This is a genomic window from Mycobacterium sp. G7A2 (assembly GCF_041902445.1).
Classification (GTDB): domain Bacteria; phylum Actinomycetota; class Actinomycetes; order Mycobacteriales; family Mycobacteriaceae; genus Mycobacterium.
This window is the reverse complement of sequence record NZ_CP169251.1, coordinates 2620953-2733346: the sequence shown is the minus strand read 5'-3', so window position 1 is coordinate 2733346 and position 112394 is coordinate 2620953. Positions and strand designations below refer to the sequence as shown.

Here is a 112394-nt window from a genome sequence, read left to right as displayed (position 1 = left end):
ACCGGACTTCTGCGCGGGCTCGGACCTCGTCGCCAACAACGCGCATTCTGAGCGCAAGCCACGGGTGGGCAGCACGCAGCGCCGGCTGCCCAACAAGGCCAACAGGCTGATCCCGCTGCTGCTCGAGACCCAGGTTCCGATCGTCGCGGTGGTCCGCGGGTGGGCAGCCGGGCTGGGATTCCACATCGCGATGGCCGCCGACTTCTGCGTCGCGGCGCAGGACGCCCGATTCTGGGAGCCCTTCATGGCCCGCGGCTTCACTCCGGACAGCGGTGCGGCCTGGCTGCTGCCTCGACTGATCGGGCTGGTGCGCACCCGGCAGCTGCTGATGTTGGGAGAAGAGCTCTCCGGCGCCACCGCCGCCGAGTGGGGCGTCATCCACGGCGCCCATCCCGACGGTGACCTCGACGCTGCCGCAGAGCACCTCGTCACCCGTCTGGCGGCGTCTCCCACCGTCGCGCTCGGCTTGACGAAGTGGCTGCTGCAGTCCGGAAACGGTCTCGATTTGGACCGGCACCTGCAGAACGAGGCCATGGCGCTCGAACTTTCCAGCCGCAGTGATGACTTCAAAGAAGGCCTGCGGGCCTTCCGGGACAAGCGGAATGCAGAATTCACGGGCCGTTAGTGGGGACGATGACCAGATTGCCGATCTCGGAAACCACCAGTGCCGCCGACGCGGTCGACGTCGTCGAGCAATGGGTGGCTGCCGAGGTGCCGGACCGGTGGCGTGAAGCCGCTGCTGTCGGACCGCAGGCGCTGCGCGCCGCCCGCAGCCACGAGGAATACCAGCGTTGGTATCCGACATTTGCCGAGTCGGGTCTGGTGGTGCCGACCTGGCGTCGGGACCACGGCGGTCTCGACGTCGGCAACGACGTCGCCCGTGCCATCGACGCCGTGCTTGCTCCGCTGCGACTGACGCGACTGAATCCACTCGGTCTGAACAACGCGGCAGCCGCGCTGTTCTCACACGGCACCGAAGAGCAGCGGTTGCGCTTCCTGCCGCCGATCGTGCGCAACGAGGAGAAGTGGTGCCAGCTGTTCAGCGAACCTGGTGCCGGATCGGACCTCGCGTCGCTGGCCACGAAAGCCGCGCGGGACGGCGAGAACTGGGTGGTGTCCGGTCAGAAGGTCTGGACCACGTGGGCCGACGAGGCTGACTTCGCAATCCTGCTGGCACGAACGGATCCCGATCAACCGAAGCACAAGGGCATCACCTACTTCCTGCTCGATATGCACCAACCGGGAGTCGAGGTGCGTCCGCTGCGCCAGATCACCGGCGAACGCGAGTTCAACGAGGTGTTCCTCGACGGCGCCCGGGTCCCCGACGCCCACCGGGTCGGCGAACTCAACGACGGCTGGCGGGTCAGCGCCTCGACGCTGTCCAGCGAGCGCCAGATGGTCTCGGGATCCGGGTCCGGTGGTATGGGCCGACTCGGCGGCTCCAGCGCCGAGCGCCTGATCACCCTCGCCCAGGACACGGGCCGATGGTCCGATCCCGTCGTGCGCGCAAAAGTCATGCGCCTCTGGGCCCAGGAGCAGATCCGCGGATGGACCAACGCGCGGGTGCGCGCCGCACTCTCGGCCGGCCAGTCACCGGGCGCGGCGTCGTCGATCGGCAAGGTGCACCAGGCCACGCTGAACCAGCAGATCCAGGATCTGATGGTCGACCTGGTGGGCACCGACGCTCTCGCCTGGCCAGCCGGCGAGGACAGCGACGCGCTGCCGCGTGAGGTCCAGGGGTGGATGCGCAGCCTCGCCAACAGCACGGAGGGGGGCACCACCGATATCAACAAGAACATCCTGGGTGAGCGGGTGCTCGGTCTGCCCAAAGAGCCTGATCCGTTCAAAGGTAAGCCCTGGAAGGACATCCCCCGCTCGTGAGTGCTTACGAGCGACTGATTGTCGAACGGTCCGACGGCATCGGCTGGCTCATACTCGACCGGCCGGAGGCCGGCAATGCTTTCGACGCGACAATGCTCGACGAGCTCGAGTCGGCGTGGGCCGAGCTGGTCGCCGACCCGCAGGTCCGTGTCATCGTGAACACCGCGAACGGCCGATCGTTCTGTACCGGCATGGACGTCGTGCAAGTCGCGCGCGACAAAGGCGCCATGCGCAGGCATTCCCGCCGGACCCGTGACGCTGAGCTCAAGATCTCCTCCTGGCACTGCGAGGTGTGGAAGCCGGTGATCGCGGCGGTCAACGGCGTGTGCGCAGGCGGTGGACTGCACCTGGTGGCCGATGCCGACATCGTGATCGCCGCCGAGGAGGCGTCGTTCGTCGATCCGCACGTATCGGTCGGACAGGCAGTCGCCTACGAGGCCATCACGCTGCTGCGCAAGTCACCAATGGAGGCGATCACCCGCATGACGTTGAGCGGAAAGGGTGAACGCATCTCGGCTCGACGCGCCTACGAGCTGGGCATCGTCTCCGAAGTCGTTCCCGGTGAACATCTGCGGACGGCGGCCACCGCGCTCGCGTCCGCCGTCGCCGCAAACTCCCCTACGGCGTTGCGCGCCACCAAGAAGGCGCTCTGGCGATCGCTGGAGGTCGGTCTGAGCACGGCACGTGAAGAGGCCGCGGCGGCGATCGACCGGCTCGCAGGCCATCCCGATCAAGACGAGGGCGCGCGGGCGTGGTTGGAGAAGCGGAAACCGAACTGGCAGCCCGTGGCGACGGTGGAGGCACTGTGACAACGGAGGAACGAACGACCTACCGACGGCTCGTCGTCCAGCGGCGCGGTCCGGTGGGCTGGATCATCAACAACCGCCCCGACCAGCTCAACGCCTACGACATCGTGATGCGTGAGGAATTCCCCAGAGCCTGGGCAGAACTGGACGCCGATCCCGACGTTCGGGTCATCGTGCACACCGGAAACGGACGGGCATTCCAGGTCGGAGCAGATGTCGGTGAGCTCGACGGCGAGGCGGTCCACCAGTTCCAGGAAACCATGCGCACCCTCGACCTGAAGCTGACCGGGTGGCACTGCGGCGTCGGTAAACCCGTCATCACCGCAGTCAACGGTGTCTGCGCGGGCGGCGGTCTGCACTGGGTCGCCGACGCCGACATCGTCATCGCCGCTTCAGATGCGACGTTCGTCGACCCGCATGTCTCCATCGGTCAGGTCAGCGCGCTGGAGACCATCGCGTTGATGCGGAAGATGCCCGCTGAGGCGGTATTGCGGATGGCGCTGGTCGGTAGCCACGAGAGGTTGACCGCCCAGCGTGCCTATGAACTCGGCATGATCAGCCAGATCGTCGATCCGCCCGAGCGATTGCGGGATGTCGCCCAGGAGCTGGGTGAGAAGATCGCCAGAAACTCCCCCGTCGCGATGCGGGCGACCAAGCGTGCGCTCTGGGGCGCTCTGGAACATGGACTCACCGATGCGTGCCGCGAGGGTGCCACACACCTGACATCGGTGTGGGGGCATCCCGACCAGGACGAAGGTCCGCGTGCCTTCGCCGACAAGCGGACCCCGAACTGGCTTCCCCTGGACGTACCAGGGGTCAGCAACGGTGGACCGACGGGCGAAGCCCAGGCAACGACCGGGGAAGGGACACAGCGGTGAGCTTGGCGCACCTCGTCACCGGCCTGCCGCCCATCGCCGTACACACTCTGCACCGTGATGTCACCGCCGATGAGCTGACCGCCGATGCGGCCCGAGTCGGCGAGCTGCTCAGCGACGCCGGCCTGCGAACCGGGCAGGTGGTGGCGGCAATGCTCCCGAACGACGCAGTCACGGTGGCCGCGCTGTTCGGAACCTGGAACGCCGGTGGTGTCTACACGCCGCTGAACCCGCGCGCCGCGGACAGCGAGGTTGCCAGCCAGCTCGCGACCCTGCGTCCAGTCGCAGTCATCACGACACCCGCTCTTGCGCAACGGTTCTCCAGTTACACACTGCCCGTGGTGACCGGAGCGGGACGAGTGTGGGAACGCTCGTCGTCGGGCTCACCGCCCGACGATCCCCGCCAGTACGACGAAGATGTCGCGCTGTTGCAGTTCACGTCTGGCACCACCGGCGCGCCCAAACCCGTGCCGTTGCGTCACGCCACGGTTCTCGATCTGATCGACCGCCTGCTGGCCAAGCTGCGCGGCGCCAAACCTGAGACCGGCAAGCCCAAGCGCGCACCGATGCCCAACCTGGTGCCGCTGTCATTGTCGTTGTGGGCGGGCATCTATCAGGTGCTCTTCGCGTTCCGCGCCGGTTCCGGCGTCGTTCTGATGGACAGGTTCGCTCCGACTGACTTCGCCGTGTTGGTGAAGCGGCATCAGTTGCGATCGACGGTGCTTCCCCCGGCGGCGCTGACGATGGTCCTCTACGACGAAGCGGTCACCGACCTGTCGCCGCTGAAGATCGTGCGATCCATCACCGCGCCGCTGTCACCGGTTCAGGCAGCCAGGTTCCGGGACAAATTCGGTGTGCTCGTGCTCAACTCGTACGGGCAGACCGAACTCGGCGGCGAAGTCGTCGGCTGGTCGGCTGCCGACGCCCGCGAGTGGGGTGAGACAAAGCTGGGTTCGGTGGGACGGCCATTACCCGGCATCGACGTCAGCATCGCCGACGACGAGGTGATGGTGCGTACCCCGACCACTGCCGCCCGCAAGATCGACGCGGCATTTCTGGACCGGCTGACCGACGACGGGTGGTTCCACACCGGTGACCTCGGCTGGTTCGACGACGACGGCTTCCTCTGGCTCGACGGCCGGGTGTCGGACATGATCAATCGGGGCGGGCTCAAAGTGTTCCCGGGAACCGTCGAGGACGTCCTGATGTCGGCCGAGGGGGTACGCGAGGCCGCGGTGGTCGGCGTATCCGACGAACGCCTCGGCGAAGTGCCCTGGGCGTTCGTCGCCCGGATCGACGACTCGCTGACCGAGCAGTCTCTGATGACCTGGTGCCGAGAACACTTGACGCCCTACCGCGTCCCCACGCGCATCGTCTTCGTCGATCGGTTGCCGCGCAACGACGTCGGCAAGGTCGTCAAGCGCGAACTGGCCGCCCTCGCCGGTGCCGGCGACTGACCATGGAGCGTCTCAGTGGTCTCGATGCGATGTACCTCTACCTGGAGACACCCTCTGCGCCACTGAACGTCTGCTGCGTCGTGGAATTGGATGTCACCGCAATGCCGGGTGGCTACAGCTTCGACACGCTCCGTTCGGAGCTCGGGTCGAGGTTGCTCGCGGTGCCGGAATTCCGCAAGAAGCTCGCCGGCGGGCAGCTGAACATCGACCATCCCGTCTGGGTGGAGTGCGCCGGCGTGGACCTGTCCCGCCATCTGAAGCGCATCGCTGTGCCCGCTCCGGGTGGTCGAGCCGACGTGGCTGAGATCTGTGCCCACGTCGCCGCGCTTCCTCTCGACCGCGGCCACCCGCTGTGGGAGGTGTGGGCCGTGGAGAACTCCGCGACGCCTGAGCTGCTGACGCTCATCGTGAAGGCACACCACTCGCTCGTCGACGGCGTGGGCGGCGCCAACATCATGGCGCACCTGTGCAGTGTCGAGCCCGATCTGCCGGTGCCGCAGGGCCACCCGGATCCTGAGCCCGCTGTCAACGCCTTGGCGATCGCTGCCTCCGGCGTCGTCGGCGTTGCGGCACGATCGTGGCGGTTGACGAGCCTGCTGCCCGCAACCTTTCAGACGGTCGTGAGAACGGTGCGCCGCGCCCGGACGGGGCAGACGATGGTGGCACCCTTCACCGCCCCCAAAACCGTGTTCAACAGCCCACATTCGGGACGCCGCAATATCGCCTTCGTCGAGCTCTCGCTCGACGAGGTCAAGGCCGTCAAGGACTACCACGGGACGACAGTCAACGACGTGGTCATGGCGCTGTGCGCGGGGGCTCTGCGGACCTTTCTCCGGCTCCATGACGACCTGCCCGACGTACCGCTCGTCGCCGCGGTTCCGGTCTCGGTCCACGGCAAGTCGGACCGGCCGGGCCGCAATCAAACGACGTGGATGTTCTGTCGCCTGCAGTCACCTGTGGACGACCCGGTCCAACGCCTGCAGGACATGGTGGAAAGCACCGCGGCCGCGAAAGCACACAGCACCGAACTCGGACCGACACTCCTGCAGGACTGGACGCAGTTCATCGGCGAATACACCATGGGCGCGATCAAGCGGCTCGTGCCCCGCGTACCCAAGCCGGCCAACCCACCGTTCAACCTCATCCTCTCGAATGTCCCGGGGCCCCAGATCCCGCTCTATCTGTCGCGCTACCGCATCAGAGCCGTCTACCCGTTCGGGCCGATTCTCGCCGGCGCCGGGCTCAACATCACCGCGATGTCGTACAACGGCCGGCTGGGTTTCGGGATCATCTCCAGCCCGGACCTCGTCGCGGACCTCTGGCCTCTCGCTGACGCGCTGCCGGCCGCGCTGGACGAACTCGTCCAGTCGATCACAGCTCGGTGACGAGCGCGGTCGACGACCTGGGCGGTCAGGAATGCCTGGTGCGTGACTGCCTGCTCACGATCGACGGGCCTGCCAGAGGATTCTCCACCACCCCGCTGGGAGCGTCGATGACGGCGGGTATCGCGTTGACCGCAGCCATCGCGGTCGCTGCCACCCCGGGATTGACGCGATCATCGGGCGACTGCTCGAAATACACTTCCACGCACATGGTGGGCCGGCCCTGGACGCGGATCACCATCCCACCTTGGTCGTGCCGCGACGGTCGCGGCCAGCGCTGCGGCCACGGTGTGGAACTGACCGTCGCGAAGTACTGCACCGCAACCGCCGGCTGACCCTGCACCATCCCGGCAAGCTGCCACCGGTGCCCGCAGATCGTTCCCTGCGCAATCACCCCGATCGCGGTTGTGAGATCCTCCGGGGCGAGCAGGGTTTCCCAGTCCAGGTCGACGCTGTCGAGCTCCAGTCCCAGGATGTCGGCGATGTAACGGACGACAGTCTCCCAGTCGTGGTTGACCTTGCCCGCAGCGATTCGCGCGGGCACATGACCGTCCGGCTTGCCGAACCCCATCGATTCGTGCAGGACCTCCCAGATCGGATAGGACTTGTCCAGGCCGATGGCATATTCGTCCATTCGGTAGGAGTCGACAGCACCCGCGCCGGCAAGCACCGCGGTCGGAATGTTGAGGCTGATGAATCCCGGCTCGGCGCCGGTGGCGTAGAACGTCGAATTCCCCCTCACCGCCGCAGCGTGGACGGCCTCGCGCCACTCGGGTGGTGCGGCTGCCGGATAGACCATCGGGATCGTCGAGATCGTGACGACATTGATCCCTGCCTCCAGGTATCCGACGATATCGGCGAGAGCCTCTGGCTCGCGACGAACGGCGGTGGCGCAGTAGAGAACGCAGTCGGGTGCGAGTGCCATGATCGCCTGCACGTCGTCGGTGGCCGACACCCCGACATCGGGCCCGCCGGCCAGCCGGCCCGCATCCGCACCTGCCTTGTCGGCTGTCGACACTTTGAGCCCCACCAGTTCAAGGGCAGGGTCGTCGATGACGGCTCGCAGGGCCTGCGTGCCGGTCAAGCCGGTGCCCACATGCGCCACGCGGTGAACGCGCCCCGCTGAATTGTCGATCATCGTTGTTCTTCCTCTCGGTCTGTTCGTCTTTGCACAGGGCCCTGGCTATCCGGCGTGCTGCGCATCGACGGTGCGCTCAGCTCACTTCGGTGTCGCACGGACCGGCACGCTGGCCCAACCGAAGACATTGGGCATCTTGACTCTTCGCAGGCCCGTGGTGTCGACGTCGAACTCGGGAATCAGATCCAGTAGGACGTCGAGGGCCACTCGACCTTCCATCCGCGCCAATGCCGCTCCCAGGCAGCTGTGTATCCCATATCCGAACCCGAGATTGTGTCCCGAGTGCGCGCGGGTGATGTCGAAACGGTCCGGCTCGGCGAAGGCCCGCTCATCTCTGGTCGCCGATCCGTTGATGAGCATGACTGGCTTGTGTCGGGGAATGACTCGGCCGTGAAGCTCGACTTCGACGTTGCTCCAACGGATGTCGTATTGGGACGGCCCTTCGTAGCGCAGCAGCTCTTCGAATGCGGCCGGGATAGTGGTTCGGTCCTCTCGGAGCATCTGCCACTGGTCCTGGTGACGCGCGAACAAGACTCCTGCACTGGCGATCAGCTTGGTCACCGTCTCCGCGCCGGCCCCGCCGAGCAGCGAGGCGAACGCGGCAATCTCGACGTTGTCGAGTTGGGTGACCGTGCCGTCGTCGCGTTCCACCTCCACCTCGGTCAACCGGGTGATCATGTCGTCGCGCGGGTTGGCCCGCTTGTCGACGACGAGGTCGTAGTAGTACCTCCACATGGTCACGGCTGCTTCCCGTCCGGCCGCGGTGACGCTCACGTTTCCCGGTTCCCGCTCCAACATCGTGTCGAGCCAATGGCGGATCTGCTGGCGTCCGTCCGGGGGTACGCCGAGCATCGTGGTGATGATCTCGACCGGGAACACCGCGGAAAAATCCTCGACCAGATCGAACGACGTGGTGTCGATCCGTCGTGCCGTCGTGTGGACCACGGTCCGAATCATGGGTTCGAGTTTCGCGATGGCACGAGGGGTGAAGACCTTGTTCACCAGCGCCCGCATCCGCGTGTGCTGAGGGGGGTCCATCATGATGATCACCCCCTCGGGGAGCATTGCATTCGGATCGATGAAGTGATCGAGCGTGACGCCCTTTGCCGACGAGTACGTCTCGTGGTCGCGCATTGCGGGAGCGACGTCTTCGTACCGGGAAAGCGCCCAGAAGTCGTATTGCGCGCTGTGGTAGACCGGCGCATGATCACGGAGCCGCCGGTACGTCTCGAACGGGTCGTTGAAGAACTCGTCGGAAAACGGGTCGAAGTGAACGACCTCCGGTGAATCCTGAAGTTTCTCGGGCATTGTTCTCGTCGCCTTTCGCTGTGCAGTACCGCGGCTCAAGCCCCATCGCATGTTTCGCATCGTCGGCGCTCGACGAGCCTGCGGGTTGTCTCATGCGAGTTCCAGCCCTCTGGTCTTCAGCCGTCGGCTCCGCCTTCACGCAGGAAGTGGACGGTGTAGTCCTGGGCCCGCAATCCGCGCGGCTCGAGCCCGATCAGCGCGAGAAGACGCGCCCAATCCGCGGAGTCGACGAACCAGTCCCAACGAGCGATCTGCCCGTCCTGGTTGGTCCAGATGTAATCCCACTCCCGCAGTTCCAACACCGTACCGTCGGCCAGCGTCCCCGCGTAGGTGTCGCAGGACGAGAAACCCCACTCACCGACAACACACGTAAACGGGCTGGCGAGCCGGTAGTCGGGCATGTGCTTCCACCACATGCGCCACTTGGGGGTGAGGATGTCTCCGTCCGGCGCGTACCTTGCGATAGCCTCGGCGACCTCGTCGGAGAACATGTCGGCGGCAGTCTGTGGGACACCGTCGTTGAACAGAGGACTCATCATCACGGAGTCCGGGGCCCAGATGAACCTGTCGCCGAACGTGACACGGCGACCGCGCTCAATGGCCTTGGCGTAGCCCTCCCATTTGTCGAAGGCGATCTTCTCGTGCACGGCGAGCCGGTCATGGGGCATGTGGGTTGCCTTTCCGCTAGGTCAGCTCGACGAATCTCTGCAGGTAGGGCCACGCGATATCCGGTGGAATGCCACCGCACAACGGCGAGAGGTTGAAAATCTCACCGTCGGCAATGCGCTGCCTGGCTTCGTCAACCGACAGGATCAGGTGTGACGGCGACGTGCGCCGGAGCTCGTCGACGGTCGTGGCGGTGCTCAAGTTGGCCGAAACCTTGTTGTCCGGGTTCCACGCCGAATATGCCATGGCGTCGTGGAGCAGATAGTCGCCGATCTCGTCCCACGCGGCGTCGACGTCTTCGGCGACGAAGAGGTTCGCCACGGCATCTCGTTCGGGAATGAGAACGAAGCCGGGCTCAAAGCCGTTCTCGCGGCAGGCTTCTTCGTAGGCCGCCTGCATTCCGGGCACCCCGCCGTTCGCCAGCAAGCCCAGGCCGTTGCGTCCGGCACGCCGAGCCGCCGCGAGGCTGGCTCCTCCCCAGTTCAGCATCGGACCATTCGCTTGCCGTGGTCGGGGTGTCACCTTCATCCGTCTGCCACCGTGTTCCACTTCTTCTCCTGCCAAGAGGCGACGCAGCAGGGGGAGCTTCTCGTCGGCGACACGACCACGATCGCGCAGCGCCATCCCGAAGTGGTCGAACTCCTCTGGCCGGTAGCCGATCCCGAAGACATAGCTGGCGCGGCCCGCGCTGATGTGGTCGAGAACGCAGATGTCCTCTGCCAGTCGAGCCACGTCGTAGAACGGCAGCAGAATCGTCAGATTCAGCATCAACTGCTCGGTGCGGGCAGCAATCGCCGCGCCGAGCAGCAACGGCGATGGCAGGTAGCCGTCGTCTGCGCAATGGTGTTCACACAGGACCACGGCGAGGCATCCACGGGTCTCGGCCCACGCGGACATCTCAGTTGCCGCGGCGTAGAGCTCCGTGGGCGGCGCACCGATCGAAGGGGCCCGCATGTCGAATCGCAGAGTGAACATCGGGCGCTAGTCACCCTGCCGTGCGTCGATACCCATGACGTCGCTGCTTGCCTTCATGATCAGACGAACCACCTCGTTTCGTGACATGGACCTGAGCAGGTCCAGACCCATCCGGACGTCATCGCCGGTGGCCACGGTGGGCCCCTTGCCGAGGTTGTCGAGCGCTACGTCGATCACGCTCTGCGCCGTGACGGCACCGTCCGGTACGTCGTCGAGTGAATGCAGCCGCCCACGCTCGAACTCCAGCTTTCGCAACGCCGGCGTGTCCGTCATGCCGAGGACCAACCCGAGAACGTCGACGCCACTGCCGTGCAGTTCCACCCACAGCCCCTCGGTGAAGACCATGTCGAAAGCTTTGGTGCCTCCGTAGGTGACCAGGTTCCGGCCCCCGCAGATCGCCGCCCCCGATGTGAAGTTCACGATGCCGCCTCTGCCGCGTTGCACCATGGGAGCGGCGTAGTGATGGCACAGCCGCACCAGCATCAGGCAGTTGCGCAACACCAGCGCTTCCGCCGCCGATACCGGGCTGCTCAGGAATGCCCGATAATTGGGGTCACCTCCGGCGCAGTTGACGAGCATGCCGACCTCGACGTCGGCGGTGGCGTCGAAGATCGCCTGGGCCGCGCCGGCGTCTGTCAGATCGACGGCGACGGTGCGTGTTTCCGAACCCGTACGCCGGCGAATGCCTGCGGCGACCTCGTCGAGTAGATGTTGGCGACGAGCCACCAGGACGACGTTCAGGCCCTCAGCCGCGAGGCGTTCGGCGAACAGCGAGCCACAACCGTCAGAAGCACCGGCCACGTTCCCCCACGGCCCGTACTTGGCTGCGAACCCTTCCGGCATCAGCCCTGCACCGCAACCAGTCGAACCGAGGTGTAGGTGCGTTTGTCGATCCGCCAGCCGGATGATGTCCGGATGACGACGTCGTCGTAGTAGCCGACCGGGTTCGCCCCCGTACCATCCTCGAGAAGGATCAGGGCATCGACGTACGTCCGCACTGTCGCGACGTCGCCGTCGATGGCGATCGCCTGGTTCGTCATCCGGTGCATCGTCGCGGCGGCCATCACGTGTGCCTGCTCCATGAACTGCGCGACCGCGGCTCCGCCCGCCCACTGCCCGACCACGCCATAGTCGACGACAGCGTCGTCGGTGAAGACGTCCTGCAACAGGGCGTACTGCTTGGAGTCGATGGCGGTGGCATAGCGAATCGTCAACTCGACGATGTCGTCACGGTCAGTCACGCGATGTCCCCGTTCGGATGGACGACGATCCGAGGCGGGCCCTCGGACCTGCGCACCTGGTCGATCGCGTCGGGCACCTCGTCGAGGCCGATGACCTTGCCGATGCTCGGCAGTGGATCGAGTCGCCCGTCGACCACGGCATCGAGCACGCCATACCAGTCCTGGGGCATCGGGCCGCCGCCGAACTGGAATGTGAGGCCCTGCTGGGTGGCCTGGGTGATGTCGAGGGTGTCGCCCGAATACCATCCGCCTGCGCAGTAGATGCGGGTGTAGAACTCGGCGTTGGCGGCGATGCGGTCGATCAGCCCTTTCGCGCCCACGCATTCGAAAACCACGGCGACGCCGCCCAGGTGATGCTCGGCCCGGGCCCGACGGAATGCGTCGAATTCCGACTCGGTTGCCGGATCGACGCCGATGTGTGCGCCGAAGCGGGTGATCGCCAGGTCACGTCGCTCGGCGTGGAAGTCCGACACGATGATCGGCGCGATCCCGCGGGCCGACAGGGCAGCTACGGCTGACAGTCCGACCGCCCCTGCGCCGACGACGATCGGTATCTCGCCCGGTTGCACGTTGGCGGACCGCACATAGAACTCCCCGACCGCGAACGCGTCGACGACTGCGATCGCATCACTCGACACCGTCGAATCGACCGCTTTGGCCATGGCCTCCGGCACGACGAGCAACTCACCGAAGCTGCCCTGGGCTTCCGGATGCTGTCCGATGATGTGCAGCCCGCCGGCGCCTCCGTCCACGAGGCGGATCGGCATGGACGTCACCCGGGCGCCGAGAGGGAACGCGTCGGAACAACCGGGGCCGTGCGCCACGACTTCGCCGACGAACTCATGACCCATGACGATGTCGCGGTCGGCGTCGTAGAGCGACCTACCCGTCGGATCGTCGATTCCGGCCTCGGGGTGATCCATGAAGTGCACGTCCGATGCGCAGATGGCCGTGCTGAGGGTCCGTAGCAGCAGATCACCCTGTCCCGGAACAGGATCGGCGGTGTCGCGGACTTCGAGCCGACCACCTCTGAGCACTACCGCGCGCACCGACCACCCCGCCGTTCATTGCTGTTCTCGAATATTCGAGATATAGTTCTCGGCTATTTGTCTGACGGTATGAGATGAGAACCAGAGGAGTCAAGGGTGCGCGGTTCGAGTTCGGCTCCCACCGAGCGAGTCGTCGACATCGTCGAGTTGTTGAGCCGGCCGAGGAATCGGCGCATGCGTTTCTCCGACATCGCGAACGAGCTCGGACAGACGCAAGGCACCACGCACGCCATTCTCAAGACGCTGTCAGACCGCGGTTGGGTCACCCGCGATCCGATCACCAAGAGCTTCGAACTCGGTCCCATGCTCTCGCTGATCGCCGCAAGCCTGAATACCGCCCGCCCGCTGGCGCAGGTGGCTCGCGAGGCCGCGGGACGACTGTCCCGCACGCTGGACATGCCCGTCTCGGTCGTCGAAGTCGGCGGCGACGAGCTGCTGATCACGGCGTTCGAGAGCCCGGCGCACAATCCGTTACGGGACGCGGTAATCGATCGAATTCCCTACCTGCCCCCGTTCGGGGTGGCGTTCGCGGCATGGGATGCGACCGAAGCGCAGCGCGACTGGGTCTGCCGTGGCAGCGCCGGCGACGCGGATCTCGAACGTCGTCTGCACGCCGTGTTGGCCCGGACCCGCGATCGGGGCTATGACGTCGACTGGATGACACCGGCTCTGGCGCAGATCGCGCACGCATTGGGCGCCGTGTCCGTGGACTCGCTGCCCGCTGGGCTGCGCCCGATCATCGACCAGTTGCGCGTCGAGCTGACCTCGGGCATCGCCGACGAGCAACTCACCGGCGAGGGTCGAACAGTTGCCACCATCTCGGCGCCGGCCCTGGACGATTCCGGCCACACGCGGCTCATTCTCGGCGTGCATCCGATGCTTCCCATGACAACCCACGAGATCGATCACGTTGCGCGGCACTTGCTCGCAGAGATCCGCACGCTCACTTCGAGTGCCGAGACTGATCACCCGAGCTAGGCGATCCCCGCCGCACCGGACGAACCCGGCGCAACGATCACCGCTCGGCGACCAACTGCGCGGGGTCGATCAGTGCTGCACCCGGCCAGCGGCGCCTGACCTGTCCCCACGGATCTGCATGAGTACCAGGACGACCGCGGTAGGGAGCTCGGCGCGCCAAGAGAACGCGTACCAGCGGGGACACCGCCCTGAGGAGAGGTCGCATCGGGCCGGCTTTGCGGCGGATCTCGGCGAGCATCGCGGGCCAAGAGTGGTTCTGGAAGGACAACACCTCTTGGGCTCGGGCGGTATCCATCCAGTCACACACGAACCACGCCGAATCGTCGTTCGGATTCCCCTGTCGGCCGTCGGGGTAACAGTCGGACAAGCCAAGCGCTTGGACCATTGCCGGGCCGAGTTGCCCCTGCACATGCCGATGCGAGTCGTCGCCGCCGATGAGGAGGACCTCGCCGACGACGTCGGCTGTGGCCGCGTTCGCAAACGCCGTCGCGACGTCACGTACGTCGACCGTGGTGATCCGGCCGTCCACGGGAAGTGACCATTCCATGTACATCATTCCGGCGTCGATCGGCAGCGACCTGAGGTCGGTGCTGACGACCGCACCCAATCTCAGCACGACCCAGTCGAGGCCCGACGCCATGACCGCCGATTCAGCAGCCAGCTTCAACTGACCGTAGGAGTCCACGGGGGTCGTCGGGGATTCTGCCCGCAGAATGTCACCTCGATGAGGGTTGCGCGCCCCGTGCACGGCCACGCTCGAGGCCTGGACGAATCTCGGCGGGACGGGCTGAGCACGCGCAATGCGCAGCAGCGTCTTGGTCGCCTCTACATTCACCCGCATTGCCAGGCCGACATTGACGTAACACGCAGTGGGGATCACCGCAGCGAGGTGCACGACAACCGACGGCGCGACTCGATCGACCATCGAGCGGACGTCGGACTCGTCGGTCAGATCGATCCACAGGACGGGCACAGCCGGGGGCAGCTTCTCGGCCACCTTGCGGTTGGCCGGTGTGTCGAGGTCAGTGGCGACGACCGTCTTGCCCTGCTCGTGCAACCGAGACACGGTTGCACGTCCGACCAGGCCACACGCACCTGTCACCAGAACGGGACCCATGTCACTCTCCTCATGTCGGACCCGACGACTGCGGGGACGTCCGGCAGAACTGGCCCGACGCAAACGGCCATTCTCATATTGGAGAATGATGCTAACATTCGCTGCGACCCAGTGTCCCGACCCGGCAAGGAGCGACGTGACTCAACCGATGTCGATGTCGCGCCTTCTCGACCCGTCACCGAATATCGCTGCTCATCGTCGGAGGTTCCCCCATGTTCATCGAACTGCTCCGCCTGTCGATCACGTGGGTGGCGATATGCGGACTTGTCGCATTCTTCTATTGGATGATGGGAAACATCGGCACCTTCTGACCGCCGGAGATCAGAGATCCGCCGAGGGACGGTCCGAGCCTTGACCGACCATCGAGACCGAGCCGCCGCTGACATCGAGCGGCGCTGTGCTGTGATCGCAGTCGCTCTGTCCGCCGGCCGGCGCGGCGGAGCTCGACTCGTCACCGGAGACCAGCGACAGTTCGGGCTCTCGCGAACCCGGACCGAAGTGCACGTTCCGTATCCGCCGCCCGGACAAGAGACCACGCCCCGCCTGATGACATGCGGGATAGCATTGCAGTGCGCTCCGTCGAAAGACCTCATAGCGCAACTGCCGATCGCCGAGCTCAGCCCGCGTCAGCGCCAGGCGTTGTCCATTGTCGAAGGCGGAGTGGCAATAGGATGGCTCGCGAACACCTGGCCTGGGTTGCTCAGTGAAACCACCAGTGCCGCACCTGTTCCCGTTCTCGACGGTGATCTCGAGGTCTCCGAGATCCTTGAGCGCAGTGCAGCGCTGGCGGCTTCGGAGCAGCGCCTGTACTGCCCTCCACTGCTCGGGCGCCTGCCGTCTGGTATGAGCAAGCAGCGCGGACTGCTCGCGGCGGGACGTCGCGCCTACGGACGCATGCCCTGGAGTTCCAAGCGCCGCGCCGCCGAGCGGTTGATGTCGATACCTGTCGGCGGCGACGGCGGCGTGCGAAATCCCAACCTCCCTCCTCCCAGCCGGCCGCAGGACGACGACCCCCCCATCCGGGCCGCCGAACGCCTTGGACTTCCCTACCCGGAGTGGAACTGCTGGACGGGCCGCTTTCTCGTCGACCATGTCGCCGTCCTCGAACGCAGGCACGTCCGCGGACCTGAGCAGGCGGTACCGCTGCGCCCCGAACTTCGGCGGTGGTTCCGCCAAGAGACTCAGCGCGCGTGGCGCGGCGGACTCGACGACGGTTCCGACCTCGACATCGACCGCTACGTTGCCCACTTCGTCGCTCGCCGTACCGGTCACGTCGAGGAGCCGCGGCTCTTCCGCGATCTGGTCCCCACCGAGCGCGACGTTGCCACCGCTCTGTTACTCGACGGCAGCTCCTCGTTGAACGTCCACTCCGGACGAGCCTTCGAGCTCGAGTTGAGGTGCGCGGACGCCTTGTCCCAGGCGATGACGTCGGCACGCGAACGCCACGGCGTCTTCGTGTTCAGCGGCAACACCCGCCACCGCGTAGACGTCAAATGCCTCAAAGACTTCGATGACCGACTGATGGCGATACCGAGCACATCCGGGCTGACCGCCGGAGGCTACACACGGCTCGGGGCGCCGATCCGGCACCTGACCAAACGACTTCTCGATCAGCCGGCCTCGCGCCGGTCCCTGATCGTCATCGGAGACGGGCTGATGTCAGACGAAGGTTATGAAGGGCGCTACGCGTGGGCGGACGTCGCACACGCGCTGACGGAAGCCGAAGAGGCCGGTGTGTCCGTGTTCTACATCGGTGTCGGGGTGGTCAAAGTCGATCCTCTTCCAGAAGTTTTCGGCAGCAGGCGTTCCCACCGGATTCGCCGGGTCGAACAACTTCCGGCCAGCTTGGCCCGAGTTCATCGCGAGTTGGCTGCCGCATGACCGAATCACACTCAGTGGTCGAGATCCCTCGTTATCACGAAGCAGGCAACGAGATCGCCATATTCGAAGCATCGTTCGACCGGCACGTGCCGGTGATGCTGACCGGGCCGACTGGCTGCGGGAAAACCCGCTTCGTCGAATCCATGGGCGCACGGCTGGGTCGGCCGGTAGTGACCATCAGCTGCCATGACGACCTGACCAGCTCCGACCTTGTCGGCCGGTTCACCGTGGTGGGTGGTGACGTGATCTGGAACGACGGGCCCCTGACGCAGGCAGTGAAGAACGGTGCCATCTGCTACCTGGACGAGGTCGTCGAGGCGCGACACGACTCGCTGGCGATCCTGCACTCGCTGATCGACCACCGGCGGACCCTCTATCTCGACCGTGCCGACGCGACGATAGCCGCCCCCGACGGCTTCATGCTCGTGTGTTCCTACAATCCGGCCTACCGGAGTTCACTCAAGGAACTCAAGCCGTCGTTTCGGCAACGCTTCGTCACGATCCCACTTGACTATCTGCCTGCTGACGACGAGGCCGCAGTCGTCGCCGAAGAGGCTGGCGTGCCTCTCGCCGTCGCACAAAGGTTCGTTCGGTGCGCCAACAGCATCCGCGATGCCGATGCGATGTTCCACTTCGAGCCCCCTTCGACGCGTGTGCTGGTGACAGCGGCCCATCTGGTCGCTGCAGGGATACCGGAATCCGATGCGGCCCAGGCGTGCATTCTCGCGCCGTTGAGCAACGATGGCGCCATCAGCGAGGGTCTTCACGAAATCGCCTCCGCTACATTGACTTCCAGCGACGAGGAGGGCAGGAACTGATGGACGATCAAGACCGTAGACGCAGACGCGGACTGATCGCGTTTCAGATTTTCATCTACGGCATGCTGCTGGCGATGTTCCTCATCCAGCTCGGAATGCTCCTCACAAGGGACTGGTGACGATGGCTTCCAACGAGTTCAGCACGGCTGCCGCGACGTCCGTCGTGGACGAACATGAGCTCAACAGCCGGCAGGTTCAACGCCAGGCCGACCGCTGGCTGATCTCAGGAACTGTGCTGATGGGCACCCTCGTCCTGGGCATCATCGGTCTGCCGCTCTTCATGCGAGGGCTCTTTCTGCTGCGCCGCGCGCAACGTGAGGGGCTGTCGGTCCGGCCCCTGATGGTCACCCTCATCGGATACGTCGTCATCCTCGACGCCGCGCTCAACAGCATCGGCTGGGCGCTGGACCTCTTCGCCAACCATGCCCTCATCACCCGCACCGTGTTCACCGCGTGGGGCAATCTGATCGATGGAGGCTACTTCTGGCACTACAACGAACTGTGGATCGGCGGCGCGGGTGCGCCGGGCGAAAAGTCATGGATCATCGTTTGTGTCCTTATCGCGTTCCCGATGCGGATGGCGGCCGCCATTGCGTTTCTCCAGATGAAGCGCTGGGGCCATCAGTGGCTGATCGTCACCTGCTGGTTCGGAGTCATCGTCTGGACCGGCTACATCATCAACATGACCATGTATGCCGACGTTCGGTACGCGGCGATCGGCCTTCCCGTCCTGGGCTGGTGGGCGTACAACATCTTCTACATCACGCCGTTCCTGGCCATTCCTTATCTGCACACCGTGAACCGGGAAGTGTTCAGCGACTGACCTGAAGAGGAGATTGCGTGATGCGCGCAGGAGAAGCGGAAGAGTCAGCGGCAGAGTCGCTGCCCGTCGGAACGACCAAGACATGGGCGAGGATGCACACCTGGCTCAGACGTGCGCTTTACGTCTGCTTGTTCGGCCTCGTGATCGAAGGCTCCCTGACGGTGCCGGTCATCGCGGTCTGGTACGGCTGGCCCACCCTGTCCTTGACCGAGATCTGCAGCGAATTGATGAAGGTGCGGTACTCCGACGACAGCCTGGAGTGCCAGCAGCCCTATCCGATCGGTGGGCCGCCATTCGGCGGTGCCCCTGAAGCCGCGAACCAGGACACTGCCAGGGACGAGTGGGGGGTGCAGCCGATTCCGCAATACGACCGCATCGGCTTCCGCGAGCTGGTGCGAATCCACGAAGAGCGCGAAGCCGGCCGCGCCGCCACGACGTCGCCGACCCCCTGAGCGACGGCCATGTCGACCGCGGTACTGGGCCCGCCGACTGCACTTTCGCGCGCTCTGGCCGACGCACTCAGCGCACATCTGTGTGGGCTCGACGCGGTGTCGCTACCTCGGGACGCCACGGGTGTCGTGATAGTCGTCGGTGCGGATGCACACGATGTGAGCGTCAGCAGCGCCGGCGACGAAGACTGGCGCCGGCTCACCGAAGAGCCGATGAGACTCGCGCTGATGGCACTGCAGCGGTCGCGCTCGGTGATGTCCGGCCGCGGCGGTCGAATCGTGCTGGTCACGCCCACCATCGGCATGGTCGGCGCGCGGCACCTGGTGCCGTACACGACCGCGGTGGAAGGAATTCGGGCCATGGCGAAATCCGCTGCGCGGCAGTGGGCCGCCAGCAATATCGTGGTCAACACAGTTGCCGCGCCATTACCGCTGTTCGCCCCCGACATGCGCGGATCAGCCGCTCACCTCACCGCGGCAGCGGTGCCTGCCGACGACGACCTCGTTCAGAGCATCGTCTCGACACTGCGATTCCTGCTGCAGACCGACTCCAGGCACGTCGTCGGCGCCACGATGATGGTCGACGGCGGAGCTCTGATGCTGCCGTGAGCCTGACCGACTACACGGTCCTGATCACCGGCGCCGGTGGCGGGGTCGGCCGTGGGATCGCCACTGCGCTGGCGCAGCATGGTGCGCATGTCGTCATCGCTGCCCGCGACTCCGGTCGGGTGGCGGCTGACGAACTCTGCGCCCGAGGGCACGCCGCCACCTGGGTCAACTGCGATGTCACCGACGCCGCCTCCGTGCAGGCCGCTGTCGACACCGCCCTCACGTCGACGGGCCGGCTCGACGCGGTGGTACACAACGCCACCAGCAACCTTTCCAGCCGCCCGCACCGGCTCGAAGATGTCGACGAGGCAGTGTGGGCGGCACACTACGGTGTGTCCATCGACGGGGCGCGCCACTGTGCTGCTGCCGCATATCGACCGCTGCGCGAGCGCGGCGGCACCTTTCTGGTCATGACCTCACCGGCGGGCATCGAAGGCAGCGCCACCCTCCCCCTGTACGCCACGATGAAAGGGGCTCTGCGGGGGTTCGCCAAGAGCCTGGCCCGCGAGTGGGGTCCTGACCGGATCACGGTCAACATCGTCTCCCCACTGGCGTATTCGCCTGCCATGACCGCCGCGATCGAGGCCGATCCCGCCATGGAGCAACGTCTGGCACGGCGGATCCCACTCGGCCGTGTCGGAGATCCGGAAGCTGACATCGGAGAGGCGGTCGCATTTCTCGTGGGTCCACAGGCCAGGTACATCACCGGTCAGACGCTGGGCGTCGACGGCGGCCACTACACGAGTCTCTGATCGGCCGTGGAACTCGGTCTGGTGTTACCGCAGACGGGTCCGACCGCGTCTCCGGCACTTCTTCGTGACTTTGCTCTCGCGGCCGAGGAGTCGGGTATCGACCGGCTGTGGGCAGTCGACCATCTTGTGCTGCCACACCGCACGACGTCGAAGTATGTTCTCGGCAGACGGCCGACCGTCGTCGCCGACGGATGGCTGTCCGACAACCTGGCACCCAACTACGAGATGCTGACGACGCTCACCTGGGTTGCCGGCTTCACGTCGACGATCGGTCTCGGCACGTCAGTCGCATCGCTACCACTGCGTAACCCGGTGTTGAACGCCAGGCAGCTGGCTACCCTGGATGCGTGTTCAGGTGGCCGGCTCGTCTGCGGCGTCGGAATCGGGTGGCTCCGGGAGGAAGCCGCCGCGATGGGCCTGCCGTGGGATCGCCGGGCGGCGCGGTGCGAAGAACACATCGCGGTGCTCCGAACGCTGTGGTGCTCACCGTCGTCCTATGTCGAATTCCACGGTGAATTCTTCTGCTTCGACCCGATGGACCCGCGTCCACGGCCGAAGCAACAGCCGATTCCGATTCTGATCGGGGGCCACTCCCCAGCGGCACTGTCTCGCACCGTGCGCATCGGCGACGGGTGGATATCAGCGCCGATGCCGACCGCCAGACTTGCCGAGCTCCTCGACGAGATCCGGCGCATCGCCGACCATCATCACCGGGATCACGGCACGATTCTCAAGGTCGCATCTGTCTCTGCGCGCACCGTCGGCGAACTCGGGCGGGCGATTTCGGAGTACTGCCGTCTCGGAGTCGATCACCTGCAGGTCGTGTTGCCCCCGCTGGAGCGCGACACCGTTCTCGCTCAGGTACGTCAGATCGCAGGAATGAAAATCTGAACAACGGCCATATCGGAAATCAATGCTCTCCTCTGACGGTAACATCGTTTCCAAATGTCGAGAGGAGACCGCGATGGCGGAGCAACAAGCCTTCGAGGTGTGGGATTCGGACAACCACATGTACGAGACGATCGATGCGTACACGCGATACCTTCCGGAAAAGTATTCCGAGGCACTGAAGTTCGTCGATGTCAACGGACGTACAAAGCTGCAGATTCTCGGCGTGGTCACCGAGTGCATTCCCAACCCGACCTATGAGGTGATCCCCACCCCGGGCGCTTGGGCCGACTACTACCGCGGCATCAATCCCGAGGGCAAGACGCTGCGGGAACTGGCCGAGCCGATCCGGTGCCCGGACGCGTTCCGCCGCCCGGACCTGCGGTTGGCGCTCATGGACGAGCAGGGGGTCGACGGCGCGGTGATGTTCCCGACCACGGCCGGGATGCTGGAGGAGCGTACGAAGTCGGACACCGAGCTCACCCACGCCGTCACGCACGCCTTCAATCGCTGGTTGCTCGAGGACTGGACGTTCAACTATCAGGACCGCATCTTCGCCGTGCCGGCCATCTCCCTCAACGATCCCGAGGCGGGGGTTGCCGAACTGGAGTGGTGTCTGGACAACGGTGCCCGCACGGTGTTGATCAGACCGGCGCCGGTGCCGCGGGAAGACGGCACTTCCCGGTCGCCGGCACTGCCGGAGTTCGACGATTTCTGGCGCCTGGTCGAGACCTCCGGCATCGCCGTCCAGATGCACAATTCGGATGCGGGCTATGACCGTTACCTCGGGGACTGGGAAGCCGGCGACGAGTTCCAGGGATTTCAACTGACCACCTTCCGCGGCTTCATCTATGAGGAAAGTCGGCACATCTTCGACACCTTGGCCGCATTCATCGCTCATGGAGTCTTCGAGAGGTTTCCCGGCTTGAGGATCGGCGTGGTCGAGAACGGCGGCTCATGGGCTCCCCGCTTGCTGGACGCATTCGACCGGGTGCACCGCAAGAAGCCCGGCGCCTTCACCGAACACCCCGCGGACGTCTTTCGTCGCCACGTCTGGGTCAACCCGTTCCACGAAGAGGACATGTCGCATCTGATCGAGGTGCTCGGCGCCGACCGGGTCATGTTCGGTTCGGACTACCCCCACCCGGAGGGCCTGGCCAATCCGGTGGACTTCGTTCACGAACTCGACAACCTGCCCGCAGAAACGACCCGCCGCGTGATGGGTGGCAATCTCAAAGAGCTCATCGGCATCTAGGACCGGCAGTCCGGACGCTATTGCGCGCGGCGATACATGTGGGTGGCAACGGTGACCAGTTTCCGGTCCGCACCCTCGTCATAGACACACGTGCGCGAAGCGATGGTCCCACCGGAACCGGCGATCGGTTCTGCCACAAAGGTGAACGGGCCCGATTTAGCCCTGGCGAGAAACATGGTGTGCGATGACGCGCCGACGATCGCATTGGTTCCGGCGAACTCCGCGACGCTGCTGCGCGCCGCGGTCTCGGTCATCACGAACTGTGGCCCCACGTGCAGCGCAGCGTCCGGAGAGGCCACCTCTGCCGAGAGTTCGGGCAGAGTCCAGGTTCTCGCGTCCACCTGACGCCCGCCGAACACCTGCCACAGTGGCGGCAGGTCAGGAGAGTCGACGACATCCAATCGTTCGACAGTCATCTTCTGCAGCCCCTCGGGCGGCGCGCCGATCGTGACGCCCTGCCCCTCGGTGATCGCCAGCACGCGAGCGGGATGGTCGGCGTCGACGATCAGCGACCTGCTGTAGGACATCCGTTGCCCGCGCTTGAGGTCCTCGGTGCGCACCTCGAACCGTTTCACATCCACACCCGCATCAAGGATCTGACACGAGTGCACCACCGGATTCGGAACGGCCTCCAGATCAGACACCACACCGCCCTCAGGAGACGCGATACCGAAGACGCTCAACAGGATCCCTCCGGTGACATCGCGCATGTCGCGGCGGACGGTCACGGTGTCGTCCACGGCTCCGACAGTCATCGAGGCGTGGTGGCGCCCGATGTAGCGGTAGCTCAACAACCCGCCCCACCGGCGTTGCAACTCGGCCGCGTACGCAACGGGATCGGAGGCCAACTCTCTGATGTCGCGAACCATCACTTCCCCGGCCCGTTCGGGAACTTGAGGTAGGAGCCCGCATCGACACGGATCTGCTGGCCGGTGATGTACCGGCTCTCGTCACTGGCCAGAAAAACGGCGAGGTTCGCGATGTCCTCGGGTTCGACAAAGGGAATCGGCATGGCCTGAAAGTAGGTGAACGCGAGATCGGCGTCCTCGCGGGTGGGCTTCTTGCCCTCTGCCACCAGGTCCGGCCGAAACACCCCGTAGATCCCGTCGTTGTGCAGCAGGTGGGTGTTGACGTTGGTCGGATGCATGACGTTGACGCGAATGAATCTGGGCGCTAGATGGATCGCCATCTGCTCGGCGTACTCCATCAGCGTCTTCTTGCTCCACGCGTAGCCGGCACCACCGGGTCCCATCTCGGGGCTGTCGGCATTTCCGGGCATCATTCCCGCGGTCGAACCCGTGATGACGATCGACGACCCATCCGAGAGGTGCGGCAACGACACCGCCACGGTATTGAGCACGCCGACCAGGTCCACGTCCGAGGCGTCGACGAAGTGCTGCGGGTCGGGCGAGCCCATGGCCATCGGCAGGATGCCGGCGTTGGCGACGACGATGTCCAAGCGGCCGAAATCGGCCAGTGCCGAGTCCAGCGCCTCCCGCAGGGCGGAGCGCTCACGGACGTCGGCGACCCTGGCGTACACACGGCGACCGAGCTCCTTGACCGCCCGCTCGGTTTCACCGAGATCATCCGGTGTGGCAAGGGGATATGGGTTCGAGGCGATGTCGGCGCAGATGTCCACGGCGACGATATCGGCACCCTCACGCGCCATCGCGATCGCGTGCGCGCGTCCCTGGCCACGGGCAGCTCCGGTGATGAACGCGACCTTGCCGGCCAGTCTTCCGGTCATTGTTTCTCCTCTGTCTGATGCCGGCAGAACCGTGCCCGCAGGTCGGCCTTGAGCACTTTGCCGGTGCTGTTGCGCGGCAGCTCGTCGACGAACTCGATGCACTCAGGCGACTTGTGCTTGCTGAGCCCGCTGTCCTGGCAGTGCTCGAACAGCGAGTGGAGCGTCACCGTCTGATCGCGACTGGCGACGATCACCGCACAGACGCGTTCGCCGGTGCGCGCGTCGGGCACGCCGATCACTGCCACATCCGCGACGGCGGGGTGGGTGGCGAGCACTTGTTCGACCTCGAGGGCGGAGATGTTCTCGGCATTGCGGATGATGGCGTCTTTGAGGCGTCCTGTGAGGATGACGTTCCCCGCGGCGTCCAGCCGGCCCTGATCGCCGCTGCGGAACCATCCTTCGGCGTCGAAAGCCTGTGCGTCCAGGACGTCGTCGACGTAGCCGAGGAAACACTGAGGGCCCTTGAGGCGCAGCTCGCCGACCTCGCCGATGGCGACTTCTCGTTCCGAGTCGCCGACGACCCGCACGCTCACTCCCGAGACGGGCCGCCCGACGGTGTGGTCCAGGGTGTCACCGTCGCCATCAGGTGGTGGCGACGTCGCCACCGGGAACTCGGTCAGGCCCCACGCGTTCGCGATTCCCGGCACCGACAATGTCTCACGCACCTGGCGACCCAGCTCGGCGGTGATCGGGGCTCCACCCCCGACACAACCTCGCAGGTTGCGGAAGAGCGGATCGGGCCCGTGCTCGCGCTGTGCAGCCAGGTAGGCCACGAAGAATGGGGTTGCCGATCCCAGGAGCGTCGCGCCGTGATCGGCGATCGCTTTGGGGGTCCGCGCGGGGTCGAACGTATCGAAGAGCACCAACCGCATGCCGGTCAACAGGCTGGCGGCCAGCATGGCCGCGCCGCCGATGTGCGTCACCGGGAATGCGATCGGATTGACGTCCACGCTGGAAGCGCCGACCATCCCGACCACACCGGCTGATCCGGCGATGACCGAGCGATCACAATGTCGAATCCCTTTGGGCGCCGCTGTCGTGCCTGACGAGTAGTACACCCACCGTGCGTCCTCAGCAGAGACCGGGGGCGGAGGCAGCGTCGCCGGGTCCCCGATGGGCAGGCGCAGAGCGTCGGTGATCGGTGCCGCGTGATCGACAACCTCGATCGACATCGCCCGTTCGCGCGCCAGGTCGTCGGCGAGCACGACGTGATCGAACCCTCTCCAGATGCCCGGCACGATCAATACCTCGGTATCGAGTTGATGCGTGACGAAACCCACTTCGCTGTGTCGCCAGATGGGGAGGATGGGATTCTGCACCGCGCCGAGGCGGGCCAACGCCACCATGACGACCATCGCTTCCAATGTCGTCGGAAGCTGCCACGACACCACCGCGCCGGTGCCGATCCCGCGTCCCGCAAAGGCCGCAGCGGTGCGCAGAGCTGCAGAATGCAGTTCTGCGTTGGTGAGGCTGCGGCCGAAGTCGTCGACGAGTATCACCCGATCAGGGTGTTGTCGAGCCGCGGTGTCGACCAGGCCCCAGTAGGTCCCGCTGCCCGTCATCAGCCGCTCGGCAGTGCGAGCCGACGTTTGGCCAGGATGTTGCGCATCATCTCCGAGCTGCCGCCCGAGACCGTGTAGGCCCGCGACCACAGCCAGCATTCCCGAAGGCGTTGTTTGGCCTCGTCGACGCTCGCATCGGCGGCCACGGTACACACCGTCGCTGCGAGCTCGGCGCCGTATGCCGAAACCCGATGGTAAGTCTCGGCGAAGCTCAGCTTGGCGATCGATCCGTCGCCCACCGCATCGGCACCGACGATCATCCGCTCGACGTGGTCGTCGATGAACGCCTTGGCGACCTCGACCTCGACCGCCAGCTCTGCCACTTTCTGGCGGATGTCCTCATGGTCGAATGCGGGCCTCCCTGCGAGTGTCGCGTGGCGCACAACCGTGACGAGATCATCGATCAGCAACTCGAGCAGAATCACGTTGCCGCCGATGCCGAACCGCTCGAAGTCCAAGCCCGCCATGATGATCGACCAGCCCTGACCGGGTTGTCCGATCAGACCGTCTGCGGGAATGTGCACGCTGTCGAGAAAAACCTCGTTCACCTCGATCGCGTCGTTGATCGTCCGGATGGGACGCACTTCGACGCCGGGCGCCGACAGCGGCACCACGAAGGCCGAGAGTCCGTGGTGACGCGACGACGCGGGATCGGTTCTGATCAGGGCCAGCCCCATATCGGCCCAATGTCCGTCGGTGATCCACGTCTTCTGACCGTCGAGCACCCAGCTGCCGTCGTCATTGCGGACGCCGCGGCATCGCACCCCGGCGATGTCACTGCCGGCGTCGGGTTCACTGAGCAACTGGCACCAGACGTGCTCGCTGCTTCTGATCGGTGGCAGCAGGTCGGCCTTCTGTTCCTCCGACCCGAAGTGCAACAGCACGTGGGCAGCGAGATTGACCTGGTCGACCGGCCGGGGAGCGCGGGCACGCAGGATCTCCTCGCTGACGATGCGATCGTGCAGCGGGTGATGGTCGGGTCTGCCGCCGTACTCGACCGGCCAGTCCGCGCCGACGAAACCGGCGTCGAACAGGCCCGCGAACCAGGTGCGCAGTGCTGCCTCCTGGTCGGCGCTTTCCGGCGCGCGGCGACCTTCTCGTGCGACCAAGGCGGGGGCGTTGTCAGCGATGTGCGCGCGCACCCGTCCTCTGAACGCGTCGAGCTGCTCTCGGCCGGGTCGTCGGCCGGTACCGCTCACCAGCCGACCTTCTGCGCGTAGGCCGAGCGGCTCGAGCGAGCCGTTCCAAGCAGGTGCCCGTTGGTGAACACCCGGCGCAGTTCGTGATGCAGCGGGTACTCCCAGGTGAATCCGATCCCACCGGACAACTGCATGCACTCGTCGACGGCGGCTGTCGCGTGCGCCGTCACGAATGCATGGGCAGCGGCGGACAGCGCGAGCGCGTCACCAGAGGCTTCATGGGAGACCAGCGAACGCGCTGCCTTCATGATCACCGCGCGAGCCTTCGTCTCGAGCACCAGCACTTCGACCAGTCGGTGTTGTACCGCCTGGAAGCTGGCGATGGGGGCGCCGAAGGCGACCCGCTCCTTCAGGTAGGCGACCAGTCTTTCGAAGGTCGTCGCCACCGTGCCCAGGGAGTCGGCGCTGAGCAGCAGTCTGGCGACCGCCAGCAGCGTGTCCGCCCGGTCGGCCCCGCCGACGGGCACGCCTTCACTTCCTGCGAGTTCGACCCGCCACGCCGGACGGCTGACATCCAGCAGTTCGTCGTCTCGGCTCCTGGAGGTGGTGTCGGACAACTCGAACAGCTGAACTCCGTTGCTGCCCAGCGTGACCAGGATGCTCACGACGTCGGCGTTGGTCACCCGAACCGTATCGCCGGCCAATGCCACGCCGGCGGCGACGGTTCCGCCGAGCACGGCCGGCAACCAGCGTTCGCGGATGTCGGCAGGGGCAGACGTCAGCGCAGCGGCAGCCATCGTCGTGCCGAACCACGGCGACCGGTCAGCGGCTCGGCCGAGCTCCTCGGCGATGACCACGGTTTCGAGCGGCAACCAGCCCGCACCCCCGAACTGCTCGTCGACCAGCAGACCCGTCCAGTCCAGCTGTGCCAGCTCCTCGACCGAGTCCTTCTCACCACGTTCCGACAGGAACTCTCGCGCCGACGATCTCAGCAGGTCCAGGTCGACGTCGGCGGTGTCTGCCGCATCCTCCGAAGCCACCGAACACTAGCTCCGGCGCAGCAGCTGGTCGGCGTTGTCGACCATGATGCGCTTCTTAGCCGCGTCGTCCAGCGGATCGAGCAGCTTCACGAAATCGGCCGGCTCGGCCAACCCCTCGGCGTGCGGGTAGTCCGAACCCATCAACAGGCATTCGTCATAGCCGAGGCGATCCACGATCGCAGGAATGTCGTCTTCGGGATAGGGCACCACCCCGACGTGCCTGCGGAAGATTTGCGACGGCTTCTCGGTGAGCTTCCCGCCGATCCACGGTCCGTTGCGGCCCATCCCCCTGCTCTTGTCCATGTGGACGACGAACTGCGGAACCCACTCTGCGCCGTGTTCGGCCACCAGGACGTTCAGTCCCGGGAAACGCCCGAACAGGTTGTCGAAGATCAACGCCGACAGGGTGTCCTCGATCGGTCGCTGCCCGTAGATGTTCATCCACTGCCATGCCGACATGTGCCAGGCCGCCGGGTCCGGGTTGTGACCCCAGGCCGGAGAGATGGCATCGAAATACCAGAACGGTTGGATGTGGAACACGAGCGTGCAGCCGGCCTCTTCGAGGCGCGCGTAGATCGGATCGAAGTACGGGTCCCCGGGCGAGCGGCCGTGGGCGGGACCTGTGGGCAGTAGCACCATCTTGGCGCCCTGCTCGATGATGGCCTCGGTTTCGGCGATCGACGACTCCAGGTCGCGCAGCGACAGCAGCGCGGTGGCGTAGATCTTGTCCTGGTAGTTGAAACCCCAGGTGTCGTCGAACCATCGGTTGAACGAGCGCAGGTTGGCATAGAGCGCCTCGGTGTCGTCGACGTAGTGCTCGGCGGCCAGCGCCATACCCGCCGGAAAGATCACCGCGCGCTCGACGTTCTGTTCGGCCATCACCTTCAGTCGCGGCTCGCGTTCCAACCATTCGGGCTGCATGGGCTGCGGCTCGTAGGTCTCATCCGGGTTGCCCGAACCCATCTGCTTGAGCATTTCCTTCAGAGATCCAGGCCGGTAGGCGAGATCGAAACCGAGGCCCGCTTCGCTGTTGAACGTCGCGACCCGGTGCCCGGCGAGGATGACTTCCTTGCCGTCGGCCGCGCGCACCGGCGCGATCGCCCTGTCGTGAAACTCTTTGGGCAGATATCGGGTAAACGCATCCCGCGTCTCGTAGCAGTGGGTGTCGCAGTCGAAGATCCCGTACTCGAGTTTTGTCGTCACTGCGTGATCCCTTCCGGTGAGAATCTTTATTCTCTGTTTCTGGAAAAGATACTATCCTCGATCGCGAATGCCTATCCCGGGGTCGGTGAGGTTGTCGCCAGACAGGGCGGCCCCTCAGTACGCGGCCCACTCGAATACCCGAGGGAGAAATGACGCCAACAACGCCCGATGCCGTCTCGTCGGATGGTGCGATCGAGCAGAATTCTGCACGGCCTCGGGCCCTGCGCGCGGCACCCGCAGATGAGTGAGTTGGACGCGGTCAGGACAGCCGTTCGCGACTTCCTGCACCACACCTCCCCCAGTTCCGTTGTTCGGAACCTGATGGACACCGAACGGGGCTATGACCATGCGGTGTGGTGCCAGATGGCCAAGGGATTGGGACTGCATGGCATCGCCGTGCCCGAGCGATGGGGTGGCGCGGGTGCGGGAATGCCGGAGCTTGCGGTGGTCTTCGAGGAGATGGGCGCCGCGTTGCTGTGCTCGCCGTTCTTCTCGACGGTCGCGCTGGCGCTGCAGGCCCTCCTGAACAGTGGCGACGAGACCGCCGTCGAAGAGTTCGCACCGAAGCTCATCGACGGCAGCCTGGTGGCAACGCTGGTGCTCAACGGCACACTCGGTGCCTGGGACCCAGCCACTGTCGAGATCACCGCGCACAGCGAGGGCTCCGATCACCGACTCTCCGGAGACGCGGCCCTCGTGCTCGACGGCCACATCGCCGACCTCATCCTGGTCGCCGCGAACACGGCACGAGGCACGTCGTTGTTCGCGGTGGAGGCCGCCGCTGAGGGGCTCGAACGCGAATCGCTGCGCACGCTCGACCGCACCCGCAAGGTCGCGCGACTGCGCTTCGACGGCGTCGCCGCGCGGTTGATCGGTACCGAGGGTCGAGCTGCCTCAGGCCTAACCCGAACGTCCGATCTGGCGCTCATCGCTCTGGCCTCCGAACAGGTGGGCGCCGCCCAGCACTGCCTCGACACCGCTGTGAGCTACGCCAAGGAGCGCATCCAGTTCGGCCGTCCCATCGGCAGCTTCCAGGCCATCAAGCACCGGTGCGCCGACATGCTGGTCCTGGTCGAGGGCGCACGATCAGCAGTGTTCCACGCCTGCACGGTCACCGACGACGACGAACGCGCAACGGCCGCGTCGGTGGCGAAGGCGGTCTGCTCCGAAGCGCTGCTCCAGGTCTCCCTCGACAACATGCGCATCCACGGAGGCATCGGGTTCACCTGGGAACACGATGCGCACCTGTACGTGCGACGCGCCAAGGCCAGCGAGCTGATGTTCGGCCACCCCGATTACCATCTCGCGCGACTGGCGGATCACGTCTCGCCGTCCCGTGAGCAGTCGAAAGGACCATCGTGACCCTCTCGTTTTCTCTCGAACTGCCCACCCAGCGGGTGGAGGATCCAGCGGAGTTCGTCTCGGCGGCTGCAATCACCGAGGTGGCACAGGCCGCCGAGGCCGCCGGCTACTCGGCGGTGCACGTCACCGACCACCCCGCGCCCGACACGAAGTGGCTCGACCACGGCGGACATCACGCACTGGACCCGTTCGTCGCGCTGTCGTTCGCTGCCGCGGCCACCTCGAGCATCAAACTGCTGACCAACGTCTACATCGCGGCCTACCGCAATCCGATCCTGGGGGCGAAGTCGATCCAGAGCCTGCAGGTGCTCTCCGGTGAAAGGCTGATCATCGGGACCGCCGCCGGCTACTTGAAGCCGGAGTTTCGTTCCCTCGGAGTCGATTTCGACAACCGGGGCGCGTTACTCGACGAAGCGCTCGATGTCCTCGAGAAGCTGCTGACCGGCGAGGACGTCGCCTATGAAGGTTCGACCTTCCAGACCCGCGGTGTGCGCCTGCGACCGGTCCCCTCGGCGGCGCCGCCGATCTGGATCGGCGGCAACAGCAAGCCCGCAGTCCGTCGTGCGGTTTCCCGCGGTCAGGGCTGGGCGCCGTTCAACACCTTCGGCTATGCGACCGCGTCGCGGACCTCCGAGATCTCCACTGTCGAAGAACTGGAATCAGCGATCGCGTGGGCCAGGTCCTACGCAGCCGAGATCGGCCGGACCGAGCCGATGGAGATCTGCTTCTCGGCTGGGAACCTGCTCGATGACAGCAAGTCCGTCGATGAGCGCCATGCCATCCTCGAACGCCTCAACTCGGCTGGCGTGACATGGTTGCCGATCGCGCCTCCTGGGCAGGATCGGGCCGAGGTGATCGACCGCGCGCGGATCTTCGCGAAGGAGTTCATCGCCGCAGGCTGACACAGTCACTGCGCCATCAGGCTGTCCTTCGAGAACCCATCGACGGCGATCCGTCGCGATGAGAACAGCCACCGCTGTTGCACCGGCACCAATACATCGCGGTAGCGCCCCCAGTGGTCCAGCCCGATGTCGGTGTACACCGAGAAGTAACTGCTGGCCTCCACCCGGTCAGCGGATACCGAGACGAAACGCACGCTCGCCACGTGGTGGCGAACGAAGGTTGGCAGCGGTCGCCCGGCATCTCGCGGCCCCCCCATGGCCGCGCCGAGTCCGGCCTCGATCGCCGCGGGTCCGACGAGCGGTTCCCGCCCCCCGGTGAACTCGAGGACTCCTTCCGCACCGAAGCACGCAGCCAGCGCAGCGAGGTCGGACCGGTCGGTGGCGGCGGTGTAATCGGCCAACGTCTGGCGCACCGACTCGCGCACCTCCAGCTCCCACAGCTGCATGCCCACTCCTCTGGAACTTCGACTCCAGCACACGATAACGTGTGTTCTCATGCCCACGCCGCAGCTCGCCGAACTGCTCGATCCCGCCAGCACCGCTCTGGTCACCCAGGAATGCCAGGGCGGCGTCATCGGCGCCCAGGCCGGTCTGCCGATGCTCGCCGAAGAAGCCCACCGCGAAGCGGTCCCCAACATCGCCGCCCTGGTCGGCTCGGCCAGGGCTGCAGGCGTGGCCGTGGTGCACTGCCTGATCCAGCGGCGTCCGGACGGACGCGGGTCCAACACCAACGCCAGGCTGTTCGCGGCAGGGAAGTCGTTCACCGCCGACCTCACCCCCGGCGGCCCGGGCGCATCGGTGATTCCCGAATTAGGTCAGCAGGACGGCGATCTGGTGTTGACCCGCACCCACGGGGTCGGGCCGATGACCGGAACGGACCTTGATTCGGTCCTGCGCAACATGGGCATCACCACGATTGTCGGCGTAGGAGTTTCGGTCAACGTCGCGATCACGAACTTCGTCATGGACGCGGTGAACCGCAGCTATCAGTTCGTCCTGCCCCGCGATGCGGTCGCGGGGGTTCCGCGCGAGTACGCCGAGGCGGTGATCGACAACACGATGTCGCTGTTGGCGACGGTCACGACCACCGAGGCGGTTGTGAAGGCGTGGGCCGGATTTCCGCAATCTTGACCCCGATCTGGAGCTTGTCCGGCACAAGTGATAACGTCATTCTCAATCAGCGTAAATGCTCATATTCGCTGTTCTGAGGAGGAATCAGCCAGATGACCCGCAGACTTCCGTATCCGATCTTCGACATCGACAACCACATGTACGAGACGACGGACGCCTTGCTGAAGTACCTGCCGAAACAGCACAAAGGCAAGGTCGGCTACGTGGAGGTGAACGGTCGGCCCAAGCTGGTCGTCAAGGACCACATCAGCCACATGATCCCGAACCCGACATTCGCACGGGTGGCACGCCCCGGCAGCGCCGAGGACTATTTCCTGGGGAACAATCCCGAGGGCCTCAACTTCCGCGAGTTCATCGGCGAAGCGATGGACGTCATCCCGGCCTACCAGTCGCCTGCCCCGCGGCTCGAGCTGATGGACGAGCTGGGCATCGACCAGTGCGTGATGTATCCAACGCTCGCCAGCCTCATCGAGGAGCGAACCACCGATGATGTCGTGCTCACCCACGCGATCATCCACGCCCTCAACGAATGGATGCACGAGCACTGGACCTTCAACTACGAAGATCGCATCTTCGCCACGCCGGTCATCTGCCTGCCACTGGTGGACGAGGCGATCAAGGAGTTCCACTGGGCGCTCGAGCGCGGCATGAAGACGTTCCTCGTCCGGCCCGCACCGGTGCCGAGCCGCTTCGGCGGCTCACGTTCGATGGGCCTGCCGGAATTCGACCCGTTCTGGGAAGAGGTCGTCAAGGCCGACATCCCGGTCACCTTCCACGCTTCTGACAGCGGCTACCAGAAGCACCTGATGGAGTGGGAGGGCGGAGACGAGTACCTGTCCTTCAAGCCGAGTGCGCTGCGTGAGGTCGTGATGGGCTTCCGCGCCATGGAGGACACCCTGGCTGCCTTGATCTGCCACGGCGCACTGTCCCGGTTCCCGGATCTACGTGTGCTCGTCGTGGAGAACGGCAGCGGCTGGGTGAAGAATCTGCTTCGTCAGCTCGACAAGGCCTACCGGGTGATGCCCAAGGAGTTCGACGAACACCCCGTCGAGGTGTTCAAGCGCAACGTCTACATCCATCCGTTCCTCGAGGACGATGTCGCATCGATCGTCGAGATCATGGGCGAAGACCACGTGATGTTCGGCTCGGATTTCCCGCACCCGGAGGGCATCGGTGACCCCCTCAGCTTCGTCGACCGTCTCGACGGCATTTCGGAGGAGGGCAAGGAGAAGATCATGGGCGGCAACGCGATCGAGCAGTTGAGGTTGAAGGTCAAGGTATGACCCAGGCACCATCGATGCCGACGACATACGAGGGGATCGCCGGCTTCGAGGCCCACGTCGGCGAGCACCTGGGGTACAGCGACTGGCGGCAGGTCACCCAACAGGAGATCAACCTGTTCGCCGAAGCCACCGGCGATCATCAGTGGATCCACGTCGACCCGGAGAAGGCCGCCGCCGGGCCCTACGGCAAGACGATCGCGCACGGATACCTGACGTTGTCGCTGGTACCGATCCTCGTGCAGCAGATCTACCGAGTGACCGGTTTGTCGATGCAGGTGAACTACGGCGTCGACAAGCTTCGATTCCCGGCCCCGGTGCCCGTCGACTCCCGCATCAGAGCGGGTGCCGAACTCATCAAGGTCGACCGCAACGACAAGGGTGGTCGCGCGAAGGTGCGGGTCACCGTCGAGGTCGAGGGCTCCGAGCGGCCTGCCTGCGTGGTCGATACGATCGCCGCGATGGTGGACGCCTGACGCAAGGGACCGGGAGTCGACGACGGTCGAGGTCCATCGGGGTGCGGCGCCACATGGACGTCGACCGCCCTACCCGGGCGTCAACCGAAGAGGCATCTTGACCGTCAGCCATTCATTGATGCCGCAGGCTCCGCTCGGACCAATGGTCTTGTCCCACCCCGTCAGTTGTGCGCGATCGTCACGGTCAGGCCAGAAGTAGTACGTTTGCTCGCCGGGGAACGCCGAACCGTCGGGACATGGTTCCCAATTCGGCAGCGTGCGCCGCACGTACCAGACACCGCTCAGATACTCCAGATCGGCAGTCCAACCCTGATCGGAAGTGACCGTGCCGGTGCAGTTCTGATAATTGGAGCACGTGCTGCTGAGAATCCACCGCGCGGTGACAGTGGCTTGGTAAAAAAGAGTTTCGTTTTTCTTCGCCCATTCTCCGTCCGACACGACGGTGTAGGCACCGTTGAGGGCTACGCCGTCGCCGGGGTCGGCGGACACCGGCGTCTCGGAAATCGTGACCGTCGTCATCCCGGCGAGGCCGACCGCGGCCAGCACAATTCTCCATCGGCGGCTCATGTTTCTCCATTCGGCGGCCAGACGAGCTGCTGCCACGTTTGCTGCGACATATCGCGAGACAAATCGGCCTGCCGTCGTGTCGTCCCGTCGGAAGTGACATAACTGCCCGTGCGCGGATCATAGGTGGCGAACGCCAAACCCGGCTTGTCGCTGGGCCGATACGCTGACGGCGCAACCTGCTCCCCCGGCGCCGGCGCTGGAATCGGTGTAGCCGCGGGCGGTCCTGGCGGAACCCCTTCGGGGGCAAGCGGTCCTGGCGGAACCCCGTCCATCGCGGGCGGTTCAGCACTGGGCGCTTCGCCAGCAGGCAGGGGGGCGGTGGGCGCAGCCGGCTCAGCCGGCTCGGCCGGCGGCGTTCCCTCGACGGGGGCCGTCAGTCTCTCGTCATCCCGGACACGATCGTCGGGGCCGACGCCCTGTGCAACGAGGTTGGGATCGAATGGATATGGCCCAAGAGCGTGCTGACGCATGGCCTGCGGCATGTACGGTTGGTCGCTCTCGCAGATGTCGACGGTTGGCGCGCGCTTTCCCGGCCGGCCCATGCAGGGAAGGTTACGTGCGCCCCGCACCGCGATGGGTGAGTCCTGCGGCAACTTGCAATACAAGCCGTCCGGAGTATCCAGGGTCGTGGTGTCGGCCGGCGAGCGCCATTGTGACGGTGGTAGGAAGCCCGTAGTGCAGGCAGGCGGGTCACTGATCTGCAGCCGAAAATTGCCGATCGGCAGGCCGGTGGCGTTCTGACTCGGCGAAATCTGATTGAACCCGCCCAGAAATGGGGGCAACAAGACCATGATCTGCTCGAGGCTCGGGTTGTACGTCAGCGCGACTTGGCCCAAGCTCGTCAAGTTGGCGAGCAACAGCGGCAAGGTCGGCTTGACCGCGTCGAGCAATTGCGACACTTCGTCGAAGGCGCCCGGCCCGGTCCGCAGGATCGTGCGCACATCTGGATCGCTGGCTCGTAGCTGCGCCGATACGGCCGCGAGATCGGCGGCCCACTTTCGGGTGTCGGCGGCCGATTGCACGGCGCCCTCCAGTAGCGGCACGCTGTCGTCGATGAGGGTGGTTGCGTGATCAGATGCAGCTCTGGAATCTGCCGAAAGCTGCGCGGCAGAGTCCAGTAGCGACCCCAGATCGTAGGCCTTCCCGTCGAGAGCTGTCGCTGTCTCGTGCAAGAGCTCAGGCACCCGCTGGCCGGGAACAGAGTCCACGAGGGCACTGAGCCGGTCCAGCATCGGCCCCACCGGTTGCGGAATGGAGGTGCGCGAGGCGGGAATCACCGACCCGTCGTACAGGTAGGGTGCACTGTCGTTGCGGGGCCGAAGGTCCACATATTGCTCGCCGACGGCAGACAGACTGCGGATCTCGGCGTCCAGGTCGGAGGGAATGCGCGGATCGGATTGCAATGACATGCTCACCACTGCGTTGTCGGAGGTCACGTCAACCTCGGTGACCTTACCGACCTGCACACCACGGTAAGTCACGTTCGCGAATCGATAGATTCCGCCCCCGGCGGGAAGCTCCAGTGTGACCTCTATCCGCCCGATACCGAGAAGCATCGGCGCTTGCAGATAGTTGACCACCATCACGCTCACGCCCACGACCGACGCGATCGCGAATATCGCGAGCTGAGCTCGGATGAATCGGGTGAGCACTCAGCCTCCCTGCGGCGGGATCTGATCGGCGGGCGGTGGGGCCGGTTCTGGTGGTGGGCCTTGAAGCGGAGCCTGCAGCGGATCGCTCGTGGCGGGCGGCAGTGCATAGAAGGCGTCGTAACCCGGGTCGCCCGGCGCGGGCACCAGCGGCGCATCTTCGTCACCGAACCTGGTGCCCGACAGAATTGTTCGTTTCAGCCGGTTGCGCGTCAGGTCGAGCACGATGTACAAGTTCAGGTAGTCGCCCTTGACACCACGGTCGATCACGTTCTGTCCGTACGGTATCACCGTGATGTAGCCCAGCGCGGTGCCGATCTCAGGGCCCACGTCAGCCAGCGCTTTGAGTGTGGGGCCGAGATTATCGAGGTTGGCGACCAGATCGCTCTGTGAGTCACGGACCAGCTGCGTGGTGACGTCAGAGAACTCGCGCGCCGTGTCCAGCGCGGTGATCAGCTGCGGGCGCGTCTCGATGAGCACATCGAGCGCCGGGGGAAGGTCACGCAGCGTCGCGGCCACGACGTCGCGCTGGTCGGCGACTTGGACGCTCAGCCTGTTGAGGGCTTCCATCGTCGCAACGACGTCTTCGCGTTGACGATCGAAGGTGCCGACGAAGTTGTCCAGCCGAGAAATCAGGTCTCGCGCCTCTTGCCGATGGTTGCTCAAAGCGGTACCGAAGCTGTGGATGATGTCACCGACCTGCCCGAGACCGCCTCCGTTGACGACGGCGGCCAACGAAGACAGCGTGCGTTCGGTCGACGGGTATGTGGACGAGCGGTTCAGATCCAGGGTCGCGCCCGGCTGCAACCGGCCGCGGGGAGGCTCACCCAATGGCGGGTCGAGAGACAGGTGCATCGAGCCGAGCAGGCTTGTCTGCCCCACGGTCGCCACGGCGTTCGCAGGAACCCGCACTTTCGAGCGGACCCCCACCACGACATCCGCGTGCCAGTTGTCGACGGACATCGATCGAACACTCCCGACCACGACGTCATTGATCATGACGGGCGAGTTCGGTTCCAGCGAACCGACGTTCGCAAGGCGAACATGGTAGGTCGCGCCCTCGCGCGCCGCGACAGTCCCGGGCAGCGGCAGGGAGTTGAGCCCTTGATAGCCGCAACCAGAGGCAAGCACCGCTGCCAGCATCGCGGCGACCAACTTGGGCAAGAGACGGGGAGTCTTCATGATCCCGGGTTACCTCCTGGCGCCGAGCCGACGGGTGCGGACGCCTCCGCCGGAAGCAACGGGCCCGGGGGCGGGCCGGGCGCTGCGGACGGCATCAGAAGTTCCGGCAGGGATGCTGGGGGCAACGGTGGTGGCCCGTAGCCGGGGGGCGGCGGCACGTCACCGGCGCCGGTGTACGCCGAGACCGCTGGTGGAGTTTCCGGAGGCCCTGGTTTGCCCCCGGTCCCACCGGGCGCCAAGCCTGGCTCGGTGTAGACCAAGTCCTCGGGCTTGGGCACGCCGGCGAGCAAGGGGTTGACAGGAAACGGCAGGTAATTGAAGTTGAGCAACCTCAAGGCCGGTCCCAGGTACTGGGCACAAAGCTTGGCAGTTTCCGGGGCGGTGGTGTTCTCGATGGCACCGATGGACGAGCAGATGAATTGGACCGGGTTGGACAATACGTTGAACCCGAACACTCCGTTGATGGCACCATCGCGTGGATCGAAGAAGTTGAGGGTGTTCGCGAGAGCTGTAGGCGCGACGTGCAGAATCTGCTCCAGATCTCTTGTGTGTTGCACGATGTTGTCCGTCACGTCGCGCAACAGTTGAATTTGCTCAGCGGCGGGGTCACGAGTCTCGCTGACGAACTGCTGCACCACGCCGACAACCTCTGCGACGTTGCGCAGGGCCGCGTCGAGATCAGAGCGGCTGTCGGCGAGAACACTGGACAGCGTGGCCAACCGGCCTTGGAATATCACGATCTGCTCATTGCTGTCGCGCAGCGCCGACACGAATGTCTGAAGGCTCTCGATCACAGCGACAATGTCAGAACTGTTGTCTGCCAGAATGCGTCCCGCACCGGAGAGCTGCGTCAGGGTCTCGCGCAACTTCTCGCCGTTTCCTCCCATCGCGTCGGCAGCGCTGTCGACGATACGAGCGACAGGCGTGTGCGAGTTGCCGCTCTGAGGGCCGAGTTCCGTGGCCAACCGCGTCAACTGGCGCTTCACCTCGTCCCACTCGACCGGCGCGGCCGTACGATCCACCGGTATCACAGCTCCGTCCGCCATGGTGGGCCCGTCGCCCTCGTACGCAGGCGTCAGCTGGACGAATCGCGCTGAGATCAAATTGGGCGCCATGATGACAGCGCGCGCGTCGGACGGCACCGGAATACCATGCTGGACCATCAGATCCATCCGCACCCGCTCCCCCTCGGGTTCGATAGCGGTGACACGACCGACTTCCACTCCGGCAATTCTCACCTCGTCCCCGGGATAGAGGCCCGTCACCGTGGTGAAATAGGCCGCCACCCGAAGAGGGGCGAAGAGGTGGCTCCGGACCACCGAGGCGACGCCCCCAAGAAGGGTGGCGATCAGCACGACGGTCGTGATGAGTATGACTGTGGAGCGTTGCATCAGCGCGGTGGCCTCTCAGGAATCCCGTTGTACGGGAACGGAAGTTCAGCGCGAGGTCCGGCATCGTCGGGTGGTTGCCCGGCGTCGGTGCCACGTCGGAAGCCGAACGCATAGTCGAAGAAGGGTTGCAGCAGCTGGCCCGGAATGAGGTTGGGCACATAAGCGGTGTAGTACGGACCGCTGGCGACTATCTCACTGAACGAGCTCTGAAATTTGGCCAGCAGAGGTAAAGCCCTGCCGAGGTCTTCCCGGTTGCGGTCCAGCATCTTCAGCACACTGTTGAGTTTCACCAGGGCAGGCTCCAGCTGCGCTCGATTCTCGGCGATCAGACCGGACAGGTGCTGGGCCAGCGCCGAGGTGTCGGCAAGCAGAGACGCGATGGCTTGCCGCTGCTCAACCAAGACGCCGACCAGGTCATTGGCGTTGAGCAGCAGCGCGTTGACGTCGCGGCTCCGCTCGGCGAGTATCCCGGTCACTCGGCCGGTGTTGTTGAGCAACTCGGCGATTGTTTGATTGCGGCTGTTCAGAGATCTCGAGAGCCGAGACAATCCATCGAAAGTCGGGCCGAGCTGCGGGGCGATCTGGTCGAGAGTGTCGGCCAACGTGTCCAGCGACCTGTTCAGCGTTTCAGTGTCGGTACCCGCCGTGTTCGTGGTGAGTTCGCCGACCGCGTCGGTGAGTGAATACGGCGACGAAGTACGGGAGACCGGGATGACACTCAGCGACGTCAGGATGTCGTTCCCGGCTGATTCCAGGGCGAGCGTGCGCTCGCCGAGGAGGGTGCCGGTACGAACATGGGCGGTGGACTCATCGCCGAGGTGCACCTGATTGTCGACCGTGAAAGTCACCCAGGCTTTACCGCTCTCGAGTCGGATCCGTGTCACGGAGCCGACCTTCACACCGGAGACCTTCACCTCGTTGCCGACGAGCAGACCGCCTGCGTCGGCGAATACTGCCTGATAACGAGTCTTCGCAGCCGGGGCCAGAACAGCCTCAGGTTGTAGCCCGACGGCAATGAGCAGCACGCAGAGAACGATGCCGATGAAACCGGCGCGGATGAGCCGCGCACTGCGATACTTGATCATTCTGGCTCCGTACACCTACCTCCGTTTTGCTCGATCCACGGGAACACCGCAGTGCGATTCTGCAGGTCGCTCACCCGAATGGTGATGCCGCAGAGGTAGTAGTTGAAGAAGCTGCCGTAGGAGCCCAACCGCATCATCTTGCGGTAGTTCTCCGGCGCCTTTTGGATGGACGTCTCGATGCGGTCCGACTGCGCGTCGAGGTTGGCGGCCAAGCGGTTCAGCTCGGATACGGTCGTTGCCAGAGGCGGGCGCGCCTGGCCGAGCAGATCGGACACCGAGGCCGTCCCCGCGCTGAGCGACTCGATGGCCGACCCTATTCGGTCCCGGTCACCGGCAAGTCCTTCAACGAGTCGATGAAGCCGATCGAGTGTGCTCGAGAACCGGTCTCCGTCGTCCGAGATCGTGCCGACTGCAGCGTTCAAATTGTCGATCAGCTGCTCCATGACGGCACTGTTGTCGGCAAGGGTGTTGGTGAACGACGAGGTCTTCGACAGCAGCGAGTCCAGGGTGTCACCTTGCCCCTGGAAGACATCGACGAGCGCAGAGGTCAGCGCATTGACATCCTGAGGGTTCAGGCCCTGGATGACGGGTTTGAGACCGCCCAACAAGGCATCGAGGTCCAGCGCCGGCTCGGTACGCTCGGCGGGGATGCGCGTCCCGGCAGGCATCTTCCGGGTGGAACCGGGTCCATCGACTATCTCCAGGTAGCGATCGCCGACCAGGTTCAGGTAGCGCACTGCAGCTCTGGTGCCCATGGTCAACATCAGCGAACGGTCCACGTCGAACTCCACCACTACGGTCTTGTCGTCCTGCAACGAGACCGCGTCAACTGATCCGACCTTGATGCCGGCCACGCGGACGGAATCGCCAGACTTCAATCCGGAACTATCGACGAACACTGCCGAATAGCCAGCGGTGTCACGCGATTCGTATCTGCCGAACGTCATGATCAAGAAGGCGGTGAGAACGATCATGATGAGGGCGAAGACGCCGAACTTCAGATAGGAGGCACCCGAGCGCGTCATCCCGGCTGTCCGATCTGTGCGGTGTTTCTCGGCGGTCCCGCGATCGGCCCGAACAGGTACTGCTTGAGACCGTCGGCGTTCAAGACGATTCCGGGGTTGTTGTAGGCGAAGGGGTTGGCGCCCGTGTCCGCAACGACGAACGGTGTGCGCGTGTCGAACGGCAAATCAGGCAGCCCCAGGCACTGCGGGCCTCCTGTCGCCGCAACCTTCGGCAGATTGGTGGGATAGCGGTAGCGGTCTGCACCAAGGTTGAATCCCGTCGAAACAATGGCGCCGGGCTTCTCCAATGGCGGGTTGTCGACCAGAACGAGCATGGTCCGCAACGAACAGTTCAGCGCTTCACGGTAGCGATTGAGTAGTTCCGTGGTCGGCACGAGGAGCGTCAGCACGTCGGTCAGAGGTTGGCGATTCGTCCCGACGACATCCGCACCCCGGGTCGTCAACCCGATGGTACTGACGAGGAAAGAATCCAGAGCCCGCTGTTCATCCACCACCGTCCGCGCAGTCGCGCTCGCGTTGTCGGCGAGGTCAAAAAGGTCCGGAGCCGAATCCGCGAAGGTGTTGAACACAAGCGGAGCGGCAGCCAGATCCTGCGATAGATTTGGCAGGCTCGGTTCTACATCAGCGAGCAGCGCATTGAGATCTGCGATCGTGTTGCCCATCTGCTCTCCCCGCCCACCGACACCGTTCGCAAGCGTGCTCAGCGTGGCGTTGAGCTCTTCGGGTTTGATGCTGTCGAGCAGCTGGGTGAGTTGCTGGAAGATGGTGTTGAACTCGACAGTCACATGCTGGGAGTCAAGCACCTGTCCTGGCCGCAGAGTTTCGGCAGACGGGTTCGCCGGCGGCTCCATTGCCACGAACTTGGCCCCGAAGACCGTGGTGGAGGTGATGTCGACGTACACATTCGACGGAATGAGTTCGAGTTTTGCGGGGTCGAGCGCCAACCGCAGGGCCGCACGTCCGTCTCCCACGTCCTCGATCGACGAGACCTTGCCGACCTGGACGCCACGCCACTTGACTTTCGCGTCGGGGTTCATCACCAACCCCGCCCTGTCCGCGACCACAGTCACGGCTTCGGTCTTCGTGAAGGCTCCGTTGAACATGCCGATCGCCAAGGCCACGGTCACCAAGAGCACGATGACAAGTCCACCGCCGGCCAGTGGACGGAGGGTCCTTCTGATCACGCCACGTCTCGCGATCTGGTAGGGCGGCTGCGCCGCGCAACGCGGCAACAGCGAGGCGAATGTGTGGAGGGCGAGAGAATCCCCTCACCGTCGAACCGATAGCGATTGCCAGCGGTACACAGACACGTACTCGTTAGGGCTCGCAACGGTTCCTCTCATTCGCGAAAATTGACACATTCATCAATGAGATCGTTCATTTCCGGGAACAGCGGCAAGCCTATACCACATGCCTCACCAGATGGCGTGAACTCCTCATACGAGGTTCAGGCGAGGGTCGGACACCCCCACCACTCATTCCGAATTCGAGTTCCTGGGGTCGTCCGCAGTCGCTAGGGCCTGGGTAGGTGTACCGCGCTCGGCGAGTGGGAAAGCCTCGACGGTTCAGCCTGGTCGATACAGCAGCGTGGCGGGCAGGTTCGACGAGAATGGCTCCACGCTGGGCCGCCAACACGCGACGGTCAATCGATTCGAGACACGTTGCAATCGGTAAGTGCCGGTGACGCACCCGGTCGTCTCAACGACGATGCGCTCACCGGTCCCTATGCTGAGAAACACCCGTGGCGGCGGCGCTTCAAGTCTTGGAACGTCTACGGAGTCGTCGGAAGGTGGACGCGCGATGGTTCGACACGATTGGGTTGTCGGCGGTGAACGTCGCCTGGCGGCGAGCGAGCGAATCTATTCCGCCGCTACCGAACTTGTCGCACGCGAGGGTCTCGATGCTTTCACCATCGACGCCCTCGCGGCACGTGTGCATTGCTCACGCGCAACGATCTATCGATACGCCGGCGGCCAGGCCCAGATTCGCGACGAAGTACTCATACGACTCTTCGCCGATGTCGTTGACACCGTGAGGCGTCGGGTCGACGGGTTGAGTGGTCCGGAGCGTGTGATCACCTCGATCGAGGTCGCCTTGGAACAGATCCGTACGCCACCGATCCGTCGGCTGATTTCGACCTCCGGGTCTTCGCTGCGACTCGGCGATCTACACTCGTCGCCCATACTCGCGCACCTCGCCGCCGAACTCACCGGAACCACTGACTCTGATCCGCAGGCGGCCCAGTGGATCGTACGGTTGGTCGTGTCGCTGGCCATCTGGCCGGCGAGCAGCAGGCAAGCAGAGCAACAGTTGCTTCGACGATTCGTCGGCCCTGCGTTCGATACGTGACACGTCCAATCTTCCTCACCCGAAGTGCGACACCCCGAAGCGCCCGCCCGGCAACGCTGCTATCGGCGACGCGCTGCTGACCGTGTCCGCCCGATGGGCCGGGCCCGGCCCGACGCCTCCGCCCACCTCGCCTCCGAGCCCGGCAGATTCCTCTAGCCTCCTTTAGCCCGACAGGTTGAAGTTGCCGTTGGAGCCGTAGATGGACAGGGAGACCAGCAGGGTGACCGAGACGACGACGACCAGGGAGGTGCGTACGGCGTTGCCGACCGCGGCGCCGACGCCGGAGGGTCCGCCGGAGGCGAAGTAGCCGAAGTAGGTGTGCACCAGCAGGATCGCGATCGCCATCAGGACGGCTTGCAGGAACGACCACAGCAGGTCGATCGGGTTCAAGAAGGTGTCGAAGTAGTGGTCATAGAGGCCGCCGGACTGGCCGAAGAGCACCACGGTGGTGAACTGCGAGGCCAGAAACGACAGGATCACCGCGATGGAGTAGAGCGGGGTGATGGCGATCATGCCGGCCACGATGCGGGTGGAGACCAGGTATTCCACCGGGCGGATACCCATCGATTCCAGCGCGTCGATCTCCTCGTTGATGCGCATCGCGCCCAGCTGGGCGGTCACCCCGGCCCCGAACGTGGCCGCCAGCCCGATCCCGGCCACCACCGGCGCGGCGATGCGCACGTTGATGAACGCCGCCAGGAACCCGGTCAGCGCCTCGATCCCGATGTTGCCCAACGAGGAATACCCCTGAATCGCCAGGGTGCCGCCGGCGGCCAGGGTCAAAAACCCCACGATGACCACCGTGCCGCCGATCATCGCCAACGTGCCCGCCCCCATCGAGATCTCGGCGATCAACCGCACGATCTCCTTGCGGAAATGCACCGCCGCGTGCGGCACCCCACCCAGCGCACGCCCGTAGAACAGCGTGTGATCACCGATGCGCGACAACAACGCCACCGGCCGACCGGCATAGCCGACCAGCCGCGGGAACCGCGACCGCAACACCGCTGAGGCACTCATGGTCTCCCCTGGCCCGTCGTCACCCGCAGGATGGCCGTCAACGGCAACCTGTCAGATACCCGCAACGAACACTTCGCCGCGGAAGAAGAGTGGTAGACCGACTTTGAAAATATCTATTCTCATCGAGCTACGGCGATCGTACAACATTTGCTGCGTGCAATGCAGCAATCGGCGTCAGGAATGCAGGAGGCGCTCACCGATGACCTGCTGCTCGCGGAGCGCGGCGATGTCCTGTTCGGACAACCCGACTTCGGCCAGGACCTCGTCGTTGTGTTGGCCCAGTGTCGGAGACACCGCACTGTGGTGCCGCCGCGGACCTGGTGTGATCCGGAAAGGCCAACCGGGGAAGCGGTGGCTTCCGGTGATCGGATGCTCGAGCTCCTGGTAGAAGCTGCGCGCATCGAGTTGCTCTACGTCGTACATGCGGTCCGGGGTCAGCAGTCGCTCAGCCGGCACTCCGCGGCGGTTGAGTTCATCGGCGATCTCGTCGGCCGCGCGTGTCCGGGTCCATTCCCCGAGAACGGTGTCGAATGCGTCGTGGTTGTCCCGCCGGTCCTGAATAGTGGCGAAACGTGTGTCTGCCAACAATTCTGGACGCCCGAGTGCGTCCGTGAGAGCCGCCCAGTCGGAGTCGTCGCGCACCGAGACCGCCACCCAGTCGTCGTCGGCGGCCGTCGGATACACACCCTGTGCATACTCGCGGTGTCGATTACCTTCTCGGGCTTGCACCTGACCGGTCAACGAATACTCGATGACAGGTTCCGCCGCAACGGCAGCGCCCACCTCGATCTGCGGTACCTCGAGCAGCTGGCCGTCACCTGTTCGGGCGCGATGTTCAAGGGCTGCCAGCAGCGCAACGGTGGCGTGAACGCCGGCGATGGGGTCTGCCGGGCCTTGCAGATTGCACGGCGGCCCGTCGGGATATCCCGTCGATGAGGACATCCCCGACAACTGCTCGATGTTCAGCGCCCATCCCACGTAGTCACGCCAAGGACCCTCGAGTCCGAAGCCCGGCATGCGCACCATGATGACGTCGGGGTTGACCTTGACGAGAGAGTCGTAGTCGAGGCCGAACTGTTCGACGACGCGCGGAGAAAAGTTCTCCACCACGACGTCAGCCTCGGCGGCCATACGCAGAGCGAGTTCGCGACCGGCCGGCGTAGACAGGTCGAGGGTGATGTCACGCTTGTTGAGATTCGTTCCTTGCCATAGCGGCCCCCGTTCGTACCAGTCATCACCGTCGCGTAGCAGCGAGCCTGAGTACCGGTGGCCGTCGGGACGCTGGATGGACTCCACCTTGACCACATCTGCTCCGAATGCGCCGAGGTAGCAGGTCAGGTAGGCCCCGGCCCAAAAGGTGCTCAGGTCGAAGACTTTCAATCCGGCGAAGGGCAGTGCCACATCCGCAGGCGGCAACGCCGAGAACGCCGCATCCCGCCGTGCCACTCCAGCGCCCTCGCCCCAACCCGTCGCAGCGTTTCCCAGGGATGGTGCCGGCTGCGGCGCTCCCGCCGGGGTCTTCGACAACCGGAAGGGCGCACCGGGCCTGACATATCCGCTGCGAGCAGGATCGCCATCCACTGAGATGAAGAAGCCACGCTCGCGGTACTGCGGGCAAGAAAGTATGGATTCGCCGTCGGTGACCGGTGCTGCCGGAATGCGAAGGGCCTGACTGAGCTCGACTAGATCAGCGACCGTCATCGATTCCAGCCACGGCCTGGCCTTGTCGAAGAACTCCTCGCGCTCCGGACCGCCGATCATGATGGCGATCTGATGCTCGCCGAACTCGGGCAACCCGACCATCGCGCATACGTCCAGCCAGTGTTGGCCGGTCAGGCAGTTGATGCCGACCCAGCCGTCGGCGGCGCGCACGATGCCCAGCATCGGCGCCCCTTTGGCGTTGCCGGGCAGTCCCATCTTCATCAGACGCTCGGCGAGCAGCATCGGGTAGGGCAGTGTCGACAGCAGCGCTTCGAACACCGAGACGTCCACCTCGACAGGCCGGTCTCCCCCACGTGCGGAGATCCGTAGCGCGGTGAGCGCGGCCATCGCGGCATACGAGCCCGCAATGAACTCGGGGATGCGCGCACCGGCCTGCACTGGCGGCCTGCCTGGCTCACGCTCGTTCACCCAGCCCGACGCGGCTTGCAGAGTCAGCGGAGTGGTCGCTCGATCCCGTGCCGGCCCATCCTGGCCGAAGCTGGAGATCCGCACGACGGTCAGCCGCGGATTGAGCCTCGCCAGACTGTCGGGGTCGAGGCCCAGATCCCACCGCAGCTGGGAGTCGGGTTCCAGGTTCTCGATCAGGAGGTCCGCGTCGGCCACCAGATCGTGCAACATCGCCAACCCGGTGTCCAATGCGGGTTCGACTGTGACACCGCGCTTCCCGGCATTCAGATAGTCGAACAGGCCACTGTGCCCGGCATCACCCGGCAGCATGGTGCCCCAACGCCGCATCGGGTCACCGTCGGCAAGTTCCACCTTGACGACGTCGGCGCCCAGGTCCACCAGCAGCTTCGTACAGTACGGGCCGGTGATCTCACTGCCCACTTCGACGACACGGAGCCCGGCGAGCGGGGCGCGACGTGGCTTCTGGTTCGCTCCGCCAGCTTCGCTCGTGGCCTTCTGGTTCGCTCCGCAGGCTTCGTTCGTGGCCTTCTGGTTCGCTCCGCAGGCTTCGCTCGTGGCCTTCTGGTTCGCTCCGCAGGCTTCGCTCACGCCGGCACCCCGATCGCTTTGGGCTCCATGTACGCCCGCAAACCCATCACTCCACCCTCGCGGCCGATACCGCTCTGCTTGAAACCACCGAAGGGTGCGTCACCGGGGATCGTCCCGTTGATCGAGACCTGTCCGGTCCGTATCCCGCGGGCGACGCCCAGGGCACGCTCGACGTCGGACCCCCAGACCGCGCCTCCGAGACCGTACTGGGAGTGGTTGGCGACCGTGACGGCATCCTCGTCGTCTTGGTAACGGAGCACCGTGAGCACGGGCCCGAACACTTCTTCCTGGGCGATGAACGAATCGGCGCCGGCGCCGGCGAGAATGGTCGGCTCGAAGAAGAAGCCTTGCTCGAGATGCTTCGGCCGGCTTCCCCCTGTCACCACGGTGGCGCCGTCGCGTTCGGCGCGCGCGACCATTCCCTCGACCCGATCCAGGTGCTCACGACTGATGAGCGGGCCCATCGTCACCTCGGGATCGCGAGGGTCGCCGATCACGACTCTATTGGCGAGTTCGCTCAGTCCGGCGACCACGTCGTCGTGCAAGGAGTCCGGAACGAGCAGTCGGCTGTTGAGGATGCACGCCTGTCCGGCATGCAGGGTGCAGCCTTCGAACAACAAGCGCTGGAGCAGTTCCTCGTTGACGTCGACATCGTCGAGCAGAATCGATGCCGATTTTCCGCCGCACTCCAGCAGGACGCGCTTCATGCCGGCCGCGGCGCCGGCCATGACATCTCGCCCGACCGCGGAGCTTCCCGTGAAGCTGACCATGTCCACCCGTGGATCGACGGTGAGAGCCTTGCTGGCCGCCACGCTCGTGGGCGTGACGACGTTGACCACACCGGGTGGGATGTCGGTCTGCTCGTCGATGAGGCGCGCCAGCGCCAAACCAGCAAGCGGCGTCAGCGGTGAGGGCTTGAGCACCACGGTGTTCCCGGCCGCCAGCGCGGCACCGACCTTCATGGCGTTCAAGGTGTGCGGAAAATTCCAGGGTGTCAGGATGCTCACGACGCCCATCGGCTCGTGACGAAGAAGCGTCGTTCCGGCCGCACCCCACGCGTCCATCGGCGCTTCAGCGGGCTCGAGGGCGAGCTCCGCGGCATGCCCGACCATGAAGGCAGGACCCTCGACGTGGATGATGCGTTCATTTGCCGTGCAGCCCCACTCGGCCTGGGCCAACGCGTTGATCTCGTCGCTGCGCGCCAGCATCGCATCACTGAGTTGTTGGATGCGCCGCGCGCGTTCCGCGGGGTCGAGTTCACTCCAACGACCCGAATCGAATGCTGCCCTCGCCGCGGAAATGGCGCCCTGAACCTGAGCCACGCTCGCATCGGGCGCCGTCGAGATCAGCTCGTCGGTGGCGGGATTGCGTACGTCGTAGCGCCCCGCGTCAGGTTCGACCCACTGGCCGTCGATGAAGTGTCCGTACGTGTCGACAAGTGTCCCCGTCTCAGCCATCTCCGGCGCCGCCCTTCCTGGTGTGCGGATGCGAATTCGTACCCACGCCGCCAGCACAGCCCATCCTACATTTAACAAGTGTGTGTACACGGACAGACACCAGGGCGTCAATCAAACCGCACTCTAACTGCGCAAACAGTCGTTGACACGAGCGAGATGAGTGCGGTAGACACAGGAGACTCCGGACATATATTCATAATCTGTCCGACAAGACCATAACGACGGAAGGCGCGCGGTGCCGACGACCACAGTCCCGCTTCATTCACCGGACTTCTACGCCGGCGACCCCTACCCCGCATATCGGGAGCTCCGCACCTCGACCCCGGTGGTCTGGAACGAGGCGACGGAGTTCTGGGCCCTCCTCAAGTACGAAGACGTCCGTTACGTCTCGGGACACCCGCAGCTGTTCTCGTCGACGAAGGGAATCACCATTCCCGATCCCGAGCAGCCGGAGCCTGTCCAAGAGGGAAACCTGATCTTCACGGACCCTCCCCGGCACCGGCAGCTGCGCAAGCTGATCAACTCCGGCTTCACGCGACGTCAGGTGACTTTGCTGGAGCCCAAGGTCCGCCAGATAGTGAAAGGCATCGTCGACGAGGTCGATCCGTCGCGGCCCTACCAGTTCGCCGAAGAGATCGCCTCACCCCTGCCGACCCGCATGATCGCCGAACTTCTCGGTGCCCCGCCTGAGGACTGGGAGCAGTTCCGGACCTGGTCCGACGCCGCGGTCGGGGGCTCAGATCCCGATATCGAAATGGATCCGCTCGTCGCGATGACGGAGCTCTACGAATACTTCATGAAGCTGATCGAGATCCGTCGGTCCGGCGGTGCCGGTGACCACGATGACCTCCTGGCGATTCTCGCCGCGGCAGAGGTCGACGGCGAACGCCTCACCGACGAGGACCTGCTCAATTTCTCCTTTCTGCTGCTCGTCGCCGGCAACGAGACCACCCGCAATCTCATTGCCCTGGGTACCCTCGCGCTGATCGAGCACCCGGACCAGTTCGCGCTGTTGCGCGCGAAACCTGAGCTGATGCCGCTTGCGGTCGAAGAGATGCTTCGGTTCACCAGCCCCGTCACCCACATGGCACGGACCGCCACCGCGGATGTCGAGATCCGAGGCCAGCAGATCAAGGCGGGTGACACGGTGGTCATGCTGTACGGCTCGGCCAACCGTGACGAGGAAGTCTTCGGGGCTTCCAGCGAAGAGTTCGACATCACTCGAAGTCCGAACCCGCACATCGCCTTCGGAGCCGGCGAGCATGCCTGCCTGGGGGCTCAACTGGCCCGGATGGAGGCGAGGATCATGTTCGAGGTCCTGCTCGGGACCTATCCGACCATCGAACTGACCGGGGACGTCACCCGCCTGCGCGCGACCATGGTGCCCGGTGTCAAGAGTATGCCCGTCCGATTGGAAGCGAGCCTCTGATGGACTTCGACTACACACCAGACCAGATCCAACTCCGCAAGGATTACCGCGAACGTCTCGAGGCCGTGATGACGCCTGAGCGGCGAGCTGCCGTCGCGGGCCTCGCGGAGGGTGGCGCGGCCGTCTCCGAGGTACGCCGAGCACTCGGTGCAGCCGGGCTGCTCGGGGTGGCGTGGCCGACCGAGTACGGCGGTCACGGCCTGGGCGCGATGGAGCAGTACATCTTCGGCGAGGAAGCGCGACGGGTGAACGCCCCGATGCCGATGATCACCTTGAACACGGTGGGTCCGACGCTCATCCAGTTCGGCACCGACGAGCAGAAGAACACCTTCTTGCCCGCCATCCTCAGGGGGGAGATCGACTTCGCGATCGGCTACTCCGAGCCTGGAGCCGGCAGTGACCTGGCATCGTTGCGCACTACCGCGGTTCGAGACGGCGACGAGTTCGTGATCAACGGCTCGAAGATGTACACCAGCGGCGCCGAGTTCGCCGACTACGTCTGGCTGGCCGCGCGCACCGATCCGACCGCCAAGAAGCACAAGGGCATCACGCTTTTCATCGTCCCGACCAGTGACCCGGGTTTCTCGTGGAAGCCGTTGCACACCATGCCCGGGGTAACGACCTACTACACGTTCTATGACGATGTCCGGGTTCCCGACAGCTCGATCGTGCTGGGTGAGAACGAAGGCTGGAAGCTGGTCACCAACCAGCTCAACCTCGAACGGGCAGCCCTGGGCAATCTGGGGGCACTGGAGCCGCTGTTCCAGAAGACTTTGGAGTGGGCCCGCGACACCGCCCTGGACGACGGCAGGGTCATCGACCAACCTTGGGTGCAGCAGGCCTTGGCCCGAGTCGAAGCACAGGTTGCGGCGTACCGCCTGCTCAATTTGCGTGTCAACGCCAACATGGGCACGAGTGCACTCGGTATGGCCGAAGCCTCCGCCGCGAAGGTCTTCGGTACCGAACTCACCCAAAAGGTGGCTCGCGAACTTCTCGACGTGGTAGGCCACGCTGCGGTCCGTAAAGACGATGCTGCACCGCTCGAGGGCGACCTCGAGAGTGCCTACCGCCTGGCGGTCATCAACACCTTCGGCGGAGGAGCCAACGAGCTTCAACGCGACATCATCGCGATGGCCGGTCTCGGGATGCCGCGGGCGCCCCGGGACGTGCGGGCGTCCTGAACGACGAGTTCAACCAAGGAAAAGGAACACACACGTGACTGAGGTCGACAAGGACGAACTCCGCCGCAAACTCGACGCGCTGATCGGCCAGCCGATCAGCTCGGGACAACCGGTGAGATCGCCGGATCCGGTCAATGCACCCATGATCCGACATTGGGCATATGCATTGAGCGATTTCAACCCCGCTTACCTCGACGAGGATTTCGCCAAGAACTCGCGTTACGGCGGCGTCGTCTCGCCGCCCGTCATGCTGCAGTCGTGGACCATGGCCCCGCCCAAACTCGAAGGCATCCACGAACGCGGCGGTGTGCCTGTCGAACTCGGCGAGAACCCGCTGCAGTTCCTCGCCGACGCCGGCTACACCGGGATCGTCGCCACCAACTCCGAGTTCGAGATCGAACGATACCCCCGAGTCGGTGACGACCTCACGGCTGAAACGGTTTTCGAGACCATCTCGGACGAGAAGAAGACTGCCATGGGAACCGGTTTCTTCGTCACCTGGATCACGACGTACCGCAACCAGGACGGCGAGGTCATCGGCCGGCAGCGGTTCCGCACGCTGCGATTCAAGAAGGGAGGCTGAGGTGGCACAGCGGCTCGCTCCGTCGATCAGCCCGGACACGGAGTTCTTCTGGTCCGGCCTCAAAGAAGGCGAATTACGCATCCAACGCTGCACGAAATGCCAGACGTTGCGCGTACCACCTCGGCCGATGTGCGGCAATTGCCAGTCACTGGACTGGGATTACGTCGTCTCAACAGGCCGTGGGACGGTGTACAGCTTCATCATGCCGCAGTACCCACCGCTGCCATTTCTGCAGTATCCCTATGTCGTCGCCCTGATCGATCTCGACGAGGGTGTGCGCATCGTCTCGAATCTGTGTGACATCGAACCCGGTGACATCGAGACCGGCATGCCCGTCGAGGTCTTCTACGAGACCTTCGAAGCACTTCCCAGCGGGGACGAACTGGTATTGCACCAGTTCCGGCCAGCGAGCTGAAACGAGACGGAACACGTTATGGACTTTTCATTCACCGAAGAACAAGAAACCGTCGGAAAGGTAGCGCGGCAGCTATTCGAAGCCCGTGCCACCCCTGACCATCTCATCGAACTCGAGGCCGGCGACGTGCGCTACGACCCGGCGCTGTGGAATGAGCTCGCATCGTCGGACCTGCTGGGTATTGCGCTGCCCGAAGACGTCGGCGGCAGTGGCGGCGGATTCCTGGAACTGGGTGTGCTGCTCTCTGAGGTCGGTTGGAGCGTCGCTCCGGTACCTGTCTACAGCACGCTGGTTCTCGGCGCTGACACTATTGCACGGCACGGCGATTCGAGTCTGAAGCAAGAGTATCTGCCCGGTGTCGTGGACGGCAGCGTCATCCTGACGGCAGCGCTGGCCGAGCCGGGCAACTTCAACCCGGCTGCCCCACGACACACGACCGCGCGCCGGGACGGCGACCGGTGGATCATCGACGGGACCAAGGACATGGTTCCCGCCGCACAGCTGGCGAACGCGATCGTCGTGTCCGCCGTCGCCGACGACGGACCCGGCCTTTTCGTCGTGGACGCCGACTCAGCAGGGCTTGTCGTCACGCCGGTGCCGTCCACCGATGGCCAGCCCTACGCAGAGGTGACTTTCGCCGGCGCCTCCGCTCGTCGTCTGCACGCTGACGGCGACATCGTCGGATCTCTGTACACCCGCGCGCTCGTCGGATTGTGCGCCGTACAGGTCGGAGTCACCGAACGCGCGTTGCGCATCGCCGCCTCCTACACCGCTGAGCGAGAACAGTTCGGACGCCCGATCGGGTCCTTTCAGGCCGTCCAGCAGCGAATGGCCGACGCCTTCATCGACACCGAGGCCATTCGGTGGACGACCTGGCACGCCGCCTGGCTCATCGCCGAGGGCAGGCCCGCGGGGCGGGAGGCGTCGATCGCCAAGTTCTGGGCCGCCGAAGCCGGCGCGCGCGTCGTCGCCACGGCGCAGCAGGTACACGGCGGCATGGGCATCGACGTCACCTATCCCGTCTCCCGCTATTACCTGTGGGCCAAGGACATCGAACTCGCACTCGGATCGGCCTCACAACAGCTCACCCGACTCGGCACCGCATATTCCGAAGGAAGCAAATGACCTCCACTGCAACGCGAACCACGACACTCGGGTACAACGACATCAACGTGGGCGACGAGATCACACCGCTGGACGTTCCCGTCACCACCACGCTGATCGTCGCCGGGGCCATCGCATCGCGGGACTACATGCCGGTGCACCACGATCGCGACTTCGCGACCGGCCAGGGCTCCCCCGACATCTTTCTCAACATCCTGACCACCAACGGACTGTGCGTGAAATTCCTTCACGACTGGGCCGGTCCCGAGGCCATGGTGAAGAAGCTCTCGATCCGCCTGGGAGTACCGGCGTTTCCCAACGACCCGCTACATTTCACCGGCAGCGTCAGCGGTAAGTCGGTGTCGGGCGACGAGGGCCTTGTCGAGATCATGTTCAAGGGAACCAACAAGCTCGGCGACCATGTCACCGGCACCGCGGTCCTCAGCCTGCTGAACGGGGTCGAAGAGTGAGCGACGGCATCGGCGGTCGCGCGGCGCTCGTCGGCATCGGACAGACCGAATTCTCCAAAGAGTCGGGCCGGACCGAGATGCAACTGGCGTGCGAAGCGGTGAAGGCGGCCATCGACGACGCGGGACTTCACCCCACCGACATCGATGGCATGGTGACCTTCACCGTGGACGAGAACGAAGAGATCGAAGTCGCTCGCAACGTCGGCATCGGCAACCTGTCGTTCTTCACCCGGGTTCCGCACGGCGGCGGTGCCGCGGCAGGCACCGTGATGCAGGCTGCCATGGCTGTCGCCACCGGCGCAGCCGAGGCCGTGGTGTGCTATCGGGCCTTCAACGAGCGGTCCGGGTTCCGGTTCGGCGGCGCCGGCCGCCAGCCCGGTGTCACGCCGCTCTGGATGGCTCCTTACGCCCCCTTCGGGTTCATGACACCCGCCGCGTGGGTGTCACTGCACGCCCAGCGCTACATGTCGACCTACGGCGTCACCAACGCCGACTTCGGCAAGATCTCCGTGATCGACCGCAAACACGCCGCGAAGAATCCGGACGCCTGGTTCTACGGCAAGCCGATCACGATCGACGATCATCAGCAGTCCCGCTGGATCGTCGAACCGGTGGTCCGCCTGCTGGACTGCTGCCAGGAGAGCGACGGAGGCGTCGCGATGGTGGTCACCAGCGTCGAACGGGCGCGCGACCTGCCCCACCCGCCCGCGGTCATCACCGCGGCGGCTCAGGGCGCCGCCTTCGACGGAGAGGTGATGACGAGCTACTACCGTGACGACATCACGGGGCTGCCGGAAATGGGCGTCGTCGGGTCCAAGCTGTGGCAGGACTCGGGTCTCAAGCCGGATGACATCTCCACAGCCTTTCTCTACGACCATTTCACGCCGTTCGTGTTCACCCAGCTCGAGGAGCTCGGCTTCTGCGGACGCGGCGAGGCGAAGGATTTCGTCGACATCGACGAGCTGTCGATCGGCGGTCGGATGCCGATCAACACGAACGGCGGACTGCTCGGCGAGGCATACATCCACGGCATGAACGGCATCACCGAGGGCGTCCGGCAGGTGCGGGGCACGTCGTACAACCAGGTCGACAACGTCGAGCATGTGCTGGTCACGTCGGGAACCGGCGTGCCCACCAGTGGGCTCATCCTGGCGCCTGTCCGATAGCCTCTGGCACATGACGCAAGCGACCGCTGCCGACACCCGGGAGATCATCATCTCGGCGGCGTTCGCCTGCTTCCGCACGCGTGGCCTCGCCAAGACCACGATCGTCGACATCGCCCGGACTGCTGACGTCTCCCGCAGCACGTTCTATGAGTACTTCCGGGACAAGGAGACGATCGTCGAGGCCTGCGCCGAGGCCGCGTCGCAACGGTTCTACCGGAACATGGCCACGGCGATCGATCGCCATGGCGGCAGCACGCTGGAGGGCCGGCTGGTGCGGGCCGCGGTGTTCGTCGCCCAGGCGCGACGGGTGGTGGAACCCGAGGTCTACTTCGACCACGAAGAAGTCAACCTGATGCTGACCAAGAATGCAGCCGCCCTGCTGAGGGAGTGCGCCGAATTCCTCGCGCCCTACGTTGCCGCCGCTCGCGTCACCGGCGAGGTCCGCAGCGACCTGGACGTGCCCACTGCGACGGAGTGGTTCGCCCGCATGTTGTTCTCCCTGTTCACCACCCCGTCACCCTATTTCGATTCACACGACGAGGAGGCGGTCGCGGATTTCGTGCGCCGGTACGCGGTGGCCGGGTTCGTCGAGAACCGCTCGAAGCGTTCCTAGTCGCTCGCAGGCAGTGGTTTGGCCTCTTTGAGGCTCAGGGGTGCATCGCCCACAGTCAGCGTGCCCGCTCCGGCCTTGGTGACCAAGACTTCGGCTCCGGTCTCGTCGATGTACCGCTTACCCATCACCGCGCCGCCGCTCAGCGCAGGATCCATCGCCAGAGCCGGGTCCTTTTCCGCATCCAGCGCGACCATGGCAGCACCGCCGCACCGGAGGGCTGCGAGGCTGTCGGAGGCCTTGACGACGATCACCTGCGTGTCGCACACCTGACTCTTGAGCCGTGAACCTGATTTCATGTCGATCCGTCCTTTCCTCATGGGCCACTACGAGGCCGGCGTGAGCTGAAGCTGATCGAGTAGCACACGCCCTGGCCTCGCCGTGCGTTGGTCGACGACCATCACCCGGTCACGGGTATGCGATCCGCACAGCCGCGACCCGGCGTTCCGCTGAACCTTCGTACATCCCCAGCCAGCGGTTATAGACATTCTCACTTTTGGAAGCGATCATTAACACCATGATCGCATATCGCACACACCAATCGAACCCCGGATCGCGAAGTCGTGCGGCGGTCGATCCGGGATTGGGCGAAGTCAACGCGGTCTGCGCCCACCCTCGCGGTAAAGCGTCGGCTTCACGTGGCACCGCGGCATGAGCGCACCACTCGGCCCTGCGGGTGAGTTCCAGACCAGTTCCGAGAGACGACCGACCCCAGCGCGAGCGACGCGCTACTCCATGCTGGTGCTGGCGAGCAATGAAGCTGATGCCGTCGCGGCCGTGGGCGGATTGCTGTTCGACCGGGCAAGCGCAGGCTGGATCGTCGATGTTCGACTACCACTGCCCGCCGCCGAGATCCCCTTTCGCATTCTCGGCGTGCCCGTCGGAGTCCTTGCTGATCGCTTGCAGGCGAACGAAGATCGACCCGACGCTCTCGTCGTGTCTGGGAGCCTGCACAGCCAGGACGCCGCCGTTCGATCGCTCGTTGCCGACGCCGCGAGACATCCGGGTACCGATGTCGCCATGTGGGGTGGAACGTGGCCACGTGAGCTGGGCCCGAGCGCAGTCCGTGTGGAGCACCGACTCAGTCATGCTGCGGTCGCGTTCAAGTCTCATGCATTGGCCGCGGCAGGCTTACCGCCCGACTCCGGTGTCGCCGAAGAGTTCCACAGCGACAGGACCGGATTCGCCCTCGTAGGCAGCGCGGCTCGTTAACCCACCCGGCGGACCGGAACGTTGGAGTAGCCCGCCACATTGGACATCGCCACCCGCTTCAAGCCGCCGCGGTCGACCTCGTAGACGGGCAGGATGTCCAACAAGGCGTTCAACGCGATGCGGCTCTCCATTCGAGCGAGCGCGGCGCCGAGGCAACTGTGCACACCGTAGCCGAAGGCCAGGTTGAAGCCCATCTTGCGTTCGCGGTCGATATCGAGCCGATCTGGATCCGGGAACATCCGCTCATCGCGGGTAGCCGACGCGGTCAACAGCAGCACAACACTGTCCTCGGGGATGGTCACCCCATGGAGCGTGACGTCACGCGTCGTGGTGCGCACCTGGTACTGGGATGGCGCCTCATAGCGCAGCAATTCTTCGATGGCCGCCGGTATCTTGCTGCGATCCTGGCGCAGGCTCTGCCATTGGTCGGGAAAATCCGCGAACGCCACCATCGCGTTGCCGATCAGTTTCGTGACGGTCTCCGCCCCCGCTCCGCCCAGCAGCGTGGCGAAGCCGGCGATGTCGACGTCGGTCAACTTGTCGACCTGACCGTCGCGTTCGATCTCCGTCTCGATGAGCCGGCTGATCATGTCGTCCTGCGGCTTCGCCCGGCGCTGCTGAATCAACTTGTAGTAGTAGACGCCGGTGTTCATCGATGCTTCGAAACCTTCACGTGGAACGGCAATCTCGCCGGGGCGACGCTCCAGCAGCAGATCCAGCCAGAGGCGGATCTGATGCCGGTCCTGCTTCGGCACCCCGAGCATCGTGGTGATCACTTCGTTCGGAAAGAGCGCCGAGAAGTCGGCGACCACATCGAACGCCGCCGGGTCGAGCGCATCGAGACGCTCAGAGACCTTCTCCCGCACCATGTCCTCCAGGGAGGCGATCGCTCGCGGGGTGAAGACGCTGCTGACCAACTTGCGCATCTTCTGGTGCTCGGGCGGGTCCATCGAGATGATCACCTTGGGTGGCGGGATCGCGTCGTCGTGGGCTTTCACCACATCGAGGGTCGCACCCTTGGCCGAGGAGTACGTCTCGTGGTCCTTTGTCGCAGGAGCGACGTCGTCGTAGCGTGACAGTGCCCAGAAGTCCCACTTCGAGTTGTAGTACACCGGTTGCTCGTCACGCAGCCGCCGAAACGTGGCGTACGCGCCCGCGAAGAACTCCTCGGAGAACGGGTCGAACTCGAGCGGGCTTCCGGTTACCACTGAGCTGTCGGCATTCACAGAATTGCTCCTGATTCCTTGTACTGCTCGATCGCTTCCCAACTGATGCCGGCGTCCATCAGCACCTCCTCGGTGTGCTGGCCGTGTTCGGGAGCGCCTGGCGGCACCACTGGCCGTTCGTCGAACTGCACCGGGTTGGTCGGCAGCGCGTACGGGGCGCCGTTCATCGTGGTGGTGTGGGCAATGTAGCCGTTGGCGGCGACCGCGGCGTCCTCGCACAGTTCGCCCGGCGTCTGGACAATCGACCAGGCCCCCGACAGCCCTGCCAACGTGGCACGCCATTCGGCGACGGTCCGCTGGGCGAACACGTCATCGAGGATCTCGATCAGCTCCACCCGGTTCTCGTAGCGCGCCGCGGGCTCGGCGAACCGTGGATCGTCGATGAGCTCGGGAAGACCGAACGTGCGCATCGCCTCGGGATAGAACTTGTCCAGTTGCAGCATCATCAATTGCACATAGCGGTCGTCCTTGGTGCGGTAGGTACCGACCAGCGGATTGGGCGCATCGGCGTGCCCGTACTTGGGAATGGCACCGCCGCCGTGGATCTGGCTGACCGCCACATCGGGGCTCAGATTCCAGGCGGCCAAGCCCAGCAGAGACACGTCGACGACCGAACCCTGCCCCGTGGTGGCCTTCCTGTACAGGGCGGCGGCGATGCCTCCGGCGATCGTCATGCCGCCGAGCAGGTCGCCGAACGCAGGGCGCGACCGCACCAGTTCGTCGTGTTCCTCGGTGAGTACCGACGCGATTCCGCCGCGCGCCCAGTAGGACACCCCGTCATAGCCCGCCTTGTCCGCGTCGGGACCTTTCGGCCCGTGTCCCGACCCGCGGACGTAGACGACGCTCGGGTTGACGGCACGAATGTCATCGACGTCGATGCCCATCTTCTTGCGCCGGTGGGGCAGGTAGCTTGTCAGGAACACGTCGCAACTCTTCGCGAGCTCGCGGACGACCTCTTGACCGCCTGGGGTGCTCAGGTCGACGCCGATCGACTTCTTGCCCCGGTTCGGGATCTCGATCATGTAATTGACGGCATCGCCGCCCTTGTCGACGATGCCCATGGTCACCAGGCCGCGCTGCGGATCTCCACCGTCGCGCGGTTCGACCTTGATGACCTCGGCACCCCATTCGGCGAGCACCGCACCGGCCGAGGGCACGAACGTCCACGCGGCGACCTCCAGCACTCTCACTCTGTCAAGCACACCCTTGAGCGAATTGTCTGCGGAAATGACGTACTCCCATCAATCGTCGGTGATCACGGACTGTGTCGCTGTCCACCCGCCCGCACTGTCAAGGTTGGGCCGACAGCCGCTCGGGCAGTGCCGGGTCCCCCTGCTCCCAGAACCGGCGCCATGAGTCCATCCGTTGCGGCATTGCCGCACGAAGATCGACATCGCCGGGCCAGCGTATGAAGTCTGGACCGGGCCGCTCGGTCACATCAACCGAGTACCACGGGTGTTCTCGGCGTCGCACGAAAAACCACTTACCGTTGCGACGCTCGTAGACATCCTCGTAGCGCATCGCGATCACATACCAGCCCGTACCGTCTTCGTGCTCGGCCCTGCAATAGACAGACCCGGTGGCGTGGTCAGCGTCGGTGAGATCGAACTGGTGCCCGCAGATGAGATGGACGCTGCGGTAGAAGCGCCGAAGCACGCTGTCATACCAGCGGCTGAGCGCGTTCCTGCCCCGGCCCTCGGACCCGGCCTCGACATCGTCGACGAACAGTTCGACCAGCGCGTCGACATCGCGTGCATCCAGTGCCATGGCGTACCTGCTCGGCAGTTGGCTCAATTCGAGTCTCGATTCGATGAGCTCGATACGCTGCACGAGCGCGTCGCTCATCGCGGGTTCCATGCCGACAGTGTAAAGGTCATTAACACCATACGAGAACATTGATTCTCGCTTTCGGTACAATCCGTACCCATGCCGTTCCCGTCGATCACCCCGACCGTGCCCACCCTGGTGCGGTCGAGCGCAGCGCGTTTCGGCGACAGGGCGTTCCTGATCGCGGCGGGCGAAGAGCTCAGTTACGTCGAACTGGAACAACGATCGAGCCGGCTGGCGAACTCGCTGCTGTCGATGGGCCTGGGCAAGAATGACCACGTCGGAATACTGATGCCCAACAGCATTCAGTGGGCGGTGGCCTGGTTCGCGGTCACGCGGATTGGTGCGGTCGCGGTGCCACTGAACACCTTCTACAAGGCATCCGAGCTGGCGTGGACGACGCGCCACGCCGATCTGCGGGCGATTCTCGCGTGGGCGCAGTTCCGCAATCAGGATTTCGTGGGGCTGCTCGAAGAGGCGCTGCCCGGGCTGGCCGAACAACGCGACCCCGGGCGCCTGACGGTGAAGACGGCCCCCTATTTGCGGACCGTAGCGGTGTGGGGTGACTGTGACCGCCCCTGGAGCACCTCGATCGCCGATGAACCCTCGACCCGGTTCGACGGGGAGTTCCTGGTTGCCATCGAGTCCTGCGTCACTCCCGCAGACGACGCGATGATCATCTACACCTCGGGCAGCACCGGCAACCCCAAGGCACCTGTGCACAGCCACGGCGCGCTGGTCCGCCACACCTACAACCTCACCTCGCACTACGGAGTGACGGCCGACTCCGTGATGTTCACGTCGATGCCGTTCTTCTGGGTAGGCGGGCTCATCACCGGCCTGCACGCGGTCATCCACCACGGCGCGACATTGGTCACCCAACCGGCGTTCGACCCCGCCGAGGCGCTCGAACTGATCGAGAAGCATCGGGCCACGATCACGCTCGGCTGGCCGCAGCAGGGCAAGACGCTGGCCGAACACCACGATTTCGGCCACCGGGACCTGAGCTCCGTGCGCCGCACCAGCATGCCGGCCATGGTGCCGCCGGATCGCCGGCCGCAGGGCCCCAATGCGCTCGGCATGACCGAACTGTGCGGCAATCACATCGGAGTAGATCCCTACATCGCCCAACCCGCCGAGCGCTCGGAGACGGGTGGCTTCTCGATCGAGGGTCTCGAGCACGTCCTGGTCGATCCCGATAGCGGCGAACCGGTGCCGGAGGGCACGGACGGCGAGATCTGGGTACGCGGCTACTCGCTGATGCAACGGCTGTACAAGCGGGAGCGCGAGGACGTCTTCACCCCCGACGGCTTCTATCGCTCGGGCGACTGCGGCGTGCAATACGCCGACGGATGGATCCAGTTCACCGGTCGGCTCGGCGACCTGATCAAAACCGGCGGCGGCACCAACGTCACACCGTCGGAGGTCGAACTCGCGCTGGCCAACTGCGAAGGAGTGTTGGAGGCCTATGTCGTCGGCGTCGAAGACGGCGACAACGGCACCGTGGTGGGTGCTGCGGTGGTGCCTCGCCGGGCCGCCGTTCTCGACGGCGAGGAGCTGCGGAGGCAGGTCCGGGGGCAACTGTCCGCCTACAAGGTGCCCAAGTTCATCTGGGTCACCGAGAAACAGGATCTCCCCTTCACTGCGACAGGCAAGGTCAAGAAATCCGACCTTGCCGGGCAACTCAGCGGGCTGCTGGCGCGGCGCTAACCGCTGACCGGGTGCCCGTCCGGCATGTCGGTGGACATCAAGGTCAGCGGAATACCGAACATCGATTCGAGCTTGACCTCACTGAGCTCGAACCCGTCGCCCTCGTGATGCTGTCGGAAGTCCGACTTGACCCCGTATCGGGCAGCGGTGTGTTCGGCGGCATCGCAATCGGCGAACCGCACCACGACGGAGAACAGACCGTCACCGTTGCGCGCCAGGAAGTCAGCCGCTGTGCCGGGGCCGCTCGGCGCCGTGGCGGTCGGCGCGATCAGCTCGAATCCGCGATCCCAGTCGAGCCGCACCGCCAGGCCGAGGTGCTCGAGTTCGAACTGCTGGAACTGGAAGCCCAGCGCGGACAGATACGACGTTGCTGCGTCGAGTCTCTCGAGGCCAACGGCGAAGACCACATGGTGCAACAGAGGCAGGGGATGCGTCACACCGGAAACGGTACGTCGTCAGACGCAGTGAGGTTCTCGATTTTCGCAAGCGCACATTCTCATTGCATTAGATTGTCGAAGTAGTTCACCAATGTAGTCGGAAGGGCGCCCTGTGGCACTGGAGCAGTTTCGTCTCGACGGCCAGGTTGCCATCGTGACCGGTGCGGGTCGCGGTGTCGGCGAGGGCATCGCCAAGGTGCTCGCCGAAGCCGGCGCGACCGTCGTGGGAACTGCTCGAACGTCCGCAGAGGTCGAGGCGACGATCGAGGACATCGAAGCGGCTGGAGGATCAGGCCTGGCTCTCACGGCCGACGCGCTGGTTCGGTCCGACAGCGAGCGGGTCATCCGCACCGCCATCGATAGCTTCGGACGCATCGACATTCTCATCAACAACGTCGGTTTCGCGACCTACGGGCCTTTCCTCAGTCTGAGCGACGAGGACCTGCGGAACACCTTCGACTACTGCGTTACCTCGGCGTTCATCATGAGCCAGCTCGCCGTTCCGCACATGCTGGCGGTGGGGCGCGGCTCCATCGTCAACATCTCCTCCGGCGCAGGCCGGTTCGGTATTCGCGGCCTGCTTCCCTACAGTGTGGCCAAAGGCGGGCTGGAATCTCTCACTCGGGCAATGGCACAGGAACTTGCGCCCAAGATCCGGGTGAACGCCATCGCGCTCGGGGCCTTCATGACGACCGGCCTGCAATCCAGTTTCGATCTGATGCCTGGTTCCGAGGAGCAGTTGAAGGCGCGCACGCCGCTGCACCGTGTCGGCGACGTCGCCGACCTCGGCCGCCTCGCCCTGTACCTGTCGACCGCCGATTGCTACGCCACCAGTTCGGTGTTCGTCGTGGACGGCGGCTTGCAGGGCCCCAATTCCGAACTCCCGATTCCTGACCTGTGACTGTGCGAGGAGCAGATTCATGAGCGCCGGAGCCATACGGGTCGCCGTCATCTCCACCGGGTGGATCAGCAGCGTGGCGATTCGTGCCATCGCGCGCCGACCGCACCTCGAGCTCGTCGGCGTATGGGTGCACAGCCCGGAGAAAGTCGGGCGAGACGCCGGCGACATCGTGGGACTGGGTCCGATCGGCGTCACGACGACCGGTGACCTCGACGACATCATCGCCCTGAAGCCGGACTGCGTCCTCTATGGCGCCGCCAGCGCGGAGATGGACGCGGCGGCGGTGCGTGACTACGTGCGGCTGCTCAACGGCGGCCTCAACGTGGTGACCACGAACACTCCCGGAATGATGTTTCCGGACAGATGGATACCCGACCTCGCCAGCCAGGTGCGGGCGGCCGCCGAGGCCGGCGGAGTCACCATCTACACCTCAGGCATCGAGCCCGGGTTCGCCGGAGACCAGTTCGCCGTTCTGCTGACGACTCTGTCGAACACCATCCGCACCATCCGCGCGCAGGAGATCTTCGACTACTCCGCGTACCCGAACCGGGACCTGATGGTCACCGCCATGGGGTTCGGCAAACCGCTCGACTTCACGCCGCTACTCGAACTCGAAGGCGCTCAACAGTTCGCCTGGGGTCCGCCGATCGGTCTGGTCGCCAAGGCCCTGGGTGTCGAACTTGACGGAATCAGCGAGAAATACGAGCGAGTGCTGACCCCGCGCGACCTCGACGTCGCGTGCGGGCTCATTCCGGCAGGCACCGTCGGCGCGGTGCGCGCCGAAACGACCGGTCTCGTCGACGGGCATCCCGTTATCACCATCGAACACATCAACCGGATGGCACCCGACCTGGCACCGGAGTGGGCCACCGCGCCGAACGGAACATACCGACTCATCATCGAAGGCCAGCCGCACATGCAGTGCGATCTACGCTTGGGCACTGAGGACACCGCAGAGTCGGCCAACGCCAACGCGATGGAGGCCACCGCGATGCGAGTCGTCAACGCCATCCCGTACGTGGTCGCTGCCGCACCGGGAATCGCAACGTCTCTGGATCTACCCATCACCGCGCCTCGGGGGGCGCTGGATTTCGGCTAAACGGTGAACATCGGGCCGCGCGGAGCCCCGCGGACCTCGTTGCCCCCGTCGACCGCGAAGCTCTGCCCGGTCATCCAGCTCGATTCGGGACCTGCCAGGTAGCGGATGGCCGGCGCGATGTCATCCGAGACCCCGAGCCGCCCGAGCGGCACTCGCTCGAGGAAACTGCTCGTGAGCTCCTCGAGATGAATGTAGCCCTGCGTGGTGGCCGCCTCGGTCAGTCCCGGCCGCACGGCGTTGAGGCGGATGCCTTTCGGGCCGAGTTCGGACGCCGCGACCTTGATCAGCATCTCGAGGGCAGCCTTGCCGGCCGAATAGTGGCCGAGGCCCTCCATCGGGATCTTCGCCGAGGTGGACGAGACAAAGACGATGGAGCCGCCTTCGGTCATCAGCGGTGCCCCGTAGCGCAGAGCCAGAAAGTTGGACCGCAGGTTACCCATCACGTGGTCGGTGAAGGTGGCGAGATCCTGCTGGACCAGCGGCCCGGTGCCGCCGGTGGCCACCGTGCCCACCACGATGTCGAGCCGGTCTGCGACGTCGAATGCGGCCTGAGCGGATTCCTTCACCGTTGCCTCGTCTTCGGGGTCACCCTTGTGCAGGTGGATCTCCGCTCCGGGTACGTGCTCCAGAATGCGGTCCCGCGTCGCATCCAACCGCTTCGACGAGCGGCCCAGCAGAAACAACCTGGCACCGTCGGCCGCGAGCAGCCGGGCGCTGGCTTGGGCGATTCCTGCTGAGGCTCCGAGGATGAAAGCAGTCTGGCCATCCAGAATCGCCATCGGGTGCTGACCTCCTGAGGAAAGGCAGTTGCGCCTGCACGTGCCGACGCTACAGCGCGGTGGTAATCACCGTTCTTGTTTCCTGCATGTTCGATTCTCGCCTGATCTGCTTGCTGTAACGTGCCGGTGTGACTGACTTGACCGGGCGGACCGCACTCATCACCGGAGCGGCACGCGGCCAGGGCCGTGCCCATGCCCAGCGACTGAGTAGCGACGGCGCCGACGTCATCCTCATCGATGTGGCCGGTCCGCTGCCGGACTGTGTTCCCTACGATTCCGCCACACCCGACGACTTGGACGAGACCACCGAACTCGTCCGGTCCAACGGCCGGCGAGCACTCACCGCCGTCGTGGACACCCGCGACCATGACGGACTGTGCGCCGCGGTCGACGAGGCAGTGACCCAGCTCGGCAGATTGGACATCATCGTCGCCAACGCGGGAATCTGCGTGCCTGCCCCCTGGGATCAGGTCGCTCCCCAAGACTTCCGCGATGTCGTCGATGTCAATCTCGTCGGTACCTGGAACACCGTGATGTCGGGTGCCAAACACATCGTCGCCGGCGGCCGCGGCGGATCGATCATCCTGGTCGGTTCTGCGGCCGGTATCACCATGGAACCGTTCATGATCGCCTACACAGCGAGCAAGCACGCGGTGGTCGGCCTCGCAGGCGCTTTCGCTGCCGAGCTCGGCAAACATCACATCCGGGTGAACAGTGTTCATCCAGGGTCGGTCGCCACTCCGATGGGCACCGGCCGCATGCTTGAAGCCATGGCGGAGGCCGCGGCCTCCAATCCGTCACTGCGCAACGGTTTCGGCAAGCAGCTTCTACCCGACGCCGTGACGATGCCTGAGGATGTCGCCAGCGCCGTCGCGTGGTTGGCCTCCGACGAATCGAGATACGTCACCGCGACAGCCATGTCGGTCGACGTAGGAGCGACACAGGGCTAGCGGACAGCAATCCTGGCGAGCACATCGGCCAACTCCACGGGCCGAGAGAAGAACGGTGAGTGGCCGCCGTCCATCTCGACGAGATCGGCGCCAATGCGTTGAACGGCATTGCGGCGCGCCCATTGAGCACCGACGGCTCGATCGTCACGCAACAGGATGTAGGTCGACGGGGTCAACGGCCACTGGGCGATCGGACAGGTCTCAACGAAGACCGTGAACGACTGGGCACGCATCTTGCCAAAGGCTTGCTGCGCAACGGGTTCGGGGCAGTCGTGGTAGAAGCCGTCCCGGACGGACTCCCAGGTCAGCCCAAAAGGACCCGTACCGTCTGTCCGCGGTTGCGGGAAGGTGATCGCGTCCGTATTGGCCGCAAGGTGCTCGGCGAATGACTCTCCCGGCACCGGAAGCAACCCGCCGACGAAGACCATTCGACTCACCGGTCGCAGGGTGGCCAACACCGGAACGCACAGACCCGCTATCGAGTGGCCGACCACCACCACGTCGTCGGCTGAATCGCCCACCGCATCGCCGATCGCGGCGCCCGCAACCCGAGCCCACTGCAGTGCGCCCGCCGCGTCTTCGTCCACCGGAAGGTCCGGCGCCACCGTGAGATGGCCATGCCGCCACAACTCGTCCTCGACAGCCGCCCAGCACGAGCCGTGGTGCATTCCACCGTGCAGCAGCGCGAAGACCGTCACTGCTCTGACCGCAACGCTCCGGAACGCTTCTGGCCCAGAGCGATCCGGATCATGTGGTGCATTGCGATCGATGGCGGCCGACGCGTGACACTTCGAAACACCTTGGCGTCGCGTCCGGCCCCCCGGTGGACGAGCTCGAGGGACCGTAGCCCGGTAGTGCATTCCCCACCTGTGCTGTCTCCCTACTCTCCCGACCCCTGTTCCGAGAACAGTGATTCTCTCATGCGAGAATGGCTGTATCATAGCCCGACTAGATAATCCCCGGACGTAAACAGACCAGGAGGCTGACTGATCAGCGCCGTCATGTCTCGCACGTACGTTTTTGCCGTCGAGTTCCAGGTCCCGGCGTCCGAGCGCGTAGGACCAGTCCTGGAACTCCACCAGGAAAGCCTCATCGACCTGGGTGCGCGCTATGCGTTCGTCTACGACTCCATCCCTGAGCCGGGCAAGGTCCTGGTTGTCATCGGCATCCGGACCGAACAACCGCTGCTGAACCTGCTGCGCTCGCCGTATTTCTTCGAATGGTTCGACGCCGTCGGCGTCAACGAGCTGCCCGCGGTATTCGCGGGTGAGAAGGTCGAGCGCTTCGACCTCGGCGATCCGCCGCGCCCCGGCAGCGATCTCGTCGTCGCCGCCGTGATGCCGGTCGCAAACGTCGAGGAGTTCATGACCTGGGTAGGCAAGTCGCTCGACGACTTCGGTCGAGCCGGTATCCGCCGCACGCTGGTCTACCGTGCGTTCGACAATCCGCGTGAAGTGATGTTCCTCCAGCAGCTCGAGGACAAGGACTCGGCGTTGCTGTGGGCAGAGCGGTCCGACGCCGCGGCGACATGGCTGGAGTCCGCGGGAATCGGCGCCTACCCGCCGGTGTTCATCGGCCGCCTCGTGACCGCGATGCGCTTTGCCGAGCCGAGTAAGCGGGGTCGTTACTGATGTATGTCTGCCTCTGTCTCGGGGTGACCAACGAAACCGTCGCCGAGTCCGTGGCGGCCGGCGCCCGAACCACCCGCCACGTGGCACAAGCCTGCGGGGCCGGCTCGGAGTGCGGACGCTGCCGCCGCACTGTTCGCGCCATCATCGACGCAATGCACCACTCCCCCAGAACCGCACGACCACGTAGAGAGAGCAGAGCATGAGCGATCGCCACGCCAACATCGCCGGAACCCGCATACTGATCGTGGGGGCGTCCTCAGGGATCGGACATGCGCTGGCGCTGGCCGCCCATTCGAGGGGTGCCAAAGTCGCGTTGGCGGCGCGGCGGATCGACCGTCTGAGCCAGCTCGCCACCGAACTCGACGGCTCCGCCCACGAACTCGACGTATCTGATCCCCGCGCCATCGAGGATGTCGTGCACCAGGTGGGTGCCGCGTTCGGGCAACTCGACGCCATCGTGTTCACCAGCGCAGCAGTGCCTTTTGCGCTGATCGAGGACACGGACTACACCACCTGGTTGCACGCATACAGCGTGAACGCCGTCGGAGCATCACACGTGTTGCGGACCGCGCTGCCCTACCTGACGGAAAACTCGGTGGCGGTCGTCGCCTCCAGCCACGACGTGGGCCACCCGCGGGTCGGGGTGGCCGCCTATCACGCAAGCAAGGCTGCGTTGGACGAGATCCTGCGGTCATGGCGCGCCGAGCATCCCGATCTCGCGGTGATCAGAGTCAGCGTAGGACCCACCGAGGGCACCGAAATCCTGCGCGGAGCCGACCGTGACCTATTGGCCGACCTGTACCGCGCGTGGGCACATCAAGGCCAGATCCCGGCGAAGATGTCGGCGGTGGATGACGTCGCCAATGCGATGCTGTCCTTGGTCGCCGTGGCCCGTGCCAACCCGTCGGTCGTCACCGACGTCGTTCATCTGGCGCCCAGGGTATCGCGGTGATCATCCTGAGCCGAGCACCTGAGAGAGGGGGCGACTGAGATGGATCTTGGACTTGGCGGCGCCAGAGCCGTCGTCACCGGGGGCAGCAAGGGCATGGGACTGGCCATCGCCGAAGCCCTCGGAGCCGAAGGCGCACTCGTTGCCGTCATGGCCCGCGGCGCCGAGGCACTCGACTCCGCCGCACGCCGCATCAGCGCAGCCGGAGCGCCCGACGTGTTGACGATCAGCGTCGACATGGCGAACGCAGACTCGATCGCCGCCGGATACGCCGCAGTGGAGGAGGCGTGGGGAAGCCTGAACGTCCTGATCCATACTGTGGGGCCCGGCGCGGGCTCGTTCGAGGAACTCGACGACGGCGACTGGCACGCCTCCTTCGACCTCGGCACCATGTCGGCGGTGCGCTCTGTGCGCGCCGCGCTACCGATGCTGCGGGCGGCAGACTGGGCTCGGATCGTGACACTGTCGGCGCACTCCATCCAGCGGCAGAGTCCCCGACTTGTCGCGTACACCGCGTCGAAGGCGGCCCTGTCGAGCTTCACCAAGAACCTGTCGAAAAGCCTCGGCCCGGAGGGCATCCTGGTCAACTGCGTGTGCCCGGGAACCATCGTGACGGCGAGCTTCACCGACATCCTCAAAGAGGTGCTCGCCGCCGACGGGTTCGATTCGGCGGACCCGTACGACGTCATGGCGTGGGTGGAACGGACCTATGGCCATCCCTGTGACCTCGGGCGAGCCGGGCTACCCGAAGAGATCGCGTCGGCCGCGGTCTATCTGGCGTCCAGACGGAACGGCTACATCACCGGGGCGACGGTGAACGTCGACGGCGGCAGCGATTTCATCTAGGCCTTCATCTGAGCCGGGCTCAGCCCTTCTTCGCCATCTGGTCGGCCGCGGTGTCGGTCCATTGCGCGTTGTGGCGGCCCATCGTCATCGCGCCGTGCCATCCCCCGTCGGTCCACAGGACGGTGCCACCGACATAGCTCAGCCGCGGGCTGCCCAGACACACCAGCGGCCAGGCCTGTTCCTCGGCCGTCGAGTACCGTCCGACCGGCCCGATCGCATCGTCCACCGTCTCCTTGCCCATCAGATCCTGGAACGCCGGCATCATCGCCGTTTCGGTGGGCCCGGGATTGATGCAATTGATGCGGATGCCCCTGCGACCGAGCTCCGGGTACCACCAGCCCACCCACGCATCGATGATGTATTTCGAGTAGGCGTAGCCGCTCCACGACCACTTCTTCTCGTTGGCTTCGAGCCATTCGACGGCAGCGTCGAAGCCTTCGGTCTCGAGCAGCGTGGTGATGACCTTGATGTGATCCTGCCATCCGATCGCCGCCGACGACGAGATCACGCTGATGGCCGAGCCCACGCTCATCTTGGGTACCAGAAGCTCGGCGAGATGGCGGGCGCCCACGAAGTTCACCAAGATGGTGTCCCATTCGCTGAACGGCGGTCCCGGCAGCCCTGCGCAGCTGAACAACCCGTCGACCGGGCCGTCGATCGCGTCCACCACCTCTTCGATGCTCGAGCGATCCCGAAGGTCGATCTGCAACGCACGGCCGACCGGAACCGTGGTCGGCTTGATGTCCAGCGCGGTGACCTCCGCACCCAGGTCGACGAGGATCTGGGCCGCCGCCTGCCCCATGCCAGACGCCGCACCCGTGACGACAACGGACTTGCCCCGGTAACCCAGCACGTCTTCCATGACCATTTCCCTTCGACAGGTCAGCCCCGAACCGGATGAGAACTTGGACTGACTTATTTTGAGAGCAAACGTTATCACTCGCCCATCGGCGCGTCCGCCATCACCGACGTGGACCGGACACTGAACACCGACGCCGATCTCGTGCTGTACGCGCCGTCGTTCACCGACCTCGACGACGTCGTAGGTCGAGTAGTCGCAAACTTCGATACAGCGGATCTGCTCGACGCTCTGGCAGGTGCCCGTCCTTTCCCGCCTTCTCGCCTGAGGACACCCAGAAGCCGGTGAGGTCGTAACGAGGATTTCGCAGCACCGCACGCAGCGCGTGCGCACCGACGCCACCGGTGCCGATCACGATGACGCGCAGGGTCATCAGCGCCCTGCCCAATGTGCGACGAAGGGCTTGATGGTCGACAAGTCATACATCCCGGGGTCGGCAGCCATCACCGCGGGGATGGCGTTGATCGCGTGCATCGCCGTGGCGAGACATCCCTGCTGGGCATGGTCTTCGTCATGTGAGCCGATCACGAGGTGGAATCGCAGGTTCGGCTCGCCGGAAAAGGAGACCTCGTAGCCGATTTCGGTGGGCCAATCGGGCGCCAGGTCATCGGCCATGCGAGTGAGGTGTTCGACGGCCAGGGTCACCTCGCCACAATCGGCCACCACCCCGAAACGCATCGCCCCCACGGTGCCTGCGGGAATCTCGCCGGCGGCCACCTGCAATGTCCGCGGCGTGGTGGCGACTTCGCGGTACCCCTCGACGCCGCGGATGTGCAGGCCCAGCGCCTGAGCCAGCACGGTAGCGCTGCCGATCCAGGCGCTGGCGGCGTACTCGGTGTTCGTGAGCAACGGAGTGGTGTCTTCGGGCGGGAATCCGAAACCCATCGCGTTGAAGATCAGGTCGTGACTTGCGTAGGTGGAGTAATCGAGTACTTCGCGAACATCGATGCGGCCGGCGTGCGCGGTGATCCGCGACAGGATCGGCGCGAGTGACTCACCGACGAACCCGGGATAGAGGCCCAGGCCGAGGAATGTCGATTGTCCTGTTTTACAGGCGGTTTCGATGGCATCGGCCAGTGTCGCGTCCAGTGAACGCGGGTGTACGAAACGGCTACCGGTGGTGATCACGTTCTTTCCGGAGGCCAGAAGGTCGCAGACATCGGCGAAACATCCGGGCGTGTCGGTTTCGACCTTGCCCATGTAGAGAACCACATCGGCGTCGGTGGCCAGCAACGCGTCGCGGTCGTCGGTCGCCGACAGGCCGATTTCCGGCATTCCACAAAGAGATCCTGCGTCCGCACCCGACTTGGCCGGGTCGTACACCCGCACGCCGACCAGGTCCAGGTCATCTCGGCCGATGAGATGGCGAAGCGACATCGCTCCCGTCACACCGGTGGCCCATTGAATGACGCGCGTCATCGCCGTCCTCAATCCCAGATGACGTCGAGTCTGGATGGGGAGCGGAACATGGTGCCGGTGATGTACGGCGCACGGGCGTCGGGGTCGAGTCGAAGGCCGGGTAACTCGTCGAACAGGGCGTTGAAGATCTTCGTGCTCTCCAATCGCGCCAGATGCATTCCCAAACAGACATGCGCGCCGTGCGCGAAACCGATGTGTGGCTTGCGCTTCCGGAAGATGTCGAACTCTTCCGGTTCTTGCCAGCGGCTTTCGTCGTGATTGGCACTGCCCAGACTCAGCATCATGGTCGACCCTCGCGGAATGCGCACTCCAGCCAATTCGGTATCGCAGGTCACCTCGCGCATGAAGTTCAACAGCGGGGTCTCCCAGCGAATGCCCTCCTCGATGGCCTGCGGCAACAGGCTCCGGTCGGTTCTCACCGCGTCGAGCTGATCCGGGTGCGTCAACAACGCCAAGGCCAGGCTTGCCGTGGACCGCGAGGTGGTTTCCGCACCGGCGGGCAACAGGTTCCTCATGAAGCCGTAGATCTGCTCGTCCGACATCTTCACGCCGTCGACCTCGGCCGCAGCCAGGATCGAGACCATGTCGTCTTTCGGCGACCTCCGCTTCTCGGCCAGGATGTCGACGAAGTAATCCTTCATCTGCGCCGACGCCGCCATCGCGGTCTCCATGTCGCCACGAAACCCCAGGATGTCGATCGCGAGACGGTGAAACCACAGAACGTCGGCGTCGGGCAGTCCCAACAGCGCAGCGATCACCCGTACCGGAATCGGCATGAACACCGCGTCGACCAGATCTGCGCGCCTGTCCTTCTTGAACTTCGCGATGGTGCGGTCCACCAGCGGACCGACCAGTTCACCGTCCCACCGTTTCATCGACGAGCGGGCGAAGGCGAACTCGTGCAACTTGCGGTACACGGCGTGTTCGGGCTCTTGCATCTCGAGAATCGTGGGTCCCTGCAACGGACGGACGATGTCCTCGTAGCAGCGGGTGCTGAACGTGACGTTGTCGGTGAACACCGTCTTGACCGCGTCGAAGGAGTAGGCGGTGAACGTCTGCGTCCCCTCGTCCGGGTTGCCGACCAAGCCCATTTCCGGCCAGCCCGGATGAACCGGCGCCTGCGCACGCAGTTTCTTCAGCAGCGGGTATGGAGACGCGTCGCCGTCTGCCCCCATCCCCGCATTGAATCTCTCCTGCGCATCCCGGATGCCCTGCTCGAGCTCCTCGACGGTTGGCGATTCCACCATGCGGCGACCCCTCACTACGTCGGAACATGCTCAACATACACCCTGGTGGTTGCGAACATACATGATGTAGGTTGATCAGTCGGGCGTATTGACGGCGGTCGAAAGCACTACCAGGAGTGATCGATTGACGATTCGAGTGGCACAGTGGGCAACGGGCGCGGTCGGACGTGCGGCGCTGCGGGAGCTGATCGAGAACCCGAATTTCCAGTTGGCGGGAGTGCTGGTCTACGACCCCGCCAAAGACGGGCTCGACGCAGGCGCACTGTGCGGACTCCCGCCGACGACGGGAGTCCGGGCCACCACGGACAAGGATGTCATTCTGGCGTCAGGCGCCGAGGTCGCCGTGCACGCGGCCAGTAAGGCGCACGCAGTCGAAACCAACGCCGAGGACATCTGCCGGATGCTCGCGGCCGGTATCGACGTGATCAGTACGACGTCCTACAACCACCTCCCCACCTACGGCACAGCCACCACCGAGGCCTTCCGCGACGCGTGCCGGACCGGGAATTCGCGTTTTCACGCTGCCGGTGAGAACCCGGGCTTCATGTTCGAGCGCTTGGTCACGACCGTCACCGGATTGAGCAAATCCATCGACCGCATCGACCTCTACGAGGCCACCGACGTCTCGTCCGTCGACAGTCGGCCGATGCTGATCGACCTGATGGGGATGGGCCGCTCGCCGGCAGACGTCACCGTCGACTCACCGATCATCAAGAAGCTGGACATGGCGTACCGGCAGGCGCTCAACGCCACCGCCGACGTCCTCGGCATCGAGCTGACGCACATCGACGTCTCGGTGGACTGCACCACGCTGCCGCACCCCATCGAGGTGAAGGCCGGCGCCATCGAGGCCGGAACTGTGGTGGGCCAGCGGTTCTCCTGGGTCGGCCACTGGTCGGGACGGCCGCTACTCGCCATCCACGAGGAGTGGGTGCTCACCCGCGACCTGCCCCAGTGGGGCCTCGAGCCGCTCGCTCCCGGCGAGAAGGCGCCGCTGATACGAGCCGTCATCAAGGGCGAACCCAGCTTCGAGTTGAACCTGGATGTGGGATGGGACGTCGAGGTACCGACTGGCCAACACGCCACGCCCGGCCATCTGATGATCGCGATGAGCGCGGTGCGCGCCATCCCCTACGTCCGGGAGCAGAGCGCGGGAATCGTCTCCGCTCCGGTGTTCGGCGCGATCCAGCTGTCAGCCGACGCCCACCGCACGTGAGATGTTCTCGCTCGGAGCTGCGTGAAACACGTGGCCGGACCCGTCCGGCAGGACCCGGCGGGCCACCAGGTAGTCGCTACCCAACCACCCCTGGCGGATGAAGCGACCGAACCGCAGAAACGTCCCGGGTGCGCCGCTGGCCGCCGGGATCAGCTTGACCTGCTCCATCGCCTGCTTGACCCCTCCGCCGGTCAACGGGCGCGCCGCCGCCAGTGCCCGGACGATCACCGTGGCCGCATCGTGGGCAAGCCCCGGCATGGAGTGGCCCGGCCGTCGGCCGTATCGCGCCTCGAATCGATCGAGAAAGGCCTGCCCCACCGCGTTGCGCTCGTCGTAACTGTCGAGGCCGATCCAGCCGGCGAGCTGTCGCATCCACTCCGCATTGATGTGCGCCATTTCGAAGGCCGTGGTGGTGTAGCGCGGCGGATCCCAGCCGGCGGCCAGCAGTGCGTCGGTGAATCCCCACAGGCCGTGGCCGAATCCGACGTGGACCAGCGCATCCGGTTCCGTGGCTCGCAGTCGGTCGACGACGTCGGCCTTGTCCGCCTCTACCTGCGGTATCGCCATCGTCGCTACCACAGTCAAACCCGCGGCTGTGTAGGCCTTTTCGGCAAAAGAGAGGTACTCTTTACCGATCAGCGACGCCTCGTAGGCGATCGCGATGCGCGACCTGCTGTCGCCCAGCATGACAGCCGCCAGCATCACCGGCTCCTCCGCCATCGAGCCGTTGTTCAGTGCGAAACACCATTCACCCAGAGCGCCCTCCGAGCCGGACAAGGTGATGATCGGCGTCCGCGCCGTCTCGTCGACGTGGGGACGCAGCGGCACCACGTTGTCGGAGATCCACGGACCGAAGATGGCCAGGCAGCCCTCCCCCACGAGTTCGTCGAACGCACGCTCGACGGCGGCGTAGGTGCCGTTGGGCAGGCCGACCACGTTGCGCCGGACGAGTTCCACCGGCCGATCGATTCGTGCGGCGGCGAGCGCTTCGTCGATGACGAGTTTGATCGCGTTGACGGTGTCATTGTCAGTGTCACCCATCGTCGGATAGTCATTGAGCAAACCGACTTTCAACGGAGCAACCGAACCGTAAGCGCGAACCTCGTCGTCAGCCATCTTCGCAACATACAGCATGAATGTTGTTACGATGTCCGCATGGCGAAGCGGGGCGGGGCCGACCACCAACGGCGTGAGCGCGGCGACCAGACTCGACGCGATCTGATCGACGCAGGTCGCGCCCTGTTCGTTGCCAACGGCTATTTCCACACCAGCATCGGGGATCTCGTATCCAAATCCGGGGTGGGGACCCGCGGGGCGTTCTATCACCACTTCAGCGACAAGGCCGAACTGTTTCGGGCGGTGTTCCAGGAAGTGGAACGCGACCTCACCCTGAGGTCGCTGACGTCGCCACCCGAGGGTGCGGATCCGTGGGAACGGCTGAGCCGCGGTCTGCAGAGCTTCCTGGAGGCAGCCGTCGAACCGGAAGTTCAGCGTGTCATGTTGCTCGACGGACCGGTCGTACTCGGATGGGAGGCGGTGCGTTCCATCCAGGGGCAGAGCAGTATCGCGATGATCCAGAAGATGGTCGGCAAAGCGATCTCCGACGGCATCATCGAGGACCACCCCGTCAGCGAGCTGACCCACATACTCGTGGCTGCGGTCGAGGAAGGGGCGCTGCTTGTCGCCCACGCGCCACAGCCCGAGGAAGCGCGTCAACGGGCCGCCACAATCTTGGACCGGCTACTGCTGAGCTTCGCCTCGTCGAGCCGAAAAGCTCTGCGACGCTGATGCCTTTCCCCCACTACCGGACCCCACCTGCCCAACCGGAAACAATTGTTTTCGTTTTTCGCATATTGTCCCTCTATAGTCTTGATAGCTTTGGCTCTACGCTGCGCAAGGAGACTCATGCACCCATCTGACGAGCGACCCCGAGTGTCGGACGATTCCCCGCTCCGGGTCGCCGTCGTCGGCGCGTCAGCCGGCCTCGGCCGGTGTATCGGCATCGGTCTGGCCGCAAAGGGCGTACGAGTCGCCTTCATGGCCCGCCGCAAGGACAGGCTCGAGAACGCGGCCAAGGAAGCGGGAAACGACGCGGCCGCGGTCGCGTGCGACGTCACCGATGAGGCGAGTTGTCAACGAGCCTTCACCGAGGTGACCGACACGTTCGGCGGCTTGGACGCGCTCGTGTACACCACGGGGATGGGTGTCCTGGCGCCACTGGCCGACGTGACCGCCGAGCAGTGGGCACAGCTGTTCGCCACCAATGTCACCGGCGCGTCGCTGGTGACCGCTGCCGCCGCACCGCACCTGGCGGCGAACGCCGGGTCCGCGGTGTATCTGTCCTCGCTGAGCGCGTCGTACTCCACACCATGGCCGATGCTGGGTGCCTACGCAGTGAGCAAGGCTGCGCTGGACAAGCTCGTCGAAGCCTGGCGGATCGAGCATCCCAACATCGGCTTCACGCGGCTGGCGGTCGGCGACAGCTTCGGCGGCAGCGGTGATTCGCAAACAGAGTTCAACAAGAGTTGGGACCCCAAGGCCCTGGACACCGCGATCCGATTCTGGATGGAAAACGGTTACATGCAGGGCGGCCTCGTCGACGCCGACCACCTCACCGACACGGTTCACTCCGTGCTCCGTTGCGGCAAAAGCAGTTTCATCCCCTACCTGACATTGGCTCCGCGGCCAGCGGACGCCGTCAAGGAACTCCGACAGTGGTGAAGGACATCGACCGGTGACACACGAATCGCGCATGCTCATCGACGGCAAGCTCGTCGACTCGGAAACAGGCAGACAGTTCGACAACGTCAACCCCGCCACCGAGGAAGTGATGGGCGGCACGGCCGACGGCACGCGGGCCGACATGGAGCGGGCCGTCGCGGCGGCCCGGCATGCCTTCGACCACACGGATTGGTCGCGCGACGGCGAGGCCAGGGCGACCGGTCTCGGGCAACTGCAGGCAGCACTGGAGAACGAGCGAGAAGAGCTGCGCAGCGAACTCGTCGCAGAGGTGGGCTGTCCCGTCTTGAGCACCTACGGACCCCAGCTCGACGTTCCCCTCAACGAAGCGCTGACGTGGCCGGCCGACATGATCAGTCAGTTCCCGTGGAAGCGGTCGCTGCCCGACAAAGACGCGTTCGGGATGGGCACGCCGGCCGCCCGAGAGGTCTGGAAGGAACCCATCGGGGTCGTCGGCGTCATCGCGCCCTGGAACTTCCCGTTCGAGATCATCCTGAACAAGATCGGCCCCGTGCTCGCGATGGGCAACACGTGCGTGCTCAAGCCGGCTCCGGACACGCCGTGGAATTGCACTCGGATCGCCCGCATCATCGCCGAGCAGACCGACATTCCGCCCGGGGTGCTCAACATCGTCACCTCGTCAGACCACCTGGTCGGCGAGGTGCTGTCCACCTCGCCGCTGGTCGACATGGTGGCGTTCACCGGGTCGACGGCCACCGGCCGTCGGGTGATGCAAGCCGCCGCACAGACGGTCAAGCCGACCTTCCTGGAGCTCGGCGGCAAGTCCGTGTATCTGGTGCTCGACGAGGAGGGCGACCTCAAGGCGTCGGTCGGCGGCAGTGCCTTCATCTCGATGCACGCAGGTCAGGGCTGCGCGATGCCGACGCGGCTGCTGGTACCCAATTCGCGCTACGACGAATCCGTCGAGATCGTCAAGGTGGCCATGGAGAAGAACAAGTACGGCGACCCCACCGACCCGTCCGTGCTGCAGGGCCCTCAGGTGTCGAAGCGCCAGCAGGAACGGGTGCTGGGATACATCGAGAAGGGCAAACAGGAGGGTGCCCGACTGGTGACCGGCGGTGGAGTCCCGAAACACCTGTCCCGCGGATACTTCGTCGAACCGACCGTGTTCGCCGGCGTGGACAACCGGATGACCATCGCGCAGGAGGAGATCTTCGGTCCGGTGCTGTCGGTGATCGGTTTCGACGGCGACGACGACGCCGTACGCATCGCCAACGATTCCATCTACGGCCTGTCCGGTGTCGTGTTCGCCAGCGACCTGGATCGGGCGAAGTCCGTCGCCGGTCGTATTCGCACCGGCACCCTCGGCATCAACGGCGGCCTCTGGTACGGCGCCGATGCGCCGTTCGGCGGCTACAAGCAATCGGGCATCGGCCGCCAGTGCGGCATCGAAGGCCTGGAGATCTTCACCGAGACCAAGACCGTCGGCTGGCCGGCGTGATCGCCCCGACGGCCGCGACCGAGGAGACACCATGAAGTCCAGAGCAGCGGTACTGCGAGGGGTCGGTGTGGATTGGGAGGTCACCGACATCGAGCTCGACCCGCCTCGCGCCGGCGAGGTCCTCGTGAAGATGGCCTTCGCCGGGATCTGCCACTCCGACGAGCACTTCTACACCGGCGACAGCGTGCCGAGCGCCGACATGGAGGAGATGATGCGCGCGGCCGGCGTGCCTGTTCCGGAGTGGTTCCCGATGCTGGGCGGCCACGAGGGTGCCGGTGTCGTCGAGAAGGTGGGTCCCGAGGTCCGCACCCTCCGACCCGGCGACCACGTCGCCGTCTCCTTCTTTCCGGCGTGCGGCAACTGCCGCTGGTGCGCCACCGGACACACCTACCTCTGCGACGTCGGCGCAGACATCTACAGCAAGGACATGACCACCGACCACACCCGCCGACGCCACGTATCGGGCCCGAACGGCGTCGAGGACCTGATGGCGATGATGCAGGTCGGCACCTTCTCGGAATACGTGGTCGCCTCGGAACGGTCTCTGGTCAAGATCAACGAGTGGATCCCGCTGGAGGCCGCATCGCTGGTGTCCTGCGGCGTCACCACCGGTTTCGGATCCGGATCCCACGCTGCCGGAACGGAGCCCGGTGACACCGTGGTCGTCATCGGCGTCGGGGGGATCGGGATGAACGCGGTTCAAGGGGCCAAGGTGTCCGGCGCCAAACACATCGTGGCGGTCGACCCGAACGAGTTCAAACGCGACATCGCACCCACCTTCGGCGCTACGCACACCGCCACCGATGCCGGGGCCGCGCTCGAACTGGTGAAGGAACTGACCTGGGGGGTGATGGCCGACCGCGTGGTCCTGACGCCTGGCGTCGTGCCGCCCGACCTGATCATGATCGCGATGATGCTGTTGCGCAAAGGCGGCACCTGCGTGCTGACCGGCATGGCGAAGGTCAGCGACCTGATGGTGCCGATGAGCCTGCCCGACATGGTCAGCTCCTGCAAGACGCTCAAAGGCGTTCTCTACGGCGGCATGAACCCCCGCGACGCCATGCCCAAACTGCTGTCGATGTACGAGGCCGGCACCATCAAGCTCGATGAACTCGTCACGCGCACCTACAAGCTCGACGACATCAACGAGGCCATGCGTGATCTGCGTGCCGGCGACAACATTCGCGGTGTCATCGCGTTCGAGTAACCCTCCGAGTCACACCTACGCTGAGGTGGCCAGCGACTTTCGGTCCTCGTCGGCGAAGGTGTCCTCCAGCTGCAGCGGCGAGTAATCCACGTCGATCTCACCGAGTGGCCGCCCCCGTGCGCTGCTGATGGTGCCGAAGCGGCGCATCCCCTTGTCGGCGGCATACTGCTGCATGTCGTCCTTCTCGAGGTGGAAGGGCACCTCGTCGTAGAGGTCATACGCATCGTCGGTGTTCTTCAGCGCCAGCGGGATGAGCTCGTTCATCCGGGACTCGAACACCGACCAGTTGGCGTCATCGGCAGCGACGTGGCGACGGCAGGTGAACGTACCCCAGGCCATGTGGCGACGCTCGTCGTCACCGATCCGCCGAACGAGTTCCTGCATGCCCGGAAGGATGTTGTTGTCCACGCAAATCCGGTGCCACGCATAGTATCCCGTCAACGCCATCATCCCTTCGATGACGTGGTTGTAGGTCACCGACGCACGGACCTGCGCGGCCGGGGACGGGTCGGCCAGCAATGCGTCGAGGGATTCCGGCAACTCTTCGTAGAAGATGGTCCGGTAGGTCGGCAGGTCGTCGAGGAAGCGCTGCAGGTCGTCGGTCACGCCGACCGCGTCGAGCCACAACCGAAACACCTGGGTGTGCTTGGCCTCTTCGAACGCGAACTGGGTCAGATACATCTCGTCACCGAGCCGCCCCTCGGCACGCATCGCCGCCATGAAGGGCTGGATGTCCTGCGTGACTGCCTCCTCGCCGGCGATGAACTGCGCGCACAGGCGCGTCGCCCATTCGCGTTCCAACTCCGTGAGCGCTTCCCAGTCAGCCCGGTCCCGAGAGAAGTCGATGTCTGCCGGATTCCAGAACTTGGCGTTGCCGCCCGCGAACAGCTTGAGCGGCAGGCTGGCCCAGTTCAGCCCGCCTTCGGCCAATGAGTCCGAGCGAGTTCTAGCCATGTGCTTCTCCTTGCGCGATTGTGGTGGTTCGGTGGGATGGGTTGGTGGAGCCGAACGCGGCCGACAGCACTGCGACATAGCGACGTACCACCAGAATCGGTTGTTCAGAGGACAATTCGTCGAGTCCGAGGACGGGATCCATCCCGCGGACGTACGGCGCCAGTGCCAGATGAGGCATCAGCATCAACAGCAGCGACAACAACGCGTCGATGTCCGCATCCGGCCGCAGATCGCCGCGGGTGCGCGCAGCGTGCACCAACGGTCGCAGCACCTCCAGGTAGTGGCGGTGCACGACGGCCCGCACACTGACCCGCGCGTCGGTGTCGACCTCGAAACTCGACGCCGCGTGGAGCGCTCGATCCCGCGGATGGTCGGCGAAGTACGCCACCCACACATCGAGCAGATCGGTGAGGAACTCGAAGAACGGCCGGTCGGGCTCGAGCTCGTGGATCTGATACTCCATGTAGGCCCGCACCCGCTGGCTGCCCACATCGGTGATGTAGGCGTACAGGTCTCGCTTGTCGGCGAAGTACTGGAACAGGCTGCCTTTGGCAACGCCTGCCCGACGAGCGATGACGTTGAGGCTGCCGCCGGAGAACCCGTGTGCGGCGAACTCCGCTTCCGCCGCGTCCACCACCGCCGAACGCCGCTCCCCACCCAACCGGGACCAGGTGACCGTCGGCATCGAGCCTCCCAGGGACTATGACCACTGGTCATATTACTGTGATCGGCAACACAGTCAAGGCCCGGTCAATAGTTTTGCGTCTATATAGACAATAAGTAATATATGGGTGTGGATGTCTTCGAGGCCGTTGCCGAACCGAACCGGCGGGCTCTGTTGGATGTGCTGATGAGCGGCGAGCGCACGGCCGGCGAACTGGTCGCGACGTTGCCCGACCTGACGCAGCCGACGGTGTCGCGACACCTGCGCATATTGCGCGAAGTAGGCCTTGTCGAAGTCCGCCCCGATGCCCAACGTCGGGTCTACGCGCTGCGCGCCGACGGCCTGGCACCCATCGACGACTGGATCGAGCGCTACCGACGGTTCTGGAGCGGCCACCTGGACGCGCTCGAACGCCACCTGCATGAACAGCACGGAGGACAGCCATGACAGACCCGCAGACCGACCGCGGCGGACGCCTTCTCATCGACGGCGACCGGGCCACGCTGGCCTTCGAACGACGTCTACCGTTCCCGATCGACGTGGTCTGGGCCGCGATCACCGACCCGGCGCAACGCTGCCGATGGTTCGGCGAAACGACGATCGACGCGCGCGAAGGCGGACTGATCGACATGGTCGCCGACGGGCCTCCGCTGTCGCCGGAACGAAAACGGATGACGGGCCGCATCCTGGTCTGGGATCCGCCGAACGTCTTCGAACACCAATGGTGTCAGCCCATCGTCGAGGACGGCGTGGTCCGATACGAACTGCGAACAGACGGGCAGGAGACCGTCCTGCGCTTCACCCATCGCGGCCTCGGTATCCGCAACGCCACCGGGTTCCGCGGCGGTACCCATGCCTACCTCGACAGACTCGAGGCGTACCTGAACGAAGACGTTCTGCCGGACTGGCTCGCCCGCCGTCGGCAGATCGTTGCCACCAGAGGTGAAACACCATGACAGTCACCGAGCTACCCGAACCGCGCGTCGCCGTCGCCTACCACTCCGGCTTCGGCCACACTGCGACGTTGGCGGCAGCTGTTGCCGCCGGGGCTCGGGATAGCGCCGCCGAGGTCGCCATGATCGCCGTCGACGCGATCACCGACGACGGCTGGCACGAACTTGATGAGTCCGACGCGGTGGTGTTCGGTTGCCCGACCTACATGGGCAACGTATCCGCCGGATTCCAGGCTTTCGCCGAGAAGACCGGCCGACGTTGCATCAACGGCACCTGGCAGAACAAGATCGCGGCCGGGTTCACCAACTCAGGCGCGAAAAGCGGCGACAAACTTCAGACCCTGATGTCGCTGGCAGTATTCGCCGCCCAGCACCACATGCTGTGGGTCAGTCTGGGCCTACCGCCGGGCTGGAACAGCTCCTCAGGCAGCGATCAGGACCTCAACCGGCTCGGCTTCTGGCTCGGCGCCGCCGCAGCCACCGACGTCGACGCCGGCCCCGAGCATGTTCAGTCCGCCGATGTCGCGACGTGCCGGCATCTCGGTGCGCGGGTCAGCTCCGTCTGCAGACAGCTGATCGCGGGCCGCGCGGTCACCGCAGCGGCTCGAGGTCCTGCAGCATGGTCGGCACCAACTCGCTGACCGTCGGGTGGATGTGCATCGTTCGGGAGATCGCCGTGTAGGGCAGCTTGGCGGTCATGACGTCGAGAATGCTGTGCACCACCTCGTCACCACCGACGCCCAGGATGGCCGCACCGAGGATCTCCTCGGTCTCGGCGTCGACAACCACCTTCATGAAGCCCTGCGTCTCGCCCTTTTCCACCGCTCTTCCCACCCGGGTCATCGGCCGTTTGCCCACCAGCGCCTTGCGCCCCGAACGCCGAACCTCGTCGACCGTCATGCCCGCTCGTCCCAGCGGCGGATCGATGTAGAGCGCGTAGGTGGTGATGCGGTCGCTGACCCGGCGCGGGTCGTCGTCGAGCAGGTTCGCCGCCACGATCTCGAAGTCGTTGTAGGAGGTGTGGGTGAACGCGCCCCGTCCGTTGCAGTCGCCCATCGCCCAGATGTGGTCGACGGTGGTGCGCAGCTGATCGTCGACGACGATGTAGCCGCGCCGGTCGGTGTCCACACCGGCTGCGTCGAGACCGAGATCGTCGGTGTTGGGCTGGCGCCCGACCGCCACGAGCAGGTGGCTGCCCGCGATCGGCTCCGCACCCTCGCGCGGCGTGACTGTGAATCCACTGTCCTGCTTGGCGAATCGGATGCTGCCGGCATCCACCACGACATCGATGCCCTCGGCCTCGAGGATGTCCCTGACCGCCGCCGAGACATCCTCGTCCTCGCGCGACGTCAACCGGGGGCCCTTCTCGATGACCGTCACCTTCGCCCCGAAGCGCCGGAACATCTGCGCGAACTCCAGCGCGATGTAACTGCCGCCGATGACCACCAGATGGTCGGGCACCATGTCGAGGTCGAGAATGCCGACGTTGGTCAGGTAGTCGACGTCGGCCAATCCGGGCATGTCCGGTGCGACGGCACGCCCGCCGACGTTGAGGAAGAACCGGTCCGCCGTCAGCAGGTGCTCCCCCACCCGCATTGTGTGCGGATCCTCGAAGCGGGCGTGGCCGCGGATCAGCGTGCAGCCCTTCATCCCCTCCAGCCACGATTCGACACCCTCGCGGTCACCTCCGCTGATCCGATCCTTGCGCGCCTTGACCGCGGCCATGTCGACCGCGACTTCCCCTGTCCCGACCCCGAAATCGGCGCCGCGGCGCGCCAGATGTGCGGCGTGCGCACTGGCCACCAGCGTCTTGGTCGGGATACAGCCGTAGTTCACGCAGGTGCCGCCGACGAGTTTGCGTTCGATGACGGCCACGGTCTGACCTGCAGCGGTCAGTCTGCCCGCCAGCGGGGGGCCGGCCTGGCCGGCACCGACGATGATCGCGTCGAAGTGCTGTGGGGTATCCACGACTACACCAGGCTCACCAGGAAGGCGACGAGCAGTCCGCCGCCGACGGCCAGCGCATCCTCACCGAAGGCACCGGGGCGATCGTTGCCCTTGTTGGCGGCGGCCACCCTGCTGCGTAGGGCGGCGCCGGCCAACGTGCCGAGCACCGCACCGACCATGCCGGCGCCCAGGGCACTGAAGGTATGGAAGAACGCGCTGCCGATCACCGCACCGGCGAACCCACCACTGACCAGCCGAGCGATGAACTGCGGGGCGACTTTCCGGCTCGGAGTGCTCGGCAACTGGTCGGTGACCAGTTCGACGACGAGGAAGATGGTCAGCACCGTGACCGTGATCGGATGGGCCATCCACTCCGACCACTTGTCGGTCACGTCGATCCAGCCGAGCATCGCCCCCCAGGCCACCGCCGCCGGCGGAGTCATCGCGCGCAGACCGGCGACGACGCCGATCAGTAAGGCCAACAGAAGCACGGAAACCAGCGTCATCGGACCTCCGACCGGTGGATGGACATCCGGACGCTAACACGGTCGACGACGACGTGAGCGGTCTCGATCAGAAGCGGCAGAACCGGATGTCAGAGGCCAGAATCGCCTTGGCGCCGATGGCCGCCAGTTCGTCCATGATCGCGTTGACGTCCCGACGCGGCACCAGCGCCCGCACCGCCACCCAACCCGGGTCGGCCAGTGGCGCGATGGTCGGCGACTCCAGCCCGGGTGTCACCTCGGTGGCTTTCTCGAGGAGCGGACGGGGGCAGTCGTAGTCCAGCATCAGATACTGCTGACCGAACACCACCCCCTGCACCCGGCCTGCCAACTGGGCGCGGGCCGCGGCCTTCTCGCTGTCGGCGGGCTCCCCGGCGTCATCCTGCTCGATGAGCACAGCCTCGGAGTCGCACAGCGGTTCACCGAACGCCGCGAGGTCGTGCAGGCCCAGTGTGCGTCCGGACCCGACGACGTCGGCGATCGCATCGGCCACGCCGAGTTGCACCGAGATCTCCACCGCGCCGTCAAGACGGATCACCGTAGCCTCGATTCCCCTGGCCGACAGATCCTTTCGGACGATGTTCGGAAAGGCCGTGGCGATCCGCTTGCCGGCAAGATCCTCGACCCGCCACGGCCGCCCTGCCGGTGCCGCGTAACGAAACGTCGAGGAACCGAAGCCCAGCGCCAGCCGTTCCCGCACCGGCGCGTCGGATTCGCGGGCCAGGTCGCGGCCGGTGATGCCGAAGTCGAGTTCCCCGGAACCGACATAGATCGCGATGTCCTTCGGGCGCAGAAAGAAGAACTCGACGTTGTTGGCGGGATCGACGACCGTCAGATCCTTACCGTCGGTCCGCCGCCGGTAGCCGGCCTCGGACAGGACCTCGGCGGCCGGTTCGCTCAGGGTGCCCTTGTTGGGGACCGCCACGCGCAGCATCGCTCACAGCCTCCGGTACACGTCGTCGAGGGACAGTCCCCGCGCGAGCATCAGCACCTGGGTCCAGTAGAGCAGCTGGCTGATCTCCTCGGCCAACGCCTCGTCACCCTCGTGTTCGGCGGCCAGCCACACCTCGCCGGCCTCCTCGAGGATCTTCTTGCCGATACCGTGCACACCGCCGTCGAGAGCCGCGACGGTGCCGCTGCCGGTGGGGCGGGTGCGCGCACGCTCACTCAACTCGGCGAACAGCGCGTCGAAGGTCTTCACGGCCTGCGATTGTGTCACGACCGGACTCCGCTACTGCCATCGGCCGTGGGTTGGTCTCGGCGGCATGGCCGCGGGTTGGCATCGGTGACACGGCCGCGCCGTGCTCAGTGCGGCGACGGGCGGGCGACGTGCGCCTCGTTGTGCATCTCCTCCAACGTCTTGCCCTTTGTCTCCTCCACCCAGCGCCACACGAACAGCAGCGACAGCACCGCGCACAGGGCATAGAAGCCGTAGGCGAACCCGAGCACGTCCCGCAGGCCCGGGAAGGTGACCGTGATCAGCCAGTTCGCCGTCCACTGGCCGGCGGCGGCCAGACCCAGGGCCGCCGCCCGGATGCGGTTGGGGAACATCTCGCCGAGCAGCACCCACACCACCGGCCCCCAGGACATCCCGAACGACACGACGAACAGGTTCGCCGCGATCAGCGCGACCGGCCCTGCCACGTCGCCGAGCTGGGGCTGGCCGTCAACCAGTGGCGCCGTTCCGAAGATCACCGCCATGGTGCCCAGCGTGACGGCCATTCCGGTCGAACCGACCAGGAGCAGCGGTTTGCGGCCGACCTTGTCGATCAGCGCTATCGCGATCAGCGTGGTCGCGATGTTGGTGACCGAGGTGATCACGGTGATCGTGAACGACGAGCTCTCGTCGAAGCCCACCGCCTGCCACAGGACGTTCGAGTAGTAGAAGATCACGTTGATCCCGACGAACTGCTGGAAGATCGACAACCCGAGGCCGACCCACACGATGCCGTACAGCCCGCCGATGAGCGCCACACCGATGAGCAGCGCGAGGAAGACAGCGGCAAGCGGCCACAGCCCGAAGCCGAACGCCGTGACCGCCAGGACGGCGAACACCGACAGCAGCCACCACAGGTAGTCGCGGATCCAGTTGATCAAGCCCGAGGCGACCTCGTCGTCCGGCCGCTCGCGGGACAGGTCACGCCACGACCGTTTCTTCTCGGCGTGCAGGGAGTCCTGGATACGATTGATGGTGATCTCGAGGTTCTTCTCCCCCAAGAGCCGGGTGAGGACCCGACGGGCCTCCGGGATGCGATGCGTGGCAACCAGATAGCGCGGCGACTCCGGGATCGTGAAGGCCAGCAGACCATAGGCCAGTGCGGGGATGATCTCGGCGAGGAACATCCACCGCCAGGCCTGCATACCCAGCCACAGCTCCTCGTTGGAGCCGCCCGCAGCCTCGGCCAGCAGCCAGTCGACGGCCAGGGACACGAAGATGCCGCTGACGATGGCCAACTGTTGCAGGGAGCCGAGCCGACCGCGGATGCGCTCGGGCGAGGTTTCGGCGATGTAGGCGGGCGCGATCACCGACGCGATGCCGACCGCGACGCCGCCGACGACGCGGAACACCACGATCAGCCAGATGTTGGTGCCGATGCCGGTGACGACCGCACTGATCAGGAACAGCGCCGCGGCCAGCTTCATCACCCACAGCCGGCCCATCGCGTCGGCGAGGCGCCCGGCGGTCAACGCGCCGACGGCGGCGCCCAGCAGCGCCGAGGCGACCGCGAAGCCGAGGGTCGCGTCGCTGATCGCGAACTCCTCCTGCAGGGCGCTGACGGCGCCGTTGATCACGGCGCTGTCATAGCCGAACAACAGGCCGCCGAGTGCGGCCACCGAGGCCACCCGCAGCGCGCTGCGTCCGGAACTGAACTCGGTGCCGGCGCCGGCTCCGCCGCCGTCTCCTCTGGCCATGCCGCGACCCCCTTCTCGACTCGGCTATGAGATCGATCACAGCTACGATCGCACACAACACCGACCGCCCGGACCGATATCGGGGGGTGCGGCCGGGTCAGGCCGTACGGTCGCGGGCCTCCCGGTCGATCTCGCGATACACCCGGCGCAGCGCCGCTGCGTCGAGACCGGCCAGCGACTCGGCATGCCGGCGCCGCTCACTCCCGGGCACCGGCACGTCGTTGGGCACGACCAGCACCGCACACCCCGCACGTTCGGCCGCCGTCGACCCCGTCACCGAATCCTCGATGGCAAGGCAGTCGCCGGGTTCCAGCCCGAGCAATTCGGCGGCCCGCAGATAGGGGTCGGGGGCGGGTTTTCCGCTGGGCACCTCGTCACCGCACACCGTCACCGTGAAGTAGTGCCGCCCGATGCTGTTGAGCGCGCGCTCCGCCAACTCCCGTTGCGTGTTCGTCACCAGCGCCATCGGAACAGCTTCCGAAACAAGCGCTTCCAGCATCTCCCGGGCACCCGGGCACCACGGCAGACCACCGTCGAAGAGGTCGGCGGTGTGGTCGTGCAGCCACTGGATCGACCCGGCGATCGCGGCCGGATCGTGATCCAGGCCGAGCTCGGTGTACACCGTGACCATGGTCTCTTCAGCCGAGGCGCCCACCAACGCGGTGCGGGTCTGGCGGCTCATCGTCGCACCGTGGAACTCGTAGAGCTTGTTGAGCGAGATGTCCCAAAGCTTCTCGGAGTCGACGAGGGTGCCGTCCATGTCCCACAGCACCGCTCGCACCCGGCAATTCTGCCACGTCGAGAGCGGGCCACGCGAACCGCTCGACATGCGAACAACCGCCATCTGCAGGATTCTTTGACGATGGCGGCTCCGACCACGGCGAACAAGCCCAAGCGCGTGCACCCGGTAGACGAGGTGCTGCCGGTTCCCAAACTGGCTACCTACGGTTTCCAGCACGTCGTCGCGTTCTACGCGGGCGCGGTCCTGGTGCCCATCATCATCGCCGGTGCAGTCGGACTCACCGATGAGGAACTCGTCAAACTCATCACCGCCGATCTGTTCACCTGCGGGATCGCCTCGATCATCCAGGCCGTCGGGTTCTGGAAAGTCGGGGTGCGACTGCCCCTGTTGCAGGGCGTGACCTTCGCTGGAGTAGCCCCCATCATCGCGATCGGGCTGGCCAACGGAGGCGGCTCGGCCAGCATGCTCTACGTCTACGGCGCGGTCATCGTCGCCGGCATCTTCGCGTTCGCCATCGCGCCCGTCTTCATCAAGCTGCTCAAATTCTTCCCCCCGGTGGTCACCGGCACGCTGATCACCGTCATCGGCCTGGCCCTGGTCCCGGTCGGCGCCATGGACGCCGTCACCAATCCCGCCACCCACGAGCCGGACCCGACCAACATCCGCTGGTTCCTCTATGCGCTCGGCACCATCGCGGTCATCGTCGCGATCCAGCGGCTCTTCCGCGGCTTCATCGCCACCATCGCCGTGCTGCTCGGGCTGGTCATCGGCTGCGCAGTCGCCTATGCGCTGGGTGACATGAACTTCGACCGCGTCGGCGAGGCCGCTGCGGTGGGATTCACCCCGCCGTTCCTGTTCGGTATGCCGAAATTCGACTTCGTCGCGTGTCTGACCATGATGATCGTGATGCTGATCATCGCGGTGGAGTCGACCGGATCGACCATCGCCACCGGGGAGATCGTCGGCAAGCGGATCAAGGCCGAGAACATCGGCAACATGCTGCGCGCCGACGGGGTGGCCACCACCATCGGCGGCATCTTCAACTCGTTCCCCTACACCGCGTTCTCCGAGAACGTCGGACTGGTCCGGCTCACCGGGATCAAGAGCCGCTGGGTGGTGGCCGCGGCCGGCGTGTTCATGATCCTGCTCGGATTCCTGCCCAAGGTGGCCGCGATCGTCGCCTCGATCCCCAACCCGGTGCTCGGCGGCGCGGCACTGACGTTGTTCGCCACCGTGGCCGCGGTCGGGATCCAGACGCTGGGCAAGGTGGATTTCACCGATCACCGCAACCTGATCATCGTCACCACCAGCCTGGCGCTGGCGCTGTGGGTCACCGCCTATCCCGACATCGCCCAGGGTATGCCGACCGGACTGGACCTCATCTTCGGCAGCGGCATCAGCATCGGGGCCGTCAGCGCCATCCTGCTCAACATCGTCTTCTTCCACACCGGCTCGCAGGGACCCCGGGTGGCAGGCGGCGGCTCGATCACCCTCAACGCGGTCAATTCGATGACCCGGGAACGTTTTACCGAGGTGTTCGGCCACGTCGTGCAGGATGTGCCGTGGGCGGTCGACCGCGCCTACGACCAGCGTCCGTTCGCGAGCACGAAGCAGTTGCGCGAGTCGTTCCAGGACGCGGTGCTCACCGGCTCCTCCGAACAGCAACTGGAACTGCTCAACGCGTTCCACGATCTCGGCGCCGAGGACGAGACCGGCCACGCTCTGGCCGCCGACCACAGCGCGCTGTCGAAGCTGGACGAAGACGACCACAACGACGTCGTCGATCTGGCCACCGCATACCGGGAACACTTCGGCTTCCCGCTGGTGATCTGCGCCCGCGAAACCGCGCATTTCGATCGGGTGCTGCAGAACGGGTGGTCACGGATGGACAATTCGCCCGGCGCGGAGAAAGCGTTCGCACTGATCGAGGTCGCCAAGATCGCCAACTACCGGTTCACCGATCTGGTCGACAACGCCAATCCCATTGCCTCGGCCCGATTCAGCCGATTGGACGAAATCCTCTAGATGACCGAGGGAATAGAGGGCTTCAACCGGCTGTCCGAACGGCAGCGGATGCACCTGCTGTTCGAGGTGTGCTCCTCGACGATCTGGGCCCGCCGGGTGCTGGCCGGCGGGCCGTTCCGCGACGCGGAGGCGTTGTTCGACCGCGCCGACCGGGTGCTCGCCGAACTACCAGACGCCGAATTGGATGCGGCGCTGGACGGCCATCCCCGGATCGGCGCCAAGGCCGACAACCCCAGCTCGGCGCGCGAGCAGGCCCGTGTCGCCGACGCCGCCGACGCGGTCAAAGCCGAGCTGGCCGAGAAGAACCGCGCCTACGACGACAAGTTCGGCTACGTGTACCTGGTGTGCGCCAGCGGACGCACCGCCGAGGAGTTGCTGGCCATCCTGACCGATCGGCTCGACAATGATCCCGAGACCGAACGCCGGGTGATGCGCTCGGAGCTGGCCAAGATCAACCGGTTGCGGCTCGAGCGCCTGTTGATGAGGGAGACGCCGCAATGAGCCTGTCCACCCACGTGCTCGACGCGGTCTCCGGCACCCCGGCCGTCGGGGTCGCCGTCACGCTCACCGACTCCGCATCGGACGTACTGACCACCGCGGTCACCGACGGAGACGGCCGTGTGAAGGACCTCGCCGACCATCTGACACCGGGCACCTACCGGCTGACGTTCGACACCGCAGGCTATTTCGCGATGGCCCGCGTCCCGGCGTTCTACCCGGAGGTGGTGATCGCCTTCGAGGTCACCGACCCAGCCGCGCACTACCACGTGCCGCTGCTGCTCTCCCCGTACGCCTACTCCACCTACCGCGGAAGCTGACGAAGAGGGGAACGCACCAATGAAAGCGGTCATCATCGGCGCCGGAATGGGCGGCATGAGCGCGGCGATCGCATTGCGCCAGATCGGTATCGACACCGAGGTCTACGAACGAGTCACCGAGAACAAGCCGGTCGGCGCAGCGATCTCGGTGTGGTCCAACGGGGTCAAGTGCCTCAATCACCTCGGCCTCGAGGAGCAGACCGCGCGACTGGGCGGAATCGTCGACACGATGAGCTACCTCGACGCACACACCGGTGAGACGATGTGCCGATTCTCCATGCAGCCGCTGATCGACGAGGTGGGCCAGCGCCCCTACCCCATCGCGCGCGCCGAACTCCAGGCGATGCTGATGGAGGCCTACGGCATGGACGAGATCAACTTCGGGATGAAGATGGTCAGCGTCGCCGACGGCCCTGAGGAGGCCACCGCGACGTTCGCCGACGGCGCCACGGTGTCGGCCGACGTGATCATCGGCGCCGACGGGGCCAGCTCGATCACCCGGGAGTACGTGCTCGGCAGCCCGGTGACCCGGCGCTACGCCGGGTACGTCAACTTCAACGGCCTGGTCGAGACCGACGAAGCGATCGGCCCTGCCACCGAGTGGACCACCTATGTCGGTGACGGCAAACGGGTCTCGGTGATGCCGGTGTCCGACGGCCGGTTCTACTTCTTCTTCGACGTCGTGATGCCCGAGGACTCTGACGAGAAGGAGAACTACGAGCGCGGCGACGCACGAGAGGTGCTGCGCGGGCACTTCGGCGACTGGGCACCCGGGGTGCAGACCCTGATCGACAAATTGGATCCGATGGCCACCAACCGGGTGGAGATCCTCGACCTCGACCCGTTCCACACCTGGGTCAAGGGCCGGGTCGCCGTGCTCGGCGATGCCGCCCACAACACCACTCCCGACATCGGGCAGGGCGGCTGCTCGGCGATGGAGGACGCCGTCGCACTGCAGTGGGCGTTCCGCGACCACCCCGGCAATGTCCACGCGGCGCTGCTGGCCTATCAGCAGGCGCGCTCGGAGCGAGCCGCGGATCTTGTTCTGCGGGCCCGTAAACGCTGCGACGTCACCCACGGCAAAGACCCGCAGAAGACCGCCGAGTGGTACGAGGAGCTACGACACGAAGACGGCCGCAACGTGATTCGCGGAATCGTCAACAACATCATGGGTGGACCCGTGACCCCGGTCAGCTGAGCACGATGGACCTCAACACCGTCGAGACGACGAGCACACCGACCCACCGCGACGACCTGTGGCCGCTCGGCCCGGCGGACGCGATCCTCGCCGGAGGGACCTGGCTGTTCTCCGAGCCGCAGCCGCACATCCGCCGCCTGGTCGACATCACCCGGCTGGGCTGGGAACCCGTCACGGTGTCCGACGACGGTGTCGAACTGGCGGCGACCGCGACGGTCGCGCAGGTGTCGCGCCTCTCGGCGCGGCTGCAGGCGGAACGCCCCGAATGGACAGCTGCACCGCTGCTGCACCAATGCTGCACCGCGCTGCTGGCCTCGTTCAAGATCTGGAGCAGCGCCACGGTCGGCGGCAACATCTGCCTGGCTTTTCCGGCCGGCTCGATGATCTCGCTCGGTGCGGCGCTGGACGCCGAGGTCACCGTGTGGCGCGGCGACGGCAGCGACTACCGGATGCCGATCACGGAGTTCGTGACCGGTTCGGGCGCCACCGCACTCGCCCCCGGCGAGATCCTGCGATCGGTCCGGATTCCCGCCACCGCACTGCGCGCCGCGACCGCCTACCGCAAGGTGGCGCCGTCTCCGCTCGGTCGCTCAGGCGTCGTCGTGATCGGGCGCCGCGACACCGTCGCCGACGGGCACCGCTTCGTTGTGTCGGTGACCGCGGCCACCACACGACCCCACGTGTTCGACTTCGGCACCGTGCCGAGCGCGCTCGAGCTCGAAGCGGCACACGCCACGATTCCTGACACGGCGTGGACCCTCGATGCGCACGGCGACCCCGACTGGCGGCGCGCGGTTGCGCTGGTGCTGGCCGAACAGATCCGTCGCGAGCTGTCATGAGCATGCGCGTCAACGGTGAAGAGCAGCAGGGTGATCCGCGCCCCGGGCAGTGTCTGCGAACATTCCTGCGCGAGCGTGGCCACACCGAGGTCAAGAAGGGATGCGACGCCGGCGATTGCGGCGCGTGTGCGGTGCTGATCGACGGCGAGGCTGTGCACTCATGCGTCTTTCCGGCATTTCGCGCCGAGGACCGTGACGTCACCACCGTCGCCGGGCTGGGTGACCCGGGCGACCTGCATCCGCTGCAGCGTCGGTTCGTCGAAGCCGCCGGCTTTCAGTGCGGCTTCTGCACGGCGGGGATGATCACCACGGCCGCGGTCCTGTCTGAGGACCAGCTCGCCGAACTCCCCCAGTCGTTGAAGGGAAACCTGTGCCGCTGCACCGGTTATCGCGCCATCGGTGACGCACTGGGTGGGCGGGTCAACGTCGAGAAGTCCGGCGGTGTCGGCGACTCGGTGGCTGCGCCGGCTGCGGTGCGCGTCGTCACCGGCACCGAGCAGTACACGATGGACTTCGAGCCGCCCGGGTTGCTGCATCTCGCGGTGCTGTCGAGCCCGGTGGCCCACGCCAAGATCCTCGACATCGACACCACTGCCGCCGAAGCGGTCGACGGGGTGCACCTGATACTGACCCATCGCGACAGCCCGGACGTGGCGTTCTCGACGGCGCGGCACGAGGACCGCGCCGACGACCCCGATGACACCGTGGTCCTCGACGACACGGTGCGCTTTGTCGGGCAGCGGGTAGCGGCCGTGATCGCCGACAGTGTCGCCGCCGCCGAACGGGCATGCCGCGCCATCGCGGTGACCTATGAACAGCTTCCGGCAGTGTTCGACGCGGACGCGGCGCGGGCGCCGGGAGCGCCGCTGCTGCACCGGGACAAAGGCCCGGACGCGCGGATCGCCGACCCGGGCCGCAACATCGTCGCCGAGGTGCATGGTGGCATCGGCGACGTCGCCACCGGAGTGGACGCGGCGGTCGCCGCCGGTGGTGTGGTCGTTCGGCAGCGCTACACCACCCAGCGCGTCCAGCACACCCACCTCGAGACCCACGGCTGCACCGGGTGGCGTGACGACGACGGCAGACTGGTGCTGCGCACCAGTTCCCAGGTTCCGTTCCTGGTCCGGGATGAGCTGTGCCACGTGTTCGGCCTGTCCCGTGAGGACGTCCACGTGTTCACCCGGCGCATCGGCGGCGGGTTCGGCGGCAAGCAGGAGATGCTGACCGAGGACATCGTCGCCCTGGCTGTGCTGCGGCTGGGGCGGCCCGTTCGCTACGAATTCTCGCGTTCCGACGAGTTCACGATGGCGCCCTGCCGGCATCCGTTCCGGATCGACGTCACCGCGGCCGCCGGGCCGGACGGCGTGCTGACCGCGCTGGCCGTCGACGTGCTCACCGACGCCGGCGCCTACGGCAACCACAGCCCTGGCGTGATGTTCCACGGATGCTCGGAATCGGTATCGGTGTACCGGTGCCCCAACAAGAGAGTCGACGCCCAGTCGGTCTACACCAACAACATCCCGTCCGGGGCGTTCCGCGGGTACGGCCTGAGCCAGATGATCTTCGCGGTGGAGTCCGCACTCGATGAGCTGGCGCTAAGCCTCGGCCTGGATCCGTTCGAGCTGCGCCGGCGCAACGTCGTCGTCCCCGGTGACGAATTCGTCGACGCCGCGGTCGGACACGGAGACCTGATGTTCGGCAGCTACGGCTTGGATCAATGCCTGGACCTGGTGCAGCGCGCCCTGCTCGACGGCAACGGAGCCGAGAGCCCGCCGGGTTGGCGCGTCGGCGAGGGCATGGCGCTCGCGATGATCGCGACGATCCCGCCGCGGGGCCACTATGCCGAGGCGTCGGTGACGCTCACCCCTGACGGTCGCTACCGGCTGTCGGTCGGGACAGCCGAGTTCGGCAACGGCACCACCACCGTGCACACGCAATTGGTCGCTACCGAGCTGAACACCACGCCCGACAGGGTTGAGGTGCACCAATCCGACACTGAAGCAACGGGTTATGACACTGGGGCGTTCGGCTCGGCCGGTACCGTCGTGGCCGGAACCGCGGTGCTCGCTGCCTGCCGCGAGCTGCGGTCGGCCATGCTGTCCGCAGCGGCGGCACTCACTGGATCGGGACCGCATGCCTGCGAACTCACTCCGCACGGGGTGCAGTGCGGCACCCGGCTCGTCGAATTCACCGAGTTGCCGGCATCGCTGGTCGGTTATGGCCGCCACGAGGGCACACCACGATCGGTGGCGTTCAACGTCCAGGGCTTTCGGGTCGCGGTGAATCCCGATACCGGAGAGGTTCGCATCCTGCAGTCGGTCCAGGCCGCCGATGCCGGCGTGGTGATCAACCCCGAGCAGTGCCGCGGGCAGGTCGAAGGCGGTGTCGCCCAGGCGATCGGCTCCGCGCTGTACGAGCAGATGATCGTCGGACCCGACGGCACCGTGCTCACCCAGGTGCTCCGCAACTACCACATCCCGCAGTTCGCCGATATCCCTGTCACCGAGGTGTATTTCGCCGACACCGTCGACCAGCTCGGGCCGATGGGCGCCAAGTCGATGAGCGAATCGCCCTACAACCCGGTAGCCCCCGCCCTTGCCAACGCGATCGCCCGGGCGTGTGGCGCGCGGGTGCGGGACCTGCCGATGACGCCGGCACGCGTGTGGCGGACGTTGGGCGGGACAGACACCACTTCGGCACCACCGATTACCGAGTAGCCGGCCACCAACACGTTGGCGCCGGTCTTATGGGACGCCACTGCGCCGCCGGACGTGTGCTGCCGCTAGTTTCGCGGTGGTGGTTGGGGTTCGAAAGGTGTGTACCACCACCAGTCGGCGCGTTCGCCGGTCGGCCCCGTGCAGGGGGCGACGGCCGGTGGGGGTTGTGTGGGTGGGCGGGCCAGCGAGGCGTTGGTCAGGACCTGGCCGTCGGCGTCGGTGACCACGAGCTGGTGGGCGGGCCCGGTCAGGGTGATCCCCCCGGCATGGTGCAGCCGGTGATGGTACGGACAGACCAGCACCAGATTCTCCAGCTCGGTGAGCCCGCCGTTCTCCCAATGCCGTAGGTGGTGAGCGTGCAGGCCGCGGGTCGCGCCGCAGCCGGGCACCACACAGCAGCGATCCCGATGCTCCAGCGCCCGGCGCAGCCGCCGGTTGACCGTGCGCGTCGAGCGGCCGGCGCCGATCGGGCGTCCGGCGCGTTCGAACCACACCTCACAGGTCGCATCACAGGTCAGGTACTGGCGTTCGGCGTCGGTGAGCAGCGGCCCCAGATGCAGTGCGCCCAGTTTGGTGTCGGCGTCGACGTGGACGACCACGGCGGTGTGCTGGGCGTGCGGGGGCCGGGCCACCTCGCCGTCCCAGCCGCTCTCGATCAACTCCAGGAACGCATCCACGGTGGTGGGCATCGGCGCACGCGGAGCGCCCTCGGCGTCGCCACCCGGGCCGTCGGCGAGATCAGCGAAGACGTCGGAGACGTCGTCCGAGAAGTCACCACCGACGCCATCGGCGTCGGCAACGGAGCTGTCCTCGGGGCCATCGGCGTCGGCAGGGGACTCACCATGGCCACCGTCGGCGTCGGCGTCCGGGTCCTGGTCGTGGTCACGTTTCCAGTCCGCGATCAACCCGTCTCGCTTGCCGGCCAGGGCGGCATCGACCTTGGCGGCCTCGATCTTCGACACCGTGATCCGATACGTCACCGACTCACCATGATCGGTGCGCGAGATCCCGCGTTCTGGCTGCGGCTTCGGGCCCGTATCAGGGCGCGGCTCCAGGCTGACCGCCTTGCGCAACTGGGTCACCGTCGCCACCGACGCCAACTCCACATAATGATCATCAGAACCCTCGGCGGCACGCTCAGCGAGCACCCCGACCTGATCCAACGACAACCGGCCCTCCCGCAACCCGGCCACACACCGCGGAAACTGCCCACCACGCGCCGCCACCGCCGCGATCGTCTTCGCATTACGCGGCGACACCCCGGTCTTCCACGCCACCAACGCCGAAATCGACCGCGCCCCGGTCATCCCCGCCAACCCACCATGATCGATCTCGGCCACGATGTCCACGATCTGCGCATCGATGGCGTTACGCTGACCGGTCAACTCCGCGATCTGCTCGAACAACTCCGCCAACCGCTCCTTCGGCGACACCTCATCGTCAACTAAAGACGCTGCAGCAGAGGACATAACCCCATCAAAGCAGCACCCACCGACAAAAAACGGCGGCTGCGTCAGTCCTCCGGGTTGTATCCCAGATTGGGAGCAAGCCAGCGTTCAGCCTCCTGCAGCGTCCAGCCTTTGCGTTTGGCGTAATCGGCCACCTGGTCCTGCGCCAACCGGCCCACCACGAAGTACTGCGACTGTGGGTGCGAGAAGTACCATCCGCTGACGGCGGCACCGGGCCACATCGCCATCGACTCGGTCAATTCGATTCCGGTGCGCTTCGTGACATCCATGAGGTCGAACAGCGTCGCCTTTTCGGTATGCTCCGGGCAGGCGGGATAACCTGGCGCAGGACGGATTCCGACATACTTCTCGGCGATGAGCGCCTCGTTGTCGAGCTGCTCGGCCGGTTGATATCCCCAGAACTCCTTACGGACCCGTTCATGCATCCGTTCGGCGAAAGCCTCGGCCAACCGGTCGGCGAGGGACTCCAACAGGATCGCGTTGTAATCGTCGTGTGCCGCCTTGAATTCGGCGATCTTGTCTTGACTGTTGAGGCCGGCGGTGACGGCGAAGCCCCCGACATAGTCGGCCAGACCGGTGTCCTTCGGCGCGACGAAGTCACCCAATGACCGATTCGGGATGCCCTCCCGGTGCTCACCCTGCTGACGCAGGTTGCGCAACGTGGTCAGCACCTCGGTGCGGCTGTCGTCGGTGTAGACCTCGATGTCGTCGCCGACGGCATTGGCCGGGAAGAAACCGATCACCCCGTTGGCCTGCAGCCACTTCTCCTTGATCAGAGTGTCGAGCATTTCCTGCGCATCGTCGTAGAGCTTTCGCGCCGCCTCTCCCGAGGCAGGGTTGTTGAGGATGTCGGGAAAGCGCCCCTTCATCTCCCAGGCGTTGAAGAACGGCTGCCAGTCGATGTACTCGCGCAGCTCGGCCAAGTCGTAGTCGGCGAACTCCCTGATGCCGAGCCCATGGGCCGGCACGGGCGGGGTGTAGCCGTCCCAGTCGATGGGCGTGCGGTTGGCACGCGCCTTCTCCAGAGTCAGCATCGGCCGCTCGTTCTTCTGGGCGTGCCGCTCGCGGAGTGAGGCGTAGTCCTTCTCCGTGGACTCGAGCAGCGCCGGACGCTGCCTGTCATCGAGCAGCGCCGCGGCAACGGGCACCGAGCGGGATGCGTCCTTGACCCACACCACCGGACCGCTGCGACGTGGCGCCACCTTCACCGCGGTGTGGGCACGCGACGTGGTCGCACCACCGATCAGCAGCGGGATCTCCAGCCCCTCGCGTTCCATCTCGACGGCGAAGTTGACCATCTCGTCCAACGACGGAGTGATGAGTCCCGACAATCCGATGATGTCGGCGTCGTGCTCCTTGGCCGCGTCGAGAATCTTGTTGGCGGGCACCATCACTCCGAGATCGATCACTTCGAAGTTGTTGCACTGCAACACGACACCGACAATGTTCTTACCGATGTCGTGGACGTCACCCTTGACCGTCGCCATGATGATGGTGCCGTTGGTGTCCTTGGCCCCGGAGCTGCCGGACTGCTCCTTTTCCTCCTCGATGAACGGCAGCAGGTAGGCCACCGCCTTCTTCATCACCCGGGCCGACTTCACCACCTGGGGCAGGAACATCTTGCCGGAGCCGAAGAGGTCACCGACGACGTTCATGCCGTCCATCAGCGGTCCTTCGATCACCTCGATCGGTCGGCCGCCGGCCTCGGCGATCTCCGCGCGCAGTTCCTCGGTGTCGGCGTCGACGTGGGCGTCGATGCCTTTGACCAAAGCGTGCGTGATCCGTTCACGGACCGGAAGTGAGCGCCACTCGGCGGCGCCGGCATCATCGGTTTTCTCGGTTTTGTTGAATCGTTCGGCGATCTCCAGAAGCCGTTCGGCCGCATCCTCGCGCCGGTTGAGCACGACGTCCTCGATGCGCTCGCGCAACTCCGGGTCGATCGAGTCGTAGGGAACCAGTGCACCCGCGTTGACGATGCCCATGTCCAGACCGGCCTTGATGGCGTGGAACAGGAACACCGCGTGAATGGCTTCACGGACCGGGTTGTTGCCGCGGAATGAGAACGACACGTTGGAGATGCCGCCGGAGATGTGCACCCCGGGGAGGTTTTCCTTGATCCAGGCGCAGGCCTCGATGAAGTCGATGCCGTAGGTGGCGTGCTCCTCGATGCCCGTGGCGAGAGCGAAGCAGTTCGGGTCGAAGATGATGTCCTCGGCCGGGAAACCGACCTCTTCGGTCAGGATCCGATAGGCGCGGCCGCAGATCTCCTTACGGCGTTCCAGGTTGTCGGCCTGCCCCTGCTCGTCGAACGCCATCACGACGACGGCGGCGCCGTACTTGCGGCACAGCCGGGCCTCGCGGACGAATTTCTCCTCGCCCTCCTTCAGAGAGATCGAGTTGACGATCGGCTTGCCCTGAACGTTCTTCAGGCCCGCCTCGATGACGTCCCACTTGGAGGAGTCGATCATCACCGGGACGCGGCTGATGTCCGGTTCGGCTGCGACCAGTTTGGTGAACCGGTCCATCGCGGCGACGCCGTCGATCATGCCCTCGTCCATGTTGATGTCGATGACTTGCGCACCCACCTCGACCTGCTGCAGAGCGACCGACAGAGCCGTGTCGTAGTCCTCGGCCTTGATCAGGTTGCGGAACCGGGCGGAACCGGTGATGTTGGTGCGCTCACCGATGTTGACGAACAGCGAGTCGTCGGTGATGTTGAGCGGCTCCAGCCCCGAAAGGCGGGTGGCGACCTCGATTTCGGGCAACTCGCGCGGCGGCTTGCCGTCGACGACCTTGGCGATTTCGGCGATGTGCTGCGGCGCCGTGCCACAGCAGCCGCCGACAAGATTGACCAAACCGGCCTCGGCGAAATCGGCGATGTAGCTGGCCTGACGCTCCGGTGACTCGTCGTATTCGCCGAAGGCGTTGGGCAGTCCGGCGTTCGGGTAGCAGGACACGAAGGTGTCGGCGATCCGCGCCATCTCGGCGATGTAGGGCCTCATCTCCGGCGCGCCGAGCGCGCAGTTCAAGCCGACCGCCAGCGGCTTGACATGCCGGATCGCGTTCCAGAACGCCTCGGTCACCTGGCCGGAGAGGGTGCGCCCCGACGCATCGGTGATGGTGCCCGAGATGATCACCGGCCAGCGGCGTCCACGTTCCTCGAACATCGTCTCGAGGGCGAACACGGCCGCTTTGGCGTTGAGGGAGTCGAAGATCGTTTCGACGAGGATGATGTCGGATCCGCCGTCGACCAGGCCGTTGGCGGCTTCGAGGTACGCGGCGACCAACTGGTCGTAGCTGACGTTACGGGCGCCCGGATCGTTGACGTCGGGCGAAATGGACGCGGTCCGCGTCGTGGGCCCGAGCGTGCCGGCGACGTACCGCGGCTTCTCGGGGGTGCTGAATTCGTCGGCGGCCTTTCGGGCCAGCGCGGCACCGGCATAGTTCAGCTCGTAGCTGAGGTCCTCCATGCCGTAGTCCGCCATCGACACCTTGTTCGCGTTGAACGTGTTTGTTTCGATGATGTCGGCGCCCACCTCGAGGTATTCACGGTGGATCCCCTCGATGATCTGCGGCTGAGTCAAGTTGAGCAGATCGTTGTTGCCCTGCAGCGCGGTCGGCCATTCGGTGAACCGATCTCCGCGGTAGCCGGCTTCGTCCGGGCGGTCACGCTGGATGGCGGTGCCCATCGCGCCGTCGATCACCATGATCCGCTGGCGCAGCGCTGCGGCCAGTGCGTCGGTGCAGTCCGGGCGGATGTTCGGCACGAAGGTGCTCTGATCAACAGCGTTCACGTGCGCTCCTTCCATAGCGGAAGGCGTCCTTGACTCTGCCGAGCGTGGCGGATACCGGCAAAGACCGGAACCGTTGCAACGCCTCTCGACGGAGCAAAGTCTACGTCGTCACCGGACCGACGTCTGGACGCCCATCTCGTCGCAGTCACCGACCACGACCCACCTCGTGACAGCGTCGAGCAGGTCACCTCGTGGTTACGGTCGTGTCCGGCGGTCACTGCCAGGCTAGTCGGCCAGGACAACGCCGTTTGCGACCCCCGTGTTCCCCTGCCACCCCGCGGCACGGGTCGATGACCGTCATCCTGACCACGCAGGGCTTACGCTGGCTGGGTGACACCCTCGGATTTCCGCGGTCCTATGGGATCCGATCTGCCCGACCTGCGCGACGCGATCGTCGTCGCAGCGTTCGAGGGCTGGAACGATGCCGGAGACGCCGCCAGCGACGCGCTCCAGCACCTGGACTCGATATGGCAGGCCGAGCAGATCGTGCAGATCGACGACGAGTCCTACTACGACTACCAGGTCAACCGGCCGGTGATCCGTCAGGTCGACGGAGTGACGCGCGAGTTGGTGTGGCCGTCGATGCGCATCTCGCACTGCCGACCGCCGGGCAGCGACCGCGACATCGTGCTGATGCACGGTGTGGAGCCCAACATGCGCTGGCGCACGTTCTGTGCCGAGCTGCTGGCCATCACCGACAAGCTCAACGTGCAAACCGTCGTGATCCTCGGCGCCTTGTTGGCCGACACGCCGCACACTCGACCGGTACCGGTCTCCGGGGCGGCCTATTCATCGGATTCGGCGAAGACGTTCGGACTGGAGGAGACGCGCTACGAGGGCCCGACCGGCATCGCCGGGGTGTTTCAGGACGCGTGCGTTCAGGCCGGCATTCCCGCGGTGACGTTCTGGGCGGCCGTTCCGCACTATGTGTCCCAGCCGCCCAACCCCAAGGCGACGGTGGCGCTGCTGCGCCGGGTCGAAGATGTGCTCGACATCGAGGTGCCGCTCGCGGATCTGCCGGCGCAGGCCGAGGAATGGGAGCAGGCGGTCACCGAGATGACCTCGGAAGACGATGAGATCGCCGAGTACGTGCAGTCGCTGGAGGAGCGCGGAGACGCCGAAGTGGACATGAACGAGGCGATGGGCAAGATCGACGGCGATGCGCTGGCGGCGGAGTTTGAGCGCTACCTGCGTCGCCGAGGGCAGTAGCCCGACAGAAGACTCCGAGGGCGGTAGCGCCCGACAGAAGACTCCGAGGGCGGTAGCGCCCGAAAAAAGGGGCAGAGGGCGTCAGCGGAAGCGGGCGAGGTAATCCGGCCAGTCCCAGGTCGTGAGGAACTCTTCGCCGGCATGCCGGCCGCGCTGATAGAGCATCCGCTGGGCGTATTCGTCGAGGTCGAAGTCGAGGACGCCCACCGAACTGGTGTCGATGCGGATGGTCCGCGCGCTCACCCAGGGCTGGTTCAGATAGGCCTGGTCACGACCGACCAGGATCGTGGTGACCACCCGTTCGAGCAGCGTGGGGCCGCCGAGCAGGTGCAGCGGCCGCAAAGCCGGGATCACCTGAGCATTGTCGGCGGGTAGGTCGGGCAGCAACGTCACGCCGAACGTGGGCCAGCGCGGTGGCGCGCCGTCCGTGCGGTCCAGCGAATCGATCGGGAAGTTGGACAGCAGTCCACCGTCGACGAGGGTGGAGGTACGACCGTCTGCGCTGGTGAGTGACGCCGGATGGAAGAAGAACGGGATCGCCGTCGACGCGCGGACGGCGTCGGCCACCGACTGGGTGTCGGGATTCAGGCCGTAGAGCCGCTGGTAGTCCCAGGGCAGTCGGACCAGCTGCCCGAGCGTGACGTCGGCGACCGTGACCACCAACCGATAGCGCTGCTCAGGGGGCAGGCTCGTATCGTCGATCGCCAGGTCGGCGAAGGTGCTGACCCCGTAGTCGGCCAGGCGGTCGGCCACCCACCGACGCAACGCTTCGCCCCGGTAGATCCCGTCGCCGGTCAGCGCCCCGAACGCGGGGCCGAGCACCGGAATGCGTTCGACGAAACCCGCGTCGAGGAACTCGCCGTAGTCGATGCTGGTGGCGAGATCTTCGAGCTGGGCGGCCGACAGTCGGCCGGCCTGGGTGGCGGCCGCCAGCACCGCGCCGACCAGCGCTCCGGCGGAGGTGCCCGAGATGCGCTGAGGCAGGTAACCGGCCTGCACCAGCGCCGCGGCGGCACCGGCCAGGGCGATGCCCTTCACTCCGCCGCCGGAGAGCACCAGGTCTGCGCGCAGGGACTCGGTCACGCGGGCGGCTCAGCGCTCTTCGACGGACTTGGTGCGTGAGCCCATCGAGCGGCCCAGCCGCGCCACCTCGGCGTCCATCCGGGGCAGCAGGTCCGGGACGAAGCCACGAATCCGGCTCTCCCCCACCATCGTGGACAGCACCGGCTTGAGCCAGCGCAGCACCCCCACCCACCCCGGGCAGTTGATCTGACGCTTACGGCCCTCGATGCCCGCGACGAACACCTGACCGCACTGCTCGACCGACGTGGTCTGGTTCAGCGGGTACGGCAACTTCGACAGCATCTCGCCGAACGTGGACAGGTCGTCTTTGGTGTCACGTACCAGCGGGGTGTCGATCCACGACATGTGCGCCGAGCCGACATCCACGCCACGATGGGCGACCTCGAGCCGCAGCGCGTTCGCGAAATGCTCCACGGCGGCCTTCGACGCGTTGTACGGCGCCAGGCCCGGCGCGGCCGCGTACGCCGCCAGCGACGAGACGATCAGTACATAGCCGCGGCGCTCGAGGACCGCGGGCAACGCGGCCCGCACGGTGTTGAACACGCCCTTGACATTGACGTCCATCAACGTCTGAAACGCCTCGGGATCGACCTGCAGCACCGATCCGTATGTCGCGATTCCGGCGTTGGCCATCACGACGTCGAGCCCACCGAACCGGTCCACCGCGGCGTCCACCACCTCCTGCATGGCCTGCAGATCACGCACGTCGGCAACCCGGGTGAGCACCCGGTCCGCGCCGAGAGCGTCGGCCAGGTCAGCCAGCGGCGCCTCGTCGAGGTCGGTGAGCACCAGCCGCGCGCCGCGTGCGTGCAGGCGGCGGGCCACCTCGGCGCCGACGCCGCGCGCGCCGCCGGTGATGAAGACTGTCTTTCCGGCTACTGAGCCCATGGCCGCGAAACTACTCCATCGCGCGGCCGCTCGAGGTCGCGATTTTGCCGAAGATTCGCGGCGCGGCGCTGCACAGACGGGCACCCTCGCCGGGGGATCGACAGCCCTCGGACAGCCCAAAAGATGATCTAGAGGCGCACGCCGAGCAGAGCGTCCACCGCGGCGGCGACCGTCGCCCCGGCGGCACCGTCATGCCCGCCGTAGGACAGGGCATCGGTCGCCCAGCCGTCCAGCGCGGCGAGCGCCTTGGGCGTATCCAGGTCGTCGGCCAGGTAACGACGTACCCGGGCGACGACGTCGGTGGCGTCGGGTGCGCCCGCCAACGCGGTGGCGCTGCGGTAGCGGCGCAGGCGGTCGTGCGCCTGTTCGAGCACCTCGTGGCTCCAGAACCGGTCCTCGCGGTAGTGCCCGGAGAGCAGGCCCAGCCGGATGGCGGCGGGATCGACGCCGTCGGCGCGCAGCCCGGACACCAGCACCAGGTTGCCGCGGCTCTTCGACATCTTGTGCCCGTCCCAGCCGATCATGCCCGCGTGGACGTAGTGCCGGGCGAACCTGCGTTCTCCGGTCACGCACTCGGCGTGCGCGGCCGAGAACTCGTGGTGCGGGAAGATCAGGTCACTCCCGCCACCCTGGATGTCGACCACGGTGCCGAGGCGGGTCAGCGCGATCGCGGCGCACTCGACGTGCCACCCGGGTCGGCCGGCACCGAACGGTGAATCCCAGCTCGGCTCGCCCGGACGCTCCATACGCCACAGCAGCGCATCGAGCGGATCCCGTTTGCCGGCGCGCTCGGGGTCTCCCCCGCGCTCAGCTGACAACGTGAGCATGGTGTCGCGGTCGTAACCCGACTCATAACCGAACTGCCCGGTGGCCTCGGCGCGGAAATAGACGTCGGGATATTGCGGGTCGTCGACGACATAGGCGGCACCGGACGCCAACAACTTCTCGACGACCTCGATGACCTCGGCGATCGACTCGGTGGCGGCGATGTAGTCCCGGGGCGGCAGCACCCGCATGGCGGCCATGTCCTCGCGGAACAGGTCGGTCTCCCGGTGGGCCAGCGCCTGCCAGTCCACCCCGTCGCGGTGGGCGCGCTCGAACAGCGGATCGTCGACGTCGGTGATGTTCTGCACGTAGTGGACGTCGTGGCCTGCGTCCAGCCACAGCCGGTTCACCAGGTCGAAGGTCAAGTAGGTCGCTGCGTGCCCCAGATGGGTGGCGTCATAGGGCGTGATCCCGCACACGTACATCGTCGCGGTGCGCCCGGGTGTCACCGGTCGCACCTGACGGTCGGCGCTGTCGTAGAGCCGCAGCGCCGGTCCGCGCCCGGGCAGCGTCGGGACGCTCGGGGCAGACCACGATTGCATGCCGTCGACTCTAGACATCGCCGAATGCGACAACGCGGACGGCGCTTTCATTCCCAACCTCTCATCGCCGGTGAGCCGCCCGGATCTCCTCCAGCAGCAGCGGAGCCAACTCCGGACGGCACATCAGCAGATCAGGCAGGTACGGGTCGCGCCTGTTGTAGACCAGCGGGGCGCCGCCGAGGCGCGAGGCATGCATGCCCGCCGCCCACAGCACGCCGGCCGGCGCAGCCGAATCCCATTCCCACTGCCCGCCGGCGTGGATGTAGGCGTCGACGTCGCCGCGGACCACCGCCATCGCCTTGGCGCCGGCCGATCCGATGCGGACGAGCTGGATGTCCATCTTGTCCCGCAGGGCCCACAGCACCGCGGGCGGCCGGTTGGAACTGGCGGTGATCCGGATCGGGCCGTCGCGCCGCGGTGGCGGTGGGGTCACGGTGTCGGTGCGGTACACCTCTCCGCGCGCAGGCAGTGCGACCGCGGCATCTGTGATGGTGCCGCCTCCGGCAGCGGAAGCGATCGTGCCGCCTCCGGCAGCGGAAGCGATCGTGCCGCCTCCGGCAGCGGAAGTGGCCGTGCCGCCCTCGCCGTGCTTGGAGCGTTGCCACAGAGCGATGTGCACCGCCCAATCGACGCGGCCGGGCAGTGAATATTCGTAGGTGCCGTCCACCGGATCGACGATCCACACCCGGTCGGCGTCGACGCGCGACACATCGTCGACGGCCTCCTCGGACAGCACGGCGTCATGCGGGCGGGCCTGGTGCAGACGGTCCAGGATCAGCGTGTTGGCCCGTTTGTCGCCGGCGTCGCCGAGGTCATACGGGTCGTAGAAGCCGATCTGCTCGCGCATGGCCAGGAGCAGCTCACCGGCCTGCGCGGCCACCTCGGCAGCCAGGGCCGCATCGGTCAGCGTCACCAGCCAAGTAGACCACGTCAAAACGCCGGCCACGGTATCGGGCGGCGCCGGTCGGGCGAAGGCATCACCGGATTACGCAGCAGGGCAACGGCTCTGGATCTCAGTGCGGCGACTTCAGGTGCCGTGATGTGACCGCACAGCTGGTCGTCGAGACCATCGTCGAGTGCGTCGCGCAGCGCCGCCACATCGCCGAGCAGGTGATCGTCGACGGGTTTGCCGGCCCACCCCCACAGCACCGTTCGCAGTTTGTCCTCGACGTGCAGGCTCACCCCGTGGTCCACGCCGTAGACCCGCCCGTCGCGCCCGGACAGCACATGACCGCCCTTGCGGTCGGCGTTGTTGATCAGCACATCGAAGACCGCGACCCGGCGCAGGCGCTCGTCGTCGGCGTGCACCAGGGTCACCTCGTCTCCGGCGTAGTCGTAGGCCTGCAGCACCGCGAGGAAACCGTCCGGCACCCGGCCGGCCGGCAGCAGATCGATCAGGTCCGGGCCGGTGTCCAGCGGGCCTGCGCCGACCGCGGGATCGTCACCGGGTTGGTCGACCCACCGCTGCAACATCCCGGGCCCAGCAGGACCATCCCGAATGATGGTGTACGGCACCACATTCCAGCCCAACGCGGCCGACACCAGATAGGCGCCGAGCTCCCGTCCCGCCAGGGTGCCGTCCGGGAAATCCCACAGCGGCGCCTCGCCGGCCACCGGCTTGTACACGCAATGCACTGTCGTGTCGCCGAGTGTGGCCTCGCACAGAAACGTCGCGTTGCTCGCCGAGCGGATCCGCCCGATGACGGTGAGGTCGCCGCGGCGCAGCACCGTCTCGGCGTCGGCGGCGCCGGACTCAGAGGGCGTCGTCATCGTCGGCTTCGGTCAGCTCGCCCCGCCGGTAGCCGTTGGTACGCACGCAGATGTGCCCCTCGGGATCGAGCGGTTCCTCGCACAGCGGGCAGGGCGGACGACCGGCCGAGATGACCCGATTGGAGCGGTTCGCGAACTCGCGGGCCGACTCGGGGGTCAAGAAGACCCGCACCGCGTCGGGACCCTCCTCGGAGTCGTCGAGCACGACCGAGGCGTCGAACTCGGTTTCCGACACCGCGAGCAACTCCACGACCACCGTCTGCGCCTCGGAATCCCAGCCCAGCCCCATGGTGCCGACCCGGAACTCCGCGTCGACCGGGGTGATCAGTGGGCTCAGGTCCTCGACCTCACCGGTCTCCGGTGGGATCGGCGTGCCGAAGCGGCGGTTGATCTCCAGCAGCAGCGCCGCGATCCGCTCGGCGAGCACCGCGACTTGCTGCTTCTCGAGGATGACCGAGATCACACGCTTGTCGTGGACGGCCTGCAGGTAGAACGTCCGGTTTCCGGGCTGCCCGACAGTCCCGGCCACGAAACGGTCGGGTGTGCGGAAGACGTGGATTTCGCGGGCCATGGCAGTGTCCAAAATACCGGCTACGCCACGTCAGCCGTAATTGCGGCGTCGTTGTTCACTCGGTCGAGCCGCCGACCACGGCTTCACCGCTCGGCACAGCACCGTCACCGGACTTGTCCGGATCGGCGACGACGGCCAGCGCGGGGTTCAACGCGGCGCCGGTGTGGTTGACGTGGACCACGAAGGGCCGCAGCGTGGTGTAGCGGATGACGCTCACCGACGCCGGATCGGCGTTGATCCGCTGGAAGCTGTCCAGATGGGTGCCCAGCGCGTCGGCGAGAACGGCCTTGATGACGTCACCGTGAGTACACGCCACCCAGAGCACGTCAGTGCCGTGCTCGTCGGCCAACCGTCGATCGTGCTCCCTCACCGCCGATACCGCCCGCGCCTGCACCGCGGCCAGCCCCTCGCCGTCGGGGAACACCGCGGCGCTGGGCTGCTGCTGAACCACCGCCCACAACGGCTCCTTCACCAGGTCCCCCAGCTTGCGGCCGGTCCACGCGCCGTAATCGACCTCGGCGAGCCGGTCGTCGACCGCCGGTTCCACACCCAGCGCTGCGGCCAGCGGCTCGACCGTGCGCCCACACCGCAGCAGCGGGGACCGCACGATGGCCCGGATCGGCAACGATCCGATGCGCTCCACCAGCGCCGCGGCCTGCTCGCGGCCGCGGTCGTCGAGGTCGACACCCGGAGAGCGGCCCGCCAGCGTGTGTGCGGTGTTGGAGGTGGAGCGGCCGTGCCTCAGCAGCAGAACGGTCACGTCATCTCTCCCCCTGCCCTCCGGGCGGGCGGTACCCCCACGCGCAAGCGCTCGTCGGTCATGATGCGGCCACCACCCCGGTCGACAACAGAACCAACACCACGACGCCCAACACGATGCGGTACCCCACGAACCAGTACATGCTGTGCCGAACCAGGAATCGCAGGAACCAGGCGACCGCGGCGAACCCGACGACGAAGGCGATCAGGGTCGCGATCAGCAGCTGCGCCCCGCTGGCGGCCATTCCCTCGCCGACCGGGGCGAACGCGTCGGGCAGCGAGAACAGACCGGAGGCGAAAACCGCCGGGATCGCCAGCAGGAACCCGAACCGGGCGGCGAGCTCGCGCTCCATGCCGAGGAACAGGCCCGCGCTGATCGTGGCACCTGAACGCGACACTCCCGGGACCAGGGCCAGGCATTGGGCGAAGCCGACGATGACGGCGTCCTTCCAGGTGAGCTGCTCGACTCGGCGGCTCTGCCGGCCCACGTACTCGGCGGCAGCGATGACCAGCGAGAACACGATCAGCGCGGTGGCCACCAGCCACAGGTTGCGCGCACCGGTGCGGATCTGGTCCTTGAACAGCAGGCCGATCACGCCGATCGGGATGGAGCCGATGATCACCCACCAGCCCAGCCAGTAGTCGGCGTTGCGGCGGACGGCGTCGAACAGACCCGCCCACCACGCCTTGACGATGCGCACGATGTCGCGGGCGAAGTACACCAGCACCGCCGCCTCGGTCCCCAACTGGCTGACCGCGGTGAACGACGCACCGGCGTCGTCGTCGAAGAACACCCTCGAGGCGATCGCCAGATGCCCGGAGGACGACACCGGGAGGAACTCGGTCAGTCCCTGCAGGATCGACAGGACCACCACCTGCAGCCACGACATCGCAGGTACGTCGGTCACGAGGACGACCGTACCGTGGGGGTGGGTCAGCGGCTGTTACGCGGTACCGGTTGCGCATCGGCGACGGCGTCACGCACCACCGCGGTCATGCTGCGCTCGTCACAGAGGTCGACGTCGGTCAGCTTGCGGGTCGCCGTCGCGACCACATCCTCGGCCTGCGGGACCGGTCCGCGCAGTCGCGGCCGGTACACCTCGACGACCAGGGCCTGATGTTCGATGTGGAACGAGAAGCTCCGTCCATCGCCGACCTGGCCGAATCCGCTGGCGTGGACACCCGTGGTGATGTCCTCGACAGCAAAGCCCTGACCATTCATATCGCTATCGGCAAGAAGGGTCATGGTCCGTACCATACCGTCGCTCACGTCAATAGACCTTCCGGACGCGGCAGATTGACCCGTCACAGCTTGAATACACTGGCTGTTCGATCAGGTTTCGTCCGCACAACCGAGAGCTACCCTTTGCCTCGCCGTACAAACACACCGGTCCTGCCGATTCTGCTTCTGGTGGTCGCACTGGCTACCGCGCTGGCGGGCTGTTCCACCAATCCCGCCGACGCGCCACCACCGACGATCGCGCCCGCCAGCGCCGCCGCCTCACCGCCGGCCAGCGCGACACCGGAGGGACAGGTGCTTCCGCTGGCAGCTCCGGCCCAGGCCGCCGTCTTCGACCCGGCAACGCGCTCGCTGGTGGTGCTGGGGCCGAGCGGTGCCGATCGCTCGGTGGTCACCGTCCTGCCCGCCGACGGCGCCCCGGTTCCGGTCGAGCTGGACGGCAGCGCCGGTGCGCTGGTCGCTGACGCAGCCGGCACGGTGCTGCTGCCGACGCGGGGCGGCTATTTCGCGCTGGACGTCGCCGCCGGCGCGGCCGAACGGATCGGGGTCCCCGGGCGGGACGACGTCGACTTCACCGCGCTGGCGCGTCGCGCCGACGGCCGCCTGGTGCTGGGCAGCGCCGACGGGACGGTTTACACACTCGATTCCCAAGGGGACGTCGCGGCGCAGGTGAAGATCTTCGCGCGGGTGGACAGCATCGTCACCCAAGGCGACACCGCGGTGGTGCTCGACCGCGGGCAGACCTCGGTGACCAGCCTCAACGCCGAGGGAACCGACGACGAACACGCGCTGCGCGCCGGTGAGGGCGCGACCACGATGGTGGCGGACGCTGCGGGTCGGGTGCTCGTCACCGACACCCGCGGCGGCGAACTGCTGGTCTACGGCGTCGATCCGCTGATGCTGCGGCAACGCTTCCCGGTGCCGGACGCCCCGTACGGCCTGGTGGCCTCCGGCGGCGACACACCCGTGTTGGCCTGGGTCGCCCAGACGGCGACCAACACCGTGGTTGGTTACGATCTGTCGACCGGAATACCTGTCGAGAAGGTGCGTTATCGAACCGTGCAGCAACCCAACTCACTGGCGTTCGACGATGCATCCGGCACCCTGTATGTGGTGTCGGGGTCCGGTTCCGGCGTCCAGGTGATAGCCGGGGCAGCCCGATGAGCCGAGGTTCGCGCGGCCGCATGCCCGCCGCCTGGGATCAGGCCGTCGCCGAGGACCCCGGCGAATACGAATGGATTCCGCTGCGGCTGCCCCCGGACGTGACCCGCGTCAGCGCCTCGATCCGGTTGTCGATCGAGGCCGAATACCGCGGTTGGGAACTGACCCGGGTGCGCCTCTACACCGACGGCAGCCGCCGGGTGTTACTGCGCCGCAAGAAGCGTGCCCAACCGGCACCGACCCCCGAGGCGCCGGCGTGATCGACGGTCGACGGTGATGTACTCCGCGCTGCGCCGGGTGCTATTCACCGTCGAGCCCGAACGCGTGCACACGTGGGTGTTCGGTGGGCTGCGCGCGGCCACCGCCCCGACGCCGGTGCGCCGGCTGCTCTCCCGACGGCTGCGGCCTCGGGATCCGGCGCTGGCCAGCACCGTGTTCGGGGTGCGGTTCCCGGGCCCGATGGGCCTGGCGGCCGGGTTCGACAAGGACGGTCTGGGACTGCACACGTGGGGGGCGCTCGGCTTCGGTTACGCCGAGGTCGGCACCGTGACCGCGCGGGCGCAACCCGGCAACCCGCAACCGCGGCTGTTCCGGCTGCCCGCCGACCGGGCGCTGCTCAACCGGATGGGTTTCAACAATCACGGTGCCCGCGCGCTGGCGGCGCAACTCACCGATCATGTTCCCGACGTGCCCGTCGGGGTGAACATCGGCAAGACCAAGGCGACACCGCCGGACCGGGCGGCCGACGACTACGCCGAGAGCGCCCGCCTGCTCGGCCCGCTGGCGTCCTACCTGGTGGTCAACGTCAGTTCGCCGAACACGCCAGGTCTGCGGGATCTTCAGTCGGTGCAGTCGCTGCGTCCCATCCTGGCCGCAGTGCTGGCCCAGACCTCGACACCGGTGCTGGTGAAGATCGCCCCGGATCTCGCCGACGACGACATCGACCAGATCGCCGATCTGGCCGTCGAACTCGGGCTGGCGGGGATCGTCGCCACCAACACCACGATTTCCCGCGACGGTCTGGCCACCCCCGGCGTGGCCGAACTGGGGCCGGGCGGAATCTCCGGGCCGCCGGTCGCGCGCCGCGCGGCCGAGGTGCTGCGACGCCTCTACCGGCGCGTCGGTGACCGCCTGGTGCTGGTCAGCGTCGGCGGGATCGAGACCGCCGACGACGCCTGGGACCGCATCACCTCGGGTGCCTCCCTGCTGCAGGGCTACACCGGCTTCGTCTACGGCGGCGGACTGTGGGCCAAGTCGATCAACGACGGCATCGCCCGCCGCCTGCACTCCGGCGGGTTCACCAGCCTCGCCGACGCGGTGGGCTCGGCGGCGCACCCGTGACGTCGGGTGGTTGTCGCCGTCGAGCGACGACAACCACCCCGACATCACTTCTGCTCGTGGGTGCCGTGGATCAGGGCCCGGGCGATGGCGTGGCTGAACAAGTTGAAGCCCAGATACGCCGGGGTCCCTTCAGCGGGGACATCGAGCTTCTCCACGTCCACC

Annotated in this window: 113 protein-coding genes and 1 pseudogene (2 of these 114 cut by a window edge); 56 read left to right on the top strand and 58 right to left on the bottom strand. The window is 65.8% G+C overall.

Going from position 1 to position 112394, the window contains the following annotated elements; all coding sequences use genetic code 11:
* The 6 genes in view from ACEWX3_RS13160 to ACEWX3_RS13135 are tightly spaced (at most 8 nt apart) and all read left to right on the top strand, a layout consistent with a single transcriptional unit that may run on beyond the window.
* A protein-coding gene (locus ACEWX3_RS13160; RefSeq protein ID WP_374159631.1) for an enoyl-CoA hydratase/isomerase family protein crosses the window boundary here: on the top strand, nt 1–625 show its 3' portion. Its footprint begins 182 nt before the window's first position; 625 of the gene's 807 nt are visible here — the last part of the coding sequence; the start codon falls outside the window, past its left edge; it ends in the stop codon at nt 623–625.
* Nucleotides 626–633: 8 nt separating this feature from the next.
* Complete coding sequence (locus tag ACEWX3_RS13155) at nt 634–1881, top strand: acyl-CoA dehydrogenase family protein (RefSeq protein ID WP_374159630.1); 1248 nt, start codon at nt 634–636, stop codon at nt 1879–1881.
* The gene (locus ACEWX3_RS13150) at nt 1878–2690 is read left to right on the top strand and encodes an enoyl-CoA hydratase/isomerase family protein (RefSeq protein ID WP_374159629.1); all 813 of its coding nucleotides are present in this window, start codon (nt 1878–1880) and stop codon (nt 2688–2690) included. The genes ACEWX3_RS13155 and ACEWX3_RS13150 overlap by 4 nt, the downstream gene beginning before the upstream one ends.
* Nucleotides 2687–3565, top strand: coding sequence for an enoyl-CoA hydratase/isomerase family protein (locus ACEWX3_RS13145; protein ID WP_374159628.1), 879 nt, complete (start codon nt 2687–2689; stop codon nt 3563–3565). The genes ACEWX3_RS13150 and ACEWX3_RS13145 overlap by 4 nt, the downstream gene beginning before the upstream one ends.
* Nucleotides 3562–5019, top strand: a complete 1458-nt coding sequence (locus ACEWX3_RS13140) for a class I adenylate-forming enzyme family protein (RefSeq protein ID WP_374159627.1) — start codon at nt 3562–3564, stop codon at nt 5017–5019. Before ACEWX3_RS13145 ends, ACEWX3_RS13140 begins: the two co-directional genes overlap by 4 nt.
* 2 nt (nt 5020–5021) lie before the next feature.
* Nucleotides 5022–6404, top strand: coding sequence for a wax ester/triacylglycerol synthase family O-acyltransferase (locus tag ACEWX3_RS13135; protein ID WP_374159626.1), 1383 nt, complete (start codon nt 5022–5024; stop codon nt 6402–6404).
* Between the two features lie 25 nt (nt 6405–6429).
* Here ACEWX3_RS13135 and ACEWX3_RS13130 read toward each other — a convergent pair whose 3' ends face one another.
* The 7 genes from ACEWX3_RS13130 to ACEWX3_RS13100 all read right to left on the bottom strand — a co-directional run bounded on the left by ACEWX3_RS13130 (nt 6430) and on the right by ACEWX3_RS13100 (nt 12778).
* Nucleotides 6430–7539: a dihydrodipicolinate reductase gene (locus ACEWX3_RS13130; protein WP_374159625.1), complete on the bottom strand. Its 1110-nt coding sequence runs from the start codon at nt 7537–7539 to the stop codon at nt 6430–6432.
* Between the two features lie 81 nt (nt 7540–7620).
* A complete protein-coding gene (locus ACEWX3_RS13125; RefSeq protein ID WP_374159624.1) occupies nt 7621–8847 on the bottom strand; it encodes a cytochrome P450 in 1227 nt (408 codons plus the stop codon).
* 116 nt (nt 8848–8963) lie between these two features.
* Nucleotides 8964–9515, bottom strand: coding sequence for a hypothetical protein (locus ACEWX3_RS13120; protein ID WP_374159623.1), 552 nt, complete (start codon nt 9513–9515; stop codon nt 8964–8966).
* Nucleotides 9516–9531: 16 nt separating this feature from the next.
* Entirely contained in the window at nt 9532–10488 is a 957-nt protein-coding gene (locus ACEWX3_RS13115) for an LLM class flavin-dependent oxidoreductase (protein ID WP_374159622.1), read from the bottom strand.
* A 6-nt stretch (nt 10489–10494) separates the two neighbouring features.
* The gene (locus ACEWX3_RS13110) at nt 10495–11331 is read right to left on the bottom strand and encodes an SDR family NAD(P)-dependent oxidoreductase (RefSeq protein WP_374159621.1); all 837 of its coding nucleotides are present in this window, start codon (nt 11329–11331) and stop codon (nt 10495–10497) included.
* On the bottom strand, nt 11331–11729 hold the full coding sequence (locus ACEWX3_RS13105; RefSeq protein ID WP_374159620.1) for a nuclear transport factor 2 family protein: 399 nt from the start codon (nt 11727–11729) through the stop codon (nt 11331–11333). The genes ACEWX3_RS13110 and ACEWX3_RS13105 overlap by 1 nt, the downstream gene beginning before the upstream one ends.
* On the bottom strand, nt 11726–12778 hold the full coding sequence (locus ACEWX3_RS13100) for a zinc-binding dehydrogenase (protein ID WP_374159619.1): 1053 nt from the start codon (nt 12776–12778) through the stop codon (nt 11726–11728). The genes ACEWX3_RS13105 and ACEWX3_RS13100 overlap by 4 nt, the downstream gene beginning before the upstream one ends.
* Nucleotides 12779–12874: 96 nt before the next feature.
* Between ACEWX3_RS13100 and ACEWX3_RS13095 the strand changes: the two genes are divergently transcribed.
* Nucleotides 12875–13756, top strand: coding sequence for a helix-turn-helix domain-containing protein (locus tag ACEWX3_RS13095; RefSeq protein WP_374159618.1), 882 nt, complete (start codon nt 12875–12877; stop codon nt 13754–13756).
* 37 nt (nt 13757–13793) lie between these two features.
* On the opposite strand, the gene ACEWX3_RS13090 is transcribed toward ACEWX3_RS13095, so the two are convergent.
* Both ACEWX3_RS13090 and ACEWX3_RS13085 read right to left on the bottom strand, forming a co-directional pair.
* Complete coding sequence (locus ACEWX3_RS13090) at nt 13794–14873, bottom strand: NAD-dependent epimerase/dehydratase family protein (protein ID WP_374159617.1); 1080 nt, start codon at nt 14871–14873, stop codon at nt 13794–13796.
* Nucleotides 14874–15194: 321 nt separating this feature from the next.
* On the bottom strand, nt 15195–15377 hold the full coding sequence (locus ACEWX3_RS13085) for a hypothetical protein (protein WP_374159616.1): 183 nt from the start codon (nt 15375–15377) through the stop codon (nt 15195–15197).
* Nucleotides 15378–15419: 42 nt separating this feature from the next.
* Here ACEWX3_RS13085 and ACEWX3_RS13080 point away from each other — a divergent pair, with 42 nt between their 5' ends.
* The 8 genes from ACEWX3_RS13080 to ACEWX3_RS13045 all read left to right on the top strand — a co-directional run bounded on the left by ACEWX3_RS13080 (nt 15420) and on the right by ACEWX3_RS13045 (nt 22348).
* Complete coding sequence (locus tag ACEWX3_RS13080; RefSeq protein ID WP_374159615.1) at nt 15420–16754, top strand: nitric oxide reductase activation protein NorD; 1335 nt, start codon at nt 15420–15422, stop codon at nt 16752–16754.
* The gene (locus ACEWX3_RS13075; protein WP_374159614.1) at nt 16751–17572 is read left to right on the top strand and encodes a CbbQ/NirQ/NorQ/GpvN family protein; all 822 of its coding nucleotides are present in this window, start codon (nt 16751–16753) and stop codon (nt 17570–17572) included. The genes ACEWX3_RS13080 and ACEWX3_RS13075 overlap by 4 nt, the downstream gene beginning before the upstream one ends.
* Before the next feature lie 121 nt (nt 17573–17693).
* Nucleotides 17694–18395, top strand: a complete 702-nt coding sequence (locus ACEWX3_RS13070; RefSeq protein ID WP_374159613.1) for a hypothetical protein — start codon at nt 17694–17696, stop codon at nt 18393–18395.
* Between the two features lie 20 nt (nt 18396–18415).
* On the top strand, nt 18416–18847 hold the full coding sequence (locus tag ACEWX3_RS13065; protein ID WP_374159612.1) for a hypothetical protein: 432 nt from the start codon (nt 18416–18418) through the stop codon (nt 18845–18847).
* A gap of 9 nt (nt 18848–18856) precedes the next feature.
* Nucleotides 18857–19453 (top strand): SDR family oxidoreductase, encoded by a 597-nt coding sequence (locus ACEWX3_RS13060; protein ID WP_374159611.1) that lies wholly within the window; start codon nt 18857–18859, stop codon nt 19451–19453.
* Nucleotides 19450–20205, top strand: coding sequence for an SDR family NAD(P)-dependent oxidoreductase (locus ACEWX3_RS13055; protein WP_374159610.1), 756 nt, complete (start codon nt 19450–19452; stop codon nt 20203–20205). The genes ACEWX3_RS13060 and ACEWX3_RS13055 overlap by 4 nt, the downstream gene beginning before the upstream one ends.
* Before the next feature lie 6 nt (nt 20206–20211).
* Entirely contained in the window at nt 20212–21096 is an 885-nt protein-coding gene (locus ACEWX3_RS13050) for a TIGR03619 family F420-dependent LLM class oxidoreductase (RefSeq protein WP_374159609.1), read from the top strand.
* 73 nt (nt 21097–21169) lie between these two features.
* On the top strand, nt 21170–22348 hold the full coding sequence (locus ACEWX3_RS13045; protein WP_374159608.1) for an amidohydrolase family protein: 1179 nt from the start codon (nt 21170–21172) through the stop codon (nt 22346–22348).
* A gap of 17 nt (nt 22349–22365) precedes the next feature.
* On the opposite strand, the gene ACEWX3_RS13040 is transcribed toward ACEWX3_RS13045, so the two are convergent.
* Genes ACEWX3_RS13040 through ACEWX3_RS13015 form a run of 6 tightly spaced genes read right to left on the bottom strand, consistent with a single transcriptional unit; the run spans nt 22366 to nt 29039 of the window.
* Nucleotides 22366–23217: a hypothetical protein gene (locus ACEWX3_RS13040; RefSeq protein ID WP_374159607.1), complete on the bottom strand. Its 852-nt coding sequence runs from the start codon at nt 23215–23217 to the stop codon at nt 22366–22368.
* Nucleotides 23217–24095, bottom strand: coding sequence for a mycofactocin-coupled SDR family oxidoreductase (locus tag ACEWX3_RS13035; RefSeq protein WP_374159606.1), 879 nt, complete (start codon nt 24093–24095; stop codon nt 23217–23219). Before ACEWX3_RS13035 ends, ACEWX3_RS13040 begins: the two co-directional genes overlap by 1 nt.
* The gene (locus tag ACEWX3_RS13030) at nt 24092–25657 is read right to left on the bottom strand and encodes a class I adenylate-forming enzyme family protein (protein WP_374159605.1); all 1566 of its coding nucleotides are present in this window, start codon (nt 25655–25657) and stop codon (nt 24092–24094) included. Before ACEWX3_RS13030 ends, ACEWX3_RS13035 begins: the two co-directional genes overlap by 4 nt.
* The gene (locus tag ACEWX3_RS13025) at nt 25657–26856 is read right to left on the bottom strand and encodes an acyl-CoA dehydrogenase family protein (RefSeq protein WP_374159604.1); all 1200 of its coding nucleotides are present in this window, start codon (nt 26854–26856) and stop codon (nt 25657–25659) included. The genes ACEWX3_RS13030 and ACEWX3_RS13025 overlap by 1 nt, the downstream gene beginning before the upstream one ends.
* Nucleotides 26853–27836: an acyl-CoA dehydrogenase family protein gene (locus tag ACEWX3_RS13020; protein WP_374159603.1), complete on the bottom strand. Its 984-nt coding sequence runs from the start codon at nt 27834–27836 to the stop codon at nt 26853–26855. Before ACEWX3_RS13020 ends, ACEWX3_RS13025 begins: the two co-directional genes overlap by 4 nt.
* A gap of 6 nt (nt 27837–27842) precedes the next feature.
* A complete protein-coding gene (locus tag ACEWX3_RS13015) occupies nt 27843–29039 on the bottom strand; it encodes an amidohydrolase family protein (RefSeq protein ID WP_374159602.1) in 1197 nt (398 codons plus the stop codon).
* 240 nt (nt 29040–29279) lie between these two features.
* On the opposite strand from ACEWX3_RS13015, the gene ACEWX3_RS13010 reads away from it, so the two are divergent.
* Nucleotides 29280–30401 carry an acyl-CoA dehydrogenase family protein gene (locus tag ACEWX3_RS13010; protein ID WP_374159601.1) on the top strand — a complete coding sequence of 374 codons (1122 nt, stop codon included), beginning with the start codon at nt 29280–29282 and terminating at the stop codon, nt 30399–30401.
* Nucleotides 30398–31303, top strand: coding sequence for a TIGR03619 family F420-dependent LLM class oxidoreductase (locus ACEWX3_RS13005; RefSeq protein ID WP_374159600.1), 906 nt, complete (start codon nt 30398–30400; stop codon nt 31301–31303). Before ACEWX3_RS13010 ends, ACEWX3_RS13005 begins: the two co-directional genes overlap by 4 nt.
* 5 nt (nt 31304–31308) lie before the next feature.
* Here ACEWX3_RS13005 and ACEWX3_RS13000 read toward each other — a convergent pair whose 3' ends face one another.
* The gene (locus ACEWX3_RS13000) at nt 31309–31749 is read right to left on the bottom strand and encodes a nuclear transport factor 2 family protein (RefSeq protein ID WP_374159599.1); all 441 of its coding nucleotides are present in this window, start codon (nt 31747–31749) and stop codon (nt 31309–31311) included.
* Between the two features lie 49 nt (nt 31750–31798).
* Between ACEWX3_RS13000 and ACEWX3_RS12995 the strand changes: the two genes are divergently transcribed.
* From ACEWX3_RS12995 to ACEWX3_RS12985, 3 genes are all read left to right on the top strand, one after another.
* Nucleotides 31799–32434 carry a cysteine hydrolase gene (locus ACEWX3_RS12995; RefSeq protein WP_374159598.1) on the top strand — a complete coding sequence of 212 codons (636 nt, stop codon included), beginning with the start codon at nt 31799–31801 and terminating at the stop codon, nt 32432–32434.
* 92 nt (nt 32435–32526) lie between these two features.
* Nucleotides 32527–33717, top strand: a complete 1191-nt coding sequence (locus tag ACEWX3_RS12990) for an amidohydrolase family protein (RefSeq protein ID WP_374159597.1) — start codon at nt 32527–32529, stop codon at nt 33715–33717.
* Nucleotides 33714–34190, top strand: a complete 477-nt coding sequence (locus ACEWX3_RS12985) for a MaoC family dehydratase (RefSeq protein WP_374159596.1) — start codon at nt 33714–33716, stop codon at nt 34188–34190. The genes ACEWX3_RS12990 and ACEWX3_RS12985 overlap by 4 nt, the downstream gene beginning before the upstream one ends.
* Before the next feature lie 69 nt (nt 34191–34259).
* Here ACEWX3_RS12985 and ACEWX3_RS12980 read toward each other — a convergent pair whose 3' ends face one another.
* From ACEWX3_RS12980 to ACEWX3_RS12950, 7 genes are read right to left on the bottom strand one after another with little or no spacing between them, the layout of a single operon-like run.
* On the bottom strand, nt 34260–34757 hold the full coding sequence (locus tag ACEWX3_RS12980) for a hypothetical protein (RefSeq protein WP_374159595.1): 498 nt from the start codon (nt 34755–34757) through the stop codon (nt 34260–34262).
* Nucleotides 34754–36409 (bottom strand): MCE family protein, encoded by a 1656-nt coding sequence (locus tag ACEWX3_RS12975; RefSeq protein ID WP_374159594.1) that lies wholly within the window; start codon nt 36407–36409, stop codon nt 34754–34756. Before ACEWX3_RS12975 ends, ACEWX3_RS12980 begins: the two co-directional genes overlap by 4 nt.
* Complete coding sequence (locus ACEWX3_RS12970) at nt 36410–37588, bottom strand: MCE family protein (RefSeq protein WP_374159593.1); 1179 nt, start codon at nt 37586–37588, stop codon at nt 36410–36412.
* A complete protein-coding gene (locus ACEWX3_RS12965) occupies nt 37585–38979 on the bottom strand; it encodes an MCE family protein (RefSeq protein ID WP_374159592.1) in 1395 nt (464 codons plus the stop codon). The genes ACEWX3_RS12970 and ACEWX3_RS12965 overlap by 4 nt, the downstream gene beginning before the upstream one ends.
* Nucleotides 38979–40064, bottom strand: coding sequence for an MCE family protein (locus ACEWX3_RS12960; protein ID WP_374159591.1), 1086 nt, complete (start codon nt 40062–40064; stop codon nt 38979–38981). Before ACEWX3_RS12960 ends, ACEWX3_RS12965 begins: the two co-directional genes overlap by 1 nt.
* A complete protein-coding gene (locus ACEWX3_RS12955; RefSeq protein ID WP_374159590.1) occupies nt 40061–41089 on the bottom strand; it encodes an MCE family protein in 1029 nt (342 codons plus the stop codon). The genes ACEWX3_RS12960 and ACEWX3_RS12955 overlap by 4 nt, the downstream gene beginning before the upstream one ends.
* Nucleotides 41086–42273: an MCE family protein gene (locus tag ACEWX3_RS12950; protein ID WP_374159589.1), complete on the bottom strand. Its 1188-nt coding sequence runs from the start codon at nt 42271–42273 to the stop codon at nt 41086–41088. Before ACEWX3_RS12950 ends, ACEWX3_RS12955 begins: the two co-directional genes overlap by 4 nt.
* 616 nt (nt 42274–42889) lie before the next feature.
* Here ACEWX3_RS12950 and ACEWX3_RS12945 point away from each other — a divergent pair.
* A complete protein-coding gene (locus ACEWX3_RS12945; protein WP_374159588.1) occupies nt 42890–43438 on the top strand; it encodes a TetR/AcrR family transcriptional regulator in 549 nt (182 codons plus the stop codon).
* 162 nt (nt 43439–43600) lie between these two features.
* Here ACEWX3_RS12945 and ACEWX3_RS12940 read toward each other — a convergent pair whose 3' ends face one another.
* The 3 genes from ACEWX3_RS12940 to ACEWX3_RS12930 all read right to left on the bottom strand — a co-directional run bounded on the left by ACEWX3_RS12940 (nt 43601) and on the right by ACEWX3_RS12930 (nt 48633).
* Nucleotides 43601–44458 (bottom strand): MlaE family ABC transporter permease, encoded by an 858-nt coding sequence (locus ACEWX3_RS12940; protein ID WP_374159587.1) that lies wholly within the window; start codon nt 44456–44458, stop codon nt 43601–43603.
* Nucleotides 44459–44632: 174 nt separating this feature from the next.
* The gene (locus tag ACEWX3_RS12935; RefSeq protein ID WP_374159586.1) at nt 44633–47176 is read right to left on the bottom strand and encodes a CaiB/BaiF CoA transferase family protein; all 2544 of its coding nucleotides are present in this window, start codon (nt 47174–47176) and stop codon (nt 44633–44635) included.
* Nucleotides 47173–48633, bottom strand: coding sequence for an aldehyde dehydrogenase family protein (locus tag ACEWX3_RS12930; protein WP_374159585.1), 1461 nt, complete (start codon nt 48631–48633; stop codon nt 47173–47175). The genes ACEWX3_RS12935 and ACEWX3_RS12930 overlap by 4 nt, the downstream gene beginning before the upstream one ends.
* A gap of 235 nt (nt 48634–48868) precedes the next feature.
* On the opposite strand from ACEWX3_RS12930, the gene ACEWX3_RS12925 reads away from it, so the two are divergent.
* Genes ACEWX3_RS12925 through ACEWX3_RS12890 form a run of 8 tightly spaced genes read left to right on the top strand, consistent with a single transcriptional unit; the run spans nt 48869 to nt 55594 of the window.
* Nucleotides 48869–50062, top strand: coding sequence for a cytochrome P450 (locus ACEWX3_RS12925; RefSeq protein WP_374159584.1), 1194 nt, complete (start codon nt 48869–48871; stop codon nt 50060–50062).
* Nucleotides 50062–51243: an acyl-CoA dehydrogenase family protein gene (locus ACEWX3_RS12920; protein ID WP_374159583.1), complete on the top strand. Its 1182-nt coding sequence runs from the start codon at nt 50062–50064 to the stop codon at nt 51241–51243. The genes ACEWX3_RS12925 and ACEWX3_RS12920 overlap by 1 nt, the downstream gene beginning before the upstream one ends.
* A 34-nt stretch (nt 51244–51277) precedes the next feature.
* Nucleotides 51278–51826: a MaoC family dehydratase gene (locus ACEWX3_RS12915; RefSeq protein WP_374159582.1), complete on the top strand. Its 549-nt coding sequence runs from the start codon at nt 51278–51280 to the stop codon at nt 51824–51826.
* A gap of 1 nt (nt 51827) precedes the next feature.
* A complete protein-coding gene (locus ACEWX3_RS12910) occupies nt 51828–52241 on the top strand; it encodes a Zn-ribbon domain-containing OB-fold protein (RefSeq protein ID WP_374159581.1) in 414 nt (137 codons plus the stop codon).
* Between the two features lie 18 nt (nt 52242–52259).
* Entirely contained in the window at nt 52260–53366 is a 1107-nt protein-coding gene (locus ACEWX3_RS12905; protein WP_374159580.1) for an acyl-CoA dehydrogenase family protein, read from the top strand.
* Nucleotides 53363–53815, top strand: coding sequence for a MaoC family dehydratase (locus tag ACEWX3_RS12900; RefSeq protein WP_374159579.1), 453 nt, complete (start codon nt 53363–53365; stop codon nt 53813–53815). Before ACEWX3_RS12905 ends, ACEWX3_RS12900 begins: the two co-directional genes overlap by 4 nt.
* Nucleotides 53812–54981, top strand: a complete 1170-nt coding sequence (locus ACEWX3_RS12895) for a lipid-transfer protein (protein WP_374159578.1) — start codon at nt 53812–53814, stop codon at nt 54979–54981. The genes ACEWX3_RS12900 and ACEWX3_RS12895 overlap by 4 nt, the downstream gene beginning before the upstream one ends.
* 10 nt (nt 54982–54991) lie before the next feature.
* Complete coding sequence (locus ACEWX3_RS12890) at nt 54992–55594, top strand: TetR/AcrR family transcriptional regulator (protein WP_374159577.1); 603 nt, start codon at nt 54992–54994, stop codon at nt 55592–55594.
* Here the strand turns inward: ACEWX3_RS12890 and ACEWX3_RS12885 are convergent.
* Nucleotides 55591–55890: a hypothetical protein gene (locus ACEWX3_RS12885; protein ID WP_374159576.1), complete on the bottom strand. Its 300-nt coding sequence runs from the start codon at nt 55888–55890 to the stop codon at nt 55591–55593. The two genes, ACEWX3_RS12890 and ACEWX3_RS12885, sit on opposite strands and share 4 nt — an antisense overlap.
* 436 nt (nt 55891–56326) lie before the next feature.
* Here ACEWX3_RS12885 and ACEWX3_RS12880 point away from each other — a divergent pair, with 436 nt between their 5' ends.
* Nucleotides 56327–56803, top strand: coding sequence for a hypothetical protein (locus ACEWX3_RS12880; protein ID WP_374159575.1), 477 nt, complete (start codon nt 56327–56329; stop codon nt 56801–56803).
* Here ACEWX3_RS12880 and ACEWX3_RS12875 read toward each other — a convergent pair.
* The 3 genes from ACEWX3_RS12875 to ACEWX3_RS12865 form a co-directional block, all read right to left on the bottom strand.
* Nucleotides 56800–58029 (bottom strand): cytochrome P450, encoded by a 1230-nt coding sequence (locus tag ACEWX3_RS12875; protein ID WP_374159574.1) that lies wholly within the window; start codon nt 58027–58029, stop codon nt 56800–56802. The genes ACEWX3_RS12880 and ACEWX3_RS12875 overlap by 4 nt on opposite strands.
* Nucleotides 58026–59219: a CaiB/BaiF CoA transferase family protein gene (locus ACEWX3_RS12870; protein ID WP_374159573.1), complete on the bottom strand. Its 1194-nt coding sequence runs from the start codon at nt 59217–59219 to the stop codon at nt 58026–58028. Before ACEWX3_RS12870 ends, ACEWX3_RS12875 begins: the two co-directional genes overlap by 4 nt.
* A gap of 100 nt (nt 59220–59319) precedes the next feature.
* Nucleotides 59320–59886, bottom strand: coding sequence for a nuclear transport factor 2 family protein (locus tag ACEWX3_RS12865; protein WP_374159572.1), 567 nt, complete (start codon nt 59884–59886; stop codon nt 59320–59322).
* 69 nt (nt 59887–59955) lie between these two features.
* On the opposite strand from ACEWX3_RS12865, the gene ACEWX3_RS12860 reads away from it, so the two are divergent.
* A complete protein-coding gene (locus ACEWX3_RS12860) occupies nt 59956–61566 on the top strand; it encodes a class I adenylate-forming enzyme family protein (protein WP_374159571.1) in 1611 nt (536 codons plus the stop codon).
* Here ACEWX3_RS12860 and ACEWX3_RS12855 read toward each other — a convergent pair.
* Nucleotides 61563–62003: a hypothetical protein gene (locus tag ACEWX3_RS12855; RefSeq protein WP_374159570.1), complete on the bottom strand. Its 441-nt coding sequence runs from the start codon at nt 62001–62003 to the stop codon at nt 61563–61565. The genes ACEWX3_RS12860 and ACEWX3_RS12855 overlap by 4 nt on opposite strands.
* A 112-nt stretch (nt 62004–62115) precedes the next feature.
* On the opposite strand from ACEWX3_RS12855, the gene ACEWX3_RS12850 reads away from it, so the two are divergent.
* Both ACEWX3_RS12850 and ACEWX3_RS12845 read left to right on the top strand, forming a co-directional pair.
* On the top strand, nt 62116–62904 hold the full coding sequence (locus ACEWX3_RS12850; protein ID WP_374159569.1) for an SDR family NAD(P)-dependent oxidoreductase: 789 nt from the start codon (nt 62116–62118) through the stop codon (nt 62902–62904).
* A gap of 64 nt (nt 62905–62968) precedes the next feature.
* Nucleotides 62969–64003, top strand: coding sequence for a dihydrodipicolinate reductase (locus ACEWX3_RS12845; protein WP_374159850.1), 1035 nt, complete (start codon nt 62969–62971; stop codon nt 64001–64003).
* Here the strand turns inward: ACEWX3_RS12845 and ACEWX3_RS12840 are convergent.
* The gene (locus tag ACEWX3_RS12840) at nt 64000–64782 is read right to left on the bottom strand and encodes an SDR family NAD(P)-dependent oxidoreductase (RefSeq protein ID WP_374159568.1); all 783 of its coding nucleotides are present in this window, start codon (nt 64780–64782) and stop codon (nt 64000–64002) included. The two genes, ACEWX3_RS12845 and ACEWX3_RS12840, sit on opposite strands and share 4 nt — an antisense overlap.
* A 128-nt stretch (nt 64783–64910) precedes the next feature.
* On the opposite strand from ACEWX3_RS12840, the gene ACEWX3_RS12835 reads away from it, so the two are divergent.
* Complete coding sequence (locus ACEWX3_RS12835) at nt 64911–65732, top strand: mycofactocin-coupled SDR family oxidoreductase (protein ID WP_374159567.1); 822 nt, start codon at nt 64911–64913, stop codon at nt 65730–65732.
* Here the strand turns inward: ACEWX3_RS12835 and ACEWX3_RS12830 are convergent.
* Complete coding sequence (locus tag ACEWX3_RS12830; RefSeq protein WP_374159566.1) at nt 65729–66430, bottom strand: alpha/beta fold hydrolase; 702 nt, start codon at nt 66428–66430, stop codon at nt 65729–65731. The genes ACEWX3_RS12835 and ACEWX3_RS12830 overlap by 4 nt on opposite strands.
* Before the next feature lie 303 nt (nt 66431–66733).
* On the opposite strand from ACEWX3_RS12830, the gene ACEWX3_RS12825 reads away from it, so the two are divergent.
* Genes ACEWX3_RS12825 through ACEWX3_RS12810 form a run of 4 tightly spaced genes read left to right on the top strand, consistent with a single transcriptional unit; the run spans nt 66734 to nt 69158 of the window.
* Nucleotides 66734–67363 carry a fatty-acid--CoA ligase gene (locus ACEWX3_RS12825; RefSeq protein ID WP_374159565.1) on the top strand — a complete coding sequence of 210 codons (630 nt, stop codon included), beginning with the start codon at nt 66734–66736 and terminating at the stop codon, nt 67361–67363.
* Nucleotides 67363–67566, top strand: a complete 204-nt coding sequence (locus tag ACEWX3_RS12820; protein ID WP_374159564.1) for a bacterioferritin-associated ferredoxin — start codon at nt 67363–67365, stop codon at nt 67564–67566. Before ACEWX3_RS12825 ends, ACEWX3_RS12820 begins: the two co-directional genes overlap by 1 nt.
* A complete protein-coding gene (locus ACEWX3_RS12815; RefSeq protein ID WP_374159563.1) occupies nt 67563–68315 on the top strand; it encodes an SDR family oxidoreductase in 753 nt (250 codons plus the stop codon). The genes ACEWX3_RS12820 and ACEWX3_RS12815 overlap by 4 nt, the downstream gene beginning before the upstream one ends.
* A gap of 39 nt (nt 68316–68354) precedes the next feature.
* A complete protein-coding gene (locus tag ACEWX3_RS12810) occupies nt 68355–69158 on the top strand; it encodes an SDR family NAD(P)-dependent oxidoreductase (RefSeq protein WP_374159562.1) in 804 nt (267 codons plus the stop codon).
* Nucleotides 69159–69177: 19 nt separating this feature from the next.
* Here ACEWX3_RS12810 and ACEWX3_RS12805 read toward each other — a convergent pair whose 3' ends face one another.
* The 4 genes from ACEWX3_RS12805 to ACEWX3_RS12790 all read right to left on the bottom strand — a co-directional run bounded on the left by ACEWX3_RS12805 (nt 69178) and on the right by ACEWX3_RS12790 (nt 72683).
* Nucleotides 69178–70020, bottom strand: a complete 843-nt coding sequence (locus ACEWX3_RS12805; RefSeq protein WP_374159561.1) for an SDR family oxidoreductase — start codon at nt 70018–70020, stop codon at nt 69178–69180.
* A 160-nt stretch (nt 70021–70180) separates the two neighbouring features.
* Nucleotides 70181–70390: a hypothetical protein gene (locus ACEWX3_RS12800; RefSeq protein ID WP_374159560.1), complete on the bottom strand. Its 210-nt coding sequence runs from the start codon at nt 70388–70390 to the stop codon at nt 70181–70183.
* Nucleotides 70390–71436 carry a dihydrodipicolinate reductase gene (locus ACEWX3_RS12795; RefSeq protein ID WP_374159559.1) on the bottom strand — a complete coding sequence of 349 codons (1047 nt, stop codon included), beginning with the start codon at nt 71434–71436 and terminating at the stop codon, nt 70390–70392. Before ACEWX3_RS12795 ends, ACEWX3_RS12800 begins: the two co-directional genes overlap by 1 nt.
* 8 nt (nt 71437–71444) lie before the next feature.
* Nucleotides 71445–72683: a cytochrome P450 gene (locus ACEWX3_RS12790; protein WP_374159558.1), complete on the bottom strand. Its 1239-nt coding sequence runs from the start codon at nt 72681–72683 to the stop codon at nt 71445–71447.
* A 124-nt stretch (nt 72684–72807) separates the two neighbouring features.
* Between ACEWX3_RS12790 and ACEWX3_RS12785 the strand changes: the two genes are divergently transcribed.
* The gene (locus ACEWX3_RS12785; RefSeq protein WP_374159557.1) at nt 72808–73899 is read left to right on the top strand and encodes a dihydrodipicolinate synthase; all 1092 of its coding nucleotides are present in this window, start codon (nt 72808–72810) and stop codon (nt 73897–73899) included.
* Here the strand turns inward: ACEWX3_RS12785 and ACEWX3_RS12780 are convergent.
* A complete protein-coding gene (locus tag ACEWX3_RS12780; RefSeq protein ID WP_374159556.1) occupies nt 73876–75015 on the bottom strand; it encodes an ABC transporter substrate-binding protein in 1140 nt (379 codons plus the stop codon). The two genes, ACEWX3_RS12785 and ACEWX3_RS12780, sit on opposite strands and share 24 nt — an antisense overlap.
* A 39-nt stretch (nt 75016–75054) precedes the next feature.
* Here ACEWX3_RS12780 and ACEWX3_RS12775 point away from each other — a divergent pair, with 39 nt between their 5' ends.
* From ACEWX3_RS12775 to ACEWX3_RS12760, 4 genes are all read left to right on the top strand, one after another.
* Nucleotides 75055–75687: a TetR/AcrR family transcriptional regulator gene (locus tag ACEWX3_RS12775; protein WP_374159555.1), complete on the top strand. Its 633-nt coding sequence runs from the start codon at nt 75055–75057 to the stop codon at nt 75685–75687.
* Nucleotides 75688–75831: 144 nt separating this feature from the next.
* Nucleotides 75832–76620, top strand: a complete 789-nt coding sequence (locus ACEWX3_RS12770) for an SDR family oxidoreductase (RefSeq protein ID WP_374159554.1) — start codon at nt 75832–75834, stop codon at nt 76618–76620.
* 31 nt (nt 76621–76651) lie between these two features.
* The gene (locus ACEWX3_RS12765) at nt 76652–78100 is read left to right on the top strand and encodes an aldehyde dehydrogenase family protein (RefSeq protein ID WP_374159849.1); all 1449 of its coding nucleotides are present in this window, start codon (nt 76652–76654) and stop codon (nt 78098–78100) included.
* A 31-nt stretch (nt 78101–78131) separates the two neighbouring features.
* Nucleotides 78132–79307: an NDMA-dependent alcohol dehydrogenase gene (locus tag ACEWX3_RS12760; RefSeq protein ID WP_374159553.1), complete on the top strand. Its 1176-nt coding sequence runs from the start codon at nt 78132–78134 to the stop codon at nt 79305–79307.
* A 15-nt stretch (nt 79308–79322) separates the two neighbouring features.
* On the opposite strand, the gene ACEWX3_RS12755 is transcribed toward ACEWX3_RS12760, so the two are convergent.
* Both ACEWX3_RS12755 and ACEWX3_RS12750 read right to left on the bottom strand, forming a co-directional pair.
* A complete protein-coding gene (locus ACEWX3_RS12755; RefSeq protein WP_374159552.1) occupies nt 79323–80261 on the bottom strand; it encodes a R2-like ligand-binding oxidase in 939 nt (312 codons plus the stop codon).
* A complete protein-coding gene (locus ACEWX3_RS12750) occupies nt 80254–80946 on the bottom strand; it encodes a TetR/AcrR family transcriptional regulator (RefSeq protein ID WP_374159551.1) in 693 nt (230 codons plus the stop codon). Before ACEWX3_RS12750 ends, ACEWX3_RS12755 begins: the two co-directional genes overlap by 8 nt.
* Nucleotides 80947–81054: 108 nt before the next feature.
* On the opposite strand from ACEWX3_RS12750, the gene ACEWX3_RS12745 reads away from it, so the two are divergent.
* The 3 genes from ACEWX3_RS12745 to ACEWX3_RS12735 are packed head-to-tail and all read left to right on the top strand — an operon-like array spanning nt 81055 to nt 82519.
* A complete protein-coding gene (locus tag ACEWX3_RS12745; RefSeq protein WP_207064724.1) occupies nt 81055–81372 on the top strand; it encodes a helix-turn-helix transcriptional regulator in 318 nt (105 codons plus the stop codon).
* Nucleotides 81369–81881, top strand: coding sequence for an SRPBCC family protein (locus ACEWX3_RS12740; protein WP_374159550.1), 513 nt, complete (start codon nt 81369–81371; stop codon nt 81879–81881). The genes ACEWX3_RS12745 and ACEWX3_RS12740 overlap by 4 nt, the downstream gene beginning before the upstream one ends.
* Nucleotides 81878–82519, top strand: coding sequence for a flavodoxin family protein (locus ACEWX3_RS12735; protein ID WP_374159549.1), 642 nt, complete (start codon nt 81878–81880; stop codon nt 82517–82519). Before ACEWX3_RS12740 ends, ACEWX3_RS12735 begins: the two co-directional genes overlap by 4 nt.
* Here the strand turns inward: ACEWX3_RS12735 and ACEWX3_RS12730 are convergent.
* The 6 genes and pseudogenes from ACEWX3_RS12730 to ACEWX3_RS12705 all read right to left on the bottom strand — a co-directional run bounded on the left by ACEWX3_RS12730 (nt 82470) and on the right by ACEWX3_RS12705 (nt 88022).
* Nucleotides 82470–83846: an FAD-containing oxidoreductase gene (locus tag ACEWX3_RS12730; protein ID WP_374159548.1), complete on the bottom strand. Its 1377-nt coding sequence runs from the start codon at nt 83844–83846 to the stop codon at nt 82470–82472. The genes ACEWX3_RS12735 and ACEWX3_RS12730 overlap by 50 nt on opposite strands.
* 2 nt (nt 83847–83848) lie before the next feature.
* On the bottom strand, nt 83849–84331 hold the full coding sequence (locus tag ACEWX3_RS12725) for a DUF4126 family protein (RefSeq protein WP_207064728.1): 483 nt from the start codon (nt 84329–84331) through the stop codon (nt 83849–83851).
* 67 nt (nt 84332–84398) lie between these two features.
* On the bottom strand, nt 84399–85262 hold the full coding sequence (gene hisG, locus ACEWX3_RS12720; RefSeq protein WP_374159547.1) for an ATP phosphoribosyltransferase: 864 nt from the start codon (nt 85260–85262) through the stop codon (nt 84399–84401).
* A 3-nt stretch (nt 85263–85265) separates the two neighbouring features.
* Nucleotides 85266–85547, bottom strand: a complete 282-nt coding sequence (locus ACEWX3_RS12715; RefSeq protein WP_207064729.1) for a phosphoribosyl-ATP diphosphatase — start codon at nt 85545–85547, stop codon at nt 85266–85268.
* 86 nt (nt 85548–85633) lie between these two features.
* Nucleotides 85634–87175, bottom strand: a pseudogene (locus ACEWX3_RS12710) (MFS transporter); the annotation flags it as partial.
* Between the two features lie 163 nt (nt 87176–87338).
* Entirely contained in the window at nt 87339–88022 is a 684-nt protein-coding gene (locus ACEWX3_RS12705; RefSeq protein WP_163676231.1) for an HAD family phosphatase, read from the bottom strand.
* Nucleotides 88023–88103: 81 nt separating this feature from the next.
* Here ACEWX3_RS12705 and ACEWX3_RS12700 point away from each other — a divergent pair, with 81 nt between their 5' ends.
* Genes ACEWX3_RS12700 through ACEWX3_RS12675 form a run of 6 tightly spaced genes read left to right on the top strand, consistent with a single transcriptional unit; the run spans nt 88104 to nt 95580 of the window.
* A complete protein-coding gene (locus ACEWX3_RS12700; RefSeq protein WP_374159546.1) occupies nt 88104–90008 on the top strand; it encodes a solute carrier family 23 protein in 1905 nt (634 codons plus the stop codon).
* The gene (gene uraD / locus ACEWX3_RS12695; protein ID WP_207064731.1) at nt 90009–90509 is read left to right on the top strand and encodes a 2-oxo-4-hydroxy-4-carboxy-5-ureidoimidazoline decarboxylase; all 501 of its coding nucleotides are present in this window, start codon (nt 90009–90011) and stop codon (nt 90507–90509) included.
* Nucleotides 90506–90826, top strand: a complete 321-nt coding sequence (gene uraH / locus ACEWX3_RS12690) for a hydroxyisourate hydrolase (RefSeq protein ID WP_207064732.1) — start codon at nt 90506–90508, stop codon at nt 90824–90826. The genes uraD and uraH overlap by 4 nt, the downstream gene beginning before the upstream one ends.
* Nucleotides 90827–90845: 19 nt before the next feature.
* Nucleotides 90846–92024: an FAD-dependent urate hydroxylase HpxO gene (gene hpxO, locus ACEWX3_RS12685; protein WP_207064733.1), complete on the top strand. Its 1179-nt coding sequence runs from the start codon at nt 90846–90848 to the stop codon at nt 92022–92024.
* Nucleotides 92025–92029: 5 nt separating this feature from the next.
* Nucleotides 92030–92863, top strand: coding sequence for a xanthine dehydrogenase family protein subunit M (locus tag ACEWX3_RS12680; RefSeq protein ID WP_207064734.1), 834 nt, complete (start codon nt 92030–92032; stop codon nt 92861–92863).
* Nucleotides 92860–95580 (top strand): molybdopterin-dependent oxidoreductase, encoded by a 2721-nt coding sequence (locus tag ACEWX3_RS12675; protein WP_374159545.1) that lies wholly within the window; start codon nt 92860–92862, stop codon nt 95578–95580. The genes ACEWX3_RS12680 and ACEWX3_RS12675 overlap by 4 nt, the downstream gene beginning before the upstream one ends.
* Before the next feature lie 65 nt (nt 95581–95645).
* Here the strand turns inward: ACEWX3_RS12675 and ACEWX3_RS12670 are convergent, their stop codons facing one another.
* Nucleotides 95646–97049: a DUF222 domain-containing protein gene (locus tag ACEWX3_RS12670; protein WP_374159544.1), complete on the bottom strand. Its 1404-nt coding sequence runs from the start codon at nt 97047–97049 to the stop codon at nt 95646–95648.
* A gap of 44 nt (nt 97050–97093) precedes the next feature.
* Nucleotides 97094–100858, bottom strand: coding sequence for a methionine synthase (metH, locus tag ACEWX3_RS12665; RefSeq protein WP_374159543.1), 3765 nt, complete (start codon nt 100856–100858; stop codon nt 97094–97096).
* Nucleotides 100859–101200: 342 nt separating this feature from the next.
* On the opposite strand from metH, the gene ACEWX3_RS12660 reads away from it, so the two are divergent.
* Nucleotides 101201–102052 (top strand): PAC2 family protein, encoded by an 852-nt coding sequence (locus tag ACEWX3_RS12660; protein WP_374159848.1) that lies wholly within the window; start codon nt 101201–101203, stop codon nt 102050–102052.
* A gap of 81 nt (nt 102053–102133) precedes the next feature.
* Here ACEWX3_RS12660 and ACEWX3_RS12655 read toward each other — a convergent pair whose 3' ends face one another.
* From ACEWX3_RS12655 to ACEWX3_RS12615, 9 genes are all read right to left on the bottom strand, one after another.
* Nucleotides 102134–103135, bottom strand: a complete 1002-nt coding sequence (locus ACEWX3_RS12655; protein WP_207067051.1) for a patatin-like phospholipase family protein — start codon at nt 103133–103135, stop codon at nt 102134–102136.
* 9 nt (nt 103136–103144) lie between these two features.
* Nucleotides 103145–104023 (bottom strand): SDR family oxidoreductase, encoded by an 879-nt coding sequence (locus ACEWX3_RS12650; RefSeq protein WP_207067050.1) that lies wholly within the window; start codon nt 104021–104023, stop codon nt 103145–103147.
* A 128-nt stretch (nt 104024–104151) separates the two neighbouring features.
* Nucleotides 104152–105390, bottom strand: a complete 1239-nt coding sequence (gene mshC / locus ACEWX3_RS12645) for a cysteine--1-D-myo-inosityl 2-amino-2-deoxy-alpha-D-glucopyranoside ligase (protein WP_374159542.1) — start codon at nt 105388–105390, stop codon at nt 104152–104154.
* Between the two features lie 61 nt (nt 105391–105451).
* The gene (locus ACEWX3_RS12640; RefSeq protein WP_286183016.1) at nt 105452–106303 is read right to left on the bottom strand and encodes a 3'(2'),5'-bisphosphate nucleotidase CysQ; all 852 of its coding nucleotides are present in this window, start codon (nt 106301–106303) and stop codon (nt 105452–105454) included.
* Between the two features lie 17 nt (nt 106304–106320).
* Nucleotides 106321–107160 (bottom strand): SCO1664 family protein, encoded by an 840-nt coding sequence (locus ACEWX3_RS12635; protein WP_207067048.1) that lies wholly within the window; start codon nt 107158–107160, stop codon nt 106321–106323.
* The gene (locus tag ACEWX3_RS12630; RefSeq protein ID WP_207067047.1) at nt 107144–107731 is read right to left on the bottom strand and encodes a DUF3090 domain-containing protein; all 588 of its coding nucleotides are present in this window, start codon (nt 107729–107731) and stop codon (nt 107144–107146) included. The genes ACEWX3_RS12635 and ACEWX3_RS12630 overlap by 17 nt, the downstream gene beginning before the upstream one ends.
* A 55-nt stretch (nt 107732–107786) precedes the next feature.
* Nucleotides 107787–108491, bottom strand: coding sequence for a histidine phosphatase family protein (locus tag ACEWX3_RS12625; protein ID WP_207067046.1), 705 nt, complete (start codon nt 108489–108491; stop codon nt 107787–107789).
* A gap of 58 nt (nt 108492–108549) precedes the next feature.
* On the bottom strand, nt 108550–109380 hold the full coding sequence (locus ACEWX3_RS12620; protein ID WP_207067060.1) for an undecaprenyl-diphosphate phosphatase: 831 nt from the start codon (nt 109378–109380) through the stop codon (nt 108550–108552).
* A gap of 44 nt (nt 109381–109424) precedes the next feature.
* Entirely contained in the window at nt 109425–109736 is a 312-nt protein-coding gene (locus ACEWX3_RS12615) for a hypothetical protein (protein ID WP_207067045.1), read from the bottom strand.
* Nucleotides 109737–109892: 156 nt separating this feature from the next.
* Here ACEWX3_RS12615 and ACEWX3_RS12610 point away from each other — a divergent pair, with 156 nt between their 5' ends.
* The 3 genes from ACEWX3_RS12610 to ACEWX3_RS12600 are packed head-to-tail and all read left to right on the top strand — an operon-like array spanning nt 109893 to nt 112232.
* The gene (locus ACEWX3_RS12610) at nt 109893–110894 is read left to right on the top strand and encodes a YncE family protein (RefSeq protein WP_373889064.1); all 1002 of its coding nucleotides are present in this window, start codon (nt 109893–109895) and stop codon (nt 110892–110894) included.
* Nucleotides 110891–111151 (top strand): DUF5703 family protein, encoded by a 261-nt coding sequence (locus tag ACEWX3_RS12605; protein ID WP_152517588.1) that lies wholly within the window; start codon nt 110891–110893, stop codon nt 111149–111151. Before ACEWX3_RS12610 ends, ACEWX3_RS12605 begins: the two co-directional genes overlap by 4 nt.
* Nucleotides 111152–111167: 16 nt before the next feature.
* The gene (locus ACEWX3_RS12600) at nt 111168–112232 is read left to right on the top strand and encodes a quinone-dependent dihydroorotate dehydrogenase (protein ID WP_374159541.1); all 1065 of its coding nucleotides are present in this window, start codon (nt 111168–111170) and stop codon (nt 112230–112232) included.
* A 44-nt stretch (nt 112233–112276) separates the two neighbouring features.
* Here ACEWX3_RS12600 and ACEWX3_RS12595 read toward each other — a convergent pair whose 3' ends face one another.
* A protein-coding gene (locus tag ACEWX3_RS12595; protein WP_163676300.1) for a YbhB/YbcL family Raf kinase inhibitor-like protein crosses the window boundary here: on the bottom strand, nt 112277–112394 show its 3' portion. 413 nt of this gene lie beyond the right edge of the window; the window shows 118 of its 531 coding nt (coding positions 414–531); the start codon falls outside the window, past its right edge; it ends in the stop codon at nt 112277–112279.

Bases quoted from the DNA above. Each gene is read 5' to 3' on its own strand.
- ACEWX3_RS12860 (WP_374159571.1), top strand. From the start codon at position 59,956: ATGCCGTTCCCGTCGATCACCCCGACCGTGCCCACCCTGGTGCGGTCG.
- ACEWX3_RS13080 (WP_374159615.1), top strand. From the start codon at position 15,420: ATGACATGCGGGATAGCATTGCAGTGCGCTCCGTCGAAAGACCTCATA.
- hpxO (WP_207064733.1), top strand. From the start codon at position 90,846: ATGAAAGCGGTCATCATCGGCGCCGGAATGGGCGGCATGAGCGCGGCG.
- ACEWX3_RS12865 (WP_374159572.1), bottom strand. From the start codon at position 59,886: ATGGAACCCGCGATGAGCGACGCGCTCGTGCAGCGTATCGAGCTCATC.
- ACEWX3_RS12620 (WP_207067060.1), bottom strand. From the start codon at position 109,380: ATGTCGTGGCTGCAGGTGGTGGTCCTGTCGATCCTGCAGGGACTGACC.
- ACEWX3_RS12615 (WP_207067045.1), bottom strand. From the start codon at position 109,736: ATGACCCTTCTTGCCGATAGCGATATGAATGGTCAGGGCTTTGCTGTC.
- uraH (WP_207064732.1), top strand. From the start codon at position 90,506: ATGAGCCTGTCCACCCACGTGCTCGACGCGGTCTCCGGCACCCCGGCC.
- ACEWX3_RS12810 (WP_374159562.1), top strand. From the start codon at position 68,355: ATGGATCTTGGACTTGGCGGCGCCAGAGCCGTCGTCACCGGGGGCAGC.
- ACEWX3_RS12700 (WP_374159546.1), top strand. From the start codon at position 88,104: ATGGCGGCTCCGACCACGGCGAACAAGCCCAAGCGCGTGCACCCGGTA.
- ACEWX3_RS12660 (WP_374159848.1), top strand. From the start codon at position 101,201: ATGGGATCCGATCTGCCCGACCTGCGCGACGCGATCGTCGTCGCAGCG.
- ACEWX3_RS12930 (WP_374159585.1), bottom strand. From the start codon at position 48,633: ATGGCTGAGACGGGGACACTTGTCGACACGTACGGACACTTCATCGAC.
- ACEWX3_RS12675 (WP_374159545.1), top strand. From the start codon at position 92,860: ATGAGCATGCGCGTCAACGGTGAAGAGCAGCAGGGTGATCCGCGCCCC.
- ACEWX3_RS12735 (WP_374159549.1), top strand. From the start codon at position 81,878: ATGACAGTCACCGAGCTACCCGAACCGCGCGTCGCCGTCGCCTACCAC.
- ACEWX3_RS12995 (WP_374159598.1), top strand. From the start codon at position 31,799: ATGCCCACGCCGCAGCTCGCCGAACTGCTCGATCCCGCCAGCACCGCT.
- ACEWX3_RS12780 (WP_374159556.1), bottom strand. From the start codon at position 75,015: ATGGCTGACGACGAGGTTCGCGCTTACGGTTCGGTTGCTCCGTTGAAA.
- ACEWX3_RS12755 (WP_374159552.1), bottom strand. From the start codon at position 80,261: ATGGCTAGAACTCGCTCGGACTCATTGGCCGAAGGCGGGCTGAACTGG.
- metH (WP_374159543.1), bottom strand. From the start codon at position 100,858: ATGGAAGGAGCGCACGTGAACGCTGTTGATCAGAGCACCTTCGTGCCG.
- ACEWX3_RS12905 (WP_374159580.1), top strand. From the start codon at position 52,260: ATGGACTTTTCATTCACCGAAGAACAAGAAACCGTCGGAAAGGTAGCG.
- ACEWX3_RS13135 (WP_374159626.1), top strand. From the start codon at position 5,022: ATGGAGCGTCTCAGTGGTCTCGATGCGATGTACCTCTACCTGGAGACA.
- ACEWX3_RS12970 (WP_374159593.1), bottom strand. From the start codon at position 37,588: ATGAAGACTCCCCGTCTCTTGCCCAAGTTGGTCGCCGCGATGCTGGCA.
- ACEWX3_RS13090 (WP_374159617.1), bottom strand. From the start codon at position 14,873: ATGGGTCCCGTTCTGGTGACAGGTGCGTGTGGCCTGGTCGGACGTGCA.
- ACEWX3_RS12980 (WP_374159595.1), bottom strand. From the start codon at position 34,757: ATGAGCCGCCGATGGAGAATTGTGCTGGCCGCGGTCGGCCTCGCCGGG.
- ACEWX3_RS13115 (WP_374159622.1), bottom strand. From the start codon at position 10,488: ATGTTCACTCTGCGATTCGACATGCGGGCCCCTTCGATCGGTGCGCCG.
- ACEWX3_RS12900 (WP_374159579.1), top strand. From the start codon at position 53,363: ATGACCTCCACTGCAACGCGAACCACGACACTCGGGTACAACGACATC.
- ACEWX3_RS12605 (WP_152517588.1), top strand. From the start codon at position 110,891: ATGAGCCGAGGTTCGCGCGGCCGCATGCCCGCCGCCTGGGATCAGGCC.
- ACEWX3_RS12670 (WP_374159544.1), bottom strand. From the start codon at position 97,049: ATGTCCTCTGCTGCAGCGTCTTTAGTTGACGATGAGGTGTCGCCGAAG.
- ACEWX3_RS12795 (WP_374159559.1), bottom strand. From the start codon at position 71,436: ATGACGCGCGTCATTCAATGGGCCACCGGTGTGACGGGAGCGATGTCG.
- ACEWX3_RS12955 (WP_374159590.1), bottom strand. From the start codon at position 41,089: ATGACGCGCTCGGGTGCCTCCTATCTGAAGTTCGGCGTCTTCGCCCTC.
- ACEWX3_RS13155 (WP_374159630.1), top strand. From the start codon at position 634: ATGACCAGATTGCCGATCTCGGAAACCACCAGTGCCGCCGACGCGGTC.
- uraD (WP_207064731.1), top strand. From the start codon at position 90,009: ATGACCGAGGGAATAGAGGGCTTCAACCGGCTGTCCGAACGGCAGCGG.
- ACEWX3_RS13120 (WP_374159623.1), bottom strand. From the start codon at position 9,515: ATGCCCCATGACCGGCTCGCCGTGCACGAGAAGATCGCCTTCGACAAA.
- ACEWX3_RS12990 (WP_374159597.1), top strand. From the start codon at position 32,527: ATGACCCGCAGACTTCCGTATCCGATCTTCGACATCGACAACCACATG.
- ACEWX3_RS12725 (WP_207064728.1), bottom strand. From the start codon at position 84,331: ATGACGCTGGTTTCCGTGCTTCTGTTGGCCTTACTGATCGGCGTCGTC.
- ACEWX3_RS12965 (WP_374159592.1), bottom strand. From the start codon at position 38,979: ATGCAACGCTCCACAGTCATACTCATCACGACCGTCGTGCTGATCGCC.
- ACEWX3_RS13040 (WP_374159607.1), bottom strand. From the start codon at position 23,217: ATGGTTCGCGACATCAGAGAGTTGGCCTCCGATCCCGTTGCGTACGCG.
- ACEWX3_RS12650 (WP_207067050.1), bottom strand. From the start codon at position 104,023: ATGGGCTCAGTAGCCGGAAAGACAGTCTTCATCACCGGCGGCGCGCGC.
- ACEWX3_RS12960 (WP_374159591.1), bottom strand. From the start codon at position 40,064: ATGATCAAGTATCGCAGTGCGCGGCTCATCCGCGCCGGTTTCATCGGC.
- ACEWX3_RS12945 (WP_374159588.1), top strand. From the start codon at position 42,890: ATGGTTCGACACGATTGGGTTGTCGGCGGTGAACGTCGCCTGGCGGCG.
- ACEWX3_RS12760 (WP_374159553.1), top strand. From the start codon at position 78,132: ATGAAGTCCAGAGCAGCGGTACTGCGAGGGGTCGGTGTGGATTGGGAG.
- ACEWX3_RS13010 (WP_374159601.1), top strand. From the start codon at position 29,280: ATGAGTGAGTTGGACGCGGTCAGGACAGCCGTTCGCGACTTCCTGCAC.
- ACEWX3_RS13060 (WP_374159611.1), top strand. From the start codon at position 18,857: ATGTCGACCGCGGTACTGGGCCCGCCGACTGCACTTTCGCGCGCTCTG.
- ACEWX3_RS13075 (WP_374159614.1), top strand. From the start codon at position 16,751: ATGACCGAATCACACTCAGTGGTCGAGATCCCTCGTTATCACGAAGCA.
- ACEWX3_RS12840 (WP_374159568.1), bottom strand. From the start codon at position 64,782: ATGGCGATTCTGGATGGCCAGACTGCTTTCATCCTCGGAGCCTCAGCA.
- ACEWX3_RS12635 (WP_207067048.1), bottom strand. From the start codon at position 107,160: ATGACGACGCCCTCTGAGTCCGGCGCCGCCGACGCCGAGACGGTGCTG.
- ACEWX3_RS12885 (WP_374159576.1), bottom strand. From the start codon at position 55,890: ATGAAATCAGGTTCACGGCTCAAGAGTCAGGTGTGCGACACGCAGGTG.
- ACEWX3_RS13125 (WP_374159624.1), bottom strand. From the start codon at position 8,847: ATGCCCGAGAAACTTCAGGATTCACCGGAGGTCGTTCACTTCGACCCG.
- ACEWX3_RS13110 (WP_374159621.1), bottom strand. From the start codon at position 11,331: ATGCCGGAAGGGTTCGCAGCCAAGTACGGGCCGTGGGGGAACGTGGCC.
- ACEWX3_RS12815 (WP_374159563.1), top strand. From the start codon at position 67,563: ATGAGCGATCGCCACGCCAACATCGCCGGAACCCGCATACTGATCGTG.
- ACEWX3_RS12825 (WP_374159565.1), top strand. From the start codon at position 66,734: ATGTCTCGCACGTACGTTTTTGCCGTCGAGTTCCAGGTCCCGGCGTCC.
- ACEWX3_RS12630 (WP_207067047.1), bottom strand. From the start codon at position 107,731: ATGGCCCGCGAAATCCACGTCTTCCGCACACCCGACCGTTTCGTGGCC.
- ACEWX3_RS12600 (WP_374159541.1), top strand. From the start codon at position 111,168: ATGTACTCCGCGCTGCGCCGGGTGCTATTCACCGTCGAGCCCGAACGC.
- ACEWX3_RS12680 (WP_207064734.1), top strand. From the start codon at position 92,030: ATGGACCTCAACACCGTCGAGACGACGAGCACACCGACCCACCGCGAC.
- ACEWX3_RS12920 (WP_374159583.1), top strand. From the start codon at position 50,062: ATGGACTTCGACTACACACCAGACCAGATCCAACTCCGCAAGGATTAC.
- ACEWX3_RS12790 (WP_374159558.1), bottom strand. From the start codon at position 72,683: ATGGTGGAATCGCCAACCGTCGAGGAGCTCGAGCAGGGCATCCGGGAT.
- ACEWX3_RS12740 (WP_374159550.1), top strand. From the start codon at position 81,369: ATGACAGACCCGCAGACCGACCGCGGCGGACGCCTTCTCATCGACGGC.
- ACEWX3_RS12805 (WP_374159561.1), bottom strand. From the start codon at position 70,020: ATGGAAGACGTGCTGGGTTACCGGGGCAAGTCCGTTGTCGTCACGGGT.
- ACEWX3_RS12820 (WP_374159564.1), top strand. From the start codon at position 67,363: ATGTATGTCTGCCTCTGTCTCGGGGTGACCAACGAAACCGTCGCCGAG.
- ACEWX3_RS13035 (WP_374159606.1), bottom strand. From the start codon at position 24,095: ATGACCGGAAGACTGGCCGGCAAGGTCGCGTTCATCACCGGAGCTGCC.
- ACEWX3_RS13000 (WP_374159599.1), bottom strand. From the start codon at position 31,749: ATGCAGCTGTGGGAGCTGGAGGTGCGCGAGTCGGTGCGCCAGACGTTG.
- ACEWX3_RS12880 (WP_374159575.1), top strand. From the start codon at position 56,327: ATGCTGGTGCTGGCGAGCAATGAAGCTGATGCCGTCGCGGCCGTGGGC.
- mshC (WP_374159542.1), bottom strand. From the start codon at position 105,390: ATGCAATCGTGGTCTGCCCCGAGCGTCCCGACGCTGCCCGGGCGCGGA.
- ACEWX3_RS13045 (WP_374159608.1), top strand. From the start codon at position 21,170: ATGGCGGAGCAACAAGCCTTCGAGGTGTGGGATTCGGACAACCACATG.
- ACEWX3_RS12750 (WP_374159551.1), bottom strand. From the start codon at position 80,946: ATGCCGACGGTCACCTGGTCCCGGTTGGGTGGGGAGCGGCGTTCGGCG.
- ACEWX3_RS12890 (WP_374159577.1), top strand. From the start codon at position 54,992: ATGACGCAAGCGACCGCTGCCGACACCCGGGAGATCATCATCTCGGCG.
- ACEWX3_RS12775 (WP_374159555.1), top strand. From the start codon at position 75,055: ATGGCGAAGCGGGGCGGGGCCGACCACCAACGGCGTGAGCGCGGCGAC.
- ACEWX3_RS13130 (WP_374159625.1), bottom strand. From the start codon at position 7,539: ATGATCGACAATTCAGCGGGGCGCGTTCACCGCGTGGCGCATGTGGGC.
- ACEWX3_RS13070 (WP_374159613.1), top strand. From the start codon at position 17,694: ATGGCTTCCAACGAGTTCAGCACGGCTGCCGCGACGTCCGTCGTGGAC.
- ACEWX3_RS12765 (WP_374159849.1), top strand. From the start codon at position 76,652: ATGCTCATCGACGGCAAGCTCGTCGACTCGGAAACAGGCAGACAGTTC.
- ACEWX3_RS12940 (WP_374159587.1), bottom strand. From the start codon at position 44,458: ATGAGTGCCTCAGCGGTGTTGCGGTCGCGGTTCCCGCGGCTGGTCGGC.
- hisG (WP_374159547.1), bottom strand. From the start codon at position 85,262: ATGCTGCGCGTGGCGGTCCCCAACAAGGGCACCCTGAGCGAACCGGCC.
- ACEWX3_RS13030 (WP_374159605.1), bottom strand. From the start codon at position 25,657: ATGACGGGCAGCGGGACCTACTGGGGCCTGGTCGACACCGCGGCTCGA.
- ACEWX3_RS13065 (WP_374159612.1), top strand. From the start codon at position 18,416: ATGCGCGCAGGAGAAGCGGAAGAGTCAGCGGCAGAGTCGCTGCCCGTC.
- ACEWX3_RS12800 (WP_374159560.1), bottom strand. From the start codon at position 70,390: ATGACCCTGCGCGTCATCGTGATCGGCACCGGTGGCGTCGGTGCGCAC.
- ACEWX3_RS12985 (WP_374159596.1), top strand. From the start codon at position 33,714: ATGACCCAGGCACCATCGATGCCGACGACATACGAGGGGATCGCCGGC.